94 protein-coding genes, 6 tRNA genes and 3 rRNA genes (2 of these 103 running past the window's edge) are annotated in these 115,343 nt (G+C 34.9%); 66 read left to right on the plus strand and 37 right to left on the minus strand.

Annotated features, from left to right (window positions below; genetic code table 11):
- The 3 genes from C8C85_RS09595 to C8C85_RS09605 all read left to right on the plus strand — a co-directional run.
- A protein-coding gene (locus C8C85_RS09595; RefSeq protein ID WP_116796884.1) for a DUF3427 domain-containing protein crosses the window boundary here: on the plus strand, window positions 1–1,218 show its final stretch. 1,923 nt of this gene lie to the left of the window's left edge; only the last 1,218 of its 3,141 coding nucleotides appear in the window; the start codon falls outside the window, past its left edge; its stop codon occupies window positions 1,216–1,218.
- Window positions 1,219–1,233: 15 nt separating this feature from the next.
- Window positions 1,234–1,476, plus strand: coding sequence for a 6-phospho-beta-glucosidase (locus C8C85_RS09600; protein WP_116796885.1), 243 nt, complete (start codon window positions 1,234–1,236; stop codon window positions 1,474–1,476).
- Window positions 1,477–1,646: 170 nt separating this feature from the next.
- Window positions 1,647–1,961: an HPF/RaiA family ribosome-associated protein gene (locus tag C8C85_RS09605; protein WP_116796886.1), complete on the plus strand. Its 315-nt coding sequence runs from the start codon at window positions 1,647–1,649 to the stop codon at window positions 1,959–1,961.
- A 259-nt stretch (window positions 1,962–2,220) separates the two neighbouring features.
- Here C8C85_RS09605 and C8C85_RS09610 read toward each other — a convergent pair whose 3' ends face one another.
- Window positions 2,221–3,813: a murein L,D-transpeptidase gene (locus C8C85_RS09610; protein ID WP_116796887.1), complete on the minus strand. Its 1,593-nt coding sequence runs from the start codon at window positions 3,811–3,813 to the stop codon at window positions 2,221–2,223.
- A 100-nt stretch (window positions 3,814–3,913) separates the two neighbouring features.
- A complete protein-coding gene (locus C8C85_RS09615) occupies window positions 3,914–4,450 on the minus strand; it encodes a porin family protein (protein WP_116796888.1) in 537 nt (178 codons plus the stop codon).
- A gap of 308 nt (window positions 4,451–4,758) precedes the next feature.
- Here C8C85_RS09615 and C8C85_RS09620 point away from each other — a divergent pair, with 308 nt between their 5' ends.
- Together C8C85_RS09620 and C8C85_RS09625 are read left to right on the plus strand one after the other, a co-directional pair.
- On the plus strand, window positions 4,759–7,218 hold the full coding sequence (locus tag C8C85_RS09620; RefSeq protein ID WP_116796889.1) for an AsmA family protein: 2,460 nt from the start codon (window positions 4,759–4,761) through the stop codon (window positions 7,216–7,218).
- A gap of 13 nt (window positions 7,219–7,231) precedes the next feature.
- The gene (locus C8C85_RS09625; RefSeq protein ID WP_116796890.1) at window positions 7,232–7,744 is read left to right on the plus strand and encodes a nuclear transport factor 2 family protein; all 513 of its coding nucleotides are present in this window, start codon (window positions 7,232–7,234) and stop codon (window positions 7,742–7,744) included.
- Between the two features lie 5 nt (window positions 7,745–7,749).
- On the opposite strand, the gene C8C85_RS09630 is transcribed toward C8C85_RS09625, so the two are convergent.
- On the minus strand, window positions 7,750–9,342 hold the full coding sequence (locus C8C85_RS09630; RefSeq protein ID WP_116796891.1) for a murein L,D-transpeptidase: 1,593 nt from the start codon (window positions 9,340–9,342) through the stop codon (window positions 7,750–7,752).
- A 273-nt stretch (window positions 9,343–9,615) separates the two neighbouring features.
- Between C8C85_RS09630 and trmB the strand changes: the two genes are divergently transcribed.
- From trmB to C8C85_RS09665, 7 genes are all read left to right on the plus strand, one after another.
- A complete protein-coding gene (gene trmB, locus C8C85_RS09635) occupies window positions 9,616–10,290 on the plus strand; it encodes a tRNA (guanosine(46)-N7)-methyltransferase TrmB (RefSeq protein ID WP_116796892.1) in 675 nt (224 codons plus the stop codon).
- A gap of 60 nt (window positions 10,291–10,350) precedes the next feature.
- On the plus strand, window positions 10,351–10,986 hold the full coding sequence (locus C8C85_RS09640) for a LysE family transporter (RefSeq protein WP_116796893.1): 636 nt from the start codon (window positions 10,351–10,353) through the stop codon (window positions 10,984–10,986).
- A gap of 6 nt (window positions 10,987–10,992) precedes the next feature.
- Window positions 10,993–11,325: an MGMT family protein gene (locus C8C85_RS09645; protein ID WP_116796894.1), complete on the plus strand. Its 333-nt coding sequence runs from the start codon at window positions 10,993–10,995 to the stop codon at window positions 11,323–11,325.
- A 276-nt stretch (window positions 11,326–11,601) separates the two neighbouring features.
- Window positions 11,602–12,729, plus strand: coding sequence for an Mrp/NBP35 family ATP-binding protein (locus C8C85_RS09650; RefSeq protein WP_116796895.1), 1,128 nt, complete (start codon window positions 11,602–11,604; stop codon window positions 12,727–12,729).
- Window positions 12,730–12,814: 85 nt separating this feature from the next.
- Window positions 12,815–13,054, plus strand: coding sequence for a NifU family protein (locus C8C85_RS09655; RefSeq protein WP_111408114.1), 240 nt, complete (start codon window positions 12,815–12,817; stop codon window positions 13,052–13,054).
- A gap of 294 nt (window positions 13,055–13,348) precedes the next feature.
- Window positions 13,349–13,822, plus strand: coding sequence for a hypothetical protein (locus C8C85_RS09660; protein WP_116796896.1), 474 nt, complete (start codon window positions 13,349–13,351; stop codon window positions 13,820–13,822).
- 51 nt (window positions 13,823–13,873) lie between these two features.
- Window positions 13,874–14,191: a 2Fe-2S iron-sulfur cluster-binding protein gene (locus C8C85_RS09665; protein WP_111408112.1), complete on the plus strand. Its 318-nt coding sequence runs from the start codon at window positions 13,874–13,876 to the stop codon at window positions 14,189–14,191.
- A 3-nt stretch (window positions 14,192–14,194) separates the two neighbouring features.
- On the opposite strand, the gene C8C85_RS09670 is transcribed toward C8C85_RS09665, so the two are convergent.
- From C8C85_RS09670 to C8C85_RS09680, 3 genes are all read right to left on the minus strand, one after another.
- A complete protein-coding gene (locus C8C85_RS09670) occupies window positions 14,195–14,935 on the minus strand; it encodes an SGNH/GDSL hydrolase family protein (protein WP_116796897.1) in 741 nt (246 codons plus the stop codon).
- Between the two features lie 44 nt (window positions 14,936–14,979).
- Window positions 14,980–15,762 carry a DUF3050 domain-containing protein gene (locus C8C85_RS09675; protein ID WP_116796898.1) on the minus strand — a complete coding sequence of 261 codons (783 nt, stop codon included), beginning with the start codon at window positions 15,760–15,762 and terminating at the stop codon, window positions 14,980–14,982.
- Between the two features lie 92 nt (window positions 15,763–15,854).
- Window positions 15,855–17,033, minus strand: a complete 1,179-nt coding sequence (locus C8C85_RS09680) for an acyl-CoA dehydrogenase family protein (RefSeq protein WP_077374064.1) — start codon at window positions 17,031–17,033, stop codon at window positions 15,855–15,857.
- Window positions 17,034–17,459: 426 nt separating this feature from the next.
- Here C8C85_RS09680 and C8C85_RS09685 point away from each other — a divergent pair, with 426 nt between their 5' ends.
- Window positions 17,460–17,846 (plus strand): hypothetical protein, encoded by a 387-nt coding sequence (locus tag C8C85_RS09685; RefSeq protein WP_116796899.1) that lies wholly within the window; start codon window positions 17,460–17,462, stop codon window positions 17,844–17,846.
- 145 nt (window positions 17,847–17,991) lie between these two features.
- Here C8C85_RS09685 and C8C85_RS09690 read toward each other — a convergent pair whose 3' ends face one another.
- The 4 genes from C8C85_RS09690 to C8C85_RS09705 all read right to left on the minus strand — a co-directional run bounded on the left by C8C85_RS09690 (window position 17,992) and on the right by C8C85_RS09705 (window position 21,648).
- Entirely contained in the window at window positions 17,992–19,404 is a 1,413-nt protein-coding gene (locus C8C85_RS09690) for a carbohydrate porin (RefSeq protein WP_116796900.1), read from the minus strand.
- A 380-nt stretch (window positions 19,405–19,784) separates the two neighbouring features.
- The gene (locus C8C85_RS09695; RefSeq protein ID WP_116796901.1) at window positions 19,785–20,498 is read right to left on the minus strand and encodes a tRNA1(Val) (adenine(37)-N6)-methyltransferase; all 714 of its coding nucleotides are present in this window, start codon (window positions 20,496–20,498) and stop codon (window positions 19,785–19,787) included.
- A gap of 53 nt (window positions 20,499–20,551) precedes the next feature.
- Window positions 20,552–21,076 (minus strand): ribosome maturation factor RimM, encoded by a 525-nt coding sequence (gene rimM, locus C8C85_RS09700; RefSeq protein WP_116796902.1) that lies wholly within the window; start codon window positions 21,074–21,076, stop codon window positions 20,552–20,554.
- Between the two features lie 14 nt (window positions 21,077–21,090).
- Complete coding sequence (locus C8C85_RS09705) at window positions 21,091–21,648, minus strand: 30S ribosomal protein S16 (RefSeq protein WP_116796903.1); 558 nt, start codon at window positions 21,646–21,648, stop codon at window positions 21,091–21,093.
- 197 nt (window positions 21,649–21,845) lie between these two features.
- Here C8C85_RS09705 and C8C85_RS09710 point away from each other — a divergent pair, with 197 nt between their 5' ends.
- Window positions 21,846–22,325, plus strand: a complete 480-nt coding sequence (locus tag C8C85_RS09710) for a DUF6252 family protein (RefSeq protein ID WP_116796904.1) — start codon at window positions 21,846–21,848, stop codon at window positions 22,323–22,325.
- A gap of 271 nt (window positions 22,326–22,596) precedes the next feature.
- The gene (locus tag C8C85_RS09715; RefSeq protein WP_111408102.1) at window positions 22,597–22,959 is read left to right on the plus strand and encodes an RNA recognition motif domain-containing protein; all 363 of its coding nucleotides are present in this window, start codon (window positions 22,597–22,599) and stop codon (window positions 22,957–22,959) included.
- Between the two features lie 114 nt (window positions 22,960–23,073).
- Here the strand turns inward: C8C85_RS09715 and leuB are convergent, their stop codons facing one another.
- The 8 genes from leuB to C8C85_RS09755 all read right to left on the minus strand — a co-directional run bounded on the left by leuB (window position 23,074) and on the right by C8C85_RS09755 (window position 30,977).
- On the minus strand, window positions 23,074–24,135 hold the full coding sequence (gene leuB, locus C8C85_RS09720; protein WP_116796905.1) for a 3-isopropylmalate dehydrogenase: 1,062 nt from the start codon (window positions 24,133–24,135) through the stop codon (window positions 23,074–23,076).
- A gap of 55 nt (window positions 24,136–24,190) precedes the next feature.
- Window positions 24,191–25,714: an alpha-isopropylmalate synthase regulatory domain-containing protein gene (locus tag C8C85_RS09725; protein WP_116796906.1), complete on the minus strand. Its 1,524-nt coding sequence runs from the start codon at window positions 25,712–25,714 to the stop codon at window positions 24,191–24,193.
- A gap of 44 nt (window positions 25,715–25,758) precedes the next feature.
- Window positions 25,759–26,265 (minus strand): GNAT family N-acetyltransferase, encoded by a 507-nt coding sequence (locus C8C85_RS09730; RefSeq protein ID WP_116798447.1) that lies wholly within the window; start codon window positions 26,263–26,265, stop codon window positions 25,759–25,761.
- 8 nt (window positions 26,266–26,273) lie between these two features.
- Window positions 26,274–26,978, minus strand: coding sequence for a class I SAM-dependent methyltransferase (locus C8C85_RS09735; RefSeq protein ID WP_207786927.1), 705 nt, complete (start codon window positions 26,976–26,978; stop codon window positions 26,274–26,276).
- A gap of 15 nt (window positions 26,979–26,993) precedes the next feature.
- Complete coding sequence (locus C8C85_RS09740) at window positions 26,994–27,314, minus strand: antibiotic biosynthesis monooxygenase family protein (protein WP_243412096.1); 321 nt, start codon at window positions 27,312–27,314, stop codon at window positions 26,994–26,996.
- Between the two features lie 55 nt (window positions 27,315–27,369).
- Window positions 27,370–27,966, minus strand: a complete 597-nt coding sequence (leuD, locus tag C8C85_RS09745; protein ID WP_116796909.1) for a 3-isopropylmalate dehydratase small subunit — start codon at window positions 27,964–27,966, stop codon at window positions 27,370–27,372.
- Between the two features lie 164 nt (window positions 27,967–28,130).
- Window positions 28,131–29,525, minus strand: a complete 1,395-nt coding sequence (gene leuC, locus C8C85_RS09750) for a 3-isopropylmalate dehydratase large subunit (RefSeq protein ID WP_116796910.1) — start codon at window positions 29,523–29,525, stop codon at window positions 28,131–28,133.
- A gap of 528 nt (window positions 29,526–30,053) precedes the next feature.
- Window positions 30,054–30,977 (minus strand): LysR family transcriptional regulator, encoded by a 924-nt coding sequence (locus tag C8C85_RS09755; RefSeq protein WP_116796911.1) that lies wholly within the window; start codon window positions 30,975–30,977, stop codon window positions 30,054–30,056.
- A 102-nt stretch (window positions 30,978–31,079) separates the two neighbouring features.
- Here C8C85_RS09755 and C8C85_RS09760 point away from each other — a divergent pair, with 102 nt between their 5' ends.
- The 9 genes from C8C85_RS09760 (at window position 31,080) to C8C85_RS09800 (ending at window position 43,255) form a co-directional block, all read left to right on the plus strand.
- Window positions 31,080–31,385, plus strand: coding sequence for a hypothetical protein (locus tag C8C85_RS09760; RefSeq protein WP_116796912.1), 306 nt, complete (start codon window positions 31,080–31,082; stop codon window positions 31,383–31,385).
- Window positions 31,386–31,407: 22 nt separating this feature from the next.
- Entirely contained in the window at window positions 31,408–32,841 is a 1,434-nt protein-coding gene (locus C8C85_RS09765; protein WP_116796913.1) for a proton-conducting transporter membrane subunit, read from the plus strand.
- Window positions 32,842–32,843: 2 nt separating this feature from the next.
- Window positions 32,844–35,219 carry a DUF2309 domain-containing protein gene (locus tag C8C85_RS09770; RefSeq protein WP_116796914.1) on the plus strand — a complete coding sequence of 792 codons (2,376 nt, stop codon included), beginning with the start codon at window positions 32,844–32,846 and terminating at the stop codon, window positions 35,217–35,219.
- A gap of 230 nt (window positions 35,220–35,449) precedes the next feature.
- Window positions 35,450–39,973 carry a DNA polymerase III subunit alpha gene (gene dnaE / locus C8C85_RS09775; protein ID WP_116796915.1) on the plus strand — a complete coding sequence of 1,508 codons (4,524 nt, stop codon included), beginning with the start codon at window positions 35,450–35,452 and terminating at the stop codon, window positions 39,971–39,973.
- 178 nt (window positions 39,974–40,151) lie between these two features.
- Window positions 40,152–41,090 carry an outer membrane beta-barrel protein gene (locus C8C85_RS09780; protein ID WP_116796916.1) on the plus strand — a complete coding sequence of 313 codons (939 nt, stop codon included), beginning with the start codon at window positions 40,152–40,154 and terminating at the stop codon, window positions 41,088–41,090.
- A gap of 300 nt (window positions 41,091–41,390) precedes the next feature.
- On the plus strand, window positions 41,391–41,708 hold the full coding sequence (gene trxA / locus C8C85_RS09785) for a thioredoxin (RefSeq protein ID WP_077377586.1): 318 nt from the start codon (window positions 41,391–41,393) through the stop codon (window positions 41,706–41,708).
- A 144-nt stretch (window positions 41,709–41,852) separates the two neighbouring features.
- Window positions 41,853–42,779: a DUF58 domain-containing protein gene (locus C8C85_RS09790; RefSeq protein WP_116796917.1), complete on the plus strand. Its 927-nt coding sequence runs from the start codon at window positions 41,853–41,855 to the stop codon at window positions 42,777–42,779.
- Window positions 42,780–42,865: 86 nt separating this feature from the next.
- Window positions 42,866–42,939, plus strand: a tRNA-Asp gene (locus C8C85_RS09795).
- 242 nt (window positions 42,940–43,181) lie between these two features.
- Window positions 43,182–43,255 (plus strand) — tRNA-Asp (locus C8C85_RS09800).
- A 65-nt stretch (window positions 43,256–43,320) separates the two neighbouring features.
- Here the strand turns inward: C8C85_RS09800 and C8C85_RS09805 are convergent.
- Both C8C85_RS09805 and C8C85_RS09810 read right to left on the minus strand, forming a co-directional pair.
- The gene (locus C8C85_RS09805; RefSeq protein ID WP_116796918.1) at window positions 43,321–45,735 is read right to left on the minus strand and encodes an outer membrane beta-barrel family protein; all 2,415 of its coding nucleotides are present in this window, start codon (window positions 45,733–45,735) and stop codon (window positions 43,321–43,323) included.
- 151 nt (window positions 45,736–45,886) lie between these two features.
- The gene (locus C8C85_RS09810) at window positions 45,887–46,387 is read right to left on the minus strand and encodes a DUF456 domain-containing protein (protein WP_116796919.1); all 501 of its coding nucleotides are present in this window, start codon (window positions 46,385–46,387) and stop codon (window positions 45,887–45,889) included.
- Window positions 46,388–46,499: 112 nt separating this feature from the next.
- On the opposite strand from C8C85_RS09810, the gene C8C85_RS09815 reads away from it, so the two are divergent.
- The gene (locus C8C85_RS09815; RefSeq protein WP_116796920.1) at window positions 46,500–46,976 is read left to right on the plus strand and encodes a hypothetical protein; all 477 of its coding nucleotides are present in this window, start codon (window positions 46,500–46,502) and stop codon (window positions 46,974–46,976) included.
- A gap of 324 nt (window positions 46,977–47,300) precedes the next feature.
- On the opposite strand, the gene C8C85_RS09820 is transcribed toward C8C85_RS09815, so the two are convergent.
- Complete coding sequence (locus C8C85_RS09820) at window positions 47,301–48,398, minus strand: glycosyltransferase family 2 protein (RefSeq protein ID WP_116796921.1); 1,098 nt, start codon at window positions 48,396–48,398, stop codon at window positions 47,301–47,303.
- Window positions 48,395–49,339, minus strand: a complete 945-nt coding sequence (locus C8C85_RS09825) for a lysylphosphatidylglycerol synthase domain-containing protein (protein ID WP_116796922.1) — start codon at window positions 49,337–49,339, stop codon at window positions 48,395–48,397. The genes C8C85_RS09820 and C8C85_RS09825 overlap by 4 nt, the downstream gene beginning before the upstream one ends.
- Before the next feature lie 185 nt (window positions 49,340–49,524).
- On the opposite strand from C8C85_RS09825, the gene C8C85_RS09830 reads away from it, so the two are divergent.
- The 9 genes from C8C85_RS09830 (at window position 49,525) to C8C85_RS09870 (ending at window position 55,003) form a co-directional block, all read left to right on the plus strand.
- Entirely contained in the window at window positions 49,525–49,947 is a 423-nt protein-coding gene (locus C8C85_RS09830; protein WP_116796923.1) for a DUF1003 domain-containing protein, read from the plus strand.
- A gap of 34 nt (window positions 49,948–49,981) precedes the next feature.
- Window positions 49,982–50,536, plus strand: a complete 555-nt coding sequence (gene ruvC / locus C8C85_RS09835) for a crossover junction endodeoxyribonuclease RuvC (protein ID WP_116796924.1) — start codon at window positions 49,982–49,984, stop codon at window positions 50,534–50,536.
- A gap of 49 nt (window positions 50,537–50,585) precedes the next feature.
- Window positions 50,586–51,722, plus strand: coding sequence for a radical SAM family heme chaperone HemW (hemW, locus tag C8C85_RS09840; RefSeq protein ID WP_116796925.1), 1,137 nt, complete (start codon window positions 50,586–50,588; stop codon window positions 51,720–51,722).
- Between the two features lie 125 nt (window positions 51,723–51,847).
- Complete coding sequence (locus tag C8C85_RS09845) at window positions 51,848–52,225, plus strand: GxxExxY protein (protein WP_116796926.1); 378 nt, start codon at window positions 51,848–51,850, stop codon at window positions 52,223–52,225.
- A gap of 58 nt (window positions 52,226–52,283) precedes the next feature.
- Window positions 52,284–53,054, plus strand: a complete 771-nt coding sequence (locus C8C85_RS09850) for a cyclase family protein (RefSeq protein WP_116796927.1) — start codon at window positions 52,284–52,286, stop codon at window positions 53,052–53,054.
- 21 nt (window positions 53,055–53,075) lie between these two features.
- A complete protein-coding gene (locus tag C8C85_RS09855; RefSeq protein WP_116796928.1) occupies window positions 53,076–53,474 on the plus strand; it encodes a GNAT family N-acetyltransferase in 399 nt (132 codons plus the stop codon).
- Entirely contained in the window at window positions 53,474–53,824 is a 351-nt protein-coding gene (locus tag C8C85_RS09860) for a DUF4260 domain-containing protein (protein ID WP_116798448.1), read from the plus strand. The genes C8C85_RS09855 and C8C85_RS09860 overlap by 1 nt, the downstream gene beginning before the upstream one ends.
- 6 nt (window positions 53,825–53,830) lie before the next feature.
- A complete protein-coding gene (locus C8C85_RS09865) occupies window positions 53,831–54,199 on the plus strand; it encodes an MmcQ/YjbR family DNA-binding protein (RefSeq protein ID WP_116796929.1) in 369 nt (122 codons plus the stop codon).
- 108 nt (window positions 54,200–54,307) lie between these two features.
- Entirely contained in the window at window positions 54,308–55,003 is a 696-nt protein-coding gene (locus tag C8C85_RS09870) for a PH domain-containing protein (RefSeq protein ID WP_116796930.1), read from the plus strand.
- Window positions 55,004–55,061: 58 nt separating this feature from the next.
- On the opposite strand, the gene C8C85_RS09875 is transcribed toward C8C85_RS09870, so the two are convergent.
- The 3 genes from C8C85_RS09875 to C8C85_RS09885 all read right to left on the minus strand — a co-directional run bounded on the left by C8C85_RS09875 (window position 55,062) and on the right by C8C85_RS09885 (window position 58,426).
- Entirely contained in the window at window positions 55,062–56,162 is a 1,101-nt protein-coding gene (locus C8C85_RS09875; protein ID WP_116796931.1) for a DUF4407 domain-containing protein, read from the minus strand.
- Between the two features lie 194 nt (window positions 56,163–56,356).
- Complete coding sequence (pckA, locus tag C8C85_RS09880; RefSeq protein WP_116796932.1) at window positions 56,357–57,958, minus strand: phosphoenolpyruvate carboxykinase (ATP); 1,602 nt, start codon at window positions 57,956–57,958, stop codon at window positions 56,357–56,359.
- A gap of 72 nt (window positions 57,959–58,030) precedes the next feature.
- Window positions 58,031–58,426: a DUF423 domain-containing protein gene (locus C8C85_RS09885; RefSeq protein WP_116796933.1), complete on the minus strand. Its 396-nt coding sequence runs from the start codon at window positions 58,424–58,426 to the stop codon at window positions 58,031–58,033.
- A 322-nt stretch (window positions 58,427–58,748) separates the two neighbouring features.
- On the opposite strand from C8C85_RS09885, the gene C8C85_RS09890 reads away from it, so the two are divergent.
- Window positions 58,749–60,119 (plus strand): saccharopine dehydrogenase family protein, encoded by a 1,371-nt coding sequence (locus C8C85_RS09890; protein WP_116796934.1) that lies wholly within the window; start codon window positions 58,749–58,751, stop codon window positions 60,117–60,119.
- A gap of 330 nt (window positions 60,120–60,449) precedes the next feature.
- Here the strand turns inward: C8C85_RS09890 and C8C85_RS09895 are convergent, their stop codons facing one another.
- Window positions 60,450–61,838, minus strand: a complete 1,389-nt coding sequence (locus C8C85_RS09895) for a dipeptidase (protein ID WP_116796935.1) — start codon at window positions 61,836–61,838, stop codon at window positions 60,450–60,452.
- Between the two features lie 108 nt (window positions 61,839–61,946).
- Here C8C85_RS09895 and C8C85_RS09900 point away from each other — a divergent pair.
- From C8C85_RS09900 to C8C85_RS09930, 7 genes are all read left to right on the plus strand, one after another.
- A tRNA-Leu gene (locus C8C85_RS09900) sits at window positions 61,947–62,031 on the plus strand.
- Between the two features lie 1,048 nt (window positions 62,032–63,079).
- Window positions 63,080–64,593 (plus strand): 16S ribosomal RNA (locus C8C85_RS09905).
- 148 nt (window positions 64,594–64,741) lie between these two features.
- Window positions 64,742–64,815 (plus strand) — tRNA-Ile (locus C8C85_RS09910).
- A gap of 92 nt (window positions 64,816–64,907) precedes the next feature.
- Window positions 64,908–64,981: transfer RNA gene (locus C8C85_RS09915), tRNA-Ala, on the plus strand.
- 126 nt (window positions 64,982–65,107) lie between these two features.
- Window positions 65,108–67,993, plus strand: a 23S ribosomal RNA gene (locus tag C8C85_RS09920).
- A 176-nt stretch (window positions 67,994–68,169) separates the two neighbouring features.
- Window positions 68,170–68,279, plus strand: a 5S ribosomal RNA gene (gene rrf, locus C8C85_RS09925).
- The 16S, 23S and 5S rRNA genes sit together here with 2 tRNA genes alongside, the layout of an rRNA operon.
- Window positions 68,280–68,537: 258 nt before the next feature.
- Window positions 68,538–68,942, plus strand: a complete 405-nt coding sequence (locus C8C85_RS09930; protein WP_116796936.1) for a secretion protein — start codon at window positions 68,538–68,540, stop codon at window positions 68,940–68,942.
- A gap of 396 nt (window positions 68,943–69,338) precedes the next feature.
- Here the strand turns inward: C8C85_RS09930 and C8C85_RS09935 are convergent, their stop codons facing one another.
- The 4 genes from C8C85_RS09935 to C8C85_RS09950 all read right to left on the minus strand — a co-directional run bounded on the left by C8C85_RS09935 (window position 69,339) and on the right by C8C85_RS09950 (window position 78,096).
- Window positions 69,339–72,230 (minus strand): alpha-amylase family glycosyl hydrolase, encoded by a 2,892-nt coding sequence (locus C8C85_RS09935; RefSeq protein WP_116796937.1) that lies wholly within the window; start codon window positions 72,228–72,230, stop codon window positions 69,339–69,341.
- A gap of 204 nt (window positions 72,231–72,434) precedes the next feature.
- On the minus strand, window positions 72,435–73,505 hold the full coding sequence (locus C8C85_RS09940) for a SusE domain-containing protein (RefSeq protein ID WP_116796938.1): 1,071 nt from the start codon (window positions 73,503–73,505) through the stop codon (window positions 72,435–72,437).
- A gap of 24 nt (window positions 73,506–73,529) precedes the next feature.
- Window positions 73,530–75,116, minus strand: coding sequence for a RagB/SusD family nutrient uptake outer membrane protein (locus C8C85_RS09945; protein WP_116796939.1), 1,587 nt, complete (start codon window positions 75,114–75,116; stop codon window positions 73,530–73,532).
- A gap of 16 nt (window positions 75,117–75,132) precedes the next feature.
- The gene (locus C8C85_RS09950; RefSeq protein ID WP_116796940.1) at window positions 75,133–78,096 is read right to left on the minus strand and encodes a SusC/RagA family TonB-linked outer membrane protein; all 2,964 of its coding nucleotides are present in this window, start codon (window positions 78,094–78,096) and stop codon (window positions 75,133–75,135) included.
- Between the two features lie 242 nt (window positions 78,097–78,338).
- On the opposite strand from C8C85_RS09950, the gene C8C85_RS09955 reads away from it, so the two are divergent.
- From C8C85_RS09955 to C8C85_RS10000, 10 genes are all read left to right on the plus strand, one after another.
- Window positions 78,339–79,361: a LacI family DNA-binding transcriptional regulator gene (locus C8C85_RS09955; RefSeq protein ID WP_116796941.1), complete on the plus strand. Its 1,023-nt coding sequence runs from the start codon at window positions 78,339–78,341 to the stop codon at window positions 79,359–79,361.
- 742 nt (window positions 79,362–80,103) lie between these two features.
- A complete protein-coding gene (locus C8C85_RS09960) occupies window positions 80,104–81,432 on the plus strand; it encodes an MFS transporter (protein ID WP_173502897.1) in 1,329 nt (442 codons plus the stop codon).
- A 23-nt stretch (window positions 81,433–81,455) separates the two neighbouring features.
- The gene (pgmB, locus tag C8C85_RS09965; RefSeq protein WP_116796943.1) at window positions 81,456–82,115 is read left to right on the plus strand and encodes a beta-phosphoglucomutase; all 660 of its coding nucleotides are present in this window, start codon (window positions 81,456–81,458) and stop codon (window positions 82,113–82,115) included.
- 84 nt (window positions 82,116–82,199) lie between these two features.
- Entirely contained in the window at window positions 82,200–84,494 is a 2,295-nt protein-coding gene (locus C8C85_RS09970; RefSeq protein WP_116798449.1) for a glycoside hydrolase family 65 protein, read from the plus strand.
- Between the two features lie 63 nt (window positions 84,495–84,557).
- The gene (locus C8C85_RS09975; protein WP_116796944.1) at window positions 84,558–86,396 is read left to right on the plus strand and encodes a glycoside hydrolase family 13 protein; all 1,839 of its coding nucleotides are present in this window, start codon (window positions 84,558–84,560) and stop codon (window positions 86,394–86,396) included.
- Between the two features lie 10 nt (window positions 86,397–86,406).
- Entirely contained in the window at window positions 86,407–88,794 is a 2,388-nt protein-coding gene (locus C8C85_RS09980; protein WP_116796945.1) for a TIM-barrel domain-containing protein, read from the plus strand.
- Window positions 88,791–90,470 (plus strand): alpha-amylase family glycosyl hydrolase, encoded by a 1,680-nt coding sequence (locus tag C8C85_RS09985; protein ID WP_410501039.1) that lies wholly within the window; start codon window positions 88,791–88,793, stop codon window positions 90,468–90,470. The genes C8C85_RS09980 and C8C85_RS09985 overlap by 4 nt, the downstream gene beginning before the upstream one ends.
- 79 nt (window positions 90,471–90,549) lie before the next feature.
- Complete coding sequence (locus tag C8C85_RS09990; protein ID WP_116796946.1) at window positions 90,550–91,236, plus strand: glycerophosphodiester phosphodiesterase; 687 nt, start codon at window positions 90,550–90,552, stop codon at window positions 91,234–91,236.
- Between the two features lie 129 nt (window positions 91,237–91,365).
- A complete protein-coding gene (locus C8C85_RS09995) occupies window positions 91,366–92,577 on the plus strand; it encodes an NAD(P)/FAD-dependent oxidoreductase (protein WP_116796947.1) in 1,212 nt (403 codons plus the stop codon).
- 85 nt (window positions 92,578–92,662) lie between these two features.
- Complete coding sequence (locus tag C8C85_RS10000) at window positions 92,663–93,442, plus strand: hypothetical protein (protein ID WP_116796948.1); 780 nt, start codon at window positions 92,663–92,665, stop codon at window positions 93,440–93,442.
- A gap of 7 nt (window positions 93,443–93,449) precedes the next feature.
- Here C8C85_RS10000 and C8C85_RS10005 read toward each other — a convergent pair whose 3' ends face one another.
- Window positions 93,450–93,926, minus strand: coding sequence for a TspO/MBR family protein (locus tag C8C85_RS10005; protein WP_116796949.1), 477 nt, complete (start codon window positions 93,924–93,926; stop codon window positions 93,450–93,452).
- A 110-nt stretch (window positions 93,927–94,036) separates the two neighbouring features.
- Here C8C85_RS10005 and C8C85_RS10010 point away from each other — a divergent pair, with 110 nt between their 5' ends.
- The 7 genes from C8C85_RS10010 (at window position 94,037) to C8C85_RS10040 (ending at window position 101,367) form a co-directional block, all read left to right on the plus strand.
- On the plus strand, window positions 94,037–95,119 hold the full coding sequence (locus tag C8C85_RS10010; RefSeq protein ID WP_116796950.1) for a diphosphomevalonate/mevalonate 3,5-bisphosphate decarboxylase family protein: 1,083 nt from the start codon (window positions 94,037–94,039) through the stop codon (window positions 95,117–95,119).
- 39 nt (window positions 95,120–95,158) lie between these two features.
- A complete protein-coding gene (locus tag C8C85_RS10015) occupies window positions 95,159–95,353 on the plus strand; it encodes a hypothetical protein (RefSeq protein WP_116796951.1) in 195 nt (64 codons plus the stop codon).
- A gap of 47 nt (window positions 95,354–95,400) precedes the next feature.
- Window positions 95,401–96,339 (plus strand): mevalonate kinase, encoded by a 939-nt coding sequence (locus tag C8C85_RS10020; protein WP_116796952.1) that lies wholly within the window; start codon window positions 95,401–95,403, stop codon window positions 96,337–96,339.
- 61 nt (window positions 96,340–96,400) lie between these two features.
- Window positions 96,401–97,357, plus strand: coding sequence for a geranylgeranylglycerol-phosphate geranylgeranyltransferase (locus tag C8C85_RS10025; RefSeq protein WP_116796953.1), 957 nt, complete (start codon window positions 96,401–96,403; stop codon window positions 97,355–97,357).
- A gap of 142 nt (window positions 97,358–97,499) precedes the next feature.
- Window positions 97,500–98,405 (plus strand): pseudouridine synthase, encoded by a 906-nt coding sequence (locus tag C8C85_RS10030; RefSeq protein ID WP_111411180.1) that lies wholly within the window; start codon window positions 97,500–97,502, stop codon window positions 98,403–98,405.
- A gap of 75 nt (window positions 98,406–98,480) precedes the next feature.
- On the plus strand, window positions 98,481–98,843 hold the full coding sequence (locus C8C85_RS10035) for a nuclear transport factor 2 family protein (protein WP_116796954.1): 363 nt from the start codon (window positions 98,481–98,483) through the stop codon (window positions 98,841–98,843).
- Between the two features lie 265 nt (window positions 98,844–99,108).
- Window positions 99,109–101,367: a glycoside hydrolase family 3 N-terminal domain-containing protein gene (locus C8C85_RS10040; protein WP_116796955.1), complete on the plus strand. Its 2,259-nt coding sequence runs from the start codon at window positions 99,109–99,111 to the stop codon at window positions 101,365–101,367.
- 84 nt (window positions 101,368–101,451) lie between these two features.
- On the opposite strand, the gene C8C85_RS10045 is transcribed toward C8C85_RS10040, so the two are convergent.
- The 4 genes from C8C85_RS10045 to C8C85_RS10065 form a co-directional block, all read right to left on the minus strand.
- Complete coding sequence (locus C8C85_RS10045) at window positions 101,452–102,060, minus strand: hypothetical protein (RefSeq protein WP_116796956.1); 609 nt, start codon at window positions 102,058–102,060, stop codon at window positions 101,452–101,454.
- A 229-nt stretch (window positions 102,061–102,289) separates the two neighbouring features.
- Entirely contained in the window at window positions 102,290–102,721 is a 432-nt protein-coding gene (locus C8C85_RS10050; RefSeq protein WP_116796957.1) for a response regulator, read from the minus strand.
- Window positions 102,722–102,761: 40 nt separating this feature from the next.
- On the minus strand, window positions 102,762–105,173 hold the full coding sequence (locus C8C85_RS10055; protein WP_116796958.1) for an MASE1 domain-containing protein: 2,412 nt from the start codon (window positions 105,171–105,173) through the stop codon (window positions 102,762–102,764).
- A 549-nt stretch (window positions 105,174–105,722) separates the two neighbouring features.
- Window positions 105,723–105,795: transfer RNA gene (locus tag C8C85_RS10065), tRNA-Phe, on the minus strand.
- 143 nt (window positions 105,796–105,938) lie between these two features.
- Here C8C85_RS10065 and C8C85_RS10070 point away from each other — a divergent pair.
- The 6 genes from C8C85_RS10070 to C8C85_RS10095 all read left to right on the plus strand — a co-directional run bounded on the left by C8C85_RS10070 (window position 105,939) and on the right by C8C85_RS10095 (window position 112,203).
- Window positions 105,939–106,673, plus strand: a complete 735-nt coding sequence (locus tag C8C85_RS10070) for a type III pantothenate kinase (protein ID WP_116796959.1) — start codon at window positions 105,939–105,941, stop codon at window positions 106,671–106,673.
- The gene (locus C8C85_RS10075) at window positions 106,666–107,916 is read left to right on the plus strand and encodes a hypothetical protein (RefSeq protein WP_116796960.1); all 1,251 of its coding nucleotides are present in this window, start codon (window positions 106,666–106,668) and stop codon (window positions 107,914–107,916) included. The genes C8C85_RS10070 and C8C85_RS10075 overlap by 8 nt, the downstream gene beginning before the upstream one ends.
- Before the next feature lie 48 nt (window positions 107,917–107,964).
- Entirely contained in the window at window positions 107,965–108,519 is a 555-nt protein-coding gene (gene lptC / locus C8C85_RS10080) for an LPS export ABC transporter periplasmic protein LptC (RefSeq protein WP_116796961.1), read from the plus strand.
- Between the two features lie 17 nt (window positions 108,520–108,536).
- A complete protein-coding gene (locus tag C8C85_RS10085) occupies window positions 108,537–108,728 on the plus strand; it encodes a hypothetical protein (protein ID WP_116796962.1) in 192 nt (63 codons plus the stop codon).
- A gap of 5 nt (window positions 108,729–108,733) precedes the next feature.
- A complete protein-coding gene (locus C8C85_RS10090; RefSeq protein WP_116796963.1) occupies window positions 108,734–109,993 on the plus strand; it encodes a hemolysin family protein in 1,260 nt (419 codons plus the stop codon).
- Between the two features lie 110 nt (window positions 109,994–110,103).
- Entirely contained in the window at window positions 110,104–112,203 is a 2,100-nt protein-coding gene (locus C8C85_RS10095) for a peptidylprolyl isomerase (RefSeq protein ID WP_116796964.1), read from the plus strand.
- Between the two features lie 121 nt (window positions 112,204–112,324).
- Here the strand turns inward: C8C85_RS10095 and C8C85_RS10100 are convergent, their stop codons facing one another.
- Both C8C85_RS10100 and C8C85_RS10105 read right to left on the minus strand, forming a co-directional pair.
- Window positions 112,325–113,236 (minus strand): GYDIA family GHMP kinase, encoded by a 912-nt coding sequence (locus C8C85_RS10100; RefSeq protein WP_116796965.1) that lies wholly within the window; start codon window positions 113,234–113,236, stop codon window positions 112,325–112,327.
- Window positions 113,237–113,278: 42 nt separating this feature from the next.
- Window positions 113,279–114,595: a hydroxymethylglutaryl-CoA reductase, degradative gene (locus tag C8C85_RS10105; RefSeq protein ID WP_116796966.1), complete on the minus strand. Its 1,317-nt coding sequence runs from the start codon at window positions 114,593–114,595 to the stop codon at window positions 113,279–113,281.
- 425 nt (window positions 114,596–115,020) lie between these two features.
- Here C8C85_RS10105 and C8C85_RS10110 point away from each other — a divergent pair, with 425 nt between their 5' ends.
- Window positions 115,021–115,343, plus strand: partial view of a S9 family peptidase gene (locus C8C85_RS10110; protein WP_116796967.1) — the beginning only. It continues 1,855 nt past the right edge of the window; the window shows 323 of its 2,178 coding nt (coding positions 1–323); its start codon is at window positions 115,021–115,023; its stop codon lies off the right edge, out of view.

Below are 115,343 nucleotides of genomic sequence, written 5' to 3' on the forward strand. Positions count from 1 at the left end.
CTTCAACAACTTGGTCGAGGGTTACGCTTAGCAGAAGGAAAAGATTGTTTGACTGTTCTTGATTTTGTTGGAAATTCAAGACTTGAATATGATTTTGAAAGTAAGTTCAGGGCATTAATTGGGAAAACAACTACTTCAGTTCAAAAAGAAATCGAAGGTGATTTTCCACATTTGCCATTAGGATGCTCAATTATTTTAGAGAAAAAAGCAAAAGAAACAATTCTTGAAAACATTAGAAAAGCGACGTCATTAAATGTCAATCAACTAATAACTAAAATCAGAAACTTTCAACATCAAACTACTTTGCCTTTAACTCTAAATAATTTCATTGAATTAAATCATATCTCAATTGAAACAATTTACAAAAAAAACAGTTGGTCAAGGTTATGTCAAAAAGCTGAAGTAATTGAAGATTTCGGAAATATAAATGAAAAGCAAATATATTCAGCCATTAGTAATAAATGGTTATCAACCAATTCTACCTGTTATTTTAATTTTATTTTAAAAATTGCAAAACAAGGTTTCAATATTAGAATTAATGATTTTGATGAAAATCAAAAAATTATGTTGCTGATGTTGCATTATGATGTTTGGCAAAATGCGGGAGGATTTGATTCCTTGGAGAAAAGTATAATTGAAATAGGTAGAAATAAAATTCTTGTCAATGAAATTATTGAAGTTTTAGAAATATTAATTGATAAAATCGGGTTTAAAGAAATTGACATTCAATTACCTTATGAGCAACCATTAAAGTTGCATGCGCGTTATACGAGAGATCAAATTTTAGTAGCTTTTGGGCTAAGTACATTTGAAAAAAAGTCATCGAATAGAGAAGGGGCAGCTGAAAATAAAACTTTAAAAACGGAAATACTTTTTATCAATTTAATTAAATCAGAAGAAGATTTCTCTCCAACAACGATGTATGATGATTATGCAATAAGTGAAACATTATTTCATTGGCAATCACACAATGCTTATGGACCAGAAACAAATAAGGGATTGTCTTATATTAAACATATTGAGAATAATAAAAAAATAATGCTTTTTGTTAGAGAAAAGGCAAATGATGAAAATGGAAATACTTTAGGTTATGTTTTTATTGGAGAGGCAAATTTTAAAGAAACAGAAGGTTCAAAACCAATGAGTATTAAATGGGAACTTAATGAGCCGATGCCAAATTATCTTTGGAAAGAATCTGCAAAGATGTCAATCGGATAAATTATAAATCACATTATGAATTTAGAAACATCAAACTACTGGCCTTTCATAGAAACTTATTATCCAAATTATTATTCTTGCGACCAAATTTTATTAAGCGATATTTTAACTAGAAAATTGGAAGGCGAAGAACTTGATATAAAAGATGAAGAAATGATTAAAGATTGGGATGTAAAAGAGGAATTACTTAAACTTGATAAAGCCATTATGCAAAAGGCGATGAAAAATTATTTTGAAATTAAGTATTCTACAATATGATACTTTATTTAAATCCAGCCAAATAGTAACTAAATTTCTTTTTCAGACACTTCTGTCTTTAAATCAAAAAACAACTTTTTTCTTTCATAATGTTTTACTAAAACGGGACCGTTTTAGGGAATAATTTTTAACTTTGAGAATAAGCATTAAAAATTAATAATAATAGACATATGAAAGTACAAATCAACACAGACAAGAATATTGAAGGAAGCGAAAGATTAGAATCTTATTTTTCAAGTGAAATAACAAGAGTATTATCCCGTTTTGATGACAAAGTGACTCGTGTAGAAGTACATTTTGGAGACGAAAACAGTGCCAAATCTGGGGTAAACGACAAGCGTTGTCTTATTGAAGCGCGTCCAGCCAATATGCAGCCTATTGCCGTTACAGAACACGCCGATTCTATCGAAAAAGCATTCAACGGAGCTTTGGATAAAATAAAAAAAGTACTCAACACTACATTCGATAAGCAGAAAGCGCATTAAGCAATTAAAAACATAAATAAATAGAATAAATTGAGGCTGTCTTTCGGGACAGCCTTTGTTGTTTTAACTGAGATACCGCAATAGGAATAGATGTCACGAAGATTCACAAAGGAGACGCAAAGATGCGCAAAGAAAAAAATGAATCCTTGAGATTGAACTTAAAAAACTTTGCGAAACTTTGCGGATTCTTCGCGTTTCTCTGCGAAATAAAGTGTAATGCTTAGTCTAGCTTTAATCAATATTTGGTCTGTCAAAAAAACTATTCTTCAAACAACATCGTTGCCAATCGATCATCTCTTTGGTATACATCGTCATAAAAATGAATAACCCCCTCGTTATCTACCCAAGCAGTAAAATAACCAATGTACACCGGAATTTTATTCTTGAGCGTGTACCAGGATTCTTTGCCTTTATGCATGGCGGCATCAATCTTTTCGGGTGTCCAGTTTTTATCGTTTTTTAGTATTTCATTAGCCAACTCTACTGGTTTCGCAACTCGTATGCAGCCGTGGCTGAAAGCTCTTTTTTCTTCATCGAACAAGTTTTTGGAAGGAGTGTCGTGCAGGTAAATGGAATTGTTGTTTGGGAACAGAAACTTCACTAATCCCAATGAGTTTTTTGGTCCGGGTTTTTGTCTAATACCTCCATTATACCGTTCCATATTGTGTTTGGACAGATAGTTTGGGTTTTTGGCTATGCCGGGTTTAATCTCCTTTGCGATAATACTTTTGGGAACGTTCCAATAGGGACTAAAAACGATATAACGCATATCGGCACTAAAAATGACGGTTTTGTTCATGTCTTTTCCCACGACCACATTGGAGGTTAAAACAGGTTTTCCTTCCTTGAAAAAAGTCAATCGATAGGATGGGATATTTACCACTATCAATTCTGGGGCTTTAGCAACATCGGCATCAATCCATCGACAGCGTTCCATATTGACCATAATGGTTTTGATCCGATTTTCTATTGGAACATTCAAAGAGGCTATGGTTTTTTGTGTAATGGTTTGGTTTTCTTTTATGCCATTTCGTTTTTGGTATTTCAGAATTCCAACAGAAAGGGTGTCATCATATAGGGTGCTTTTTGAGTCTGCTGCTATGTCTTCCAGTATGAACAACCGTTGTCTGATTTGGGCAATAGTTTGAGAAGAATCTCCAGGCTTCAAGGAAGTACGACTGGAATCTAGTTCTATGGGATTCCAAGAATTGTTTTTTTGAATCTTTCTGTATTTATGGAGTACTTCTTTGAGGCTGTAATACTCATTCAATACTTCTTTTTCGTTTTTGTCAATTAGGGAAGGGTTGGTAATTATTGAATCCAAATAATTAACGTAGGATTGTTTTTTTCGGGGTAAATACCAACCCAATTCGGCAATTTTTTTATCGTCTATTCCTTTTAAAACTTTGTGGGTATAAAAAAAATAAAGCGATGTAATCAATAATTCATCATTGACATTCGCGCTTTGATTTTCAGTCGCATTCTGAAAAAGCGCGTCCAGATTTTCTTTGTATGGAATGGCGGCTTTTATTCCTTCATCTTCCATATTGTTTAATTTATTATACAGCAAATGACTAACTTCCAGTATGCCTTTGGAGTCAAACCAAATGTATTGATAGTTGCGTTTTCGATACAATTCGGTTGTTTCTTCTTGGTATTTTTGTAGTTTCGGATGTTTTATAAAAAAGGAGCTGACCAGAGTGCTGTCAAATGGAGACAGGCTTTTTACTTTGTTAAAAGCACTGATTTTATGAGGCAATTTTAGAACGGGATCTTCCTTTTTTTTACAGGAAATAGAAGAAAAGGAGAAACTGAAAATAAATAGGATAAGCAACAAAAGAGATTTTCTCATAAAGAAAGTTTTTTTTGAGACACAACTATAAATGTACAAAAAAAATTGCCTTAAAGAAATGAACTTTAAGGCAACTTTTAGGTGGTAGGTTGGTGTTTTTTTAAAATTGGAAAGCGGCACCAATTTGAAAAACTTGGTTTTTTCCTGAAAGCGTTGGATTATCGAACGTGTCATCCAAACCTGTGATGTATCTAGCATTTATAGATAATCCTAAAGGTAGGTTAAGAGACGTACCAAAAGCCCATGAAGGCACAAAACTGTTTACATCAGTATAGTCTACATTGTCTGAAACTGCAAATCCAAATTGAGGTCCGGTTTCAAAGCTTAATAATTTAACAACATAAATTTTTGCTAAAACAGGCACAGTAAGATAATCTATTTTTGTGTCTTTTGCATTTTTAGTTGAAAATCCTTCCTGTGAGTATTGTACTTCAGGCTGTATGAAAAGCAAGCTTTTTATCAATGGAATTTCTTTGTAAACGCCAACATAAAGACCAGTTTTGGCGTCTGTATTCCAGCCATTTCCACTAATATCAGAAAAGTTGGCTCCTGCTCTAATTCCCCAAGCTTGTGCTGAAACTGCATTAGATACTAATACTATGAAAGCACTTAACAGTAAAATTTTTAATGATCGCATATTTTTTGTTTTTAAATTAGTAACTCATTTATAGAGTTTGTTGACATCAAAAGTAGTACAATTTTTCAATTTTTTCATCAATATACTACAAAAACACCTTTAAATAGGTGCGATAATTTGGACAAAGACAGTGTTTGAATAGTTGAGTATCTTGCACTACAATGTTAAAGTTTTTAAGATATAACGTTCGTTTTTGTAATATATTATGTTAACTTTGATACAGGTCGAGTTGTTTTGCGGATTATTCAATTCAAAATATTTAAAAGCAATTTTTTTTATATAGATATATAAAATTTTAAATAACTGGTATGAAAGAATTTATAGAAAAAGGAAAAGAATTTTCAAAGACAACTAGATTTAAAAAGATTTTAAAAAGAACCGGTTTTTTTATTGTTGGTTTTTTAGGGTTAATACTTATTTTCTTTATTGGATTGAGGATTTATTTTACTCAAAATAAAGAGCACATAATGACCGAAATCAATCAGAAAATTAATGATAATATTTCGGGGCATGCCAGTATTGGAGATGTGGGCTACAAATTCTTGATAGGTTTTCCCAATTTTACGGTGGTTTTGAAAAAAGTTGAACTGCAGGACAGTTTGTATGCCGTTCATAAAAGGAGTGTGCTTAAGGCGGAAGAAATCGAAGTGCGATTGAATGTGCTGAGTTTATTGCATAAAAAAGTGGATATAGAAAAAGTAGTTTTGATTGATACTAAAATCGATTTGTTTAAAGATAAAAATGGCGTTTCCAATTCGAATATTTTTAAACCAAAACCCAAAACAAATGAGCCAAAAAGCAAAACTGAAACTGAAATCGGAGAAGTTGATTTTAAGAATGTAGTTTTTATTTCCCAAAATTTACAAAGAAATAAATTGTTCCACTTTGAGGTGAATTCTTTAAAATGTAAAATAAATTATAAAGATGATGGCTGGGAAACAGATTTGTTTCTGGATGTTTTTGCAAAAAGCATGGCTTTCAATACCAAACACGGAAGTTTTATAAAAGACAAAAGAGTAAAAGGAAAACTGGCAGTTCAATTCTCTAAGGCGAAAAATAAAATTGACGTAGTTACTGAAGGGCTTGGGATTGGCGACGATGATTTTGACATCAAAGCGAGTTTTGGTCTGAACAAGGATCATCCAATAATGAATATCAACATAAAAACGACTATTTTATGGCTGAATGCCGCTCATTTGTTGGATCCACATTTGTTTAAAATTCTAAATCATTTTAATATAACTAAACCTTTGGATGCCCAATGTAGTATTATTGGCGACATGAATGCAGAAGGAGATCCCGAAATTATTGTGGATGCCCAAATCAAGGATAATGTCTTGGTTTCTTCAGAAGGGGAAACCAAAGAGTGTAGTTTTGAAGGACGATATATCAATAATTTCAAGAACGGTTTAGGGAATAATGACATCAACTCGGCTGTTATCATTAAAAATTTCACAGGAAACTACAAGGGGATTCCAGTAGTTATTCCTAATGCAGCAATTAATAATTTAGAAAAACCGATTGCAACAGGAGACTTACATTCTAAGTTTGATGTCGAGAAATTGGGAAATATTTTTGGTGATGAATTTATAAAGTTTAATGGAGGAACGGCAAACGTCGATTTTAAATTCAATGTTGATATTGTGGCTTTGCGAATTTCAAAACCTCGTTTTACGGGGAAAGTGAATATAGAAAAGGCTAATATGCTTTTACGATCTAAGAATATTACTTTTCAAACCAATGTTCTTCTTGATTTTACGGACCAGGCATTGTTTATTAGAAATATTAAGTACCAAAGAGATAAAAATATTTTTTTCTTAGATGGGAAAATTGATAATTTTCTTAATCTCTATTATAATGATCCTGCAAAAATGGTGGCTGTTTTGAATATCAACAGCCCTTTTATGGATGTGAAAAAATTCATGAGTGTTTTGGCACATAGTGAAAAAAAGAAGGAAGTAAAAAAAATAACAACCAAAGCAGATATTAAAAAACGGATAACGCTTGTTGAAAAATGTCAAGTGGTTTTAAATTTGAATCTTGACAAGATGGTGTATTCTAATTTGACGGCCAAGAATGCCAAAATTATTATTGTGGCCAAGAATAGACAATTTTTTGTCAAACAAGGAGCAATTGAATCCTGTGGAGGCAAAATCACATTTGCATCCCAGTTAATTCCAAACGGTAATTTATTTGATGTAAAAACAAATGTAAATATTGCAACGGTTGATATTCCTCAATTTTTAACCTCTTTTAAAAATTTCGGAATTACATCCTTTCAGCCCCAAAACATAAAAGGAAGTCTTTCGGCAACGGCTGATATGTCGATGAAAATGACTCTAAATGGCGATTTGGTTGATGATTCTGCAAAAGGAAATTTGCAATATGATATAAAAAATGGATCGCTAACTGATTTTAAGCCAATAATAAAAATTGGCAAGTTTGCTTTTCCAAACAGAGATGTAAAACATATTGTTTTTAATGATTTGTCAGGACGATTGAATATGAGCGGTAGCTTTGTAAATGTTGATTATTTTAAAGTGAGTTCAAATGTGCTGAATTTTGATGTTGAGGGTATTTATTCATTCAAGAAAGGAACTAATTTAGGGCTGACGATTCCGTTAAGAAATCCAGAGGATGATTATAAAATTAAAGACCCAAGAGAAAGAGAAGCCAAACGATACAAAGGAATAGTGTTGCATTTGTTGGTTGTGGACGGGAAAAATGGTGAAATGAAAATTAAAATGGGAAGTCTTCCAAAGAAATAAAAAAAGTAAAAATATGAGAGCACTCTTTTTAAGTTTAGCAGTATTGACATTAGTGAGTTTTGATTCTTTGCACTATAAAGAATCCGATGAAAAAGAACAGGTAAACAGAACCCTTGATGCTTGGCACAAAGCTGCGGCAGAGGCCAATGCCGAAGTCTATTTTGGAATGATGACAGATGATGCGATTTACATCGGAACAGATCCAACCGAAAGTTGGGATTTGAAAGCTTTTAAGGCCTTTGCAAAACCTTATTTTGACAGAGGCAAAGCTTGGGACTTTAAAGCATTGGAGCGTCACATTTATTTTGATAAATCAGGTAAACTGGCTTGGTTTGACGAACTGTTGAATACTCAAATGAAAATTTGTAGAGGTTCTGGTGTTTTGATAAAGACAGGTAAAGAATGGAAAATTAAACACTATGTTTTGTCTATGACCGTTCCAAATGAGAATACAAATGAAGTAGTAAAAATTAAAGAAGGGATTGAGGATGTCGTGATAAAAAATCTTCAGGCAAAGAAACAATAATGACATTAGGGTGTTTCTGAAAATAATAATTCTGCCAGATGGTCATCCCTTAAATAGATATCATTATAAAAACAGATCTCTCCAGAATCGTTAACCCAAGCTGTAAAATAGCCAATATGAATTGGGATTTTGTGTTTGAGTATACAAGTGGTTTCCTTTACCCCTTTCATTGCATCATTGATCCGGTCAATAGGCCAGTCGGGGTCATCTTTTAAAATTAAGATGGCCAATTCTTTGGCTTTTTCTAAATTAATGCAGCCATGACTAAAAGTTCTGTATTCCATATCGAATAGACTTCGGGCTGGCGTGTCATGGAGATAGATGTTATTGGAATTTGGAAAAACAAATTTAACGAGTCCCAAAGAATTATTTTTTCCGGGTTTTTGTCTGGGGTTACCGTTGTTCCATTCCATATTGTTTTTGGCCAGATAATCTTTGTCATGTTCTATTTGTATTTTTAGTTCACTTTCAACAATGCTTTTGGGGATATTCCAATAGGGACTAAACACAATACTGCTCATATTGGCACTAAAAACTACTGTTTCGGTAATGATTTGACCTAAAAACACATTCGATTCCAGTTCCTTTTTACCGTTTTTTTTATAAATTAATTTAAAGGATGGAATATTTATAATTATATATTCATTGGCTCTGGCCAATTTTGGATCAATCCATCTGCAACGTTCCATGTTTATCATAATGATTTTAATCCGTTCTTCGGCAGGAATGTTCATTTGTCTGATGTGTCTATATGTAATGGGATAATTAACCTTAAAATCATTCCTTTTTTTAAAATTCAATATAGCGGCCATCATCTCATCATCGTACACATTAAGTTTGGAATCCCGTTTTAAGTCTCCGTTAATGGTAAGCCAGCGTCTTATTTGGCCAATGATTTTGGAGCTGTCATTTGGTTTCAATTCCTGTGCCTCAGAAATCGAGTCTATTTGATTCCAACCGCCTTCTTTTTCTATTTGTCGGTATTTCTTTAAAACATCTCGAAGTTTATAGTATTGGTTAAATACCAGATTTTCATTTTTACTTAGTAATTCTGGATTAACTAATAAAGAATCCAAAAGATTTGCATAAGAAATATTATTTCTAGGGATAAACCACCCAGTTTCCTGTATTTTTTTTGTGTCCATTCCATGAAATACTTTTTGGGCATAAAAAACGTATACGGTGGATAGCATTATTTCGGTATCGGTTTGGGAAGGTTTATCAGCTGAGTTTTGATCAAAAATCTTGTCAAATTTATCTTTATAGGGTAATTGAGAATTTAATCCTTCCTCATCAAGAAGATTTACTTTAGCATATAGTACATTGGCAAATTCGATAAGTTCTGTGCGATTATACCAAATCGGCTTAAATTTTCTTTTTGCGTATATGGTATTAACATCTGGTTGGTATTTTTTTAGAGAAGGGTATTGGGTGAAAAAACGAGCAATGGTAGCTCTGTCAATATTAATTTTTGTGAACTGTTGTGTTTGGGCAGAAGAAGTGTCTTCAGCCGTTAGAATTTCTTCGCTGTAACGGTAGAAAGAAACGAGGGAAAGAGTCAATGCTATAATTGTTATTAATAAAACTTTTTTTTTCATCAAAAGATTATTTTACATAAAGGTACATAAATATATTTTTAGCTAAAAGTGAATGTAGTCGAAGTTTACTGTTGAATAATTTCAGTTGTTTTTTTCAGCATCTCTTTTTTTGATTCAAAAAAAGGGCTTGAAAGTATGAGATTGAATATGTTTTTTAGGTATAAAGAAGTTCTGCTTAAAAATATTAGGGCATGATTTAAATCTTCATTTTTTCTTCATCAAAGTTTTCGGTCTTAAATAATTCCTTAATTTTGCCGAAATAGCAAATATATCGTGGGAAGTAAAAATAAATTAAAAAGGTTCAAGGAAAACGAGACATTCACTAATGTTTTTCAACCAACAAGAGAAGAAGTAGTAGGGGATTTATTTCCGCTAAGAGGGAAGTGGAATTCGGATTTTTTTAAAAACGAAAATCCATTGGTACTTGAATTGGGTTGTGGCAAAGGAGAATATTCTGTTGGATTGGCCGAGAGATACCCAAATAAAAACTTCGTGGGAATCGATATCAAAGGAGCTCGTTTCTGGCGTGGTGCAAAAACTGCGGTTGAAACAGGATTACAAAATGTGGCTTTTATTCGAACTCAAATCGAATTAATCAACCATATTTTTGCTGAAAATGAAGTTGATGAAATTTGGATTACTTTTCCAGATCCCCAAATAAAATACAAAAGAACAAAACATAGAATGACTAATTCAGAATTTCTGCAATTGTACAAGAAAATTTTGAAGAAGGAAGGAGTTGTCAATCTTAAAACCGATAGTGAGTTCATGCATGGCTACACATTGGGACTGCTTCATGGAGAAGGACATGAGGTTTTGTATGCTAATCATAATGTGTATGTAAATGAGGGAAGTCCTGAAGAAGTTACTGCTTTTCAGACATTTTATGAGAAGCAATATTTGGAAATTAACAAAGCAATTACGTATATTCGTTTTAAAATCAAATAGTTTTCTAAGATGGTTTTCAGTTTGTAAGCTGAGACTTCAAACTGAAACTGCAAACTAAGTATGACTCTACTATTGCCTTTTTTTCTCGGATTTATTGTTGCAGCAATTGGTATTACACCTCCTGGTTTGATTAATATGACAGCTGCAAAAGTAAGCTTAAAAGACGGTAGGAATGAGGCCATTTCTTTCGCTATTGGTGCTACAATAATTGTTTTTTTTCAGACATTTTTAGCTTTGTTATTTGCTAATTTTATTAATAGCCGCCCGGATATTATCAGTAGTCTTCAAGAAATTGGACTATTTATTTTTATTGCACTGACCATTTATTTTTTTTGGAAAGCCAAAAAACCAAAATTGCCTAAATCGGAAACCAAAGTTCGCAGTAAAACGAATCGGTTTTTTTTGGGAATGTTGCTGTCGGCATTGAATTTATTCCCCATTCCATATTATGTTTTCGTGTCCATTACACTTTCTACGTATGGGTATTTTTATTTTTTAGAATCTTTTATTTTTGCTTTTGTGGGAGGAGTAGTCGCAGGTTCCTTTCTGGTTTTTTATCTCTACATCATATACTTCAAGAAAAGGGAAGCAAAATCCTCTTTTTTAATCAATAATGGAAATTATATTATTGGTTCAATTACTGGGTTAGTTTCGATAGTTACACTGTTCAAACTCATTAAAGGATATTTTGGATAAAACAAAATGGAAGCAACAAACGATAATTTTTTTGAAAGAGTTTACGCTGTCGTCAGACAAATTCCATACGGAAAGGTCACTTCCTATGGCGCAATTGCCAAAGTTTTAGGGGCTGCGCGTTCTGCCAGAATGGTAGGTTGGGCAATGAATGCAGCACATAATCTTGAAGATGTTCCTGCACATAGAGTGGTCAACAGAAAAGGATTGTTAACAGGTAAACACCATTTTGACGGAACGAATCTAATGCAACAATTACTGGAAAGTGAGGGTATTGTTGTTGAGGATAATCAAATCATGAATTTTAAGTCCGTTTTTTGGGATCCTGAAATGAAGGTGTAATTCGGTATTACTTCTATTCGCAGTTATTGTTTTTTAAGGATTTCAGGATTGCAAAAAGGACTGTTGAGATTATAGATGTTATTATCAACCACTATCAATAAATCCAATTCAAATCCTTTAGAATAAGAACTTAATCCGTTATCTTTGCAATCTAAAATTAGTTTAAATAAAGACAGCCTTTTTTTAAACCATTTATAATGAAATCGCCCGATTCAAAAAAGATAAATAGATTGGAGAAGGTACTACATGTTCCAAATAAAAAAATAATAATTACGCATGAAATTAGATAGAAAAGATATTCTTAAGGCATTAGAAACAATAACTATTGCTGGTGAAGGTAAAAATATGGTAGAAAGTGGCGCTATTGCAAACGTGGTCACTTTTGGAGATGAAGTTGTTGTGGATTTGTTATTGCATACACCGGCGATGCACATCAAAAAAAGAGCTGAAGATGACATTAGAAAAACGATACATGAATTAGTGTCTCCAGATGCTAAAATCAAAGTAAACATAAAAGTAGAAGTTCCAGAAAAGAATGAAATTAAAGGAAAAGCTATACCAGGGATAAAAAATATTATTGCAGTTGCTTCAGGAAAAGGAGGTGTAGGAAAATCTACTGTTACGGCAAATTTGGCGGTAACATTAGCTAAAATGGGATTTGCAGTAGGGATATTGGATGCTGATATTTACGGTCCATCGATGCCAATCATGTTTGATGTAGAAAATGAAAAACCAATTTCGGTAGAGGTTGACGGGAAATCGAAGATGAAACCTGTTGAAAGTTATGGAGTAAAAATGCTTTCTATCGGATTTTTTACTTCGCCAAGTCAAGCTGTAATCTGGAGAGGTCCAATGGCTTCTAAAGCTTTGAATCAAATGATTTTTGATGCGAATTGGGGAGAATTAGACTTTATGTTAATTGATTTGCCTCCTGGAACAGGAGATATTCATCTATCAATTATGCAATCATTGCCTGTTACTGGTGCTGTTGTGGTTAGTACTCCACAAGCTGTTGCACTGGCAGATGCCAAGAAAGGAGTTTCCATGTTTTTATCAGAAGCGATAAATGTTCCTGTTTTGGGAATTATAGAAAACATGGCCTATTTTACACCAGAAGAATTGCCTAACAATAAATATTATATCTTTGGAAAAGAGGGAGCTAAAGATCTTGCTCAGGATCTAGGAGTTGCTTTTCTTGGAGAAGTGCCAATTGTACAGTCTATTCGCGAAGCGGGAGATTATGGACGTCCAGCGGCATTACAAACAGGTTCTATTATTGAAAATGTTTTTGACGAGATAACACGAAACGTAGTTAGTGAAGTTGTCAATAGAAATGAAAATTTGGAACCTACTGAAGCAATCAAAATCACTACAATGGCCGGATGTTCGGCTGTTAAGAAATAATATTGAAGGATGAATAGCAATCACTAATGTGTGATTAATTCCTGAAAATATCGGTAGACCGAAAAAGAATAATAGATATCAACTTATGAAAACAGAAGAATTAACTAATAATGTTCTAAAAGCACTGGAAGAAATCAGACCTTTTCTGAATTCAGATGGTGGAGACATTACGCTTATTTCAATTGATGAAGGAAAACACGTAAAAGTGCGCCTTGAAGGAGCGTGTACAAGTTGTAGTGTGAATCAGATGACGTTAAGAGCCGGAGTGGAGACTACCATTAAAAAGTATGCCCCTCAAATAGAAACGGTTGTTAATATTATGTAATGCATTGAAAAATAGAATATTGTTTGTTTTTATTAATCTTAAAAATGACTCTTTAATAAAAAAAAGCCAAGTATAAAATGATAAAAGTCATGCTCGCTCTTGTTAAATAGATGGTTCATACTTGTTAAAAATCAACGAAAAGGTTTTTTTTAAAGATTATTATTAATGAATTACCAATAAAATCGCTGTTTATTTTGTTTTGCGCAAAAAACAATGTGAATAATTCAAGATTTTTTTATTTGAAAATTCAAATAAAAATTTACATTTGTAGCACTAACCTATAAAATTTGAATTATGAAAAAGCAGTACTTATTAATTATTCTATTTCTGTGTTTCTATAAAAATTATGCCCAAGAACCAATTCAAGAGGCATATGTGTCCAAAACGTATGTTAATGTTGATGAAGAATGGACTGAATTAAACTTTTCTTCAATGGTTGATATATCGTCAAATAGACAGGGACAATTAAAGATTGCCAATGCTGAATTTTTGACTGAATTAAGCGGGGGCAAGGCTAAAATGTTAGATAAAAGCGCATATATTACAGCAGTTTTAGATTCGCAAATATTGACTAAAACAAAAACGGAAAAAAATGGTTTGTTGAATTTAACGTATGAGGGAAAGTTAATATTTAAAACTTTTGAAGGATCTTATACGCCCGCTGTGAAAGTCACTTTCGTAGTGAATCAAGCTGATGTTATTGGTTTGAAAATTCATAATAACGAAAATAATAAAGATTACGCACTAGATCTTACAGTAAAAGATTAACATCGAAGTTTTAAACAGCTTCGATTTTTTTAATAAAAGTTAAATTATATAATGGACGTTTTAATAAAAATTAAAGATAGAGAAGGAGTTGTTCATGAATTACAGGCCCCAACAGATATGGCGATGAACATAATGGAATTGTGCAAAGCCTATGAGCTTCCGGTTGAGGGAACTTGCGGGGGAATGGCAATGTGCGCTTCTTGCCAATGTTATGTTCTTAATGATGTTCCGTTGCCGGCTATGGGTGATGATGAAGAAGCTATGTTATCTGAAGCTTTTTATGTAAAATCAAACAGTCGTTTGGGTTGTCAAATCCCGATTACCGAGAGTCTTGAAGGCTTGGAATTGGAATTGGCCCCAGAGAATTAATATTTAATTTTGTAAAACGTCGACTGCTTTTGGTAAAATGCGTTCTACGAATAAAGTATATGCTTTTTCAGAAGGATGTAAGTTGTCTGATGCAACTAGGCTAGGATTTGATAAGCCTTGTCTGGTTATGTCTGTAATGTTTACGAATATTATGCTGTTTTCTGCACAATAGTTTTGTGCATAAGAATTATATTGATCTATTTCTGTAGATACTCTTTTATTTCCATTGCCAAATGGCGTGTATGCATAATCTGGAATAGAGACTACTATTAAATTTGTTTTGTCACCTTTTGCTAATAAAATAGCCTTATTTACTAAATCAGGGAATTCTTTTTCATATTCAGAAAAAGAATTCCCTTGATATTGATTATTCACCCCAATGAGTAAAGTAACTAGGTCATAATCATTACTTGGATTTTGACTGTTTATTGCCGATATTAAATTACTTGTTGTCCATCCTGTCTTTGCAATTATGTTTAACGAAATGCTATTTCGAGTGTTTAAATTATAGAGCTTGGCTTTTAATTGTTCTGGAAATCGGCAGGTTTCACAAACACTTTGCCCTATTGTATAACTGTCTCCCAAAGCCAAATATTTAATGGGTTCTGATTTAGTGGCCAATGTTAGTTGAGTTGGTTTAGGGTTTTGTGAGGGCGCAACGGATTTTATATCAGTATTGTCAGATTGGCAATCTATCAAAAGAAGGCTTAAGAATAATACGCATATTTTCAATGTATAAACCATTTTTAGGAAATTACAATTAAACGATTCTTAGGTTACTTAATTTATTAAACCATTTCGGCTTTTAGGAGAATTTGTTCTTCAATAGCATCCCAAAGACCTATTCTTTTTTCTAAAGCCAGAATCGAAATTTCTTCCACTTCCGACCATTTTTTTGAATCCTCACCACATAGTTCGGTAATCATCTTCATTGCCATTGGGCCATGCTCATCAGCATCCAATTCGATATGTCTTTCAAAGTAATAAAGTAATTTACTTAAATCATTATCAGGGAATTTGGACTGAAAATTTTTTAAGATTTCTGTAAACATTTTCGGAATCAAATCTTCTCTACCAAAGGTAAATGCTGCGGCTATTTTGTGCGGTTTGCCTTCTTCAATAACTCTAAACGTAAAGTCAAGAAACTCTTTTATATTTGGATGTAGATCACTTTTTTTGATGGCAACAAATATATTGTGAAGTGAATTAACCTCTTCTAAAAAAAGTTCAATACCAATTGTTTTGGCACCACAATCTCTCATTGCCTCAATGTACATTTCAAAATGGCTTAAACGTCGACCGTCGATGCTTAAATCACTTTCCTCTGCCAGCACAATTTCATTGATTAAATATCTGGTTTCAGGATTTGGTGTCGCAAACCAAGGTGTTGAAGTACAGGTTAATTTATTTTGCAAAGCTTTTAACAAAGACATAAAATCCCAAACTGCATATACATGGTTTTCTAAGAAGTGATGTAAATCTTCAAGAGTATTTATTTTTTTGTATAAAGAATGGTTTAATAATTGTTGTTTTTGCGTTTGAATGCCTGAGTTGATTGTTGCAATATTCATTGAGTTTCTTTTTAGTGTAAAATTAAAAAAGCTTCTCGTTACCAAGAAGCTTTGACTATCAATTTTATAAATACTTTAATAGTTGTTTAGTTCTATTTGAAAGCAGGAATTCCAGTGATGTCCATTCCTGTAATCAATAAATGAATGTCGTGAGTTCCTTCATATGTAATTACTGATTCTAGGTTCATCATATGGCGCATGATGGAATATTCTCCGGTAATTCCCATTCCTCCTAACATTTGTCTAGCTTCACGGGCAATATGAATTGCCATGTCTACATTGTTTCTTTTAGCCATAGAGATTTGGGCAGTGGTTGCTCTTCCTTCATTCCTTAGAACTCCAAGTCTCCAAGTTAGTAATTGCGCTTTGGTGATTTCGGTAATCATTTCGGCTAGTTTCTTTTGCTGCAATTGAGTTCCTGCAATAGGCTTGTCAAACTGAATTCTTTCTTTGGCATAACGCAAAGCAGTGTCATAACAATCCATTGCAGCACCAATAGCACCCCACGCAATTCCATAACGAGCAGAATCCAAACAACCTAACGGTGCTCCTAATCCAGATTTATTAGGTAATAAATTCTCTTTTGGTACTTTTACATTGTCAAAAATCAATTCTCCAGTAGAGGAAGCGCGAAGTGACCATTTGTTATGCGTTTCAGGAGTTGTAAAACCTTCCATTCCACGTTCTACGATTAATCCGTGTATTCTTCCTTCTTCATTTTTTGCCCAAACAATGGCAATATCTGCGAATGGAGCATTCGAAATCCACATTTTCGCACCATTCAAAAGATAATGGTCGCCCATATCTTTGAAATTAGTAATCATACTTCCTGGATCTGAACCATAATTAGGCTCGGTCAAACCAAAACAACCCATGAATTCTCCTGTGGCTAATTTTGGTAAATATTTCATTCTTTGCTCTTCATTTCCATATTTCCAAATAGGATACATTACCAGCGACGATTGTACTGACGAAGTTGAACGAACACCTGAATCACCTCGTTCAATCTCTTGCATAATTAGCCCATAAGAGATTTGATCTAACCCTGCTCCACCATATTCTACGGGGATATAAGGTCCAAAACCACCTATTTCACCGAGTCCTTTTATAATTTGTTTTGGAAATTCAGCTTTTTGGGCATATTCTTCTATAATGGGAGAAACTTCACGTTTTACCCAAGCACGGGCGGAGTCACGAACAAGTTTGTGTTCCTCACTTAATAAATCATCTAGATTGTAATAATCTGGGGCTTGGAATAAATCTGGTCTCATGATATAACGGTTTTATTGTTACAAATCTACATAAAGAAATATAACAAAACTAAAATAAATTGTTATAAAATAATTTTTATAGAAAAAAGAATTTGATAGAACTAAGTATATGGTAATGTATTTAAAAGCGTTTCGTAATGCTACAATAATTGACAGTCAAACAGCTGGAGCTGATGAAGGAAATATTAGTTTAAAATAATTAAAGAATTTCAAACATTATTTCCGTTATAAACTATTTTTATTTTATTAAAAAAGTAATCTAATACATAGTATTGTGATGTATATTATAGATTAACAGATAGTTATGTCATATCAAGAAAGTGAAGAGGAAGTGTTGGATTGAGCTACACAATTTTGTAATATTGCTAAATAAATGAATAGTTTTTAATTCTTTATTTTTTCCTCAAATTAACCCAAATCAAAATTATGAAAAAGAAAATTGTACTTATTTTATTTCTAGTAGTAGGAGCAATAGGGTATTCACAAGCCTTAGATTGTACTAAATTGAAAAACATAAAAGCATACAACCCAGATTATCCTAAAAAAACTTTTGTAATAAAAGGCAATACTCAAGAAAGTTATGATAATGGAGTGTTACAAATGTCATGGAGTGTAAAGTGGGTGACTGATTGTCAATATGAAGTCACTTGTACTAAAAAAAGTGTGGAGAGTCAAATCGAGGTTGGTGATAGGATAGTGGTAGATGTTATGAGTATAGATGGTGATTGTTTTACGATTAAAAGAACTTTTCATTGTAAAAATATACCAGATGGAGATGTTGATCCAGAAAGCACATTCTGCATAGCAAAGTAGTGAATAGCATATCAAGAATCTTTAAGTCAAGAAATTATGTTTTAAACCTACTGCATGATTTTGACAAAATGAATTTTGTTGTAATTAATTTTAAGCCCTAGTAATTTTGTGATTTTTTAATCTCAAGATGCTAGGGTTTTCTTATTTACCATATCCACCACTCAACTTTGGCCCCTATATATTGTCCCCAGCTTTTGATACCACTTTGAGTCAGGTATGGTGAGTAGAGGTTGTTGGATGCAAATTTGTTATAATGCGCTATGCTATAAACAAATCTAAAGTGCGGTCTTGCCCAAACATCTCGCTCTGATGTTGGGACTAATGTTGGAGCAATAGTGAATTTGGTCATTTGTGCAAAATCCTGCGTACCGTCCTTTCGCCAAGCCAGATCAACTTCATGAAGTAAATGCAACCAATTTTTGATGTACCAAGTGCCTCTTGCTCCAAAAGCGATATCCTGTTTTCTGTTGAATAATATTTGTTTGCCCAGATAATCTGTAGTGGTGTTTAGACTGTCGCTAGCGCCTCTGCTTTTAGTATAAATTGCATATCCATTCAGAGAATAATTTTTGTTAAAATTCAATAAAAAAGTTTCTGTAAGGGCAAGTGAATAGGCTTTTCTGAAACTATTTGTTTCCAAGTTTGGTCCTCCATAAGTTATATAAGTTTTACTACTGCCTCCATCACCACCATTGGCAATTCCGGTACCATAACGGGCACTTATCGCATTAAAGGAACCCGGTAATTTGGATGAAATGTTTTTAAAATATTTTGCACCAACAACATAGCCAATATCAGCAGGGTAATTGTATTTTGTGGTTGCGTCTTTAGAAGTCCCTGAAGGGAGTCTTTGAAATTCACCTAGTAATTTTACATAACCTTTCTTAGTTATTAAGGTATGTTCTAATATAGAGACATATCTGTTGCGTAATCCCAAGGAAGGAGTTCCATTCACAATGTTAAGGTAGAAATTGGGAGGCAATGTCGATGTAGTATCTATTGAACCGGTAAAAATTACAGAAAATTGAGTGTTTTTGTGTCTTATTCCAACACCTTGCCCTGAATGATCATCAAAATAATAATGGTCAATAATATGTATATCATCACCTCGAAATAATCGTGCTCCTAGCCATACGCCCCAATTGCTCCCCATTATATTATTGGCTTCGGCAAATAATTCAGGTAAAGCGGTTGTAATTCCTCCAATAGACTTGTTGGATACGTTTCCTATTAATTGACCTTGAGTAGTATAAAATGCAAATCGTGCCTGAACATTAATTCGGGTAGTGTCATTGCTGGCAATAGTTGGAGTAAAGTGCATTGCAGCAGCTAACTCAAAATAATCGTTTTCTTCAAATCTACCTCCGATAGATCCCATCCCATTTAAATTGAGAGATTGTGGAAATTCAGTGTCTGGAGCTCCAAGACTATACGCTATTCCTGCTCGCCCGTAGCTTCCAATTGAAAATTTTTTATTAGAAATAGTTAGTGCTGGACTTTGACCAAAAAATTTTAGTGACAATAAAAAAAAAGTTATGAGAAGTAAATGTTTTTTCATTCGGTTCTATTTTTAAGATGAGTTTTAGCTACTTTTTAAAAATTGATTATTGTGGTTTTGTATTAATGACTACTAAACCTGTCCTGAAATTGTTTTTATGAGTTATATAATGACAATGTGAAAGTTTTAATTTGTTTCAATCCAATCAAATATATGAATTTTTTTGTAAAATTTTAACATTTAATGGTAGAGGGTTGATACGGAAAGACAACCCGTTTTCTCACAAAAAAACAAAAATAGTTTATAGTGAAGTATTGTAGCGTAACTATTTTTTTGAATGAAAATCAGTTTGGCGTGTTCAAAAAAGGATGCTGTCTAGGGAGGTTAAATTGAGCATAATATTTTGAATAGACAATGGAAGATGTGAAAATTAAAAAAGACTACATTTTCAAATAAAAGTCTTTTGTCAATTCGATGTATTCAGGAGTATAGATATGTCTGCCTGTTTCGATAATCAGTTCATCTGTCAAAATAGTGTCACTTTCATTTCGGCTGAAAGCCAATAAACTACGCTTGATATCCGAAGTCAGATTGCCTCTAACTCTAGTGATTTTAATGGGATGTAATTCGTATTCTTTGGCAATAGCTATAAAATTTTCTTCTTCCTTAAAAGGAATAATAACGCTAAATATTCCATTTTCAGAAAGTAGTAATGCTGCTGCTTCAATTAGATCTTCAAAAGGCAAGGCATCAGAAAAACGAGCCAAATCACGTTGTGGGTTTTCAGTTTTGTAATCTTCGGTATAAAAGGGAGGATTGGAAACGATTAAGTCGTATTCGTCTTCAGGTTCTTCTACAAATTCATCCACTCCAGCGTGAAAGCAGAATAAACGATCTCCCCAGGGTGAATTTTCAAAATTGTCCACAGCTTGTTCATAAGCATCTTCGTCAATTTCAAGTGCATCAATTTGCTCGGCATAACTTCTTTGCGCCAGCATCAAAGCTATAATTCCGGTTCCGGTTCCAATGTCTAAAATACTGAAAGGATTGTTTTCAATAGGAGTCCAGGCACCAAGCAAAACACCATCGGTACCAATTTTCATAGCACAGCGATCTTGTTCCAGTGAAAATTGTTTGAATTGGAATTTGGACATAAAGATTCTAGATTTTTTGATTAACCGAATAGGCAAATTACCGATTAAACTTTCTAAAGGTACATTTCGATCAATCCTTCCGGTAAATCCATAATTACTTTTTTGTTTTCCCTGTCAATTTTTACAAGAAAATGGTCAATCATTGGGATTAAAATCTCGGTATCTCCTTTGAGTACTTCAAAAAGAGGTTGAGCAGTGGTGTCGTTGATGGATTGGATTTCTCCAACATATCCAATACGTTTGTCTTCTACTTCAAAGCCAATAACTTCGTGAAAGTAGAATTTATTACCTGAAAGTTTAGGTAACATTTTCAAAGGAAGATACAGGTCGTTTCCTAGTAGTGTATCGGCCTCCTCTTCGGTATTGATATCTTCAAAACGAATTCTGAGGAAATCATTTTTGTGTAATGAGCTATTTTCAATAAAAAAAGGAACCAAGTGTTTGTTGCATTCAACAAACACTGATTCCAAGTTTTCGTATAACTCAGGTTCGTCCGTGTCTAAATAAGCAAGAACTTCCCCTTTGAAACTAAATTTTTTGGCGATTTTACCCAAATAGAAACAATCTTCTTTACGCATTTTCGCCTTCTAAATTATGCTTCAGTTGTTTCGTTATTTTCTTCAGCAGCAGGAGCTTCTTCAGCTTCAGCAACAACTTCTTCTTCAACAGCAGGAGTTGCAGCAGCAATAGCATCAGCTTCAGCTTGTGCAGCAGCAGCTAAACGTTTTGCATTTACTTCTTGTTCTGCTTTAAAAGCTTTAGCTTTAGCATCAGCTTGCGCTTTAGTTAAGCCTTCTTTTTTAGCATCAACTTTTCCAGCTTTAGCTTCTAACCAAGCAGCTAATTTTGCATCAGCTTGTTCTTGAGTCAAAGCACCTTTACGAATACCTCCATCTAGGTGGTGTTTCAATAAAGCACCTTTGTAAGAAAGAATAGCTTTTGCTGTATCAGTTGGTTGTGCACCATTGTGCAACCATTTTACTGCGCTATCAAGATTTAAATCGATAGTTGCAGGGTTTGTGTTTGGATTGTAAGTACCAATTTTTTCTAGGTATTTACCATCTCTTTTTGAGCGTGCATCTGCAGCTACAACCCAGTAAAAAGGTTTTCCTTTTTTTCCGTGTCTTTGTAATCTAATTTTTACTGACATAATCGTATGATTAAATTTTGAGGTACTCGACCTCGATTAATTAAGGGTGCAAAGATACATCTTTTATCGAAACTATCTAAAAAGTTTATTATTTTAATGATTAATAGTTTGTTAGCTGTTTTTTTAGTTTTCTTTTGAATAAGAAAACTCGCAAATGAGCTCCAAAACCTTTATTTTTGTGAATCAAAATCAATTTTATGAGTAGGTTCTTTTCGATTATAGCCCTGTTTTTTATTTTAGTATCCTGCGAGGATCAAGTTAAATTTAATAATCCTGCTGTTCAAGGATTAAAAGACAATGTGGTTTGGAGAGCCACTTTATTTACCGCTGTTCAAGCTGCTGATGGTTCTTTGACTATAGAGGCCTATCAAAAAAACGAAGTTTTAACCTTGAAAGCTTCGGCAACATCGGTTAAAACGTATCTTTTAGGTGTTGACCTTGCTAATAAAGCAACATTGGTTGAAAAAGTGGGGGATGTAAAGACTGTTTTTTCAACTGGCATAAATAGTGGTGATGGACAAATTGTAATCACTGAATTAGATGCGGTAAACCATACTATTACGGGTGAATTTAAATTTAATGCATTAAACGTGTCAGCAGATCCTTCGACGAATCCAAATGTAAATTTTCAAAAAGGGATTTTTTACAAAGTGCCATTAACGGTAACCAGCAAATAGGCAATTTTTTTAAATGCGAAAGATGATTTGGTATTTTAAGGAAATGAAATTATACTTCCAAGAAAAAAAATAACTGAGTGTCTAGAAAAAACTATTTCGGTTGATACTTAATTTAATAAAGGAATAAAAATTAGTTTTTCATTGTTGAAATAGGGATTTGTCAAAAAGAAAAATAAGGGCATATCATAAATAATATCATAAATAAGCTAATTTATAGTTGTTTAGAAAAAAAATAGAGTACATTTGCTTCAATTATTATAAATAAGTACTTATGAATATTTTTGTTGGAAGCCTTCCATTCAGTATTGAGGAAGCAGATTTAAGAGAGTCTTTCGAGGCTTACGGAGCAGTTGATTCAGTTAAAATTATCACAGATAAATTTACAGGAAGAAGTAAAGGATTCGGTTTTGTTGAAATGACAAATGATGATGAAGCTCAAAAGGCAATTGACGAATTGAACGGAGCTACTGTTCAAGGACGTGCGATCGTTGTAAACAAATCTGAACCAAAACCAGAAGGCGAAAGAAGAAGTTTTAACAACAGCCGTGGAGGTGATTCTCGCGGAGGTTATGGTGGTGGAAACAGCCGTGGTGGAGATAACCGTGGTGGTGGAGACAGAGGAGGAAGATATTAATATTTTTTTCAATCATATATTAAAAAGGTGTCAATGTAAATTGACACCTTTTTTGTTCTATTCCATTTTGTATTAATAGAGGCGCACTTCAGTGCACCTCTATTAATAATATATCTACAAATTTGCTACCAACCAGTCACCTACTTCACTGGTAGAATATGCTTTTGATCCTTTTGCAACTAAATCTTCGGTTACAATTCCTTGTTCCAATGATTTGTTGACTACGGCTCTGATTGCATCGGCCTCTTCTTTCAATCCAAATGCATCTTCAAACATCATCGCAGCTGATAAAACAGTAGCCAATGGATTGGCAATGTTTAGTCCAGTTGCTTGTGGATAAGATCCGTGGATTGGCTCGTATAATGAAGTGTGTTCCCCAACTGATGCTGAAGGCATTAATCCCATTGAACCTGAAATAACAGAAGCTTCATCAGTCAAAATGTCTCCAAATAAATTCTCGGTGATTAATACGTCATAAGAGTTTGGCCATTGTACCAAACGCATTGCAACTGCATCAACAAATTCATAACTTACTTCAACTTCTGGATAATCTTTTTCCATGGCTTGAACAGTTTCTCTCCACAAACGAGAAGTTTCTAATACATTGGCTTTATCAACACAACATAATTTTTTAGAACGTGTCATTGCTAATTCAAATCCTTTTTTTGCCAAACGTTGAACTTCAGCTCTAGTGTACACACAATTGTCGAATGCAGTTTCTCCGTCGTCTCTTCTTCCTTTTTCTCCAAAATATATTCCTCCAGTTAATTCTCTTAAGAAAACCAAATCAGTTCCTTCAATACGTTCTCTTTTTAATGGAGAATTGTCAATCAATGATGGAAAAGTAAATGTTGGACGAACATTGGCGAACAAACCTAATTTTTTACGCATTAACAATAAACCTTGTTCTGGACGAACAGGTGCGCTTGGATTGTTATCGTATTTTGGGTGTCCAATAGCTCCAAAAAGAACAGCATCGGCAGCCATACAAATTTCGTGAGTTTCGTCTGGGTAAGGAACACCAACGGCATCAATAGCACAAGCACCTGTAAGAGCAGGTGTCCAAGTGATTTCGTGGTTGAATTTTTTGGCAATGGCATCTGAAACTTTAACTGCTTCGTTAATTACTTCTGGTCCGATTCCGTCTCCGGCTAAAAGGGCAATGTTGAATTTCATTGTTGTTAATTTTTAATTATATTTTTAATAGATTTTTTTCAATTGTAATTTCTTTTTAAATCACCACCACATTTAACATTTTTTGAGTGGCAATGATAGCTGCAACGGTCTGGTCGGAATCAAGTCCTCTTGTTTTAAATTCTTTTCCGTTGTTGGTCCAAGTGATGATGGTTTCGCATAACGCATCCGAGCTACTGCCTGGAGGAATACGAACCGCATAATCGACTAATTTAGGCAAAATCATTTTTTTGGTTTTATAAATTTTTGAAAGAGCATTCATAAAAGCATCAAATTGACCGTCACCTTGGGCATTTTCTTCAAAAACTTCACCATCGATTTTTAAACATAAAGTAGTCGAAGGGCGTAATCCTTTAGCGTGAACCAATACATACGATTCTACTACTATTTTTTCCTCATAAGACTGACTGTCCAATACATCTGAAATGATGTATGGTAAATCTTCTTTGGTAACAGTTTCTTTTTTATCTCCCAATTCGATGATTCGTTGGGTTACCAATTTTAAATCTTCGGGGTTTAGTTTCAATCCCAATTCTTGAAGATTTTTTTCGATATTGGCTTTGCCGGATGTTTTTCCTAAAGCATATTTTCGTTTTCTTCCAAAACGTTCTGGAAGTAAATCGTTAAAATACAGATTGTTTTTGTTGTCTCCATCCGCGTGGATTCCTGCAGTTTGTGTAAAAACATTATCACCTACAATAGGTTTGTTGGCGGGAATTCTATAGCCAGTAAATGTTTCAACAAGTTTGCTTACCGAATATAATGAGGATTCTTTGATATTGATTTTTACCTCGGGCATAAAATCATTAATCACAGCAACAGTACTTTCAAGCGGAGCATTTCCAGCTCGTTCTCCCATTCCGTTTACGGTAACGTGCAATCCATTGATACCTGCTTTTACAGCTTCCATCACATTGGCAACGCTTAAATCATAATCGTTGTGAGCGTGGAAATCAAAATGAATGTTGGGGTATTTTGCAGTAATTTTTGATATAAATTCAAAAGTATCCGACGGAATAAGAACTCCCAAAGTATCTGGTAATAATATTCTTTTCACAGGTTGTGTCACCAAAAAGTCCAAATATTGAAAAACATATTCAGGAGAATTACGCATACCGTTGCTCCAGTCTTCAAGATAGACATTGGTGGAAATTCCGTTTTCGTTTGCCAAAGCAATAGATTTTGCAATTTCTGCAAAATGCTGTTCTGGTGTTTTTTTTAATTGATGGGTCAAATGATTTAAAGAACCTTTGGTCAATAAGTTTTGAACTTTGGCTCCAGCTTTTTTCATCCATTCGATAGAAATTCCGCCATCTACAAAAGCCAATACTTCGATTCTGTCGGTATATCCTTTTTCCTCAGCCCAGGACATAATTCCGCTCACACCTTGAAATTCGCCTTCGCTTACACGAGCTGATGCAATTTCGATACGGTCAATATTTAGTTCTTCTAGCAATAATTGCGCAATGGTTAACTTTTCTGCAGCAGAAAAGGATACTCCCGAGGTTTGTTCACCGTCGCGAAGTGTAGTATCCATTATTTCAATTTTTCTTTTTTCCATATTGCTTTTTGTATTCCTTTTAAAAAGGGTATTATATGTTTTTACTATTCTACTTTAATTTCAAATAGACTCAATGTTATTCCTGTATAATGTTTGGGTAAACCTTCATAATCTGGGGTGATAACTCCAAGGAAATTAAAACCACATTTTTGATAATATTCAATTAAGGATTCGTTATCTCCCCAAGTATCCATTCTCAAAAAATCCAAATTATTTTCTTTTGCAAATTGCAATCCCCAATCGATTATTTTTTCTACAAAATGATGACCTCTAAATTTTGGATGCGTCACAATTCGATGAAAATAAACGGCTTTGTCACTATTTTTCTCTTTCCAAATGCTTTTGTCTTCGAATGTTATCGCAAATACACAAGCAATTTCATTATCAATTATAATTTTCCATTGGCGGTTTTCATCAATTTCTTTTTCCACTAATGCTCTGTCAAAACCCTGCCATTGCTTGTTGAATTTGGTTTTTTGATAGGCTATTGCCATATCATAAAATTCAAAAATGCTGTCTATGTCTTCAATCGTGCTGGGCTTGAAACTCATATTTTCCATTATTTAATACCTCCAAACACGGAGAAATTACTGTTTTTATGCAAAATATCCACATACGAAAAACCTACTTTTCTCAACACTTCCAATTGATACATCACAGATCTTGGTGTGTCTTCTTTGGCAATATAATCGAACACATTTTCTTGATATGCTTTACCTCCCACGCCTTCTAAATAATCAGCATAGCGTTTCCACATCAATTGGTCAATCGCAGGATGGTCGTGTTTTATTAAATCTGAAATCCAGAAACAACCTCCCTTTTTTAGACTTTTATATATTTTGGAGAAAACAGTTTCCCATTCCTCATCAGATCTTAAATGGTGCATCGCCGCTCCCGTTACTACAATATCAAAAAAATCTTCCGGCAATTCCATATTCAAAAAATCAGTTTGAATAGTAGTGATTTTTCCTTCTGAAGCTTTTAAGATTCTTTCTTTCGCTTTATCCAACATTGGTTGACTCAAATCAATCAAAGTGGAGTCAAAATCGGGAATAAGCCCTAATAATTTTAAAGTGTAATTACCCGCACCACAGCCCAAATCCAAAACTTGTTTGGCATCAGGACAACAGGCACTAGTTGCTTGGGTCAATAATTCTAAACTCAAAGTGGCATCAACTGTACTGATTTGGCCTGTTTCTAAATTAGAAAAACGGGCTACTTCATTGTCAAAACGCTGTTGTATTTCAGATAATGTTGATTTCATGTCCATGATTTAAAATTATTTCTTGTTCTCCAAAACCATTTCATAATGCTCCACAATAGGGAACGGATTGTAATAATGATGTAACAATTTTTTCCATTCTAGATAGGCTTCTGATTCTCTAAATTCAACAGTATGGTCTTCTAATTTCTTCCAATTAACCAATAAAAGATATTTATTTTCCTCCTCAATGCATTTTCTCAAACTATGACTTGCATAACCTGGAATCGATTCTATAAAATGGCTGGCAACTGCAAAATCTCTTTCAAAATTTTGCTCTTTTCCTTTTATTACCTGCAAAACAGCCATTTCTAAAACCATATCTATTTTTATATACAAACCCGACAGATTTAAAAAATGTGTCGGGTTTCTTAACTAATTGTATTTATTTTTTTTAGTAAGGCAGTTTATCTGCAAACCCTGTGATTTCTTCTTTAATGTTTTGCAAGTAATCAATATCATCAAATCCGTTAATCATATTGTTCTTTTTGTATCCATTAATGTCAAAAGATTCTTTTTGACCAGTTACTTTAAGCGTAATGGTTTGCTCAGGCAAATTAATTTCCAATTCTGTATTTGGATCTGCTTCGATTGCTTTGAAAATAGTTTCAGCAAATTCTGGGCTTACTTGAACTGGCAAAACACCAATGTTCAAACAGTTTCCTTTGAAGATATCTGCAAAGAAACTAGAAACAACAGCACGGAATCCGTAATCGTAAACTGCCCAAGCTGCGTGCTCTCTTGAAGAACCCGAACCAAAGTTTTTTCCGCCCACTAATATTTTTCCGCTGTATGTTTTATCGTTTAAAACGAAATCTGCTTTTGGAGTATCGTCTCCATTGTATCTCCAGTCTCTGAAAAGGTTATCTCCAAAACCTTCACGTTTAGTAGCTTTCAAGAAACGAGCAGGAATGATTTGATCGGTATCCACGTTTTCTATTGGTAGAGGCACTGCACTACTCGTAAGGATGTTAAATTTATCGTATGCCATTGTGATTTTTGATTTTTGATTAACGATTTTAGATTTGCCGTAAGGGAAATGATATCGAAAAACGTTAATGTTATTTTGTGTAATCTAAATTGTGTATTGTAAAAGAAATTTGTGGATTAACGAAATCTGAAATCAAAAATCGTTAATCTTCAATCTCAAATCTTTTAAAACAAATCTCTTGGATCTGTCAGTTTTCCTGTAACGGCAGCAGCGGCAGCCATAATTGGACTAGCTAAAAGCGTTCTTGAACCGGGACCTTGACGACCTTCGAAGTTTCTGTTTGATGTACTTACCGCATATTTTCCGGCAGGAACTTTATCGTCGTTCATTGCTAAACAAGCTGAACAACCTGGCTGACGCAATACAAAACCAGCTTCTGTAAGTATGTCCAAAAGACCTTCTTCTTTGATTTGTGCTTCAACAACGTGAGAACCTGGAACTAACCAAGCAGTAACATTATCTGCTTTTTTTCTTCCTTTGACAATTTCTGTAAAAGCTCTAAAATCTTCAATACGACCATTAGTACAACTTCCAAGGAAAACAAAATCAATTGGTTTCCCAATCATCACGTCATCTTCGTTGAAGCCCATATAGGCTAAAGATTTTTTATAAGTTTCCTCGCCACCTTCCACTTGGTTGGCGTTTGGAATATGTTTTGTGATACCAATTCCCATTCCAGGATTTGTACCATAAGTAATCATTGGTTCAATATCTGCAGCGTCGATGTTCAATTCTGCATCAAAAACGGCATCACCATCGGTTTTTAAAGTTTTCCAGTACTCAACTGCTTTTGTCCAAGCTTCTCCTTTTGGAGCATATAGACGACCTTCTAAGAAATCGAAAGTTTTTTGGTCAGGAGCAATCATACCACCACGGGCACCCATTTCGATACTCAAGTTACATACGGTCATACGACCTTCCATTGACATTTCTTCAAAAACATTTCCGGCATATTCCGCAAAATATCCAGTTCCGCCTGAAGTAGTCAATTGTGAAATGATATATAATGCAACGTCTTTTGGTCCCACACCTTTACTTAAAGTTCCATTTACATTGATGCGCATTTTCTTAGGCTTAGGCTGCATAATACATTGAGTAGCCAATACCATTTCCACTTCTGAAGTTCCGATACCAAAAGCAATAGCTCCAAAAGCACCGTGAGTAGAAGTATGTGAGTCACCACAAACAATAGTCGCACCTGGTAAAGTAATGCCGTTTTCAGGTCCTACAACGTGAACGATACCATTTTTTTGGTGTCCCAATCCCCAGTGTGAAATACCATATTCAGCTGCATTGTCTTCCAGCGCTTTCAATTGGTTGGCAGATAAAGCATCAGCAACAGGTAAGTGTTGGTTTATAGTAGGAGTGTTGTGGTCAGCCGTTGCAAAAGTACGCTCAGGATACAATACCTTGATACCTCTTTCTTTTAAACCTAAAAAAGCAACAGGACTAGTCACCTCGTGAATAAAATGACGGTCAATAAAAAACACATCTGGTCCATCTTCTATTTTACGCACCACGTGCGAATCCCATACTTTGTCGAATAATGTAGTACTCATTTTGTTTTTTTTTAATTGTAATTGTTATAACAACAGTAACTTGATGCTGTTATAATCGAAGTTCAAAAGTAAAAAAAAGATATGTTGCCGTCAATTGCAATATTTCGTTTTATACGATACCCAAACATTTCTGTATTTTGAAGAGCAAACTATTGCTGCTTTATTTTGGAAAGGGTACTATTTGCAACAGTCGATACATTTTTTTTAATCGAACAACTAACACTTAGTTTATTGTTGTTTTTAATAATTGGCAAATTTATCGCTATTGTATTATAAAATAACGGTTTTTGATGTAAAAAATGTAACATTTTAAAATAAAATAGTAACAAATGTCAGTTATATATTTTGATGTTTCCTTTGTTTTTAAGAAGTGCTTTTTTCCTTTTTTAGGAAAAAAGCACTTTAAAAAAGTACTTTTTTCAACGCAAATACTACGACATCCAAAAGTTGATATTAAGTAAATATTTTAAAAAAATATTGCAGATATGTTTCTATATTAATTAGAATAAAACACGCAATTGATTAAGTTCAATAATCATTTATCCAAGCAAATTTCTCCTTTATGATTTCTTCTTTTTTAGAATTTACAAAATCAAGATAAGCTAAGGCAACAGGTGATAGTTTTTTAGATTCGAGCTGTATCAAGTTCCAGGTTGTAATAATCGGAAGTCCTTTTACGGGTATAATTTGCAAATCATTATTTTTTAAATCATTTTTTATGCCAATCAAAGGCATAATAGAGCATCCCAATCCAGAGAGTACTGCTTGTTTTACCGCTTCATTCGAAGTAAGTTCAATCTTTTTCCGAACAGAAAATTTATTGGCAGTAATAAATTTTTCCATGGCAGTCCGGGTTGCAGAACCTTGTTCTCTATATATTATAGGTGTATTTTCGAATAGGTTTTTTTTGTCATTTGGTTTTTTAAAATTTAATTGACTGCTTCCAATAAAGTAAAGACTGTTTTGCATCAGTTCAATATTTTTGACTTTTAATTTTTTTGGCAAAACCGATACCAATGCAAAATCTACTTCATTCGATTCTAAGCTTTCCAAAACCCTGGATCTATTAGTTACATCAATAATAAGTTCTACTCCAGGATTTAGTCTTATAAATTCGGATAAAAAGAATGGAATAACATATTTACCCGTAGAGACAATTGAAAGTTTTAATCTTCCAGAAAGCTCGCCTTGATAGTTTAAGGTTTTGTAATTTATAGCATTTACTTCCTCTATTATTTTCTCAGCAGCTTGGGCTATTTCTTTTCCAAATTCCGTCACATACAGTTTTCTTCCTACTACTTCTGTTAGCGGAATGGGAAATTGGTCCTGAAAATTTTTTAATTGTATCGATACTGCTGGCTGAGTAAGATGAAGCTCTTCGGAAGCTTTAGTAATGCTCTGTATTTGACAAATTTTTAAAAATATTTGTAGTTGATGCAAAGTATAATTCATAAAAATTTTTTATGGATTTCATAACAAATATAAATAAAAATTTATAAACAAAAGGAGTAACCTTTGTGCCAGATAAAAAGTTTAATCATTAAAAAGAAAACTATGAACACGAATGGATTAACTAAAACGGACAAAATGAAGCAAACAATTCAATTGGTGAAAGGAGATTTTACCGTTTCTGACGCTTCAGATATTATGATGTCGCTGATTGACGAAAAAATAAATTTTCATCAAAAACAAAGACTTCAAAAATGGGAACAGAATCATGAAAATAATTTAGGGGAAATAGAAGAACGGATTAAACAGCTTGAAAAAGAAAAGACCGTAATCCAAACGTTTATGCTAAATGCTAAAAACTACCATAACACTATAGCTATAAATGGAATTCTTGAAATCAGCATTATATAAAAATTAATTATAAAAATTTAAAATGATACCTCAAAACCAACAGCCTCAATTTATCAACACGATACTGTCCTATTTTCTGGGTTTATTGTTTCTGGGCAATCTGGCTTATCTAATTTACACTTATCCAAATGTTTCTCAATGGGAGTATGGCAATATTCTAAGAATCAATGGTTTTACATTGCTCGTCTGGACACTGGTAACTTTTTTTAGTGCCCTTATCAGCAACTATTCAAAAAATTACTTGAAAGGATTCAGATACCACACTAAATTTTCAATGCTATCTTTAGGCTTTACCTTGTCTATTATGGTTTTTGTGATGGCAAACCATATTGCACTTTTATTAATCACTTGGTTTTTAATGGGAGTTTTTATGTCGCAGTTAATTGGAGTAGATTCCAGATGGGGCGAAGCAAGAGAGGCATCAAAATTCGCATTCCGATATTTTGCAGCAGGAAGTTTCTTTTTGAGTGCAGGAGTTTTATTGTTGGCTTTCCAAACGGGAGGTTTTACTTTAAGTGGTATTCTTGTTAAGGTAAACAGTTTGCCGCAGCACATCACTTTATTGTCAGGTTTATGTATTATTACAGCAGCACTCATTCAGTCGGCAATATATCCATTTCATCGTTGGCTGCTTTCAGCAATGACTGCACCTACACCTGCTTCGGCCTTGATGCACGCAGGATTTGTAAATGGTTCTGGAATTTTATTAACCTTATTCTCAGTCCTGTTATTTGCATCAAATACGCTGATTATTCTATTTGTTGTCGGAGGTTTAGCGGCAGTAATTGCACAATTTGCAAAGCTGCTGCAAGTAAATGTGAAACAAAAATTAGCCTGTTCGACGATTGCCCAAATGGGTTTTATGATTATGCAATGCGGATTAGGATTTTTTAATGCAGCTGTTGTTCATTTAATTCTTCACGGATTTTACAAATCCTATTTGTTTTTATCAGCAGGAGAAGAAATAGGGTATGCCAGACCGTCTAGGCCAGTACAAGTCAAAATAAAACCTTTGCAAGCTGTAATTGTACTTTTCTGGGGTATTTTAGGCGCATTTATATTTGCTTATCTAACTGGAAAAGGAATCAAAATGAATAGTGGTATTTTTTTAACACTTATTGTTGCCATAACGGTTGGACAAGCAACGTACAACATTGTCAAAGAACAAAGCTTAAGTGTAATACAAAAAACAATTTTGCCTCCGCTGCTGTTTTTATCTGGAATAACAATATATGCCCTCATTTATAAAGTAATTACAGAATTGATGCACGATATGCCAATGAGCGAAGTTCCTGTCCCGCTGTCTTTAATAGAAATAATATTTGGAGTTATTTTTCTGATAGGGTTTTTTATAATGAAATTAGGAATCTACTATAAATACCCAAAGGCATATGTAAAACTGCTGAACATCACGCAACCGTCTAAAAAAACTGTTTTAATGTTTAAATCTAAATAATTATGGAGAATCCAATTATTCAAAAATGTATAGCAGAAGCATCACAAGTTATTGGAAAAACTTGGCCATTATACTCGTTTGTTACGTCAAATCCTTTAGCAGGTTATGAGCAAATGCCATTTGAAGAAGCTGTAAAGCAAGCCGAAAAATTGTTGGATGCCAATGTTTACCCAGAGGCGGCATTTTTTCGTCAGGCATGGAAAAAAGGGGAAATTAATGAAAAGATACTTCGAAATTTATTAGCAGAAAACCAGCTTTTAGCCTCTCCAGAAGAATATTTGCTACAAATGGAACTGTATAAAAAAACTGTCAAAATAAATTCCAATAATAATTTAGACTGCATTTTGGCAAAGTGGTTAGCGGCGTTTTTGGACGAAGGTTTGGCAGAATGGGAAATGCCCAATAAAAGTGAAGGCTTTTATCGAGCATGGCGAAAATTAGCCGTTTATGATACCGACATGCCAAAAACGGCTTTGGCAGAAATTCCTAAAACAAGTATCGAAGTTTTAAATGAATTATTAAATAAATATGGTGAGAAACAGTTTATTGCAATCTGCACTTTTCATTTAGCGTCATTGCCTGGCTGGACAGGATATATTAATCATAGAACGGACTCAAATTCACAATGGCAAGAAGTTTATCCTATAAATATACAAGATTATTTAGGCGTCAGACTTTGGATAGCCCAAAAAATAAAAGCAGTTATTGAACCTGAAAAAAGTAGTTTTCTTGTAAATTCTTCCACTACAAAATTACATTATATCTGGTTAAAAGCATGGGAGAAAAGTTTTCAAAGTGGCCTTGTGAAACTGTTAGGAAATCAACAGATAAGTACGTCGGAATCGCAAACAAAAAAACAAATTCCAGATGCCCAGCTGGTTTTTTGTATTGATACAAGGTCAGAATTAATTCGAAGAAATATAGAAAATAAAGGAAATTATGAAACATTTGGTTATGCAGGTTTTTTTGGAATCGCAATGGATTATGAGAATCTAAATAATGGAATAATACATAAAGCATGTCCGCCTATTGTAAATTCAGCGTATAAAGTTTCCGAAGTCGCACCAAAAGGAAATGTGGCAAAACTCCAGGCGTACCAAAAAAAGAATCAGATTTTAAACTTTAAGGAATATTTTCTAAAAAGAATGAAAAATATGCTTCCATCTGCCTTTGGCTATGTTGAAGGTTCAGGTTTTTTTTACGGAATATCCTTGATAGCCAGAACAATTGCACCAGCTTACTTATATAGAATAACCCAAAAAGGTGCCCAGGGCCATGAATCTATTTGTATTCCAGAAATTAAAAAAAGATGTAATCACAATGAAGACAGCGAGCCAAACATTTCATTAACAGAAAAAGCAGCCATCGTAAAATCAGCATTTGATATAATGGGATGGCAGGAATTTGCGCCAATCATTGTCTTTATTGGGCATGGAAGCCATTCCGCTAACAACGCTTTTGGATCGAGTTTAGATTGTGGAGCATGTGCTGCGAGTCCAGGAAGAAATAACGCCAGAATGTTAGCCAAACTCGCTAATTTGCCAGAAGTCAGAAAGACTCTTCTCGAAAATCATAACATCCTAATCCCTGGGACTACCACTTTTATTGGAGGAGAACACAATACAACTACAGATGAAATTGTGCTGTTTGACGCTGAAACTCCGGATCTGCATAAAAAATGGGTAGAAAAATTAAAATTTAATTTGGCAAAAGCACAACTTACTGCTACCCAAGAACGTCTTGGCATCAAAACAGAGGACAGTGTGAAGCAAGCGCAAAAAAAAGCTAATGACTGGGGCGAAACCAGACCAGAATGGGGTTTGGCAAAAAACGCCGGATTTATTATAGGATCAAGAAATTTAACCAAAAATCATAATCTGGATGGACGTTGTTTTCTAAACTCTTATAATTGGGAAACAGATGCAGGCGGATCGGCACTTGAAAACATTATGCAAGGTCCTATGGCCGTTACGCAATGGATAAATAATCACTATTATTTTTCGACGGTTGATAATGAAGTTTTTGGAGGAGGTTCGAAAATAACGCATAATATTACGGGTAAGTTTGCAGTGGTGCAAGGAAATGGTGGTGACATAAAAATGGGGCTCCCACTACAATCTTTAAGACAATCAGATAAAGAAATGTACCATCAGCCTTTGCGATTATCGGTAATCATCCAAGCGCCTTTAACAAGAGTAACCGAAATTGTTTCTAGAAATGAAAATATAAAAAGATTACTGGATAACCAATGGATTTATTTGATGGTGATGAATCCTTTGGAGGAAAACACAATTTATCAATATCAAAAAAATCTAAATTGGAACCTTGCCTCTAAAAGAAATAAAGCCAAAAAAGAAGCAGGAGTTTTTAGTGTTTAAAAAATATAATCTGTAAAAAAAAGCTGTTTCATAAAGATTTGAAACAGTTTTTTTTTTATTAAAGTAATCAAATCTGGATGGCTAAGTAACAGGATAAGTTTCGATTGTGTATTGTTTCAGTTTTTTATTTTTTTGTTGATAACTTACCCATTTCTATACCCTAAAAAAAGACTAATTTTGAAATTCACTTTTTGTAATTGTAGAAAATTACAATCACTTCATTTGCAATTATGTACTTAATATTCGATACCGAAACCACAGGATTACCCAAGAAATGGGGAGCACCCATTTCTGACACCGACAACTGGCCAAGATGTATTCAAATCGCGTGGCAGTTGCATGACGATATGGGGAAACTCATCGAGCATCAGGACTATTTGGTAAAGCCTGAGGGTTTTAATATTCCTTATGATGCCGAGCGAATTCACGGTATTTCGACCGAATTGGCCGAAGCCGAGGGTATTTCTTTGGCCGAAGTTTTGGAGAAATTCAACGTTGCTTTAGGCAAAGCCAAATTTATTGTAGGCCAGAATTTAGGGTTCGACATCAATATTATGGGTTGTGAATTCTACCGAATGGGGGTTGCTTCGCCTATGGGAGAAATGCCTATTCTGGATACTTGTACCGAGGTTACTGCTTCGTTATTGAAATTACCCGGAGGACGTGGTGGAAAATTCAAATTGCCTACATTAACAGAATTACATAGTTATCTGTTCAACGTTCCTTTTGCGGAAGCGCACAACGCCACCGCCGACGTTGAAGCCACGACACGTTGTTTTCTGGAATTAATCCGCAGGGATATTTTTACCAAAGAAGAACTCGATGTTGAGGCAGGTTATTTCAAGGATTTCAAAAGTAAAAATCCACACGAAATTGAGCTGATAGGTTTAAAACACATTAACCTAAAAGAAGCTTCCGAAAGAATCCGATTGCAATTTGGAGAAAAACAAGCCGTTTCGGTTTCCAAAGAAGAACTTACGGAGAATAAAAAAGTATTGATAGATGCGTCTTTCGCGCATTTACACAACCATACACAGTTTTCGGTTTTGCAATCGACTATCGCTATTGGTGCTTTGGTTTCGATTACAGCCAAGAACAAATTTCCTGCCGTGGCAATGACCGATACTGGAAATATGATGGGAGCATTCCATTTTGTGAGTGCGATAATGAATCACAACAAATCGGCTTCTGCCAAAAATAAGGAGTTGATCGAAAATGGGGAAGAACCAACGGAAACCGAAATCAAGCCTATTGTAGGTTGTGAATTTAATATCTGTGAAAACCATTTGGACAAATCCAAAAAAGACAATGGTTATCAAGTTGTTTTGTTGGCCAAAAACAAAAAAGGATATCATAATTTGGCCAAAATGGCTTCTATTGCATACACAGCAGGTTTTTATTATGTGCCTAGAATTGATAGAGCAATTGTAGAAAGATACAAGGAAGACATTATGGTTTTGTCTGGAAATTTATACGGAGAGATTCCGAGTAAAATTCTGAATATCGGCGAAAACCAAGCCGAAGAAGCCTTGATTTGGTGGAAAGAGCAATTTGGTACCGATTTGTATCTTGAAATAATGCGTCATAATCAAGAGGATGAAAATCGGGTGAATCAAACATTGGTTGAATTTTCGAAAAAGCACAATGTAAAATTAATAGCTACCAATAACACCTATTATCTAAATAAAGAAGATGCCAATGCGCACGATATTTTGTTGTGTGTAAAAGATGGTGAAAAACAAGCGACACCAATTGGTCGTGGTCGTGGATATCGTTATGGTTTGCCTAATCAGGAATACTATTATAAGTCGGAAGAGGAAATGAAAAAACTCTTTGCCGATTTGCCTGATGCCATTATCAATATTCAGGAAATTGTTGACAAGGTCGAAATTTACTCTCTGTATCGCGATGTATTGCTACCTAAATATGATATTCCACAAGAGTTTGTGGTACCAGAAGATGAGGCGGATGGTGGTGTTCGAGGCGAGAATAAATATTTACGTCACCTTACGATGGTAGGTGCCGAAAAAAGATACGGCGAAATAACTCCCGAGATTCAAGAACGATTGGATTTTGAGTTATTGACCATTTCCAATTCGGGTTATCCGGGTTACTTTTTGATTGTTCAGGATTTCATTGCCAGAGCAAGAGAAATGGATGTTTCGGTTGGTCCCGGCCGTGGATCTGCGGCGGGTTCGGCGGTGGCTTATTGTTTGGGAATTACCAATATTGACCCGATAAAATATGATCTGCTTTTTGAGCGTTTCCTGAATCCAGATCGTGTGTCCATGCCCGATATTGATATCGATTTTGATGATGAAGGTCGCGGTCGTGTAATGGATTATGTAATCAATAAATATGGAGCCAATCAGGTGGCGCAGATTATCACCTACGGTAAAATGGCAACCAAATCAGCCATTCGTGATACGGCTCGTGTATTGGATTTGCCACTTTTTGAAGCCGATAAAATTGCGAAGCTGATTCCAGGGATGATGCCTTCCAAGTGGAATTTGGCCCGTTTTATTTCTGAAAAAGAAGAGGATGTCAAAAAAGCATTACGATCGGACGAGTTTGAGAATGTAAAAGAACTGATTGCCATTGCCAATGAAGATAGTTTAGCGGGAGAAACCATTCGGCAGGCTAAAATATTGGAAGGTTCGATGAGAAATACCGGTATTCACGCCTGTGGAGTAATCATCACGCCATCGGATATTACCAATTTCGTTCCGGTTACTACGGCTAAAGATTCGGATTTATATGTAACCCAATTTGACAACTCGGTTGCTGAAAGTGCCGGATTACTAAAGATGGACTTCTTGGGTCTGAAGACTCTAACTTTGATAAAAGATACCGTAAAATTGGTAAAGTACAGAACCGGAATTCAATTGGATCCGGATACTTTTCCGATTGATGATGTCAAGACTTATGAGCTGTTCCAAAGAGGTGAAACGGTTGGTATATTCCAATACGAGTCACCCGGAATGCAAAAATACATGAAGGATTTGAAACCCACAGTTTTTGGGGATTTGATTGCGATGAATGCTTTGTATCGTCCGGGACCTTTGGAATATATTCCTTCCTTCGTTCGAAGAAAAAATGGAGAAGAACCTATCGTATATGATTTAGATGCCTGTGAAGAGTATCTTGGGGAAACCTACGGAATTACAGTTTACCAAGAGCAGGTGATGCTTTTGTCCCAATCTTTGGCAGGGTTTACCAAGGGTGAGGCTGACGTTTTGCGTAAGGCGATGGGTAAGAAACAAAAGGACGTACTAGACAAAATGAAACCGAAATTCGTTGCCCAGGCAGCGGAGAAAGGTCACGATGCCAAAGTTTTGGAGAAAATTTGGAAAGACTGGGAAGCTTTTGCGAGTTACGCATTTAATAAATCACACTCCACTTGCTATGCTTGGATCGCTTATCAAACGGCTTATCTAAAAGCCCATTATCCTGCGGAATATATGGCGGCGGTTTTGTCCAATAATATGAGTGATATCAAGCAGGTTTCTTTCTTTATGGAAGAATGTAAGCGTATGGGATTGCAAGTTCTTGGACCGGATGTCAATGAATCATTTTATAAGTTTACGGTAAATGATGATTATGCTGTCCGGTTTGGAATGGGGGCCATAAAAGGAGTGGGACAAGGTGCTGTGGCAACTATTGTAGAAAACAGAAAGGACGGAAAATACAAGTCTATTTTTGACTTGACCAAACGTATTGATTTGCGCGCAGCAAATAAAAAAGCATTGGAAAACTTAATTCTGGCGGGAGGATTTGATTCGTTCGAAGGAACGACCAGGGCCCAATATTTCCATGATGAAGGTGATGGAATTACATTCTATGAAAAATCCATTAAGTACGGATCCAAATTTCAGGAGAATGAAAACTCATCACAGGTGAGTTTGTTTGGTGAGACCAGCGATGTACAGATTGCAGAGCCGGTGGTGCCTCCTTGTGAAGACTGGAGTACTATGGAAAAACTGGCCAAAGAGAAAGAGGTGGTTGGAATTTATATTTCTGGGCATCCGCTGGATGATTACAAATTTGAGATGAAATATTTTTGCAATGCCAAGCTAGAAGCTCTTAAAAATATGGAAGCGTATGTGGGCAAGAACTTGACTTTCGGCGGAATCATTACCAATGTACAGCATCGTGTGGCCAAGAATGGAAAAGGATGGGGAACCTTTGTTTTGGAGGGTTATGACGAGAGTTATGAATTCAAGATTTTTGGGGAAGAGTATTTGAAGTTTAGGCATTTCTTTATTCAAAACAATTTTACCTTCATGAAAGTGATGATAAAGGAAGGTTGGGTGAATCAAGATACAGGTAAAAAAACAGATCCTAGAATGCAATTTGTACTGGTGCAATACTTGCAGGATGTGTTGAGCACGTTTGCCAAAAAGTTGATTCTTTTGTTGAATGTAAAAGATATTGAGACTGAATTTATCCATAAACTGAATCGTCTTTTTCAAGATCATAGAGGAGACAATACGGTTGCTTTTGAAATTATGGAGCTTGAAAAAATAAAACGAATCGTTGAGGCTACTCCTGAGTTTGCTGAAAATGAAGAGGAATCTTTTGTGGATGAAAATGAAGAAGGAGCTGAAGTGGCTGAAATAAAGCCAGTCACAGAAGTGGAAGAAATAAAAGTAGTGACCAAATTATCGATGCCGAGCAGAAAGCTAAAAGTTCAAATTTCGAATGAATTATTGTTTGAATTGGAAAAAATGCAGATTAATTTTAAATTAAATTGATTTTTAAACGTTAAATTTTCAATCGTATAGTATGTTTTTTAGTTAAAATTATGCACGCATAGTAAAAAATAGCATCAAGTATTAAAAATAGTGTTAATTGGGTGTTGAGGCGCTTAAAGTGATTTTAAAGAATAGTCAAAATTATTTTAAGTTTGCGCAAATTAATTAACAAAAAATCATGAAAAAGAGTTTATTATTATTCGGATTATTAGTCTCTACAATGACTATGGTAGGGCAAACTACAAGTACTGCAGACAGTAAGCCAGAAACTTGGTATTTTAAATTAGGAGGTTCTTATTTTATTCAAACGGCTGCAACAGAGTTTCCAACTGTTTCTGGTGCATTGCCAAACACTGATGTGTATGCTGCAAACGGAACTACTTTGGTTTCTAGAGAAACAAATCACGGTTCTTTTGGAGAAGGATTCCGTACAAGTTTAAATGTAGGATATCGTTTTTCACCACGTTTGGGTGTTGAGATGGGATTTAATTATTTTGCAGGAAATGATAAAACTATGGTTAAAACTGTTAACAGATTAGTGGCTGCTGGTCCAACTTTTGTAACAGGTACTGCTGAAGGACATATCACTGCTTTTGATTTAGCTCCTGCGGTTGTTTTGTTTTTAGGTGAAACTAAAGGATTTGAGCCTTACACTAAAGTAGGTGTTATTGTTCCTGTAGTTGGAGATTTAACAATCGAAACAAAAAGAACCTATACTAATCCACTTGGAACAACAAATACTTATGCGAAAGACGTAGTGTTGCCAAATCCAACTGTTGGATTTATGGCTGCTTTGGGAACATCTTATAAATTAGGAAAAAACATTTCTCTTTTTGCTGAATTGGAATACCGTAACTTTACTGTTCATGGGAAAACTAAAGAAACAAAAGAATACACTGAAAATGGTGTAGATAAATTAAATACTCCTACTGGTTTCCGTGCTGATGCTTCTTACTCTGCAAGTCATGTTAACTATGTAGATCAAATTAATACTACTTCAAATAGTAAAGTAACAAACGCTGCTGGTTTTGATAGTACTAAATCAACTGATGATATTAGTTCTTATGTTGGAATTAGTGGATTAGGAATGACTTTTGGATTGAAATACAGTCTATAATCAAGCGCAATAGAAATTGAATAAAGACCTTCTGAAAAGAGGGTCTTTTTTTATTACCTAAAAAAGTTCTTGAAATCCTTTAAGCCCTAGCCCAGATGGAAACGGCATCCTGTTGTCCCGGGGTTCGGGACAATAGATATAGTGTACAGCTGGAAATAGCTCCAAATCAATTTTAAAATAGCAATTAGCAATACATTTATAATGAAAACTAATTTGGGAATGGCATTTGGTTGGTTTTTAATTTCTAAATTTGTACCCTAGTTAAAACAAAAAGCATTTAAACATAAAATAAAAAATAGTATGGCATTAGCAATAACAGATGCTACTTTTGAAGAAGTAGTTTTGAAATCGACACAACCTGTAATGGTAGATTTTTGGGCAGCATGGTGTGGGCCTTGTAGAATGGTTGGACCAATCATTGACGAACTTAGCAACGAGTACGAAGGTAAAGTAGTTGTGGGTAAAGTTGATGTAGATGCAAACCAAGAATTTGCTGCAAAATACGGTGTTAGAAACATTCCAACGGTATTAGTTTTCCATAACGGAGAAGTAGTAGGAAAACAAGTAGGAGTGGCTCCAAAACAAACGTATGCAGATAGCTTAGACGCATTGTTGTAATCGGTAACGATTATAGTTTATATAAAAAGGTTTGGCGTTAGTCAAGCCTTTTTTGTTTTTTAGTATTTCTAAAGGATAATTGGCTATTGGCTTATTGTGTTTTTTTAATTTTTAAATCATTCAATCTTTTAATACATTTGGAATATGAAGATCGAATCGCAAGTAGAAAAGATATCCAGTTTTCAGCATTTGGAATTGTTGGCCAATCAAGTGGTGGAAGGCTTTATTTCGGGTATGCACAAAAGTCCGTTTCATGGGTTTTCGGCTGAATTTGCCGAGCATAAAGTGTATAATGTAGGGGAGAGCACCAAACACATCGATTGGAAGTTGTTTGCCAAAACCGATCGATTGTACACCAAGTGTTTTGAGGAAGAGACTAACTTGAGATGTCATATTATTATTGACAATTCTTCGTCGATGCATTATCCTAAATTGAAGGACAATCAGCAGTTTTACGAAAGTAAAATAGGTTTTTCAGTATTGGCTTCAGCAGTTTTGATGAATTTGTTGAAGAAACAGCGTGATGCCGTTGGGCTAAGTGTGTTTTCGGATAGTTATGAGTATTATGCGCCGGAAAAAGGAAGCGATCGTCATCACAGAATGATTTTGAACAAACTCGAGGGTCTTTTGGATAACTCAAAAGAGAAGAAGCAAACGGATACTATTACTTATTTGCATCAGATAGCGGAGAAAATCCATCGCCGTTCGATGATTATTTTGTTTACCGATATGTTTCAGTCGGACAACGAAGAAGCGCTTTTTAATGCGCTGCAACATTTGAAACACGACAAGCACAAAGTGGTTTTATTTCATGTTGTCGACAACGAAACGGAGCTTAAATTTGATTTTGACAATGCGCCTAGGAAGTTTATTGATGTAGAAACAGGAGATGAGGTAGTTATTTTTGCCGATAATGTGAAGTCAGCATACGAAAAACAGGTGGGTGATTACTTCAAAAAGTTGGCTTTGACCTGTGCTCAAAACAAAATAAAGTACATTCCTGTGGGAGTTGGCGAAAGTTTTGAAAAAATTTTAACGACCTACCTAATTGAAAAACAAAAGTTTGGGTAGTAAGGTGGAGATTTTTTTAAAATTCTCTAATAAAAGGCTTGTGTAAATGAAAATCTATTGTATCTTTGCCACCGCAATAAAGCAGAGGTTTGGTAGTTCAGTTGGTTAGAATACATGCCTGTCACGCATGGGGTCGCGGGTTCGAGTCCCGTCCAGACCGCAATATTGGGAAAAGCCTTTCGTAACAGAAAGGCTTTTTTGCCCAAATACGGTATCTAAAGCTAGTTGTGTTGTTTCTCGTCCTATATGACGAGACCGGTTTGTAGTTAGACCAATGAAAAGCTTTCCACTTTGTGGATAGCTTTTTTGATTTTAAGGGAGTTACATTTTTTTTGATTCTTGTGTTATAAAATAGTTGCGTAAACGAAAATCTATTGTATATTTGCACTCGCAATAAAACAAGGTTTGGTAGTTCAGTTGGTTAGAATACATGCCTGTCACGCATGGGGTCGCGGGTTCGAGTCCCGTCCAGACCGCAAATATTGTTTAAAGCCTTTCTTAACGGAAAGGCTTTTTTTATGGATGTAAAATTAGTTTTATTCTATTTGTTGACTCTGTTTCTTTCGTCTTCAGATCCTGTTTGGCGTTCTCGTGATGATTTTAATTTACTGTTTCCAAATGTATTTGAATAAGTAAGAAGATAAGTTCTGTTACTAAAGTCAAATTTGTTATGGGTTTTTATATTTTGATCTGGCAAATCTGTTCCTCCTGTAAATTTATTGGAATCAAAGAGATCATTTATCGAAAATTTTAAGGTGCCCCATTTTTCATTGAATTTTTTCTGAAATCCAATATCAGCTCCAGCTACAGCGTCAAATTTTGCTGTACCAAAAAGACTCGGGCCGTAATAATAGATTGTTGTTTCGTTTGAAATTGTTTTTGTTATTTTGAAGGATTGTGTTGTATTTGCCTGAAAATTTCCTAAAGCTAAGTGAACGGTATCTCCATTATATAATCCCTTAATTTTTTGGTTGATGTAGATTAAATTATTTTGCATTTTCCACCATTCATTAACTTTTATAGGTAGTCCTAGGGTTATGGAAAGTGATTTTGTGTAATCTAAATTGGTTGCGGTAAAAATAAGCCTACCAGTATCTTCATCTATATGTTCTTGAAAAGCTGCGATAGAAGATTGTTCATCGGTATATTGAAAAGAGAGTATCGTTGATTTATAATTAATATCGTATTTGAATGCGTTTGAAATTGCGGGTTGCAATGCCGAATTACCCGAAAAAAAGGTAGTTGGATTTATAAAAATCACAAATGGAGCCAAATCATTAAAAGTTGGCCTGGTTATCCTTTTCGAATACGATAAATTCATATTGAAGTCATCATTGAGTTTTCGACTTAAAAAAATGCTCGGAAAAAAAATTCCATATTGTTTGTCTACAACTTTTCCCTCAGTATCGGTATCCAATTGAGAATCGGTGTATTCATAGCGCAACCCAAATTTTAAACTTGTTTTGTCGTTTATCGTATACTCAAAAGCGGAGTAGGCGGCTGCAATTTTTTCGTCCAAATGACTTTTGTCTGTCAATGTTGGGTCGGGAACCCAATTTTCTCCTTGCAGATTATCTACATTTACACTATTGACGAAATTGGAAAAAGACCCTTTTACACCGGCATCAAATTTTATTTTTTTATTGAATTTATCACTGTAATCAAAACTGCTAACCCAAGTTTTTATTGGTGTTACTTTACCACTTCGTACTTTTTCGACATATAATAAAACCTTATTTTCGTCAAAATAGGAGTTGTCATAGGTATTGGGGTTATTGTCTTTGTATGACAAATAATCCATATTGAAACTAAAATAGTTATCGTCTGTGAAATTATGTTTTAGGTTGTAGTTGGCGCCAAAATGTTTCCATTGATTTAATTCTTCATTTAAAGTTTCGGTAAAAGCAGTTGGCAAACCGTTTGTTGTATCAAAACTGTCATTGTTGGCGTCCATTGTCCATTTTGTATTGTAACCATTGAAGAGAATTCCGGTTACTGTTTTTTCAGACAGTTGGTAATCCAATCCTATTCTGGCATTGTGGTTGTTTCTGGTCGGGAACCTATTGGAAGTTACTGTGGTTCCCAATGTATCATTGTTTTTTACATAAGCCCGACTATTGTAAAATATTTCCGTGTGCTTATCGAATATATAGGAGTAACTTCCAAAAATATTGATTTTGTCTTTTCTGAAATTAAAAGAAATATTATCGGTACTTGAAGGGCGTTTTCCATAACCTGCGGATATCGAATAATTTCCGTTTAGACCGGCATCTGTATTCTTTTTGAGAATAATGTTTATAAATCCCGCATTGCCTTCTGCATCAAAATCGGAAGGAGGGGTTGTGATTATTTCCATCGATTTTATATTGTCTGCACTTAGTCCTTCCAAAAATTGTACAAGTCCAGATTCTGGGACATAGTTTTTTCTTCCGTCAATCATTATAACCACGCCATTTTTACCAACAACCGAAATGCTGTTATTTTGTTTATTGACAGTAATACCGGGTGAGCGTTCTAAGATGTCTAAAGCCGAACCTCCAGCTGAGATAATACTGTTCTCGACATTGATGACCATGCGATCTACTTTCTGGGTGTATAACTGTTTGGTAGTATGCACCACGACTTCTTTTAGTTCGACTTCACTCGATAGCGTAATGGTTTTTGCTGTGTAATTGTTATTTACATCAAATGGTTGCGAATATTGAGAATCAAAGCTAACCATGCTCACCATTAATAAATAATTTCCTTTTGGAATTTGGGTGAATTTATAACTTCCATTCGCATCGGTCATAACTCCTTTTACCAAAGTAGAATCTGATGGTTTTAGTAATAAAACATTTGCTGATGGAAGACCTTTTTCTTTATCTAAAACTAAACCTTCGATCGCATAATAAGATTGACAAAAAAGACCTTGTGAGGATAAAAAGACGAATATTAAAAAGCTAAGTTTTTGCATGTCAATGAATTATAAAACTCATCTAAATTACAAAACAAACAAACTGGATTTTGTCTTTATCGTTTAACTGCTTATTTTTAGTGGTCTATGGTAAACAAGAATGTTTTTATAAGGAAAAGGAATGATTTTTTTACACAACAAAAATCTTGTTTTAGAACAGTGTTGCACTATTCTCCCATACAATCCAAAGAAACAATCCAAGATACATCATACACACCACAAACTTCATAAAAGAGGATGCCAGGAAGCCTAACAGAGAGCCGGTAGCCGCTTTCAAAGCGCGTTGATGGTCTTGTTTATCGTAAATCAGTTCGCCAACAAAAGCACCAACAAACGGGCCAATAATAAAACCCAACGGAATTGGCGCAAAAATCCCAACAATCAGACCGATATTTGTTCCCCAAATACCATATTTACTACCACCGAATTTTTTGGTTCCCTTGGCAGGAATGATATAATCCAAAACCGTTAGCGCAATAGTAATCAATAAGGAAATCCCCAGAATCCAATAATTGGCAGGAACAGCAGTAGTAAAGTACAGTAATACGATTCCAACCCAACTGATACTTGGCCCAGGTAAAACAGGGAGAAAACTCCCAAAAATACCCGCGACAACGCAAACAAAACCCAATAACAAAAGGAGGATATCCATAAAAATATTTTTAGTAATTTTGATGCCGAAAATGCAACACTCATTTCATTCACGAATATGAGAAAAATAATTGTATTTTTATAACATATTAGTCCCATTCAAAAAACAAACATTGAAGCAGTTTTCCCTTTTTTTAGCCTTTATACTTTTTAATTCCTGTCAATATTTTGACAAGCAGGTTCCTTCCGAAAAGGAATTGTTGCAAAAGGAATTGAAGTCCATCAATTGGAAAGAGGTAGACGAATATCCATCGGTTGTGGACTGCGATAAAATCGACGACAAAAAACAACGCCAACAATGTTTTTTTGAGGTTCTAACCCAGTTAATACAGGAAAAATTGTGCAACGACACATTGGCTATGCTTTATCCTGAACTGGATACTATCGAGGTAAAAGTGACCGTTTTTCCTAATGCCACCATGAAGTTCGAACCGCAATTCCCGAAAGATTCGGTAGCTTATGATAAAATAAAAATCGATAGTATCCTCAAAGCTCGTTTAGTGGATTTCCCAAAAATCAATCCTGCAATCAAGCGAGGATTACCTGTAAAAACCCAGTTTATACTTCCCGTAATTCTAAAAGTGGAGTAGTTTTTAAGGAGCTATTTCCAGCTATCCGTTACAATCTTTATGTTTTTAAAGAAAAAACATAAAGGATTTTCACTTCTATCTGGGCTAGGGTATTTCGTATTCATAACAAGATTTCAACGCAATATTGTCATCTCGACGGAGGAGACTCGAGCGATAGCGAACAGGCGAAGCAGATCTTCGCAAGGAGCTCGACAATTTTATTAAAATTACACATTATCTTTTGCTTTATTAATTTGATTGAGGAATAGTATTGTTGAGTTTCCTCGTTCCTCGGAATGACAATATGGAGTGGAAATTTTATGGTGAAATCTAAAATCTGCAATTCTAAAACCTTCTCCCTTTCCATTCGTATTTTCCAAACAAACAATACAAAGCAACAGCTGTACTGAAAAAAGGATACCACAAACTACTTAAAAGCAAATAACGCATTTTATGTTTCGTCAAAAATTTATTGGTTTGCTGTATCAGCACAGAGTCAATTCCAAATTTGATCAAGAAATACAGCCCAAGGAAAAAATAGGGGAGCATACCCAAAAAAGTCAGCACAAAACAATATACCCAACCAAAATTCATCAGAAAGACAATCAGTCCCAACCTTTTCCCAAAGAGACTTTGATAGGAAGTCGTTTTGGAAGCCCAGCGTACGCGTTGGTAAAACAACGATTTCCAATCATTCACTGGTTTTGTGGTTACAATGGTATTCTTCGATTTTAAATACGCAACTTTTTCAGCATATTGGGACAATGCTTTCTGCAACAAAAAAACATCATCTCCACTGGCGATTGCAGAGTTGCCTTCGAAACCTTTTAGCTTTTGAAAAAACGATTTGGTGTAGGCAAAATTGGCGCCATTACACATAAAACCTTTTTTAATTCCAAAACTGCCTATGGTTGCGCCTTGTAAACTGGCCAAATCCAATTGTTGAAAATGATGCAAAAAAGAATTTTGGCAATCGTAGGTAACCGCTCCTGCAATCATCGAAACATGATGCAACTGAATGAAATTGTCCAGCGCCAATAGCCAATTTTTAGGAACCGTACAATCGGCGTCGGTGGTGATAACCCAATTGGTTTTTACGATTTCCATAGCCGTTGTAATGGCATCTTTCTTTGGAGAATTTGAAATCCGAATATTATCAATTAACAGAATCTTAAATCTTAAATCGTTAATCGTTAATCTTAAATCGGAATCATCATCAACCAAAATCACTTCAAATAAATCCGTTGGGTAATTCAATTTTGAAAAGCTTTCCAATAAAATCGGCAGATTTTCAGCTTCATTCCGAAAAGGGACAATAATGCTAAAGCTGGTTTTTGGCGGTAAGCCAATGTATTCAAAATGATTTATTTTGGTAAAACCATAAATGAGCCAACTTATAGTCAGCATATAAACGATTGCTATGCCTAATAAAAATAAAATCATACCGACATTTTGGGTTTGAAATTCAACACATAATAACTCCCAATAAGCACAGGTAAAACCACATTCAGGAACCACATTAGCGTTGTGACAAAAACAACCACCCATTCATTTACACCCAATATTCCGAAGAAATATACTGCTACACTTCCTTTTACGGCAAAATCCAAAAACTGAAAAGTGGGTAAAGAAGAAGCCAGAAAGTAAACGCTCGAAATGGCCGAAATTAAGATTAAATAGGGTAAATCGACATCAAATGCCAGAAACAAGAAATAGTATTGATGCGAGAAAACCAAATACCGTAAAATCGCCAAATATGTATTTTTTTGATGAATCGATTTTGGTATTTCGTTAGTTTTATGAATCAGTTTTTCTATCGAATAACCTTTGATGGTAATTTTTTTGACTGAAAATAAAACAGCAAATAGGATTACCAAAATCCCAAATAGTACTGCTACCGTTTTTGTGGTAATTACGTTGTACTGCGCATTGAAATACAACAATCCAAAAATGCCAAAGACTACAGTGAGTATCATTTGGATTCCATTACAAATCAAGTTTAAGAATACGACTTTCTTGGCCTCTTTTTTGTCGAAATACAGTGCTTTTCCGGCATATTCTCCCACACCGTTTGGAGTAAATAATCCCGCTGTAAGCCCAGCTAGGACTTGTTTGGTTGCTTCTGCCAAAGATATAGGATGGAGAGAGGAAACTAGATATTTCCATTTCAATATTTCGAATAAACGATTCAGAACACTCAAAAGCAGAATAAAACTGATTCCCAATATCGACTGATTTTTATGAAAAAGCACCAAAAATTTTTGCCAGTCAAGTTTATCGTTGTTCGCCAATTGATTGTAAATAAAATAAAAGGCACCGCCTACAATCAAAAGTTTGACTAGAAGTACAAGGAATTGCTTAGTTTTGTGTGGTATTGAAATCATACCGCAAAGTAAAGGAAAATCGTCGTGAAAATGCTATTTCGCAGAGATTAGCAAAGAAATGACTAAGGAACGCAAAGATTTTTTATTTTGTTAGATAAGTCTAAATTCGTGAATGGCTATGGCAACATCGAGTATCTTTGTGGGATAACTTGAATGATTTAAATAAAACTAACCCCATTATAGATATGAAGAATAATAAAACGTGGCATGATAAACACATAGAAACATTAACCTTTGGTAGTCGTTTGGCCGATTCAGTGGCTAAGGGAATGGGTTCTTGGAAATTCATTATTATTCAAAGTGTTTTTGTAATAGTTTGGATGGGGTTGAACCTTGTTGGTTATATGTATCATTGGGATGTTTATCCTTTTATATTACTGAATCTTGTTTTTTCAACACAAGCCGCTTATGCCGCACCTATAATTATGATGTCTCAGAACAGACAAAGCGAAAGAGACAGGATTCAGGCGCAATCTGATTATCAGACCAATGTTGATGCAAAGCTGGAAATTGAAGCTTTGACGATTAAGTTGGATAAAATTGAAACTGAAAAATTGGATAAGATAATTGAGTTGCTAGAAGAGATGAAAATCAATTCGGCCAAATAAAAAACGCATCGTTACCACAACTTAAATACAAAACTTGATTAAAGAACGCATCATATTAGGAATAGACCCTGGAACCACAATTATGGGTTTTGGATTGATAAAAATTGTCAATAAGAAAATGGAATTCTTGCAGCTCAACGAACTGCAATTGTCCAAATACGACAATCATTACCAGAAATTGAAAATCATTTTCGAACGTACCATAGAATTAATAGAAACCCACCATCCAGACGAAATTGCTATTGAAGCTCCTTTCTTCGGTAAGAATGTACAATCGATGCTGAAGCTTGGTCGTGCACAGGGTGTGGCAATGGCAGCTGGACTTTCCAGAGACATTCCCATTACCGAATATGAGCCAAAAAAAATAAAAATGGCTATTACCGGAAACGGAAATGCAAGCAAAGAACAAGTGGCCAAAATGCTTCAACAATTATTAGGATTAAAAGAGTTGCCCAAAAATCTTGATTCAACGGATGGATTGGCAGCTGCGGTTTGTCATTTTTTTAATTCTGGTAAAGTAATAGGTGAAAAAAGTTATACGGGTTGGGACGCTTTTGTGAAGCAAAATGAAGAGAGAGTTAAAAAGTAGTTCACATTTTCAGTCTCAATGACTGAAATCGGCAACTGAAAACTAAATTATGTCAGGAATCTATATACACATACCATTCTGCAAGCAGGCTTGTCATTACTGCGATTTTCATTTTTCGACTTCAATGAAGAAGAAAGAAGAGATGGTTTTGGCTATCGCCAAAGAATTGCAAATGCGCAAAAGCGAGTTTCATAATGAACTTGTTGAAACCATTTATTTTGGTGGAGGAACGCCGAGCAGATTGCAGATTGCAGATTTGAGATTGCAGATTGATTTGATTTATAAAAATTATCAAGTTGCTAAAAATCCTGAAATCACTCTTGAAGCCAATCCTGATGATTTATCGGTAGAGTATTTAATCGAACTTTCAAAAATTGGTATCAATCGACTAAGCATTGGAATTCAATCTTTCTTTGAAGATGATTTGGTGATGATGAATCGTGCTCATAATTCGGCGGAAGCCAAAAAATGTCTCGAAGAAGCAACACAATACTTTGATAATATTTCTCTCGATTTGATTTATGGAATTCCTGGGATGAGCAACGAGAAATGGAAGCAAAATATTGAAACGGCTTTGTCTTTTGGAATAAGACATATTTCGAGTTATGCATTGACTGTTGAACCAAAGACAGCTTTGAACAAACTCATTCAAACCGGAAAAATAGCCAAACCCAATGACGAATCAGCGCAGGAACATTTTGCAATTTTGGTGGAAACACTAGAAGCAAACAATTTTATCCATTATGAATTGTCCAATTTTGGAAAGACTAATTATTTTTCAAAGAACAATTCAGCTTATTGGTTAGGGAAAAAATATATAGGAATAGGTCCTTCTGCCCATAGTTATGACGGTGTTTCCCGAAGCTGGAATGTCTCGAATAATTCACTTTATTTAAGATCCATTCAAGAAGACAAACTTCCCAATGAAATTGAAATTTTATCCATTACCGATCGTTATAATGAATATATTATGACAGGTTTGAGAACGATTTGGGGAGTTTCTCTGAGTCGAATTGAAACTGAATTTGGGAGAGAATATCTAGATTATTTACATAAACAAGCTCAGAAATTTATAAATGATGATTTGCTTTTTATTGATGATGGTATTTTAAAACCTAGGCCAAAAGGAAAATTTTTGACCGATGGAATTGCAAGTGATTTGTTTTTTATAAATTCGGAGGTGTAACCGCAAGGGGCGCAAAGATTTACGCAAGGAACGCTATTTGAATATTTTTCTTATATTTATTTCTCCGAAATAGTTAGGAGTTTGGCTTTTCGTAATCCTTTGCCTCCTTGCGGTAAAAAACAAATATGACTGAAAACGAATTATCTAAAATTGTTTTTGATTGTGCTTTAAAAGTGCATCAAACTTTGGGTCCAGGACTTTTGGAAAGTGCTTATGAAGAATGTCTGTTTTATGAATTAAAAAAGACAGGCTTAGAAATCCAAAAACAGAAACCTTTACCTTTAGTTTATGAAGAAGTTAAATTAGATGTGGGATATCGTCTGGATATCATTATAGAAAATAAATTAATTTTAGAAATAAAATCGGTTGATGCGTTAAATGACATTCACTTTGCTCAACTGCTAACCTATTTAAAATTAACAAATTGTAAATTAGGCTTGCTAGTAAATTTCAATGTTGTATTAATCAAAAACGGAATTAAGAGAGTAGTAAATAATCTTTAGATATAACAATTTCTTTGCGAACTTTGCGTAAACCTTTGCGCTCTTTGCGGTTAAAATTATGATAGCAAACATCAACAATGAATTTATAATCGACCTGTCAAAACCCATTGATATTTCGATTCCATTAACCAATACAGATGAGAATCCGATTGCTTGGTATATCGAAAAACCGGTGATAGAACCCGTTGTTTTTGGCGATTGGATTGGCAAAGTTTCGGAGGGGAAGTCATCGACCAACTTTAATAATATTTTCTTCAATCCTCACGGACACGGGACACATACAGAATGTCTGGGACATATTACAAGAGAGTTTTACAGTATCAATCAGTCGTTGAAGCAGTTTTTCTTTTTGGCGGAATTGGTTTCAGTTGTACCGGAAATTCAAGGTGATGATTTGGTAATAACCAGAAATCAGATTAAAAAAGCGTTGGACAATAAAACTCCCGAAGCCATAATCATCCGCACATTGCCTAATTTTAAAATAAAAAAATCACTAAAATATTCGAATACCAATCCGCCTTATTTGGCTGAAGATGCAGCACTTTTCATTCGCGAAAACGGTATTAAGCATTTATTGATTGATTTACCAAGTGTGGACAAAGAACAGGATGAGGGGAAATTATTGGCTCACAAAGCGTTTTGGAATGTAAAAGATGTCCATAATCTAAATGCCGATGCACGATTAGACTCCACCATTACCGAAATGATTTTTGTGGATGATGCTGTTGAAGACGGGAGTTATCTGTTGAACCTGCAGATTGCTTCGTTTGAAAATGACGCAAGCCCGAGCAAGCCTATTTTATATAAGCCAATAAGCGTTGGAGAATAAATCGAAATAAAATATAAAACCATGATCTCCGTTTCTACAGATAAACAAAAGTTGAATATTCCTTTTATCCAAAATTTTCTAAAAGATATTTACTGGGCGGCAGGAAGAACCATTGATGAAGTACAAAAAACAATTGACAGCTCGGTTTGTTTTGGAATTTATTTGGATGATGCCCAAGTTGGTTTTGGCAGAGTCATTACCGATTATGTGGTTTTTGCTTATATGATGGATGTTTTTATATCCGAAGAACATAGAGGAAAAGGATATTCTTCCATTTTGATTTCGGCGATGATGGAGGAACCTTCGTTGAAAGAAGTGAAAATATGGAGATTGGCGACTAGGGATGCTCATTTTTTGTATAAGAAATTTGGTTTCAAGGAGTTGGCACACCCCGAACGAATGATGGAAAAAACAGTATGATGCAAAAAGTTATTAAACTCGAAGAATTAGGATTGTTTATACTCGGTATTTATTTCTTTAATCAATTGGAATATGCTTGGTGGTGGTTTTTGGTTCTAATTTTAGTGCCGGATTTTTCTATGATTGGGTATGTATTTGGAGATAGAGTTGGAGCACTTTGTTATAATGTGGTACATCATAGAGGCATAGCGATTGCTTTGTATTTTGTTGGAATTTATTGTTCGAACGAAATAGTTCAACTTTCGGGAGTTATTTTATTTACCCATTCGTCTATGGACAGAATGTTTGGGTATGGGCTAAAATATGAAACAGGATTTAAATTTACCCATTTGGGCGAAATCGGAAAATAAAAGAATATGAATCTAGAAACTTATTACGAATATTGCCTTTCCAAAAAAGGAGTAACCGAACATTTTCCATTCGACGAAGATACTTTGGTTTTTAAAGTCGGAGGAAAAATGTTTGCTTTGTCTTCTTTATTGCAATGGGAAAAAGCCGCTCCCTCAGTGAATCTAAAGTGTGATCCAGAACGTGCACAGGAGTTAAGAGCCGAATACGATGCGATTCAGCCTGGATTTCACATGAGCAAAATACATTGGAATACTATTGCCGTAAATCAAGATGTTCCCGATGCTTTGCTGAAAGAATTGATAGATCATTCGTATGACTTGGTTTTTAAAAGTTTAGCCAAGAAAATTCAAACGGAAATTATCGACCCGGGGTAAAATATTTACCAAACAGGCGAAGCAATTAGAAAAATAGACATTACTTTTGTACAACAATTAAAAAAACGTAGCAACTCAGTTACTTAGTAACTCAGCAACTTTATAAAAATGAAAGAACAAATTAAAAAGTTTTTAAACGAAGAACAAGATCCTAAAGCGATTGAGAAAGTCACTTCAAAATTGCAGGATATTTTAATGAAAAATGAGGAGGTAGGATATATTGCTGTGCAAAAAAAACCAGCATTGACAGTTCTTCCGGACAGTATTGTTATGACCAATAAAAGAATCATCATTTGCCAGCCTAAAAATTTAGGATTGTCTATGAATTTTATTGATTATACTTGGGATGATATTGAAGGAACTTTTGTAAAAGAGAACATTCTAGGGTCTGAATTTTCTTTTTCTACCAAAACAGATATGCAGGTTTCGATTGATTATATTCCAAAGATTCAAGCTCGTAAAATATTTACATATGCCAAAGAACAGTTGGATATCTTAAAAAATGGTGCAGCACAATCTGTTATAACTGAAGAAATTGCTCCGACATTAATTCAAGAATCAGAATTGATTGAAGAAATGGAAACTGAAGAAGTGACTGATTTTGCTGAAATAATGCCTGTAGTTTCTAATTATGCAGAACCTGTTGTAGATAATACAAGTGCTTCAACTGAGAAAAAGACAAGCGAATTGACACAAGACGAGCTTTTTGCAAAGCTTCAAAATTATAAAAAGCTTCTTGATAATGGTTTGATTTTACAAGGTGAATATGACGCTTTCAAAAAAGAGATTTTGAGTTATATGTAGTAAGTCGTAAGTATCAAAAACAAAACCCGACAACTTAATTGATGTCGGGTTTTGTTTTTTATAAAGTTTTCATTTGCTTTTCTAAAAAATTATTGGATTGCTGTTCCAGTAACTCGGTTGCGTTTTTTCTTTGCAAATCGTATAATTTTTTGTCCTCGGCAATATCGGCATAAACCTTATCGTGCATTGATGCGCTGGTTTTTATCAATAATTCGCGTTGGTATTTGTCTTGCTCGATAGTGGCTTTGAGTGCTGTTTCCAAGTCTTCCAATTTGAAATCATATTCTCCTCTAGGCGACAATAATTTTGCTATAATAGGAGAAGTTTCAATCGCTAAAAATAATAGCATTATGAAAAAGGAGGGAATCCAAGGCAATTTATTCAAAGCATTGATTCGCGCCATCAAACCATCAAATCCATCAATGATGGGTTGAGTTTCGGTCACTTTCTTGTCCAAATCGGTTTGTAATGTTTTGGTTCCTTTTTCCAAAACAGCAATTTTGGCTAAATTATTTTTACGAATGGTGTCCAATTCTTTTTTGGACAAATCGTGCTTGGCGATTTTTTCTTTAAAAACGGGACCTTTGCCTATTCTTTTTGTTCCAGCCGTTCCTTCGGCCTCTTTGATATAGGTGTCATAAAGCGTGTTTACCTCTTTTTCTTTATTGGTGATTTCAGCTTTAAGATTCTTGATATCGTTTTTGTTTTTGTCCAAATCCGATTTGAAATAGTTGGCGACTTCCTTTTTATTATTCAAAGCCATTGCATTTTTTTCTTTCAATAAAACGGTATTAATTTCTTTTTCGAAAATTTTAATTTCCAATGGTTTTGAAATCACAATTGCAATGATGAAAGCCAAAATAATTCTGGGTGTGGCCTGTAGAAATTCATTGGCAAAGCTATCTCTTTTTCGAATAGTGGAAACAATAAAACGGTCCAGATTAAAAATAAGTAAACTCCATACGAAGCCAAAAAGTAAAGCGGGAATGACATTGTCAAAGACAGTAAAAAGAGCGTAAGCGCTGGCGATGAAAGCCATAACAGCCGTAAAAAAAACGGTGGCGCCAATACCGACAAATTTGGTTTGTTCGCCGTCAGAGCAGCCATCAAGCAGCTTTTTGTCAGCTCCTGAGCAAAGGATAAAGAATTGTTTTAACATGATTGATTTGATTTTTGATTGATTGATTTTTTGTCTCGATAATTATTTGAATGACGGTACAAATTTAATACCAAATAAATTAATTATATCTTAAATTGTTGATTTGTTTTTTGTTAGGCTTTTTTCGCATAGTTCATATATAAAAAAAGGGCTGCTCGGTAAAGAACAGCCCTTTTAGTAAATTAAAAATTAACTTATGCAATTGGTGCTCCTGCCAAAATTTCGGCATTAGCGAATTCTTTGAATTTAGCAAAATTTTCTTCAAATTTATGAGCCAATTCAGAGGCTTTTGTATCGTATAATTGTTTGTCTTCCCAAGTGTTTCTTGGGTTTAGAATTTCGTTAGGAACATCTGGACAAGATTGGGGTATTGCAATTCCAAATACATCATGATTGATAAACTCAACAGTATCTAATTGTCCTTTTAAGGCGGCCGTAATCATGGCACGAGTGTATTTTAATTTCATTCGGCTTCCAGTTCCATAAGGCCCTCCTGTCCATCCGGTGTTGATTAACCAAACTTTCACATTGGCATCTTTCATTTTTTTGCTCAACATTTCTGCATATTTTGTTGGGTGCAATGGCATGAAAGGCGCTCCAAAACAAGCTGAAAAGTTAGGTTGTGGTTCTGTAACACCTGCTTCTGTTCCGGCCACTTTTGCAGTATAGCCAGATATAAAGTGATAAGCGGCTTGCCCAGCCGTTAGTTTGGATATAGGAGGCAAAATCCCATAAGCATCGGCAGTTAAGAAAAATATGTTTTTTGGGTTTTTACCAATAGAACCAGGTTGAATATTATCGATATGATCAATTGGGTAGCTTACTCTTGTGTTTTGAGTGATAGAAACATCTTCAAAATCAACTTCATTGGTTCCTGCTTTGAAAACCACATTTTCAAGAATAGCTCCTTTTTTTATTGCTCTAAAGATGTCTGGTTCATTCTCCTCAGTAAGATTGATTACTTTGGCATAACATCCACCCTCAAAATTGAAAACGGTATTTTCGTTTGTCCATCCGTGTTCATCATCACCGATTAGTTTTCTGTCAGGATCTGCAGATAAGGTTGTTTTTCCTGTTCCAGACAAACCAAAGAATATGGCCGTGTCTCCGTCTTCTCCAACATTAGCGCTACAGTGCATAGGCAATGTGTTTTTGAAAACAGGTAGAATAAAGTTCAATGCAGAGAATATTCCTTTTTTCATCTCTCCGGTATATCCAGTACCACCAATCAACGCAATCTTTTTTGTAAAATCTAAGATTGCAAAATTCCCTTGGCGTGTTCCATCGATGGCTGGATCTGCGATGAATCCAGGAGCGCAAATAACTGTCCATTCCGGAGTGAAATTTTCTAGTTCTTGATTAGTAAGTCTTAGAAACATGTTGTGGCAAAATAAATTGGCCCAAGCGGTTTCGGTTACAACACGAACATTTAATCTATAATTGGTATCGGCACAAACGTAAGAGTCCCTAACAAAAATTTCTTTGTTCGATAAATAAGCTGTTACTTTTTTGTACAGAGCATCAAAAGCAATTGGTTCAAATGGGATGTTTACTTTTCCCCACCATACTTTGTCCTCAGTAATACTATCTTTTACAATGAAACGATCCTGTGGAGAACGTCCTGTAAACTCTCCGGTATTTATTGCTAATGCTCCAGTAGAATTTTCAACTCCCTGTCCAGATTGTATGGTAATATCGTGTAACTCGTTAGGGGTTAGTTGATACTGAATTTTGGCATTTTCAATTCCCAGTTCTTTTAACGAAATCGATTTCGTAAACAAAGCGTAGTTGTCCATAAAAAATAAATTTTTTTGAGTGTTGTTTATTTCACCGCAAAAGTATAATTTTTTTTAGAACCACATTATATTTTATTTTTCTTTTTTTATTGGTTTTATTAAGTCAAAAAACAGAAGGAACCATGAAGAAATAAGAAATATCCCCCCAATTGGAGTAACGAAGCCAAATATTTTGAAATCAATAGGCATCAAAGAATTGGTAGCCAAAAGGTAAATGGAGCCAGAAAAAAGTACAACTCCAAAAACGGTCAAATTATAGATTGTTTTTTTTGATTTTTGACGAATTATTGTTGTTGTTCCAATAAACAATAAAAACAAAGCATGGTACATTTGATACCGTACACCCGTTTCAAAAGTAGTAAGTTGTTCAATAGTGAGTACTTTTTTTAGGGCATGTGCACCAAAAGCACCTAAAATTATGGCAATCATTCCAAAAATGGCTGAAGTTGTAATTATTTTTTTATCCATTATTTTTTGTTTTATAAAAGGCAAAAGTATTTCTAATATTTTTAAACTGAAAGTATTTTATAAGCGATGATAAAAGTAGTTTTTTAGTAATTCAAAACATAGATAATTGAATTTTTTTCAGCATTTTTAAAATGAAAAATGGATTTAAATTATAAATGTTTTTTTAAAATCATTTGTTATGAATACAACAATATTGTATGTTTGTGTTATATTTTTAGAATCAATCAGAATCTAATCGGTTTTAAATAAGGATAAATATATCCTGTTTAACAAGAAGAAGATATTGAAATGTATAATGTTACGTTTTTTAAATAAATAACTCATGAGAACAATTCTTATTATTGGGGCAGGAAGATCTGCTTCTTCATTGATACAATACCTTTTGAATAAATCGGTATCCGAAGAATTGCATCTTATTATAGGTGATTTGTCTTTGGATTTAGCTAAGAAAAAGACAAATAATCATCCGAATGCGACTCCTATTGCTTTAGATATATTTGATGAAAATCAAAGAAAAAATGCAATTCAGAAAGCAGACATTGTAATATCTATGTTGCCGGCTCACCTTCATATAGAAGTGGCAAGGGATTGTGTCGTTTATAAAAAACATCTTGTGACGGCTTCCTATATAAGCGATGCGATGCAAGAATTGGATGAGGCTGCCAAAGCAAGCAATCTAATTTTCATGAATGAAATTGGACTTGATCCCGGAATAGACCACATGAGTGCCATGAAAGTGATTGATGAGATTAGGGAACAAGGAGGGAAAATGCTTTTGTTTGAATCCTTTTGTGGAGGTCTTGTAGCTCCAGAATCAGACAATAATTTATGGAATTATAAATTTACTTGGGCACCAAGGAATGTTGTTCTTGCTGGACAAGGAGGAGCTGCCAAGTTTATTCAGGAAGGTGCTTATAAATATATCCCTTATGTAAATTTGTTTCGCAGAACCGAATTTTTAGAAGTAGAGGGTTACGGTAAATTTGAAGCCTATTCGAACAGGGACTCCTTAAAATACAGAAGTGTTTATGGTCTTGATGATGTGCTTACCTTATATAGAGGTACGATTCGAAGAGTAGGTTTTTCTAAAGCTTGGAATATGTTTGTGCAATTGGGTATGACGGACGACAGTTATATTATGGAAAATTCTGAGAACATGAGTTATCGTCAATTTGTGAATTCGTTTCTTCCTTATCACCCAACCGATTCAGTAGAAATTAAAATGCGTTTGATTCTAAAAATTGACCAAGATGATATCATGTGGGATAAATTGTTGGAATTGGATTTGTTCAATCGCAATAAAAAAGTAGGTTTAAAAAATGCTACACCAGCACAAATTCTTGAAAAAATACTAACTGATAGTTGGACTTTAGAGCCCCATGATAAAGATATGATTGTGATGTATCACAAATTTGGATATGTCCTCAATGGTGAAGAAAAACAAATAGACTCCAAAATGGTTTGTATTGGTGAAGATCAAACCTATACCGCAATGGCCAAAACAGTTGGATTACCAGTTGCAATGGCGACTTTGTTAATCTTGAATGGTAAAATTACAACTCCAGGAGTACAGCTTCCAATCCGTAAAGAAGTGTATTTGCCTATTTTGAAAGAGCTTGAAGAATACGGAGTTGTTTTTAATGAACAGGAGATGCCTTATATAGGTTACAATCCGGATAAAGTTTTTAGTTAATTTTTTTTTTTTAGATTTTTTTTTTTTTTTAGATTTTTTTTTAGACCAATCCGCTTCGTAAGAAGCGGATTTTTTAATGCCTTAAGAACTATTTTGAAGGTAAGAGAGTTTGGTTTTATTGGAGTTAAATTATTTATTATAAAAATCAATGTCTTATGAAAACCAAAAGCCATAGCCCTGATAGTAGTGAAAATCCTTATGAGCCGGTGTTCGGCTTATAAGATTGTAACGATAGCAGGAAATAGCTCCTAATTAAAACCATAATCACTTCGGAGAAGGCATAAAAAAATCCGTTCACTGGGAACGGATTTAGATATTGCTAGGGGAATCTTATTTGCTTAATTCCACGAAATATTTGTAAAACAATGGAATGGTTTCAATCCCTTTCAGATAATTGAAAATCCCGAAATGTTCGTTAGGTGAGTGAATAGCATCGCTGTCAAGACCAAAACCCATAAGGATTGTTTTGCTTTTTAGTTCTTTTTCGAACAAGGCAACAATAGGAATGCTTCCTCCAGAACGAACTGGAATTGCAGGAACGCCAAAGGTTTCGGTGTAAGCCATATTGGCCGCTTTGTAACCGATGCTATCTATAGGGGTCACATAACCCTGACCGCCGTGGTGAGGAGTAACTTTTACCGTAACTCCAGACGGAGCAATGCTGATGAAGTGTTTGGTGAACAAGTCGGTGATGACTTCCCAATCTTGGTTGGGTACTAAACGCATCGAAATTTTGGCAAATGCCTTACTCGCAATTACGGTTTTTGCGCCTTCTCCAGTATAGCCTCCCCAAATTCCGTTTACATCTAGTGTTGGTCGAATGGAGTTGCGTTCATTAGTTACATAGCCGCTTTCGCCATATATATCATTCAAGTTTAGCGCTTTTTTGTAATTGTCGAGATTAAAAGGAGCTTTGGCCATTTCCGCTCTTTCCTCTAATGATAATTCTTGAACATTGTCATAGAAACCTGGAATGGTAATATGATTGTTTTCGTCATGCAAGGAAGCAATCATTTTTGCCAAAACATTTATAGGATTGGCAACAGCACCTCCGTACAAACCAGAATGTAAATCACGGTTTGGTCCCGTAACTTCCACTTCTACATAACTCAAACCACGAAGACCAGTGGTGATAGAAGGTTGCTGATTGGAAATCATTCCGGTGTCCGAAATCAAAATCACATCATTTTTTAGTTTCTCGGTATTGTTTTCCACAAAGGTTTTTAGGTTGACGCTACCAACTTCTTCCTCACCTTCAATCATGAATTTTACGTTGCAAGGCAAAGTGTTGCTTTGAATCATATATTCAAAAGCTTTTACGTGCATGTACATTTGTCCTTTGTCATCACAAGAACCTCTGGCAAAAATAGCACCTTCGGGATGAATTTCAGTTTTCTTAATAACGGGTTCAAATGGAGGAGAAGTCCATAATTCTAATGGATCGGCAGGTTGTACATCGTAATGTCCGTAAATCAAAACAGTAGGTAATTTTGGGTCGATAGTTTTCTCTCCATATACAATTGGATAGCCTGCAGTTTCGCAAATCTCTACAAAATCGCATCCAGCTTTTACTAAACTTGCTTTAACAGCTTCGGCAGTGTCGAGAACGTCTTGGGAAAAAGCGGTGTCTGCACTCACGGATGGGATTTTCAATAATTCAATTAACTCATTGATAAAGCGATCTTTGTGTTTTGTAACATATAATTTTATATCTTCCATTGAGTCAAATTTTTTTTAAGGATCAAAAATACAAAAAATAGATCGAATATTTTTTAAAAAAATCCTTTGAAAACTCGAAGATATGATTATCTTTGCACCCACAATTACGCGGATATGGTGAAATTGGTAGACATGCCAGACTTAGGATCTGGTGCCGCAAGGCGTGTAGGTTCGAGTCCTATTATCCGCACCAAAAGCTTCTCATCTTGAGAAGCTTTTTTGTTTTAATCCCTTTCCTTTGTGAAATCATATATCATAATGGTAGCTCTGGTAAATCTTCTTGAATAGGTAATCGCATTTTTATCGCTTAATTTAGTCTTGACTGCTTCTGTTTTTTGCTACCTATATATAAGGGTGTGATTTTGTATCGATATCATTAATTCATTTAAATATTCAGGAGTTATTTCCCGCTATCCGCTACAATCTTATAAGCCGAACACCGGCTTATAAGGATTTTCACTACTATCGGGGCTAGGGCCTGGGTTTTTCATCAGAAAGGAAGCAATAAATCCATACCTTATATATAGGAGAGAAAGATCCGGAAACAAATCCTCAAAAATCTCCTCATCGCTCAGACGAATTGCTATCGTCAGTGTTCAATTTGGCATTAAAAAATAAACCAAAGCCCAGAAATACTGGTAAAATCTCAAAAAAAGGATAAAGGGAAGGGGCTGAAATGTCAAAACCTCAAAAAAGGTGTTCCATAACGAGCAACATACCAGCGGATTAAAAAATACTTTGAAAAAAGGTTGAAAAAGCCATTGTTTAAACGAATAAAGGAGCTACTTTTGCACCCGCAACAACGAGTACGTTCTTAGAAATCCTGACAAGCCTGAAGAAATCGAAACGAAAATTTATTTTCAAAAAAAGATTTAAAAAAGCTTGTGAGATTCGAAAACGTAAGCTATTTTTGCACCCCGCAAAACGCGTAACGTTCCTTGAAATACTGCTAAGAAAATGAGAAGAAAACGAAAAATAAATTTTTCAAAAAAACTTCAAAATTTACTTGCCAGTTAAAAAAGAATGATTACTTTTGCACCCGCTTCGAGAGACACGCAATGTGACTTAAACGAGACAAAAAGAATAAGAAGAACACGTTCCTAGACATATTGAATTGACAGCCGTTTTTATCGAAAGATAAGAACAAAAAGAATAAGAGTAATAGAATCGGAAGATTTGAATAAAGAACCACTAGAACTTCAGTCAAAAATTAATAGCTTAAGCAATTAAGCAAACAATATACGATGAAGAGTTTGATCCTGGCTCAGGATGAACGCTAGCGGCAGGCTTAACACATGCAAGTCGAGGGGTATTGGTTTTCGGACCAAGAGACCGGCGCACGGGTGCGTAACGCGTATGCAATCTACCTTTTACAGAGGGATAGCCCAGAGAAATTTGGATTAATACCTCATAGTATAGTACAATCGCATGATTGAACTATTAAAGTCACAACGGTAAAAGATGAGCATGCGTCCCATTAGCTAGTTGGTAAGGTAACGGCTTACCAAGGCTACGATGGGTAGGGGTCCTGAGAGGGAGATCCCCCACACTGGTACTGAGACACGGACCAGACTCCTACGGGAGGCAGCAGTGAGGAATATTGGACAATGGGCGCAAGCCTGATCCAGCCATGCCGCGTGCAGGATGACGGTCCTATGGATTGTAAACTGCTTTTGCACAGGAAGAAACAACGCTACGTGTAGCGTCTTGACGGTACTGTGAGAATAAGGATCGGCTAACTCCGTGCCAGCAGCCGCGGTAATACGGAGGATCCAAGCGTTATCCGGAATCATTGGGTTTAAAGGGTCCGTAGGCGGTTTGGTAAGTCAGTGGTGAAAGCCCATCGCTCAACGGTGGAACGGCCATTGATACTGCCAGACTTGAATTATTAGGAAGTAACTAGAATATGTAGTGTAGCGGTGAAATGCTTAGAGATTACATGGAATACCAATTGCGAAGGCAGGTTACTACTAATGGATTGACGCTGATGGACGAAAGCGTGGGTAGCGAACAGGATTAGATACCCTGGTAGTCCACGCCGTAAACGATGGATACTAGCTGTTGGGAGCGATCTCAGTGGCTAAGCGAAAGTGATAAGTATCCCACCTGGGGAGTACGTTCGCAAGAATGAAACTCAAAGGAATTGACGGGGGCCCGCACAAGCGGTGGAGCATGTGGTTTAATTCGATGATACGCGAGGAACCTTACCAAGGCTTAAATGTAGATTGACCGGTTTGGAAACAGACTTTTCGCAAGACAATTTACAAGGTGCTGCATGGTTGTCGTCAGCTCGTGCCGTGAGGTGTCAGGTTAAGTCCTATAACGAGCGCAACCCCTGTTGTTAGTTGCCAGCGAGTCATGTCGGGAACTCTAACGAGACTGCCAGTGCAAACTGTGAGGAAGGTGGGGATGACGTCAAATCATCACGGCCCTTACGCCTTGGGCTACACACGTGCTACAATGGCCGGTACAGAGAGCAGCCACTGGGTGACCAGGAGCGAATCTACAAAACCGGTCACAGTTCGGATCGGAGTCTGCAACTCGACTCCGTGAAGCTGGAATCGCTAGTAATCGGATATCAGCCATGATCCGGTGAATACGTTCCCGGGCCTTGTACACACCGCCCGTCAAGCCATGGAAGCTGGGGGTGCCTGAAGTCGGTGACCGCAAGGAGCTGCCTAGGGTAAAACTGGTAACTAGGGCTAAGTCGTAACAAGGTAGCCGTACCGGAAGGTGCGGCTGGAACACCTCCTTTCTAGAGCCTTAGTGTTAGTAGTAATACACGCTGAGGAAAGAAGACGAAAAGAACTATTGGTTACAAAAACAAAGATTATATTACTCTTGCTGTTAATTTAAAAAAACATGCGTAAAATTAAAAAAAGCGCAAAAATAAGAATGAAGAGTGTCTCGTAGCTCAGCTGGTTAGAGTACTACACTGATAATGTAGGGGTCGACAGTTCGAGTCTGTCCGAGACAACTATTTTCACCTTTAAAAAAGGAAATTCTAGAGTTGAGAAGTTAAGAGTTAGACTAATAACTAATTACTAACAACTAATAACTCAAAAAATTGGGGGATTAGCTCAGCTGGCTAGAGCGCCTGCCTTGCACGCAGGAGGTCAACGGTTCGACTCCGTTATTCTCCACAGATCCGAAAGGATAAAAGTTCATTGACATATTGAGATAAGAAATAATAAAAAGTAGAAAGCAGTTTTTTCTAATTTATTAGAGAAAACGAAAAAAAACGGTCGTAATTGATTTTACGATTGGTACAATAAGCAAAATAAGGGCGTATGGGGGATGCCTTGGCTCTCAGAGGCGATGAAAGGCGTGATAAGCTGCGAAAAGTTACGGGGATTGGCACACACGATATGATCCGTAAATACCTGAATGGGGCAACCCACTATGTTGAAGACATAGTACACCGATAGGTGGGCAAACCCGCTGAACTGAAACATCTAAGTAGGCGGAGGAGAAGAAAACAAAAGTGATTCCGTAAGTAGTGGCGAGCGAACGCGGATTAGCCCAAACCAGTGTTGTTACGGCAATGCTGGGGTTGTAGGACCACGACATTTTATGCACAAAGAATTAGAATCTACTGGAAAGTAGAGCCAAAGAGAGTGATAGCCTCGTATAAGTAATAAGTGTAATAGATAGTGGTATCCTGAGTAGGGCGGGGCACGTGAAACCCTGTCTGAATTTGGCGGGACCATCCGCTAAGGCTAAATACTCCTGAGAGACCGATAGTGAACCAGTACCGTGAGGGAAAGGTGAAAAGAACCGTGAATAACGGAGTGAAATAGATCCTGAAACCATACGCTTACAAGCGGTCGGAGCCCTTTTGTGGGGTGACGGCGTGCCTTTTGCATAATGAGCCTACGAGTTAACGTTGCTGGCAAGGATAAGTGGTTAAGCCACGGATCCGTAGCGAAAGCGAGTCTGAATAGGGCGCTTTAGTCAGTAGTGTTAGACGCGAAACCGTGTGATCTACCCATGGGCAGGATGAAGCGCTGGTAACACAGTGTGGAGGTCCGAACCGGTTGACGTTGAAAAGTCTTCGGATGACCTGTGGGTAGGGGTGAAAGGCCAATCAAACTCGGAAATAGCTCGTACTCCCCGAAATGCATTTAGGTGCAGCGCACGGCGCAAAGTTATATAGAGGTAGAGCTACTGATTGGATGCGGGGGCTTCACCGCCTACCAATTCCTGACAAACTCCGAATGCTATATAATGTTTCCGTGCAGTGAGGGCTTGGGTGCTAAGGTCCAAGTCCGAGAGGGAAAGAACCCAGACCATCAGCTAAGGTCCCCAAATATATGTTAAGTTGAAAGAACGAGGTTTGTCTGCCCAGACAGCTAGGATGTTGGCTTGGAAGCAGCCATTCATTTAAAGAGTGCGTAACAGCTCACTAGTCGAGCGGACGAGCATGGATAATAATCGGGCATAAACATATTACCGAAGCTATGGATTTGTAATTTATTACAAGTGGTAGGGGAGCATTCTAACAGGGTTGAAGGTGTATCGTAAGGTATGCTGGACTGGTTAGAAAAGAAAATGTAGGCATAAGTAACGATAATGCGGGCGAGAAACCCGCACACCGAAAGACTAAGGTTTCCACAGCTATGCTAATCAGCTGTGGGTTAGTCGGGACCTAAGGCGAACCCGAAAGGGACAGTCGATGGACAACGGGTTAATATTCCCGTACTACTGATTACTGTGATGGGGTGACGGAGTGATGAAAGCGCCGCGAACTGACGGAATAGTTCGTTGAAGTACCTACCTATAAGCTGCGCAGGCAAATCCACGCGGCTTGGGGAAATACGATAGTACTCGGAGTCTTCGGACAAAGAGATAGTGCGCCTAAGGGCTTCCAAGAAAAACCTCTAAACTTCAGGTAATTAGTACCCGTACCGCAAACCGACACAGGTAGTCGAGGAGAGAATCCTAAGGTGCTCGAGAGATTCATGGCTAAGGAATTAGGCAAAATAGACCCGTAACTTCGGGAGAAGGGTCGCCTCTGAGTAATCAGAGGCCGCAGTGAAGAGGTCCAGGCGACTGTTTATCAAAAACACAGGGCTCTGCAAAATCGTAAGATGAAGTATAGGGCCTGACACCTGCCCGGTGCTGGAAGGTTAAGAGGAGATGTTATCTTCGGAGAAGCATTGAATTGAAGCCCCAGTAAACGGCGGCCGTAACTATAACGGTCCTAAGGTAGCGAAATTCCTTGTCGGGTAAGTTCCGACCTGCACGAATGGTGTAACGATCTGGACACTGTCTCAGCCATGAGCTCGGTGAAATTGTAGTAACGGTGAAGATGCCGTTTACCCGCAGTGGGACGAAAAGACCCTGTGCACCTTTACTATAGCTTAGTATTGACCTTGGATAAATGATGTGTAGGATAGGTTGGAGACTGTGAAGTGGCGTCGCCAGGCGTTGTGGAGTCATTGTTGAAATACAACCCTTTGTTTATCTGAGGCCTAACCCCGAAATTCGGGGGACATTGCTTGGTGGGTAGTTTGACTGGGGTGGTCGCCTCCAAAAGAGTAACGGAGGCTTCTAAAGGTTCCCTCAGTACGCTTGGTAACCGTGCGTAGAGTGCAATGGCATAAGGGAGCTTGACTGAGAGACATACAGGTCGATCAGGTACGAAAGTAGAGCATAGTGATCCGGTGGTTCCGCATGGAAGGGCCATCGCTCAAAGGATAAAAGGTACGCCGGGGATAACAGGCTGATCTCCCCCAAGAGCTCATATCGACGGGGGGGTTTGGCACCTCGATGTCGGCTCGTCACATCCTGGGGCTGGAGAAGGTCCCAAGGGTTGGGCTGTTCGCCCATTAAAGTGGCACGCGAGCTGGGTTCAGAACGTCGTGAGACAGTTCGGTCTCTATCTACTGTGGGCGCAAGAAATTTGAGTGGATCTGATTCTAGTACGAGAGGACCGAATTGGACTAACCTCTAGTGTATCTGTTGTCCCGCCAGGGGCACCGCAGAGTAGCTACGTTGGGAAGGGATAAGCGCTGAAAGCATATAAGCGCGAAACCCACCACAAGATGAGATTTCTTTTAAGGGTCGTGGGAGATGACCACGTTGATAGGCTATAGATGTAAAGGCAGTAATGTCATAGTCGAGTAGTACTAATAACCCGTAAGCTTATGTACACCTTTTCCCCCGATGCAAGTCGGGGGGAGAAACTTTCTAATACTTTTTATGTTCTTTATCTCAGTATGTTAAGATATTATTTTAATTATTAATGGTTAATGATCACCCGAGGCGAAAGCCGAACGGAGCGAAGCTAATTATTAATTAAAAAAGTTGTCCAAAGCAACTAACGACTTAAGGTGGTTATTGCGGCGGGGCTCACCTCTTCCCATCCCGAACAGAGTAGTTAAGCCCGCCTGCGCAGATGGTACTGCAGTTATGTGGGAGAGTATGTCGCTGCCTTTTTTTACTAAACCCTGTTTCGAAAGAAACGGGGTTTTTTGTTTTATAAAAGTTTTAGGTTTTTAGCGGATTTTATAAAAATAGCAATTTTAAAAACTATTCAAAATCACCCTAGGTAGATTCAAAATTGTCTTAATATGTAATATATCGTTTTCGTAAGGTTAAAATAGCATTTGTATCGGAAAATGCAGTTGTGTTTTAAACAGAATTATGATACTACTTTAGCAATAGAAATTATTACTAATTTAAAACAACAGTATTATGAAAGCGATTTTAAAACTTAGTCTGGTAGTATTGGTGGCAATGACCACGATGAGTACTTATGCAATCGATGGTGATTTTTTACTTAATGTAAAAAAAGGAACGGGTAAAGAAATTAGTTTTTCGGTAAATGAGATTCAGAAGGCCAATGTAACGATCTACGATAAATTCCACAATGTAATCTATTCTGAGACTGCCACGGGAAAAGGGGGGATTTTGAAAACCTACAGCCTTGAGGAGTTTCCTGACGGGGTTTATTTCCTGGAAGTGGAAACCAATCTGAAGAAAGTGACGCACGAGATTGTGATCACCAATGAGGTTTCTACACTATCGAGAAAATCAGTGGCCGAGGTGTACAAAGGGGATCTGAAAATGAAGAACCAAAATGTAGCCACGGTGAATTAATTGGGTTATTTTTAAAAAAAAGTGCTTACTTCGAAATTATAAAAACGGCTCCTCTTTGGGGCTTTTTTTTGTTTATAGGACAATACTAAATTTAATCATTAAATACTAAATACGGTTATGGAAACGCGATCGCATGAGGGATGGAAATGGCATCTCCCGATTTAGAAAAACAAGGCTTTTTGCCGTAGTTTTTGTTAATCTGGAATACAATGGACAGCCCGACCTTGTTGTCCAAAAATGTCATTATGAAATCAAAATGTTCTGTAACGAGGTCATGCCCAAATCACGATTATATTTTAATTAGTATTTTTTTTAAATTAAATTCAGAGCAAAAAAAAGCCACCAAATTTGATTTGATGGCTGATTTAAACTAAGTAATTTGAAATAATATTTAATTTATTGTTTGATGAACTTCATCACTTTTACTTGATTTTCTTCGTTGTAGACCTTAACAAAATACATTCCGCTATCTAGATCACTTACGCTATATTGATGGTCTTTGGATTGGCTTTTGTTGAAAGTTTTTACTAATTGACCTGTTATAGAATAAATCTGAACTTTCGCAGTAGTAGTATTTAATGTAAAATAACTAGAAGCTGGATTTGGATAAATATAGATGTCTTTTAAAATTTCAAAATCTGTAGTCGCCAAAGTGGTTGCTTTATTTCCGTAGATTCTAAATTCACCAGGTTGCAAAGAGATAGTAGCATTAGCATCGGTTACGGTATATGGAGTATTATCCATTAAATTGTACCATGATCCAGTATATTGGAAACCTGTAGCTACATTTTGAACGGTTACGTCAAAATTGGCAATAATAAGAACATCTTTAAGTGCTGTACTTGACAAAGCACTATTGGTAATTTTTATATTCGGCGTTAATGTTGTTCCTGACGCCATAGTTGCTGTTCCAGAAAATACGGCTTCGGTTGTCTTTAATCCAATCATCCTTGACCAATCATAATAAATTTTATTTCTTACGTTGTCTCCCAACCAATTATTAACCCATTGAGGTTGTGGTTTTTTGTCTAATTTACAATCTGAAGAGGTGGCATCAGAAGAAGTATTTACAGTTCCGTCATTGCAAGTATAAATTGAAGAATCCCATCCTAATTCACCAAAGTGCCATATCATTTTTGGGCCAGGTATTAATAAAGAAACAGCACCTATCGCAGACATTCTGGATAAAGCTACGTTAAGATTTTTGACATTATGAGAAGAATTCGCAGTATTTCCATATTGTAAATTTTTATACATTAAACGTTCTTCGTCATGACTTTCGGCATACCCCATAACTCTATTTCCAAGAAAACCACTATGGTTTGGTCCATACATTCTTGAGATATCGTTGCTGGAATTATATCCCATTGATAATTGGTTGTAATTATTGTTCATATTTCCCCACATCATTACTCCTTTACTTGGGGTTTCTGCGATTCTATAATTCGCCCATTCCTTTTCTTCAGTATCACTTCCTAAGTGTTCAAAAATAGTGTAGTGAGTTGGGTCTAATGACCAAGAATAATCGGCATATGCTTTTAGAATATCAACTCTGTCTTGTTGGTAACCATTAGTACAACTCTCGTCGCTAGCAGTACAGTTTTGAGTAAATCCTTTGGTTAAATCCCAACGGAAACCGTCAATTTTATATTCTTCGATCCATTGTTTAACAACTCTTTTTACATAGTTTTTTGTATAAGTTGAAGAATGGTTGAAATCTTCCCCTACACTATAAGTGTGTTTTGCAACAGTATTGAAATATGGGTTTTCGGCAGTTGGTGAACCATATCCATCGCCATCGGGATCGTTCATCCACATACGGATCATTGGGTTTCTTCCGAAAGCATGATTTAAGGCTACATCCAGAATTACTGCAATTCCGTTTTGATGACATAAGTCAATCAATTCTTTTAGTTTTGTAGAAGGGCCGTAAAATTTATCTAATGCCATGTGGAAAGATGTGTTATATCCCCAACTTTCGTTTCCTTCGAATTCCATTACTGGCAGCAGTTCAATAGCATTGATTTTTAAATTTTTAAAATAATCAATACGATTGATTAAATCTTGATAATTTCTGTTAGCATCAAAATCTCTTACTAACACTTCATATACAACCAATTTATCTTTTTCAGGTTTTACAAAATTTGTCGTAGCTGTACTCCAAGCATAAGGAGTTTGTCCTGTTTGTAATACTGTTACTTCTTTGTCTTGACCTGCAGGATAAACTGGCATATTAGGGTAAGTTGAGACAGGAATTCCTAGATCTTCATTAGGCGATAGCACTAAAGTTGAATAAGGATCGGCTGTTTTTACAAGTGCAGGTGAATTGGCAATTGGAGTAGTCTCTCCAACCCAATATTGATAAGTGTAATTTGTTCCTGATACTAATCCAGTCAATTCCAACCAAAATTTGGTAGAACCTGATGTTGCATCTTTTTTCATTGCATACAAATTGTCAGGCTGCCAGTTATTAAAACTTCCTGCCACATATACAAAATCTTTTAGAGGTGCATCAAGAACTAAGGTAGCCTTGGTAGCATCTGCTGAGTTGTAATTGATACCATCGACCAAACCTGCAGGAATAGTTTCAGAAACTGTATTTGGATTTATAACTACTGTAAATTTTTTGGTTATCGTAGTTGCACCTTGAGTTACTTCCAATTCATAGTTTTGATTGCTCGTAATATTGGTGTGTGTAAACGAATAACTTGATGTGCTAGGATTTGTATTAATACTTGTTCCATTTGATTTTAAATTATAACTCGCAACGCCATTAGTATTGGTCGCAGCAATGGAAAGACTTCCGCCAGAAGCTAAAATAGTGGTGCTGTTTTGGGCTGGTGATGTTAGGGTAACTTGAAAAGCACCAACTTCTGCAAACATATCTTGAGATTTTTTGTCTCCTGTTCCATTTTTTGCTTTAATCAAAAAACCAATTTTACCAATATTGGTAGTGTTATAATAAGTGGTTGGAACAAATGTCTTAGTATAAGTGTCGCTTCCTGCATTATAGGTAAATTTACTCGATTCATCTGAAGCTTCCCATGTACCATTAAGAGGAGTTCCATTATTTGTGGTGTCATCAAGCCCGAAAGCCCATGCCCATAAATAGAGTGCATTCCCTGTTACACCCCAAGTTGACTCATTAATACTGCTTCCATTTATGGTAATTGTAATAGAAGTTGTTTCCTCAAAGGAAGCTGGACTTATGGAATAAGTAGCTGTTTGTTGTTGTGCAAAACTACCCAACGACACAAAAAACAACAATAAAAGTATAATTTTTTTCATAGGTTTAATATAAGTCAGTTTATATTATTTAAAGGTAAGGTTATTAGATTATTAAAAGAAATAGTTTAAGTTTAAAGAGTTACGACAACGTTGTAGTGTTTAAAACTTTATTTTTTAAGGAGGATTTTCCGAAAAGTTTAATTTTATTGTAAAAAAAAGGGGCTATCTGCAACAGATAGCCCTTTTTTCAAATTTTCACTAAAATTAGTTTTTAGTAATAGTGTATTTGTAAACTCTTGGAACACTTAAGTCTAAAGTGATTGTGTAATTTCCAGCTTCTACAGCAATATTGTCACCATCGTATTGTAAATTAACACCGTTTGGAGCAGTTTTTAGTTTACCAAGGTTAAAAGTCCAAGCATTGTTAGCTCTAAATTTAAACTCAGCTGCAGTTAAGTTAGCAGTCACTGACCATAATTTTTTAGTTTTATCATAAGTCATTGCTGTACTGTTATCCCATCCTCCAGGAGTAGCGCTTCCAACGATTCCCCATGCAGTAGCAGTAGCAGAATACGTTAATTTAGCAGGATCTGTGTCTGCTTTAAACAAATAGTAACCAGCTGTTGGCATATCAATGTCACCACCTTTTGGGTCTATAGTTCCAGCAGTAGCACCCATCCCGTAATCAACAGGTCCCCATGCAGGTTGTGCAGTCATTTTATATTTTCCTGGAGCTGCAAAATATACATATCCTTCAAAATCAGTTTTTCCGTAACCAGAAGACTCAAGTTGTGGTCCAGTAGATGGAGTCCAGTCAGATCCATATCCAGAAGCAGCTTGATAACTTCCAGGAACCCATAATTTTGGGCTTTCAGTAGTGTAAGGTGTTACAACAATAGCAGTAATAGTAGAAACGATAGAAGTAGAAGTACCAGTTGTAGCTACTACTCTTATATCAAAATCAGCTGCTTTAAAAGGAGTTGCTTTCAAGCTTAATGCAGCACCGTTCATAACTTCAACGGTAACAGCAACTTGATTTGCAGATACTACAGATCCTAATGTTTGTGCTTTAGAAAAATCTCCTCCTTTTACATCCATTTGAACTGCGTAAGTAACTTCAACATTTCCACCAAAATTGGCTGAATTCCAAGTAAAACGCTCTGCAGTAGCAGCAGCATTGGCAGGGGACAATACATAAATAGCACCTGCAGTAGGCGCAGTTAATACAGGAGCATCACCAGGAGTGATTACTGGTCTGTTTTCAACATCGTCTTGAGTACAAGAGAACGCTACTATAGCGAACAAAGCAATTATTATTTTAGTTATATTTTTCATTTTCGTTAATTTTAAATTAGTTTGTTAGTATCCAGGGTTTTGTTTTAAATTTTGGTTTGCCACAATAGCATCAGCAGGAATTGGGAAAACATCTCTGTAACTTTGTGTTGGAGATCCTGTTTTTACACCACCTTTCCAAGGCCAGATGTATGAACCACCAGTAAATTTTCCAAAACGAACTAAATCTGTTCTTCTTTGTCCTTCAAAGTGGAATTCTCGAGCTCTTTCGTCCAAAATAAAATCAAGTGTTAAATCTGTTTGATTGATTGCAGTAGTTTTTGCTCTTGTTCTTAAAGCATTAACATAGGTAGTAGCAGTAGCTAGATTTCCGGACCCCCTCACTGCACACTCAGCATACATTAAATACGCATCCGCTAAACGAAAAATAGGGAAGTCAATATCTACAAAATTTCCTGTAGCATCTGATCCTTGACTACCGTCTACTTTTACATTTCTGAATTTTTGAACCGCATAACCATCCGTAAAAGAGCTTATGTTGTTAATGTCTTTAGATTGTCCATCTGTCCAGAAAATACCTCTTGTGTCAGTATTTCCAGCCGGAAATTTATCGACAAAAGCAGAAGTAGTTCTGACTCCGCCCCAACCACCGTTGATTCCGAATTTCTTAGGATCCATTGATCCACCCACTGGTGCATGTGCTAAGAAAGTAGTTCCTCCATAAGTTTGTGTTCTAAGACCGTCAAAAGCAATCGCGAAAATAAATTCGTTTTGTGCGCCATTAGCGTCATTATCTGCATAAAACAATTGATTGTAATTGTTATGAATAGTATAAGGTGAAGCAATAACTTTGTTAATCAAAGGCAGCGCATCAGCATATTTATCAGTTCCAATATATACTTTAGCATTCATATATAGCTTTGCCTGTAACATCCAAGCGGCAGCTTGGTCCACACGATAAGCTTCATTTGTTTTAGGAGCTTTTAACTCAGGAGTAAGTGCGGTTAACTCAGAATCAATAAATGCATACAATTCAGCTCTAGTTGAATAGGCTGGGTAATAGAAGTCTGATGGTGAATCTTCGGTAACCAATGATCCTCCTCCAAAACAATCCACTAAATGCCAGTATGATAAAGCTCTTAGAAAACGTACTTCGGCTCTAAAATCTTTAACTTCCGCTTTTGTAGCAGCGTCTACTCCTCTTGCGTCTAATTTTGCATCAGATGTTTGTTTCAAAAATTCATTACAGTTTACAATTTGAAAAGAGATTCTGTAGAATGTAGATTTGATAAATGCATCTCTATCAGTCCATGTTTGAGAGTGGAAATCTTTGATTGATCCATCATTCCAACCTATAACAGCTTCGTCTGTTGTTAATTCTTGCATTAACCAAAGACCTCTAATGTATTGACTTGCACCTTCATCACCAGACACGTCTGGTTTTCCAGCAGGACCTTGTTGACCAGTAGTGGCGAATCCGGCATATAGTTTTGCTAAACTTTGTTTATAAGAAGCGGGATTACTATAGAATTCTTCTCCAGGAATAGCATCTTGGCTTTCAGGAGATTGGTCTAATTCTCCTGTACATGATGATAAAAGACCTATCATCATTAACAAAGAAATACCCAATAATTTTATTTGTATCTTTTTCATTTTTCTTGTTATTATATTAGAAATTAACGTTTAAACCTAACGTAAAAGTGATTGGTCTTGGGTATAAATTATTATCTATACCTACTGTCTGTCCTGCAGCAAGAGGATTTGAAACCTCAGGATCCAATCCTTTATAGTCAGTAAGAACAAATACGTTTTGAGCTGCTACCGTTAATTGAACTAATGGCGCTTTTTCTTTTTGATTAAAAGTATATCCAAGGCTTAGGTTGTCTAATCTTACAAATGAAGCATCTTGAACATAGTAGTCAGAATGTAATTGTTTGTCGTTTGATACTGTAAAACCAGTGTATAATAAATCTTTGGTACCATTATTTAAATAATTACCATTTGTTGTGATAACATTAGCCTCAGTACCGTTGTTTGAATCTACGTTGTTGTAGTTGAAATTACCCCAACTTCCTCTAAAGTTCATAGCCAATAACCAATTTTTGTATGACAAACTTGTATTTGCGCCATAAAAAATATCTGCATTAGGTTTGTGAAAACGATATAAATCTTTGTCGTTAACAATTCCGTCTTTATTTCGGTCAATAAATACACCATCTAATGGTTTGCCATCAGCTCCGTATGCTTGTTCAAATACTAAAAATGAATTTGGAGCATATCCTACTTGTAAGTTTTGAATAGTGTTACCTGTTCCACCTTGAATTCCACCAACATTAAGTCCTGGAGTGTCTGGTTGAGTAGTTGTTAACTTGGTAACCTCACTGTGTTGGAACGTAATGTTACCTCCAATGTTCCATTCCCAATTGTCATCTTTTACTGGAATGAAGTTCGCAGCAATTTCTAAACCGTTAGCTTTAACAGATCCAATGTTGTAATTGTCTTGATCTGAGAATCCAAAGAAAGCAGGATTGAATGTTTTCAATAATAAATCATTTGTTTCTTTTTGGTATACATCTACACTACCAGTGATTCTGTTTTTCAAGAAACCAAAATCAAGACCAGCGTTTATAGATTCTGTTTGTTCCCATTTCAAGTTACTATTGTACGGCTGTGGTCTGTATGTATTATAGTAGTTTCCACCAAATGGGTATTGAGCAGTACTGTTAGATACTAAATACAATGGAATAGATGGGTAAAGTACTCCAATGTCTTGTTGTCCAGTAACCCCCCAGCTTAATCTTAATTTAAGGGATGATACACTTTCCACATCTTTCAAAAAGCCTTCGTCGTTAATTTTCCAAGCAAAAGCTACTGCTGGGAAACCAGCCCAACGATTGTCAGTAGTAAAACGGGAAGTACCGTCATATCTATATGAAGCAGTTAATAAATATTTATCTGCAAAAGTAAAATTACCTCTGGCAAAGAACGATTGTAAATTTAAATTTGTTGCTGTTACTGGAGTATTTACATTTTGATTACTTTCATAAGTATAATTGTTTTGAGTTCCATTATTGTAAAAGTTTTGGTAGTTGTAACCTGCAGTTACATCATAAGCTAAACTTGCAGCCTCAACTGAGCCTTTATAATTTAAGTACAAATCCATCAATTTGTTGAAATTAGTACTCGTATTTCTGTAGGTGTTATTGAATCCTGAACCATTCAAGCCATTTTTATAATCAGCATTTGTATTACCATAAGAAGCTCCACTGTTTTGATCGTAACCAAAGTTTGCAGTAGCTTTTAAATCTGGTAAGAAATGCATTTTATAGTCAAATTGAATATTTCCAATACTTCTGAAAGAGTTCCCTAAATTGTTTTGTTGATTAATCAACGATAAAGGGTTTGTACTAGAGTTAGGTGTAATTTTATCTGGCGCATCATACCATTGGAAATATGTTCCATCAGCATTTTTAACAACTTGAGTAGGATCATAAACTACAGCAGCTCCAACAGCTCCACGATTACTGTAGTTGTTAACCATAGAAGAAGTATTGTTGTTCAATTCCACTCTTAAGTGTTTGTCAAAAAAGTTGCCAACCAAAGCAGCTTGAAATGTTGTTCTTTGTAAATTGTCACGAAGTAAAATACCTTGTAAGTTAGCATAACCAACAGAAGCTCTATAAGTAAGATTATCAACACCACCACTAAAAGCAATATTGTTATCTGTTCCGTAAGCCGTTCTGTAAATTTCTTTTTGCCAATCTGTAGAAGCAGTACCTAATAAACCTACTTTAGAAGCGTCACCATTAGCATTAACAAAAGTTCTGTATTCATCAGCAGATAAAACATCTACTTGATTAGTTACTTGAGAAACTTGGAAATTCCCATTATAAGTTACTTTAAGATCCCCAGTTTTTCCTTTTTTGGTAGTAATAATTACAACACCATTAGAAGCACGAGATCCATAAATTGCAGTAGCAGAAGCATCTTTCAAAACGGTAATAGACTCAATATTGTTTTGATTGATGGTAGATAATGGGTTTCTACCTCCATTTATTCCTCCAGATTGTACTGCTACTCCGTCAATAACATATAACGGGTCATTATTTGCAGTCAAAGATGAACCTTGACGAATTCTGATTACCGCAGACTCACCTGGAGATCCTCCGGCAGCGATAACTTGCATACCAGCTACTCTACCAGTAATCATGGCATCGGCAGAAGTTACAGGTCCTTTGTTGAAGTCTTTAGTAGTTAAAGCAGTAACGTTTCCTGTAGCATCTTTTTTCTTAACAGAACCGTATCCTACTTGTACAACAACCTCTTTTAATTGATTAGAATCTTCTTGAAGTTTAATTGTTAATGAGGTTTGAGATCCAACAACAACAGTCCTAGTAGAGTACCCCATATAAGAGATGCTTAGCACATCTGTGGGTTTTACATTGGTCAATTGAAATTTACCGTCAAAACCTGTTGAAGCGCCTGTGGCACTTCCTTCTATTCTTACATTCACTCCTGGAATGGGTAGACCTGATACATTATCAACCACCGTTCCTTCAACTTTGTTCTGGGCCATTGCACAAAACGGAAGTAGGAGTAATAAAAATAACAACTTTCTATAAATTGTTTTCATACTTTTTGTTTAAATTAATTGTTTTTTTGGTTAAGTTTTGTTTAAGTTTTTTTACTTCGAATTTCAAAATTAAGAATTAATTAACACGCTCGACATGACAGAAATCAGACTGCGTTACGAAAACGTGATAGTGTTGAAAACTTTGCTTTTTATATTTATTTTTATGCGAATATTTACAATAAATAAAAAATTATGTTACCTTTATTAAGAAATGATTAGTACAATATAGTAATGCCACATTTATGAAGAAAAAAATAACTCTAAAGCAAATTGCTAAAGAATTGGATGTTTCAATTTCTACTGTTTCAAAATCTCTTAGGAACAGTCCGGAAATAGGTGAAGAAACAAGATTAAAAGTTCAAGCATTTGCAAAATTCTATCATTATAAACCCAATAATATTGCCCTTAGCCTTAAAAACCGAAAAACCAAAACGATCGGTATTATTATCCCCGAAATTGTTCACCATTTTTTTTCCACCGTTATCAATGGTATTGAGCAAATAGCCAATGAAAACGGATACAGTGTAGTGATCTGTTTGTCCGATGATTCTTTTGATAAAGAAGTATTAAATATGGAACTTTTGGCTAATGGAAGTATAGATGGTTTTATTATGTCATTGTCTAAAGAGACTCAATTTAAAGGAGATTTTCATCATATTACCGAAGTAATAAATCAAGGTATGCCTGTTGTAATGTTTGATAGAGTTACCAATGAAGTATTGTGCGATAAAGTAATTATTGATGACAAACAAGCTGCATATGAAGCTGTACAAAGCTTGATTGATAAAGGACGAAAAAAAATTGCATTGGTCACTACAGTTGATTATGTAAGTGTCGGTAAATTGAGAACTGACGGATATGTTAAAGCGTTATTGGATAATAATTTACCATTTGACGAGAACTTGATCATTAAAATCGAAGATATTGATACTTGCGAAATCATTATAGGTAAATTACTGGAAGATGAGGCTATTGATGCTGTTTTTGCAGTAAATGAAATTTTTGCCGTAACCTGTATCAAAACGGCTAATAAAATTGGATTGAATGTCCCGAAAGATCTTGCCGTAATTGCTTTTACGGATGGTATGATTTCTAAATATTCAACTCCAACGATTACGACAGTGAGTCAAAGTGGAGTGAAAATGGGAAATCGTGCTGCCAAAATTATTATCGACCGATTGGAGTCTGAAGATGAAGATGAATCTGAGAATTATATAACGGAGGTGATTGAAACCTATTTGGTAGAAAGAGAATCTACAGGTTGATTTTTTAGAAAACCTAAAATAATGTTTTCAATTGCTTAACCTTTTAATAACTTTTAAATAAATCAGTATCTAATCATTTGCTTTTGTGATCGAATACTAAAATATAAATCGAATGGATTCAACTCTGTTCGATTTTTTTGTTTTGTCAATTCTAAAATAATTTGCAAAAAAAATACGTATTTTATTAATTACTACAACCTTGTAGTTAAAAAAAATGATTATTTTTAGGTTTTATTGAATATAAACAAAAAAGATTTTTATATATTTACTCCCCGTTTATAGCTTTTCTTTTACTTCGAAAATAAGATGAGTTTTTTTATAGCGATAATTTAGTCGTGTTTTATTTTTTCCAATACGATGAAATCTTAAAAAAGGAATTCATAAATAGTATTGTGATTTAATGAATTTTTACAAGTGTATGGTTAATGAATTTTAAGAAAGTTTATCTAGTAAGGATAAGTCTCTTTAACTATTCCATGTTATTATCAAAGCAATTTTTATAGAAACAATTAAATCCAGAGAAGACTATGTTCAGTCATTTTTGAATTTAATAAATGTTAATTATTTAAAAAATAATGAACAGATTTGTTTCAATTTGTAAGTTAGTTTTGATAACAATAATTTGAGCCAAACTTCATTTTGTATTATTTGTAAATTTTCATTATCAATTTTTGTTGATATAATCAAAAAAAACTATAGAGTAAACAGTGTGTTTATCAAGTAAATATGTAAATTTTTAATAATGGAAAAACCGAAATTAAGTTTTTGGCAGATATGGAATTTAAGTTTTGGATTCTTAGGGGTTCAGATAGGCTATTCTTTGCAAAATGGAAACACAAGTAGAATATTAGAAGCTTTAGGAGCGGATGTTCATAGTATAGGTTATTTTTGGTTGGCTGCACCTTTGGCAGGTTTGGTTGTCCAGCCCATTATTGGTCTTTCGAGCGATAAAACGTGGACCAAATTAGGAAGACGTATTCCTTTTATATTTTTTGGAGCGATTGTTTCTGCAATGGCCATGTTCTTTATGCCAAATGCAGAGTACTTCACATATTTGTTGCCACCGTTGGTTTTTGGAGCTGTAATGTTGTTGTTAATGGACACATCATTTAATGTTACCATGCAGCCATTTAGAGCTCTTGTGGGAGATATGGTAAATGATGAACAACGCAATCTTGGATATTCACTTCAAAGTGCTTTAATCAATTTTGGTGCAGTTTTCGGGTCATTATTGCCTTGGATTTTAGTTAAAATCGGTATGTCTAATGTGCCGGCTGCAGGTGAAAAAGTAGCCGAATCAGTAATCTGGTCTTTTTATATTGGCGGTACCATATTGTTGGGAACAGTGCTTTGGACAGTTTTAAGAACCAAAGAATACGCTCCAAAAGAGCATGCTGAATACAATAAAATTGACCTAAATGCTCCTGAAAAAAAGGAAAAAACAAGCATTTTTACATTGATAGGAAATGCGCCAAAAATCTTTTGGCAATTGGGAATTGTTCAGTTTTTCTCTTGGTTTGCCTTGTTTTTAATGTGGGTTTATACCACAAGAGCAATTGCTAATCAAGTTTGGGGACATGGAGTTGCTTTAGACGCAAAATCAATTGGTTTCAACGAAGCTGGAGACTGGACAGGAGTAATGTTTGCTTTCTATAGTGGTGTAGCAGCTGTGTTTTCCTTGCTTATTCCTTCGATTGCAAAATCAATTGGAAGAAAAAAGACATACAGTTTTTCACTTGTATTAGGAGGATTAGGATTGATTTCTATGTTTTTAGTTGAAGACAAAAATATGTTGTTGCTTTCAATTTCGGGGGTAGGATTAGCTTGGGCAGCTATTTTGGCAATGCCTTATGCTATGTTATCAGGTTCATTGCCGGCAGATAAAATGGGAGTATATATGGGGCTTTTTAACGCTACGATAACAATACCTCAAATCGCAGCGGGTATATTAGGTAGTACTTTGATTGCACTTTTTGGAGGTAATCCAATGGCAATTATTGTAATTGCTGGAGTTTCCATGTTAATAGCAGGTTCAGCTGTATTTTTCGTCAAAGAAAAAGTACAACTATAAAATAAATAATAAGCAGAATTATAATGAAAAAGAGAAAAGGATTTATTTTTGATTTAGATGGTGTAATTGTTGACACAGCGAAGTATCATTTTTTGGCATGGAAAAAAATTGCAAATGAATTAGGAATTGACTTCACATTAGAACATAATGAATTATTAAAAGGGGTGAGTCGAGTTCGTTCCTTGGATATAATCCTTGAATTAGGAAAAATTGAAGCTTCACAAGAAGATAAAGACAAATGGTTAATCCAAAAAAATGAAGATTATCTTTCGTATTTAGTAGATATGAATGAGACTGAGATTTTGCCTGGTGTGATGAAAGTATTAAAATTTTTAAAAGCAAACAATCAGCCTATTGCTTTAGGTTCGGCTAGTAAGAATGCTAAGCCTATTCTTGAAAAAACAGGAACTCTTGCTTTTTTTGACGCAATCGTTGATGGGAATGATGTTGTAAATGCTAAGCCAGATCCTGAAGTTTTTCTTCATGCTGCTCGATTATTAAATGTGGACAATGAAGATGCAATTGTTTTTGAAGATTCTGTTGCTGGAGTTCAAGCTGCCAACATTGCCAAAATGGTGAGCATTGGTATTGGTGAAGAAGACACGCTTCATGAAGCAGAATATATTTTTAAAGATTTCACTCAAATAAGTACCACATTTTTGGAATTATTAATAAACAACTAAAACAAAAAATAAGGTTGCAGCCGAATGAAGCAAAGAGGTGTTTTATTCTTAAACTTCAAGCCTTACCCCTTAAAAAAACATAAAATGAATCAAGATTATATAAAACCAGATAATTGGTCTATCATTGAAGAAGGATTTGATAGAGAGAGTGTAAAATCATCTGAAAGTCTTTTTAGTATCGGAAATGGTGCGATGGGACAGAGAGCGAATTTTGAGGAGAATTATTCAGGAGAAACTTTTCAAGGAAGTTATATTGCAGGAATTTATTATCCAGACAAAACTAAAGTGGGTTGGTGGAAAAACGGATATCCAAAATATTTTGCTAAAGTTTTGAATGCTCCAAACTGGATTGGAATTAATATTGAAATCAATGGAGAAGATTTTGATTTGAACACCTGTAGTGAGGTTAAAAATTTTCGTCGTGAATTGAATATGAAAGAAGGTTGGTACCATCGTTCTTTTCAAGCGACTTTGAAAAATGGAACTGAAGTAGCGGTTGAAATCCGTCGTTTTCTTTCTTTGGATTTGGATGAAGTTGGGGTAATCAACTATGAAATCACACCTTTGAATAAAGATGCAAAAATCATTTACAAACCATATATCGATGCTGGTGTAACCAATGAAGATGCTAACTGGGAAGAAAAATTCTGGGAGCCGTTAGACGTTAAAAAATCAGGGAATGAAGCTTTTGTTACAGCTCAAACTTTTAAAACGCATTTTAAAGTAACAACCTTTATGCAAAATACTATTTGGGCTAGGGGGGAAAAACAAAATATGTCTCCAACATCAGTAGATACAATAGCAGATAAAATTTTATTTTATTATGATGTTATTGTTGCAAAAGGAGAAAAATCAGCAATTCAAAAAATTGGAGGATATACGGTTTCGTTAAATCACACCGATACAATTTCGGCAGCTGAAAATGTTATTCATGCTGCTTTAGCAAAAGGATATGACCAATTATTGCAAGATCAAATTGATGCTTGGGCCAAAATTTGGGAGATGTCAGATATCACTATTGATGGAGACGTAAAAGCACAACAAGGAATTCGTTTCAATATTTTCCAATTGAACCAAACCTACTTAGGAAAAGATTCTCGTTTGAATATTGGACCAAAAGGATTCACTGGAGAAAAATACGGTGGATCTACTTATTGGGACACTGAGGCATATTGCATTCCATTTTATATGGCTACAAAAGACCAACAAGTGGCCCGTAATTTATTGACGTATCGTTACAATCAGTTGGACAAAGCCATTGAAAACGCTGAAGTAAACTTAGGTTTCAAAAACGGAGCAGCTTTGTATCCAATGGTTACCATGAATGGAGAGGAATGTCATAACGAATGGGAAATCACCCACGAAGAAATCCACAGAAACGGAGCTATCGCTTTTGCGATTTATAATTACCACCGTTTTACTGGCGATTACTCTTATATTCCTGAAAAAGGACTGGAAGTATTAATTGGTATTGCTCGTTTTTGGCACCAAAGAGCTTCTTTCTCCAAAAACAAAAATCAATATATGATTTTGGGTGTAACGGGGCCAAATGAATACGAAAACAACATCAACAATAATTTCTATACCAATTATATAGCCAAATGGTGTATTGATTATGCTTATGAGCAAATTCAAAAAGTTTCATTGGAATATCCTTCTGACCATAAACGTATTATGGAAAAAGTGAAGTTGTCTGAAACGGAGTTGAAAGAATGGAATAAAGTGGCGGGTAATATGTATTTCCCAAGATCGGAAGAAATGGGGATTTACTTGCAACAAGATGGTTTCTTGGATAAAGATTTAGTTCGAGTAAAAGATTTAGATCGTTCACAAAGACCAATCAACCAAAAATGGTCTTGGGATCGTGTGTTGCGTTCTCCTTATATCAAACAAGCTGACGTTTTACAGTGTTTCTACTTCTTCGAAGATCATTTTTCTAAAGACGAATTGGAACGTAATTTTGATTTCTATGAATCATTTACGGTACATGAAAGTTCGCTTTCACCATGCGTACACTCGATTCAAGCGGCTTTGTTGGATAAAATGGATATGGCGTATGCCTTTTATTTAAGAACTTCTCGTTTAGACCTTGATGATTATAACAAAGAGGTTGAAGAAGGTTGTCACATTACATCGATGGCTGGAACTTGGATGAGTATTGTTGAAGGATTTGGTGGAATGAGAGTAAAAAATGATGCATTGCATTTCTCTCCAAAAATTCCAAAAGAATGGGAAGGCTATTCCTTTAAAATCAATTTTAGAAATCAGATTTTAAAAATTGCGGTAGATCATAAGGAAACCAAATTATCCTTAGAAGGAACTGAAGCCCTTACTGTTTATGTAAACGGCGCGCCTGTTTTGGTTCAACCAAAAAACTAAAATCAAGCAATAACAAACCCTTTCTTAGTTGTACTTCGAAAGGGTTTTAAAATTATAGACGAAATGAAGAAAGCAATCATCTTCCTATTTTTCATCTCTACATCAATTTTTGCACAAATTGATAGAGTTGAACCTCCTTTTTGGTACGCAGGAATGCACAATCCAGAATTGCAGATTATGTTTTACGGCAAAAATATTGCTGAAAATGAAGTGGCAGCATCCAATAATATTGTTATCAAAGATGTGAAAAAAACCGAAAATCCGAATTATCTTTTTGTTTCGATCGATACTAAAAATGTAACAGCACAAGATTTAGTTTTTTCATTTTCGAAAAACAAAAAAGTAACTTTCACCAAAAAATACAGTTTAAAACAAAGAAGAGAAAATTCAGCTTCAAGAAAAAGTTACGATGCTTCTGATTTGATTTATCTTGTGATGTCCGACCGTTTTGCCAATGGAAATCCTAAAAATGACAGCGATAAATCGGTTGTTGAAAAAGGAAACAGAGCACTTCCCGGAGGAAGACACGGTGGTGATATTGCGGGTATGATTCAGCATTTAGATTACATAAAAGAATTGGGAGCTACGGCGCTTTGGCCAACGCCGCTTTGTGAGGATAATGATAAGGCTTATTCTTATCACACCTACGGACAATCGGATGTTTATAAAATTGATCCTCGTTTTGGAACCAATGATGAATACGTAAAACTTTCTGCTGAATTGCACAAACGTGAGATGAAATTGATCATGGATTATGTAACCAACCATTGGGGAGCAGAGCATTGGATGATGAAGGATTTGCCAACTTATGAATGGATTCATCAATTTCCGGGTTATGCCCAAACCAATTATAGGATGACTACACAGTTTGATCCCAATGCATCCCAGATTGATGCCAAAATGTGTATGGACGGTTGGTTTGTGAAATCAATGCCTGATTTGAATCAGTCTAATCCATTGGTAAATACCTATTTGAAACAAAACGCCATTTGGTGGATTGAATATGCTGATTTAGACGGTTTCCGTGTAGATACTTATTCTTATTGCGACAAGAAAGGAATCGCTGAATGGACAAAAGCAATAACAGATGAATACCCAAATTTCAATATCGTTGGGGAAGTCTGGATGCATGATCAGGCGCAAATGGCTTATTGGCAAAAAGACAGTAAAATTGCTGCGATAGAAAATTACAATTCGTATTTGCCATCTGTTATGGATTTTACCTTGAATGATGTGTTCGCCAAAGTATTCAATGAAGATAATGGCAAGTGGAATGAAGGAATGGTAAATGTTTATGAGAATTTTACCAATGACTTTTTATATCCGAATATCAATAGTATTATGACTTTTGTTGAAAATCATGACACGAACCGTTTCAATGAAATTTACCAAAAGGATTTTTCGAAATATAAAATGGCTATGACTTTGTTGGCAACAGTTCGCGGAATTCCTCAGATTTATTATGGCTCCGAAATTGGAATGGCAGGAAGTAAAGACAAAGATGGAGATGCCGCCATTCGCCAGGATTTTCCGGGAGGCTGGGCTGGAGACAGTAATAATGCTTTCGCAAAAGAAGGAAGAACAACTGAACAACAACAGTTTTTTGATTTTTCATCTCAATTATTCAACTGGAGAAAATCGAATGATGTGGTTCATTTTGGAAAAATGAAACATTACATTCCTGAGAACAACGTGTATGTGTATTTCAGATATACCGATTCGAAATCAGTAATGGTGGTCATCAATAACAATAAAGAATCTAAAACTTTTCCAACGAATCGTTTTCAAGAAAGTATTTTAAATTATAAAACAGGAATCGATGTGCTTTCTGGAAAAACTATTGATCTGAAAAATGACATTGCGATTGAAGGAAAATCTGTTTTGATTTTAGAATTGAAATAAAAGTTAAAAAATGAAAAATATTTTTTTATTCCTATTAGTTTCAAGTATCTCGTTTGCCCAAAACACAAACAGAAAATTTGAAAGTTATAAAGTAGTCCAAAACACCTTAGAAATTAAAACATCGGATGGGCAGTATTTCATTAAGCCTTATTCGGATAAAATTGTCGAAACCACTTTTTTGCCAACAGGCGAAAAAGTGAATTCCAATTCTCATGCTGTTGTTTTAACGCCTTCGAAATCAGTTTTCAAATTAAAACAAACTCAAAATGAGATTGTGTTTTCATCAAACGGAATTACAGTTTCTGTTATTAAAAGTCCATTTCAAATTAGCTATTTGTACAAAAACAAGCCGTTGATTTCTGAGAAAAACGGATATGTAAAAAGAGAAAATGCTAGCAAAGAACAGCCAAAAGAAACTTTGGAGTTTAATGTAGATGGAACCGAAGCGCTTTACGGTGCAGGAGCTCGCGTGTTGGGAATGAACCGTCGCGGGAATCGTTTGGAATTGTACAACCAAGCCGATTATGGATATGGAACGCATTCCAAAAAGATGAATTTCTCGATTCCGCTTGTAATGTCTTCCAAAATTTATGCGGTGCATTTTGATAATGGCGCCATTGGTTGGTTGGATTTGGACAGCAAAAAAGACAATACTTTGGTTTATGAAACAATCTCGGGGCGCAAAACATATCAAGTAATTGTTGGTGATTCTTGGGCCGATTTGACTTCAAATTACACTTCATTGACAGGAAGACAACCTCTTCTTCCTCGCTGGGCTTTGGGGAATTTTTCGAGCCGATTTGGATATCATTCTCAAGAGGAAGTGACCAAAACCATAGACAAATATATCAAAGACGAAATCCCGGTAGATGCGATAATTCTAGATTTATATTGGTTTGGAAAAACTGTTCAGGGAACAATGGGTAATTTAGATTGGGACAAAGATAATTTTTCCGATCCGAAGAAAATGATAAGCGATTTGAACAGCAAAGGAGTTAAGACCATTCTGATTACGGAACCTTTTATTTTGACAACTTCAAGTAAATGGCAAGAAGCGGTTGATAAGAAAGTATTGGCAACAGATCAAGCCGGAAATCCATTCAAATATGATTTTTATTTTGGAAATACAGGACTTGTTGATGTTTTTAAACCAGAAGGAAAAACTTGGTTTTGGAACATTTATAAAAATTTGATCAACCAAGGAGTTGGTGGTTGGTGGGGGGATTTGGGCGAGCCTGAAGTATTTCCGTCAGCGTCATTTACCGCACAAGGAAAAGCAGATGAAGTACATAATATTTATGGGCATACTTGGGCAAAATTGATTCGCGATGGGTACAAAACTGATTTTCCAGCTGTACGCCCATTTATTCTAATGCGAGCCGGATATTCTGGATCCCAAACTTACGGTATGATTCCGTGGTCTGGTGATGTGGGCCGTTCTTGGGAAGGACTGCAGGCTCAACCTGAAATTGCTCTGCAAATGGGTATGCAGGGAATGGGCTATATGCACTCGGATTTGGGTGGATTTGCAGGAGATTATTTTGATAATGAATTGTATGTTCGCTGGTTGCAATATGGTGTTTTCCAGCCTATTTATCGTCCGCATGCACAGGAAGATGTACCTTCGGAGCCTGTATATAAAGACATTGTGACTAAGGCTAAAGCCAAAAAACAAATTGAGTTGCGTTACCAAATGTTGCCCTACAATTATACGTTGGCTTTTGAAAATAACAACAAAGGTTTACCCTTGATGCGTCCTTTGTTTTTTGAGGAACCGACAAATGAAAAGTTATTGAATTCTTGTGATTCTTATTTGTGGGGGAATGATTTTCTGGTGACTCCGATTACCAAAGCAGGAGTTACCAATACGACCGTTTATTTCCCGAAAAATAGTAATTGGTATGATTTTTATACTGGTGTCAAACACGAAGCAGGTGCTACAGAAAACATCCCTGTTTCAGCAGATAATATTCCTGTTTTTGTTCGTGGTGGTGCTTTTGTTCCTATGATTAAAACGATTCAAAACACGACAAAATATTCGTTGGCTAATTTTGATCTGCATTTCTATTTTGATGAAAAAGTTGCGTCAAGCACCGGAAAATTGTACAATGACGATGGAGTAACGCCAAATGCTTTCGAAAAGGGAGCTTATGAAATATTGAATTTTTCAAGCAACACAACTCCAAAATTAATTATGCTGAAAGTAAATACAGCTGTTGGGAAAGCATTTACGAGCACGGATAAAAATGTGACCTTATTGGTTCATAATATCAGCGCTAAACCGACTAAAGTTACCATCAACGACGTAAATATTGATTTTAAAACGGATGCAAACACAGTTGAAATTCCGGTAGTATTGAAAAAAGGATTAGATAACGAAATTAAAATACAATTATGATGAATAGAAAAGTAATAGTATCGTTGTTTGTTTTATTGGCAACAACCCTTGTTTTTGCACAAGCAAAAAAGAATTCGAAGGTTAATTTTAAAGCAAAAACAGAAAAAACACCATTTGTATGGGAAGGCGCTAATTTGTATTTTTTGATGACAGATCGTTTTAATAATGGTGATAAATCAAATGATATAAATTTTAACAGAAACAAGATTACTGGAAAACTTCGTGGTTTTGAAGGGGGAGATCTGAAAGGAATTATTCAAAAAATAGACGAAGGATATTTTACAAAACTAGGAATCAATGTGATTTGGTTTACACCCGTAGTTGAGCAAATTCATGATGGAGTTGATGAAGGAACGGGTTTGAGCTACGGATTTCACGGCTATTGGACAAGAGACTGGACGGCATTGGACCCTAACTTCGGAACCAAAAAAGATTTGGCCGAGTTGGTCAAAAAAGCCCATGCCAAAGGAATTCGCATCATGCTTGACGGTGTAATCAATCATACTGGGCCAGTTACTCCAGTAGATACTGTTTGGCCTGAAGGTTGGGTTCGTACAGGCCCTAAATGTCAATACAATAATTTTGAGAATACAACTGCATGTACATTAGTTGCTAATTTACCCGATGTAAAAACAGAAAGCAAAGAAGAAGTGGCATTGCCTCCTTTTTTGGTTGAAAAATGGAAAGCTGAAGGAAGATATGATAAAGAGGTAGCTTCATTGGACGCTTTTTTTAAGAGAACCGGTTATCCAAGAACTCCTAAGTATTATATCATAAAATGGTTGACAGATTATATCACCGAGTTTGGAATCGATGCTTACAGAGCCGATACCGTTAAACATACGGACGAAAGCGTTTGGGCCGATTTCAAAACACAATGCGATTATTCATTCGCGCAATGGAAGAAAAACAATCCAACAAAAGTCTTGGACAATAATCCTTTTTACACAATTGCAGAGGTTTATAATTACAACATCAGTAACGGAAAGTTATTCGACTTCGGGGATAAAAAAGTAAATTATTACGAGAATGGTTTTACGGCGATGATCAATTTTGAATTCAAAAGTGATGCCCAAAAAGACTATGCTTCTTTATTTTCAAAATACTCAGTTTTACTTAATGGTCAATTGAAAGGGAATAGCGTTTTGAATTATTTGTCTTCTCATGACGATGGTGGTCCATTCGATGCCAAACGTACCAAAAGTATTGAAAGCGCAACAAAACTATTGTTAACTCCTGGTATTTCTCAAGTATATTATGGCGATGAATCGGCACGTTCCCTTGTTGTCGAAGGTACTCAAGGCGATGCCACATTGCGTTCTTTTATGAATTGGGACGCTGTAAATACAAATCTCGAAACTAAAAAAGTGCTATTGCATTGGCAAAAATTGGGTCAGTTTAGAAACAATCATCCATCGGTTGGAGCTGGTGTGAATGCTGAAATTTCAGCAAAACCGCTCGTGTGTTCTAGAACTTTTACCAAAGGAAAATATTCAGACACAGTAGTAATCGGTTTGGATCTGGCTACCGGAAAGAAAGAAATTCCTGCGGGTTCCGCCTTCAAAGAGGGGGCCAAAATAAGAGATGCCTATTCCGGCAAAATGGGAACAGTTACAAATGGAAAAGTAGTAATCGATAGCGAGTTTGATATTGTATTATTAGAATTAAAAAAATAGTTAGTTAGTTATTTAGTAGTTTTGAATTGAAACGCCTTTAGAAATGAAGGCGTTTTTTATTTTCTTACTTTTGTATACTATGGATAAAATACTTAAAATAGGACATCGTGGAGCCAATGGATACGAACCTGAAAATACCCTGATTTCTTTTGAAAAAGCAATACAAATGGGAGCAGACGGAATTGAATTGGATGTACATCTCAGTTTAGACGGCCATTTGATTGTAATCCATGACGAAACCATTGATAGAACGACCAACGGTAAAGGTGTTGTAAATCAATTGAACTTGCAGGAATTAAAGTCTTTTAGAATCAATGAGAAGTATACCATTCCAACATTGGAAGAGGTTTTGGATTTGGTCAATCAAAGATGTTTTGTAAATATTGAATTGAAAAATCAGGATACAGCTGAGAAAGTGGTTCAAATAATAGAACATTATATTTCAGACAAAAATTGGAATCGCAATCATTTTATAGTATCGAGTTTTGATTGGAATGCACTGCAACAAGTTCGGTTCTTAAATGAAAACATCCGAATTGGAGTTTTGACAGAAACCGATTTGGATTTGGCCCTTTCTTTCGCTCGATTCATGAAAGCAGAAGCATTACACCCCGATTTTCAATTGTTAAGTAATAAATATACCTCCAAAATTCAGGAGAAAGGTATAAAGGTTTTCCCTTGGACAGTAAATGAAATTGATGATATTCAAAAAATGAAATCATACAAAGTAGATGGCATAATCACCGATTTTTTGGATAGAATTTAAAGGGTTTTGAACTTACATTCTTTCAGAAACGAATGCTTACCTTTGCATTCAAAATTATTTGGTGCTTTTTATTTTTAAAAATAAAATCACAAATAATGAAATCTATTCAATCTATTCCCTTTCATAATCATGAATCAAAATTTTGACATACTCGTTGTAGGCGGTGGAGCTGCAGGTTTTTTTACCGCTATCAATATCGTGGAGAAAAACCCGAAAATTAAGGTTGCCATCCTTGAAAGAGGAGCCGAGGTGTTAGGAAAAGTTCGTGTTTCTGGAGGCGGACGTTGCAATGTGACCCATGCCTGTTTTGAACCCAATGAACTGGTGAAATTTTACCCTCGAGGCGAAAAAGAACTGCGAGGTCCTTTTCATCAATTTTGTTCTGGAGATACCATTGAATGGTTCGAGAAACATGGAGTGGAGTTGAAAATTGAAGAAGATGGGCGTATGTTTCCCGTTTCAAATTCTTCTCAAACTATTATTGACTGTTTCCTGAAAGCTACTCAAAAGCTTGGAATTTCGGTTCTTACGGGTCAGAGTGTTCAGTCCATTTTCAAAAAAGATAATTTTTGGAAAGTAGAAACTCAGAATGAAAATTACATTGCCGAAAAATTGGTACTTGCCACGGGAAGCAATCCTAAAATCTGGGAAATGCTTCAACAGCAAGGTCACGCGATTGTGAGTCCAGTTCCTTCTTTATTTACTTTTAATATAAAAGATCCCCGAATAAAAGAATTACCGGGTGTGGCGGCTCAAGTTACAGTAAAAGTAAAAGACACCAAATTGGTTTCAACTGGGCCATTATTAATCACGCATTGGGGAATGAGCGGTCCTGCAATCTTGAAATTATCGGCTTGGGGAGCGCGAATTTTATTCGATAAAAACTATCAGTTTACGATTTCTGTCAATTGGCTAAACGATATGGATGGCGAACAGGTAGAGAAAATATTAAAATCGTTGAAACAAGAACACGCTAAAAAAGCAGTTTCAAAAAAATCTCCTTTTGATTTTCCAAACCGTCTTTGGGAAAGTTTGGTTTTAGCATCGAATATTGAAGCGGAAACAAAATGGGCCGATTTATCTAAAACGCAATTACAAAATTTAGTAAATCAATTGACGAATAGTACTTTTCAAGTCAATGGAAAAAGCACTTTTAAAGAAGAATTTGTAACCGCTGGCGGAATCGATTTAAAAGAAATCAACTTCAAAACAATGGAAAGCAAACTGCATGAGAATCTATATTTTGCTGGAGAAATCGTGAATATTGACGCCATTACAGGAGGTTTTAATTTTCAGAATGCCTGGACAAGCGGGTTTATTGTGGCGAATTCTATATTGTAAAAAATTAATTAACAAAAATTTACATCGACTCTAAGTTTTTCTTATGGACTATTAGGATATATTTACTTTCAATAAATTCTTACTTATGAAGGTAAAATTACTTTTTGTCTTATCCTTACTTGCTTGTCAATTCAGTTATTCACAAACCGAAAAACTTCTTAAAGGAGTCGTTACATCAGACAATTTATTGCTGCAAAATGTGGAGGTAATCAACAAAACATCTAAAAAAAGCACCACTACAAATGACAAAGGAGAGTTTTTAATTCAAACTAAAGTCAATGACAGCCTGCTTTTTTATGCTAAAGATTTTAATTGGAAAAGGTTGAAAGTATCTAAAGAACAGATTGAGTTAAACAATCTACAAGTTGTAATGTTTAAAAAACCTGAAGAGTTAGAGGAGGTTGTAATTACAAAAATGAATGCTATAGATTTTTTAGGATCTAAAGAATACAGACAAGAAGTAGCAGATAAAGCAGCGGCGAAGAAAGCCTATGACAAAGCAAATGACCGTATAGGATATGATGGAACTATTGATAATCCATTCGATTTTGTTGCAATTGGCGGGAAAGTCTTAAATTTATTTCTAAAAGAAAAATTGCCTCCAGTTACCAAGATGACCTCGGATTTATTGGATAGAAAAAAAGTCGTTCGAACAGAAAATGAATTTGCAACATTAGCAAAAAACACTTGTGATCAAATTTTTTTTACGGAAAGTTTAAAATTAAAAACTGACGAAATTGATCTCTTTCTTCAGTTTTGTGATGCCGATCCCAAATCAAAAAAACTAATTGAAAACAATAATATTCTCAGCATGATGGATTTTTTATCGGCCAAGAATATTGAATTCCAAAAATTGAAAAATTGACATCCGTCTACCTATTCAGCCACCAAATACTCCCGTTTAAAACTGCTGCAAAACTTACCCAAAGTAAATAGGGAATAAATAAATAACCAGAAATTTTGTTGATTTTGGAAAATTGAATATAGGTTTCATAAATCATCAACCACAGAATGATTACTTCAAGCCCAGCCAACATTGGATTTTTTAGTCCAAAAAACAAATAAGACCACAAAGCGTTTAACGCTAATTGGATGGCGAAAAATTGTAATGCTTTTTTAACTATCTCTTTTTCAAAATCGATTCTGTCCCAAACCAATCCTGCTGCAATTCCCATCATTATATAAAGCATACTCCAAACAGGAGCAAAAATCCAATTGGGCGGATTAAAACTTGGTTTAATCAAAGTAGGATACCAAGTTGTTATGGCAGAACGGGTAACCATTCCGGAAAAATAACCCACTACAAGACAAGTAACAACAATCGATAATATTCGGGTAATCTTATTCATTTCTTATTATTTTAGCGAAGCCAAAATTACTTAAAACTTTCATAGGATTATCCAAATAAAGAAATAAACGATTTCAGTAAAAAAAGTATCTTTGCCGAAAATTATTATTTATGTTTGAAGCTGACGATTTTATCCCATTAAAATATAACCATTCAATAGACCAGGGAAGTTTTTCCTGGAGCGCACCAAGTAATATAGCTTTGGTAAAATATTGGGGAAAAAAGGACAATCAGATTCCGGCTAATCCATCTGTCAGTTTTACTTTAAATAATTGCAAAACGATTACGACTTTGGCTTTCGCCAAAAAACAGAACAACGGCAATTTTTCTTTCGATTTATTATTTGAAGGAAAGCCAAAAGAGGACTTCAAACCAAAAATCCAAAAATTCTTGGAACGAGTTGAAATGTATTTACCTTTTCTGAAAGATTATCATTTTACGATTGACACCCAAAATACTTTTCCACACAGTTCCGGTATTGCTTCTTCGGCATCGGGAATGGCAGCTTTGGCTATGAATTTCATGAGTTTAGAAAAAGCATTGCATCCAGAAATGACAGATGATTATTTCTTCAGTAAAGCTTCATTTCTCGCGCGATTGGGCTCAGGAAGCGCTTGCAGAAGTGTAAAAGGACAAGTGGTAGTTTGGGGAAATCAAAAAAATATAAAAGGAAGCACCGATTTGTATGGAGTTGAATATCCGTATGCGATTCATGATGCATTCAAAAATTTTCAAGACACTATTCTGCTCGTTGACAAAGGCGAAAAACAAGTTTCGAGTACAGTTGGCCATGATTTGATGCACGACCACCCATTTGCCGAAAGGCGATTTGCTCAAGCACATGAAAATTTAGATAAACTGATTCCAGTTTTTGAAAATGGAAATATTGAAGAATTTATCAAAATCGTAGAAAGCGAGGCCTTAACTTTGCATGCGATGATGATGACTTCGTTGCCCTATTTTATTTTGATGAAACCCAATACCTTGCAGATTATTAATGCGATTTGGAAATTTAGAAGTGAAACCAAAACACCAGTTTGTTTTACTTTGGATGCTGGAGCAAATGTACATGTTTTGTATCCAAATGAGGTCAAAGAAAAAGTGTTGCAATTTATTAAAGCAGAATTAGTTGGCTATTGCCAAAATGGTCAGTACCTTTGCGACGAAATTGGGAATGGTGCTTTGTTAAATTGATCCCTTTTTTTAGTATCTTTAATTCTTAATGCGACGATCATGGATTTGAATGTGGAGAAATTAGAATTAATTAAGAAGATAGTAAAAACCAAAGACGTTGATCTTCTAAAGAAAATCAGGGCAGTTTTTGAAGACAAAAGGAAAGAGGTTTGGGAGGAATTAACACCCGAACAACAAGAAGAAATAAACATAGCAATACAAAATGAAAATCGTGGAGATGTTGTCGATTTTTGAAATAAACAATCTAATTACCAACCCCAAATTGATAATTTAAAATATATATGAAAGGACCTTTATTTTACTCAAAAATATTACTCTTTGGAGAATACGGAATTATTCGTGACTCCAAAGGATTGTCAATCCCTTATAATTTTTACAATGGAGCTTTAAAGAAAGATGCTAATCCTTCGGACGAAGCAATACAATCAAATGGTCATTTGAAACGATTTGTAGCTTATTTGGAACAATTGCAAAAGGACCAACCCGATTTGGTGACTTTTGATTTAGAGACTTTAAATAATGATGTTCAAACAGGAATGTATTTTGATTCCAGTATTCCACAAGGATATGGAGTGGGGAGTAGCGGCGCATTGGTAGCGGCTATTTATGATAAATATGCGCAACATAAAATCACGGTTTTGGAGAATTTAACACGTGAAAAATTATTGACTCTAAAAACTATTTTTTCGCAAATGGAAAGTTTTTTCCACGGAAAAAGTTCGGGACTTGACCCATTGAACAGTTATTTGAGTATTCCAATTTTGATAAATTCAAAAGACAATATTGAAGCTACCGGAATTCCTACCCAAAGTTTTGACGGAAAAGGCGCAGTGTTTTTGTTAGATTCGGGCATTGTTGGTGAAACAGCTCCGATGGTTAATATTTTTATGGAAAACCTAAAAGACAAAGGGTTTCGTACGATGTTAAAAAATCAATTTGTAAAATATACGGATGCTTGTGTTGAGAATTTTTTGGGTGGAGACATGAAGTCTTTATTTGAAAACACTAAGCAATTATCAAAAGTGGTCCTGAATAATTTTAAACCAATGATTCCTGAACAGTTTCACGGTATCTGGCAAGAAGGAATAGATTCAAATGATTATTATCTGAAACTGTGTGGTTCAGGCGGAGGTGGTTATATCTTAGGATTTACACAAGATTTAGAAAAGGCAAAAGAGTCATTGAAGGATTTTAAATTGGAAGTCGTTTATCAGTTTTAATTTTTTTATTTGTAAACAAACCAATTTAATAAGCGCTACTTATAAACTCTAAACAAACTCCATGTTAAGCAGGCAGCATAAACTATTTGTATTAAAGATTGTGAGTTTGTTCTCTGTAGTTAGAGGTTATAATATTCCCATTATAGCTTTGGCCCAATATTTATCGGCTATTTTTATATTGGCTCCCGAGAGGAGAGCTTTGTCAATACTGCTGGATTTTCAACTTTTTATAATTGTATTGGGATCCAGTTTAACAATTGCTTCCGGATACATTATCAATAGTTTTTACGACAGTAAAAAAGACTTGATTAACAAGCCAAATAAATCACAACTGGATCGTTTAGTGAGTCAAAAAACCAAACTTCAAGTCTATTTTAGCCTTAATTTTTTCGTGGCTTTAATTGCTTTTTTTGTTTCATTTAGAGCCGTTTTGTTTTTTTCTACTTATATTTTCTTGATTTGGTTTTATTCCCATAAAATTAAAAAGTACCCTTTAATCGGGAATTTAATGGCAGCTTTATTGGCAGTTTTACCTTTTTTTGGTATTCTGCTTTATTTTTATCTAAAAATGCCATTGTATGAAATCGAAAGTAATAGTGGTAAACTTGCCGTTATACTTTCGCATGGCGCTTTTCTATTCTTATTAATCCTAATTCGGGAAATGATAAAGGATTTGGAAAATTTAAAAGGCGATTTAGCTAATGATTATAAAACCATTCCAATTATTTATGGAGAAGAAGTTTCCAAAAAAATAATCACGGGATTAGCATTATTGACTGTTATACCAGTCTATTTTTTAATCAATGTGTACGATGTTGGTTATATGGATATTTACTTTTATTCCGGTTTTGTAATCATGATTTTTTTCTTGCTGTATTTGTGGAAATGGGAAACCAAAGAGCAATATGTTTTATTGCACAATGTTTTGAAATTCCTAATTGTAGCAGGCGTATTTTGTATCGTTTTGATTAATCCCAGCGTTTTATGGAACGGTAAAAAAATATTGATGACTATTTAATGATTCTTTGATTGGGTTAATCGTTTTTATAAAACTTTAGAATATGCAACAGTCATTTAATTAAGTAGTTAACTTTTTCTAATTACCAAAAATCGTTTCCCAATGATATAAATAGTATCTTTGCAGCAAATTATAGAATATTATGAACAATAAGGAAGGCAATAATAAAAGAAGTGGTGCTAGACCAACAAGCTCTAGACCAAGTTCCAATAAGCCAAAACCTGCGATGCAAAAAAGGGCACAAGGGCCAAAAAAAGTAAAAACAATTGTAAAAGTTGCCGATACTACTGATAAAGTAGAGAAAAAACCTAATCAAGCGCCTAAAAGACCTAAAGTAAAAGATGAAATTCGTTTGAATAAATACATATCAAACTCAGGGACTTGCTCCAGACGTGATGCTGATATTTACATTCAATCAGGAAATGTAAAAGTAAATGGTATTCCTGTTACCGAAATGGGTTATATGGTAAAACCAGGAGATGTGGTTAATTTTGACGGTGTGGTTTTGACACCGGAGAAAAAAGTGTACATCTTATTAAATAAGCCTAAAAATTTCACCACTGCCCTTGATGAAGGTCAAGAATATCGTAATGTTTTAGAACTGGTTAAAGGTTCTACCAATGCGAAAATTGGACCAATAGGCAGAATGGATAAAAATACAACGGGACTTTTGTTGTTTACCAATGATACGGACATGATTCGTAAATTTACATTACCGAATCAAAAATCTTCCAAAATCTATCAGGTTTCTTTAGATAAAAATTTAAAATTTGAAGATTTAGAAAAAATAAACAAAGGACTTGTTCTTGATGGACACCGCGTTTATGTTGAGGATGTAAGCTATATTGAAGGAGAAGCCAAAAGTGAAATTGGACTTCAATTAAGATCGGCAAATGTAAAAGTAGTGCGTTCCATTTTTGAACATTTCAATTATGATGTTCTTAGAATTGACCGTGTGGCTTTTGCAGGATTAACCAAGAAAAATTTGCCTCGAGGAAATTGGAGATTGCTAACAGAACAAGAAATTATAAATTTGAAGAACGTATAATTTTTTAGAAAATAACTTCAAAATCCCTTTCATGACAAAATGTAAAGGGATTTTTTAATTTTAAAAAGAAACAGAATGACAGCAGAAAAATTGCAATCCATAGCTTTCAAATGGTTTGAAGCTTTTAATAATCATAATTTGGAACAATTATTATCACTTTATGATGATGAAGCAGAGCATTTTAGTCCAAAATTAAAAATCCGTAAACCAGAAACGCATGGGTTAGTAGTTGGAAAAGAGCATTTAAGAGCTTGGTGGCAAGACGCTTTTGATCGTTTGCCAAGTTTGCACTATAAAGTGACTTCTTTAACGGCCAATGCTGATCGTGTTTTTATGGAATACATTCGCACAGTTGAGGGTGAAGAAGACATGCTTGTTGCTGAGGTTCTTGTGGTAAAAGAAGACAAAATTGTTGCTTCGAGAGTTTATCATGGATAGTAATTGAAACAATTTTTATTATTTAAAAATCCCATTTCGCTAAAAAAGTGAAATGGGATTTTTTTTGGAAAAAAAAGTAAAAGTAAAAAGGAAGTTTAGGTGCTAGCGCCTAATTATAAAATTACGAAAACGTTAAACCTATGAAAAACAACCAAATTAGTTCCTTAAAAAACAGTTCTTTAATAAATATAATTACTTTTAAAATTCGTTAATAATTTTAAGCAATTATTAAAAAGTCTAAGTTTAAAAGATAAATTATAAAAAAATGAGATTAAAAATTGCACTACTGCTAATTTTCAGTTTTCTGGCTTTTGGGGTTAGAAGTCAAAACACCAATCCTGAAATTGACAAGAAAGTGGCCGAATTGCTTTCTAAAATGAGTACCGAAGAAAAAATTGGTCAGATGACACAAATTACCGTTACTTCTTTTGAAGCCAAAGGAAAACCAGGAGAATTTGATATAGCAAAATTAAATGAGGCTATTCAAAAATATCATGTTGGATCTATTTTAAATGTACCAAATCCTGGTGCGCCAACTATTAAAAGATGGAACGAAGTAGTTACGGCAATTAGCAATGAAGCCAATAAATCAAGATTAAAAATACCAGTTTTGTATGGAATAGATGCTATTCACGGTTCAAGTTATACAGCAGGAGCAACCTTGTTTCCGCAGCAAATTGGAATGGCAGCAACATTCAACACGGATATTGTGAAAAATGGTGCTGAAATATCGGCCTACGAAACTAGAGCCTCTTCAATTCCTTGGGTTTTCTCACCTGATTTGGATTTGCCTAGAAATCCAGCTTGGTCAAGATTGTGGGAATCTTTTGGAGAAGATGTCTATTTATCGAGTCGAATGGGCGAAGCGATGGTAAAAGGTTTTGAAGGAAGTGATGTTGGATCAAAATATAATGTAGCTTCCTGTATGAAACATTATATAGGATATGGCAGTACAACCACCGGAAAAGACAGAACTCCAAGTATTATTCCAGAGCGAGTGCTGAGACAATTTGATTTGACTATTTACCAAGCAGCTATTAAAGCGGGTGCCAAAAGTGTAATGGTGAGTTCTGGTGAGATTAACGGAACTCCAATTCACGCCAGCAAATACCTAATTACTGATGTTTTGAAAAAAGAATTGGGTTTTCAAGGTGTTGTAGTTACCGATTGGAAAGACATTATTTATCTCTACACCAGACATAAAGTAGCTGAAAACAATCGTGAAGCGGTGAAATTATCTGTAATTGCAGGAATTGATATGAGTATGGTTCCAGAAGATTATACTTTTTATGTTGATCTGTTGGATTTAGTGAACAAAGGAGAAGTGCCAATGTCAAGAATTGACGATGCTGTAACCAGAATTTTGAAAATGAAATTTGAATTGAATTTATTTCAAACGACAGTTGCCAATTTAAAAGATTATCCGAAGTTTGGTTCTCAAGAATTCATTGATGCAGCTTATAATGCTGCTGCGGAGTCAATCACATTGTTAAAAAACAACAATGCTGTATTGCCTTTGAATAGAAACGAAAAAGTATTGCTAACAGGGCCTACAGCCAATAGTATGAAATATTTGAATGGTGGTTGGTCTTACAACTGGCAGGGAGAGAATTCAGATACTTATGCGGCAGATAAAATGACTATTCTGGAGGCATTACAAAATGAAATTGGAAAAGAAAATGTGTTGTATACTCCTGGTGCCGATTTAGCAAACTTTAATGATGCTGAAATTGCAAGAACGGTTGAAATGGCAAAAGGTGTGTCTAAAATTATTCTATGTCTTGGCGAGAAAAACTATACCGAAACACCTGGGGACATTAGTAATTTATACATTACTGCTTCTCAATCTAAACTGGCTTTAGCTTTGTCTAAATTAAACATACCAATTGTTTTGGTTTTGAATGAAGGAAGACCAAGATTGATAAGCGATTTTGAAGACAACATGAGTGCTGTAGTACAGTGCTATTTGCCAGGAAATGAAGGTGCGAGAGCATTAGCAGATATATTGTATGGCGATGTGAATCCTAGTGGAAGATTGCCGTATAATTATCCTAGATATCCTAATTCATTAGAAAAATACAATCGCAAATACACTGAAAGTTTAGGGGATGACGAGCAAAATAATGATGCCAAGTATGAGAAAAGTTATTCGCCTCAATTCGAATTTGGAACAGGTTTATCATATACCACTTTTGAATATTCGAACCTTAAAATTGATAAAACAGAAATAAGTAATTCGGATGACTTAAAGGTTACAGTTGATGTAAAAAACACTGGAAAAGTAAGTGGGAAAGTTTCTGTTTTGCTCTATTTATCAGATAAAGTGGCAAGTATAACACCTGAAGTTAAGGCGTTGAAACGATTTGAGAAAATTAATTTGGCTTCGGGCGAAAGCAAAACTGTAAGTTTTACTTTAAATCAAAAAGACCTTCAATTTGTAAATAATGATTTGAAATGGATTTCTGAAAATGGAACTTTCAAAATTCAAATAGAAGGACTTACAAAAGAGTTTATATTAAAATAGGTTTAATTAGTTAGAAGAAAAATGGTAACAGTCTTAGGATTGTTGCCATTTTTTATTTTAAAAAAACCTTGTGAACTTGTGTAGTTAGAATTTGAAAATTTTATTTAAGAAATGAGGTCTTGAATTGGTTTTTATCGATGTCTTTGAATCGGCGTGAGCATCTTCATATTCAAAATTTGAATATCCAAGAAGTACCCTGATACCTTCGGGAACATTATGCAGTATTACTTTTTTTTGTGAATTTAAGTCGTTTTGGATAATTACCGATTTTTGTTTTTCATTTACAAAATGTGATAATATTAGCATTACTGCAAAATTTAGAATAGCTCGCGCTGTTTCACTTTTGATGCCAACTTCATTTGATATCATTTCAGAGATACGTCCTTTTTTGGTGGAGAAAATCAAATTTAATGGAGTAGAACCTTCTTGTTCAAAAGAGTAATTTATTGAAGAAATTTTTCCGTTTTCAAATTCAGTGGTTTTATAAAATTCAGTAAAAGTTATAGAATCAATGATTTTGTCATATAAAATGGTGTTGTCCATTATATTCTCGAGACCAATAAGAACGGTGCAAATACTGGTGTCAATAGATTTTCTCAATAATATTTCATTTTCTTCAAATTTTTTGCAAAATATTGAAATTAATGGAGAAGTGATAATGCTTCGTAGTTGAAGAAGTAAAATGGGGGTCATATTCTATCTTTTATCAAGCAATTTTATTTGTATTGATTTTAAATAACCGACTAAATGATTTATTTTTCCGATTATCTGATAAATATATAAAAAATATAACAAAAGACAAGAAAAACATTTTTTTTGTGAAAAAAATGTTTTATTGCATCGATAGCTAATGCCATTGGTCATTATTTTTTACACCAACGGTTTATAATAAATTGATTCTTTGGATAATGTAATGATAAAATTAATCTAGATGTTCAGGGAAAAAAGTATTCATAATAGAAGTGAGTCCCTCCAAAGTAAGAACCTTATTCTGGAAGCCTGAAATTGCAGGAAGCTTTGAAGCTTTTTCTTTGTCATCGGGGTTAAAGGAACTGGTGAGCATAACAATTATAGTCTTTCCTTTTTGATTTTCATTCAATTTTGAAAAGGCTTCGGCAAATTCCCATCCATCCATTACAGGCATATTGATGTCCAGTAAAATCAGCATGGGTTGTGGAAAGATACCATCTGATTTTTCATGTTTTCCGGTGTTAGTTAGGTAGTCTAGTGCTTGTCTACCATTTAAAGTGGTTTCGATATGGTCTGTTATTCCTGCTTTTTTGATTAGCATTTTACTGATAAAATTGGTTGCTACATCGTCATCCACTAGCAAAACAGAATTTAATTTTTTCATACTTAGCAATTGTTTATTTTTTAAGGATAGGATGCTGTTTTTATTTCGGTAAGGTAAAGTAAACAATTGTGCCTTGACCAATTGTTGATTCTACCCAAATAGAACCTCTATGTAAGGCTACAATTTTTTTGCAAATTGAAAGACCTATACCTATTCCAGGATATTCATCCCTGTTATTCAAACGTTTAAAAATGATAAAGGCTTTTTCTTTGTTTTGTTCCTCAATTCCAATTCCATTATCTTGTACAGCAAACTGCCAGTTGTCTTCAACTTGTTTCGCTGTAATATTGATGGTTAACGGAGTTTCTTTTTTTCTGAATTTTATTGCATTTTCTATTAAGTTTTGAAATAGCTGAATCAATTCTACAGAAGACCCTTGTATTTGAGGCAAATCATCAACTATGATTTGTGTTTCTGTTTTTTGAATGGTATCCGATAAGGTTGAAATAGAATTATTTACGATTTCATTGCAATCTACTTTTGTTAATTCAATTTGGCTTCCAATTCTGGAATAGTCCAATAATCCTTTGACAAGTTTTTGCATTCGATTAGAGGACTCCAAAATAAAATTCAGGTATTGATTAATGTTTTCATTGGTTTCTTTTGGGAAATCGGCCTTAATGAGTTCTGAAAAATATTTTAGTGTAAGCAAAGGCTCTTGTAAGTCATGTGAAGTGATATAGGCAAATTGTTCCAGTTCTTTGTTTTGAATTTGTAATTTTTGGTTTTGATTTGCAATTTCTTTTTCATCTTTCTTTCTTTGCGTTATGTCTTGTGCAATAGCATCTATGTGATGTGGAATTCCATTTTTGTCAAAAATCATTTTGGCATTAAGGGAAACGCAAATTAGTTCTCCTGATTTTGTTTTGACCAATTTTTCAAAATTTTTCAAAATAAATTTTTCTTGAATAATTTTAATAACAGCATCAGGTTTCTCTTCATCAGTTTGTAGAATATTTGTTGGTTTTCCTATTAGTTCTTCTGGAGTATAACCCGTTATGTCTTTGATAGATGGACTTATGCTCCAAAAAATGCCATTTGGATCTATTTGAAAAATCACATCCTGAATATTTTCAAATATGTTTCGGTACTTTTCTTCACTTTTTTTCAAAGCTTCTTCCGCTTTTATCTTTTTCGAAATGTTGGTTGAAATTACCGTGGCACCTATGATTTCATCGTTCTGGTTTACAATAGGGCTAGTTCTAAATTCCCAATAGCTGTCGTTGAATTCAAAATGTCGTACAGTAGTGATGTTTTCCCCCAAAAAAACTTTGCTTAGTACCGCCAAGGAGTCGTCAAGTTCGTCTTTGTTGATCATGCAATCTTGTAATTTCATTCCCAAAGCAATGTCTATGCCATACATTATTTTCATATTGATACTGTGCTGACTATTAAAACTTAAGTATTCAAAATTACGACCAAGGGAGTAAATACTGACACCTTTGGGACTTTCAAGGGTTGATTCAAGCAAAGTTTGATTTTCACGAAGTCTTTTTTCGCTTGTTTTAATTGAATCTTCGGTCTTTTTTCGTTCGGAGATAATTCCTGCTAAAAAAAGACTACAAATGATTGTTACACTCAAAAACAGATCCAAAAACAAAATGGAATCGTTAATGCGCTCTTCATTAAATGGGCCAATTCCTTGAGCTGTTGTTATAATTGCAAATAATGCTATTATAATAATGAATAGCGTTGTAATCTGAATTCCGAAACGATAGGCAGACCAGAATAATAAGGGTAAGATGAGATATTTTAGATCGTGATATTGAAAGAATACGCCAAAACATAATAAAATGGTTGCTAGTCCATATAGTGTTATTTCTAAGAAATTAAAATTATTGGTATTGAAAGAGTCTTTAGAAAACCAAGACAGCATCAACGGAGTAATTAAAATGATACCGATTGCATCGCCAAGCCACCATGTTTTATAAGTGTACCAAAATTGCTCTACGGGAATTGAACCATTAAGAAAAAAACTGGCTACTCCAATCAAGGAAGTAATCGTCGAATAAGCGATTGGCCCCAAAATAAGTAGTGTCAATACATTTTTTCCATTGCTCAATGGATGCTCTTTTTCGCAAAAACGAGTAACTATAATTGTCGCCGAAATTGATGCTATTACGGAGCCAATTGAAATAAAGAAGGCTATTGGAAGGTGGTTTAGGAATAGCGTTTTATCTAGGTTAGCTAGGTCATTACTGAGGAGTGTGTTTGAATAAAGGGAGCCAATCCAAATTCCAATCAATGCATTACGTCCCAAAATCAATGTCGAGCCAAATGCAAATCCAGCAGCTAGAAAAATGGGGCTAACTGTACTTTCGTCAATTGTTAATAAAAAACTTATTTTGGCAAGTAAAATATATAAAGTAGCAACCACAAGAACTGCAATTGGAGTTGACCTTAATAATGAAGGTATTGAGTATGAAAAATTTAATGAATTTTTTGATTTCATTATATTGAGGTTTCTATTTACAGCACTACTCAAAATTAATAAGATTTATCGGAACACATTGGTAATGAGGGTATTTTTTTTCTAAAAAATAATTGATAGTTCTAAAATGTAAGTTTGTAGTTATGAATTTATGAAATTTTGATATAAATTTTCATAAATCGATAGTGTTTTTTGTTAATGACACAGTAGTGATTTTTTCCTGCGCGGAACTTAATAAAGAATTGTTGTTGTTTAACTTTGAGGTTAAAGTTGTTTGTTTTCAAATAAATAAGAAATGTAGAGGAATCAGGTTTTAAAAACTTTAATATTCTACTAAACACAATAACTTGTAATTACCAGTCAGTCTTAAACTATTTTGATTGTAGAAGTACAAATGGCATCCGCAGAATCTTTCAATGCAAAAATAAAAGCTTTTAGAAGTCAATTTAGAGGAGTGAGAAATATAGATTTTTTCTTGTTCAGATTATCTAATCTTTTTGCATAATCCCCAACTTTTGCTTTTTGGGAAAATGTAAAAAACAAAAAACCCACTCGTCTGAGTGGGTTTTGTGGTACCTCCAGGGATCGAACCAGGGACACATGGATTTTCAGTCCATTGCTCTACCATCTGAGCTAAGGTACCGTGCTTATTATTTCACGTTGTTGCTATTTTCATAGGAGTTCCGTGAACTTGTTTGCGGGTGCAAATATAGAATCTTTTTTAAATTAAACAATACATTTTTTAAAAAAAATCTATTCGTACCTTAGCATTTTAAAAAAGACACTATGGTTTTAACTGTTGATATAGGAAATACAAGAATAAAAGCGGCTGTTTTTGAGGGATATAACACAATGGAAATTTTCGTTTTTTCTAAAGATGAAATTCAGGAAAAAATTGAGATTATTTTAAAGAAATATAAAAAAGTCATGTATTTGGTTGTGGCTTCTGTCGGTAATGTAGATAAAAATTTGTTTTTGTGTTTTCAAAAAGATCTGGATGTATGGTTTGTTTCCAATGAAGATGCATTTCCTTTTACCAATAATTATGCTACTCCAAAAACCTTGGGGATAGACAGGATGGTATTGGCGGCAGGTGCAACTTTACAATTTCAAGGCAAAAATCGATTAATTATAGATGCGGGAACTTGTGTGACCTATGATTTTGTAGATGAAATGGATGTGTACCATGGTGGAGCTATTTCTCCAGGTTTACGTTTGCGATACGAATCGTTGCACAACTTCACCGAAAAACTACCTTTGCTAACTGTAGAGAGCCCTAAATATTTCGTTGGTGATTCAACCGCTGAAGCAATCCATTCTGGAGTTGTAAATGGATTGGTCTATGAGATTAATGGTTTTGTCGATGAATATCAATCAAAATACTCAAATTTTATAATAATTTTAACGGGTGGGGACACAGAATTTTTGGCTAAACGATTAAAAAATACCATATTTGCCAATTCAAATTTTCTGTTAGAGAGTTTGAACCAAATTTTTCAATATAAAATAGAAAATGATTAAAAAAATTATTGTTATTGCATGTTTCTTTTTTTCGCTAATGTCTAGTGCTCAAAGTGGATCTGCCTCTCCTTATTCTTTTTTCGGAATTGGTGAATCCAGATTTAAAGGAAATCTTGAAAATCGTTCCATGGGAGGTTTAAATATTGAGCAAGACAGTCTTCATATTAATATTTTGAATCCTGCTAGTTTTGCCAGTATTAGGTTTACTACTTTTACGATAGGTGGAAATTATACCTCTACTAGTCTGAAAACGGATTCTAAAAAAGAAAATGCACAGAGAACAACAGTGGATTATTTGGCTGTTGCTTTGCCATTAGGTAAAGTTGGTGTCGGATTTGGATTGTTGCCATATACTTCGGTAGGATATAATATTCAATCGACAAGTTCAGACCCAGATGGGGCAAATAATGTCATGAAGGGAACAGGTGGTTTAAACAAAGCTTTTTTTTCATTGGGGTATACAGTTATTCCCAGTTTAGTGGTTGGAGCCGATATACAGTATAATTTTGGAAGAATTAATAATTCAAATTTAGAATATATTACAGGGGTGGCAATAGGGACCCAGGAGGTGAATAAAGCCGATTTGAATGGGTTTACTGCTAATTTTGGTGCAATGTATAAACACAAAATATATAAAAAAACAAATTTGTACAGTAGTTTTACATACACGCCCCAAAGTAAATTGTCTTCTACTAATACCAGAACAATTTCTACTGTAAACTATAATTCTAATTTTGATGTTGGTGTTGTTGATCAAGTAGATGCAAGGGAAATTAGAACAGATTTGATGATCCCAGAAAAAATATCTTTTGGTCTTGGTGCCGGTCAAACAAAAAAATGGATGATAGGAACACAAATGGTTTTTCAAAATGTTGGAAAATTAGCATCTGATTATAATACTTCAAGCAATACAACTTATGGGAAATATTCAAGTTATAGTTTAGGTGGTTATTATGTTCCGAACTATAATGTCTTTTCTAAATACTATCAAAAAGTGGTTTATAGAGCTGGTTTGAGATATACAAAAACGGGCACTATTGTTAAATCAGAAGAAATAGACGACAAGGGGATAACGTTAGGTTTCGGATTGCCAATTATAGGTAGTCTGTCCAATGTTAATCTTGGTTTGGAATATGGGCAAAGAGGTACAACTGCTAAAGGATTAGTTCAAGAAAATTATTTTACTTTTGCAGTGAGTTTCTCTCTTAATGACAAATGGTTTGGGCACAGAAAAATTGACTAATTTAATTATTAAGTTAAATTAATCGGTTTCCCTAATTGACATTCTATTATGACTTTCTATAAAAAATATATCCCGCTTCTTTTGCTGCTAATTATTGTTGTTAGTACGGTTTTGGGGTGTGAGAGTAATTTTAAGGAAGTTCAAAAAAATGATTATTCTGAGTTTGTTCCCAGTGGAGATGCTGACAATGTGAATTTAAAATACACCGATTCGGGAAGAATAAAATCCATATTGGTGAGTCCAAAAATGTATGATTATGCAAATGTGGATTTTGCATTTACAGAATTTCCAAAAGGAGTTGATGTAACGATTTATGATAATAAAGGAAAAAGAACCTTTATCAAATCGAATTATGCAATTTCGTATAAACAAACCAATATAATAGATTTACAAGGGAAAGTAAAAATCACTTCGGAAGCCGGGCAAATGCTCGAAACGGAACAGTTGTATTTTGACCAAAAAAATCAATGGTTTTATACGGAGAAAAAGTTTAAATTGACAGATGCCAAAGGAGGTTCGACAGGACAGGGAATTGATTTTAGCAAAGACTTTAAAGTCGTGAACTCACAACGAATAGAAGGAGAGATTGAATCTTCAGAATAATAAAAAATAATGACAACATGAATTTCTTAAAATATACCTCATACCTTTACTTAGTTTTTGGAATCTATTTTCTTTACGATGGATATACAAAATGGAATACGAATGAGTCTCCTCTGTTATATTTCATATTTGGAGGTCTTGCCATTTTCATGTTTTTCTTTAGAAGAAACTTTGCCAAGAAATTTGAAGACAGAAACAAACAATCATAAATGCTATGGAAATAGGTATCATAATATTGTGTTTAATACTATGTGCTTTTTTTTCAGGGATGGAGATAGCGTTTATTTCTTCGAATAAAATTTATTTAGAATTAGAAAAAAAACAAGATAGTTTCGTTTCTAAAACTCTTACCAAGCTTACCGAGAAACCTTCAAAATTCATTGCAGCAATGCTTATTGGGAACAACATTGCACTTGTTGTTTACGGATTTTTTATGGGCGAATTGTTAATGGGTTGGCTGTTGCTTTTTAATTTGCATTTTTCTGATTTCACGAGTCTTTTGATTCAGACTGTAATCTCAACATTTATTGTTTTAATAACAGCTGAGTTTTTACCTAAAGTATTTTTTCAGATTTATGCCAATTCACTTATTAAGTTTTTTGCCATTCCGGCCTATGTCTTTTATAGATTATTCTATTTCATTTCGACTTTTTTGATATGGATTTCCGATTTTGTTTTGAAAAGATTTTTTAAAACGGATGGAGACCAGGTGCAGCTTTATTTTAGTAAAGTTGAATTGGGAAACTATATCAATGAGCAAATGAGTACGGTGGAAGATCATGAAGAGGTAGATTCTGAAATACAAATATTTCGTAATGCGTTGGATTTTTCGGGAGTAAAAGCGCGAGATGTAATGACGCCAAGAACCGAAATTGCGGCACTAGAAGTAGGTGAATCGCTGGAGAATCTCAAAGAATTGTTTATAGAAACTGGGTATTCAAAAATGGTAATTTACCAAAATTCATTAGACGATATCATTGGTTATGTCCATTCTTTTGATTTGTTCAAAAAGCCTTCAAGCATAAAGGAGATTGTTATTCCAGTTGAGTTTATCCCGGAAGCTATCTATGTAAAAGACGCTATGAGTTTGTTGACCAAAAAACGAAAAAGCGTAGCGGTTGTATTGGATGAGTATGGGGGGACATCAGGAATTCTGACCATCGAGGATATCGTCGAAGAACTATTTGGTGAAATAGAGGATGAACATGATTTAGATGAAGAATTGATAGAAAAAGAACTTGAGGAGGGTGCTTTTTTATTCTCTGCTCGTTTTGATGTGGAGTATTTGAATCTGACCTATAAACTGGCCATTCCAGAAAGTGATTCCTATGGCACGCTAGGAGGATTTATTGTGAATTTTACCAAGGAGATTCCTCAAAAAGGAGATGAGATTACTATAGAAAACTATCATTTTGTGGTCGAAGAAGCCACAAATAAGAAGATTGAATTGGTTAAAATGACTATCAAAGACTGAGATTCTTTTTTTAATTTAAAAAAAAACAAAAAAAAAACAGTAGTTCTATAATTATTAATTAGATAATTGTATTTTCGCAAACAAAATTTTAAAATAAACAATAATATACAATGGCAGTTTTATCAAAAATTAGACAACATTCCGCTATAATGATTGGAGTTATTGCTCTAGCATTATTCTCATTTATAATCCAAGATCTTTTTACGAAAGGAAATTTTGGTAAGAGCTCAAAGGATGTTGGAAGCATCAATGGAAAGGATATCGCATTTGAAGACTTTAGAGTAAAAGTAAGCAATGTAGAAAAAAGTGGACAGGGGATTACTTCAACAGAAGCGTCTAGACAAGTGTGGGATCAAGAAGTGACTATCGCTTTGCTTTCTGCAGAATTTGATAAATTAGGATTAAGAGTAGGTGAGAAGCATATTTTGGATATCCTTAAGGCAGATCAAAATATTGGTAAAAATCCAATGTTTTTAAATGCTGCTGGTATGTTTGATGTTGTGAAATTCAAAGAATATTTCAAGTCAAATCCAGAGCAAGCACAATATTTGAAAGAGAGAGAAAAAAGCGCTGAATTGAATGCTAAATTTCAAATCTATAATACCTTGGTTAAAGCGGGTATTTATACTACTGAAAGTGAAGGAAAATTCAATTACGAAATGGGAGCGAACAAAGTAAACTTTGCTTATGTTGCCGGTTTGTTTTCTACTATAAAAGATAGTGAAGTAAAAGTTACTGATGCTGATATTTTGGATTACATGAAAGCGAGTCCAAAAAAATTCAAATCTGAAGAAACTCGTAAAGTAGAATATGTTCTAATTGAAGATAAAGCATCTCCAGCTGATGTGAATGAAGTTAAAACTAAAGTTAATTCATTATTGACAGGAAGTGTAGTTTACAATCAAGCAACTGGTAAAAATGATACTTTAGCTGGTTTTAAAAACACTAAGAATGTGATTGAATTTGTAAATTCAAATTCTGATGTACCTTATGATTCTTCTTATGTTGCCAAAAAAGATTTGCCTGCAGTTGATGCTGATAAATTGTACAACTTAGCTCCAGGTGAAGTTTACGGACCTTATGTTTTTGGAAAGTACTACTGTATTTCTAAGTCTTTAGGAAGAAAAGCAGGTGTAAATGCAAAAGCAAGTCATATCCTTATTAGTTATGAAGGAACTCAAGTGCCTAATAAAAGAGAGAAAAGAACTAAAGAGGAAGCTAAAGCTAAAGCTGAAGAAATTTTAGCTCAAGTAACTGCAAATCCAGATAGTTTCTTGATGTTGGCTTTCACTAGTTCAGATGATTCTTCTGCGCAACAAGGTGGAGATTTAGGATATTTTGGACAAGGTCAAATGGTAAAACCTTTCAATGATTTCGTTTTCAATAATGGTATCGGAAAAGTAGGTTTGGTAGAAACTCCATTTGGTTACCATATCATTAAAATCACTGACAAACAAGACGGAATTCGTTTGGCAACTGTAGCTCAAAAAATTGAAGCTTCAGAAGCTACTTCTGATAAAGTATTTACTCAGGCGACTAAATTTGAAATGGATGTTGCTGATAAAGATTTTAATAAAGTAGCAAAAGATATGGCTCTTACTGTAGCTCCAGCAGTTTCAGTAAAAGCGATGGACGAAAATTTTGGTCCTTTAGGAAACCAAAGAACTATCGTTAGATGGGCTTTTGAAAAAGACACGAAAGAAGGTGCTGTAAAAAGATTTGAAGTGGCTAATTTAGGTCATGTAATTGCAAAAGTTAAAACTATTGATAATTCTGGATTAGTGCCAGTTGATCAAGCTAGACCTTATGTAGAGCAAATTCTTAAAAATAAGAAAAAAGCAGAATTGTTAAAAGCTAAAATGAATGGAAGTTCATTGGAAGCTATCGCAAAAGCTACAGGTACAACTGTACAACAAGCTACTGATGTTACTTTGGAAAATCCAGTTTTAACAGGTGGTGTTGGTCAAGAGCCAAAAGTGGTAGGAACTGCATTTGCATTGGCTGCTAATAAAGTATCAGCTCCAATTGAAGGGGTTACTGGAGTTTATGTAGTGAAAAACGTAAGCACTGTTAAAGCACCAGCTTTAAAAAGCTATGTTGACAATGTAAATAAATTAAAAGCCCAAAGCGCTTCTGAGATTAACAGAGTATTGCCAGCTTTAAAAGAAGGTGCTGATATTAAAGACAACAGAAAAGATTTTAATTACTAAACAGTAATTTTCAAACATAAAAAACCCGATACTTATAAACTGCAAGTATCGGGTTTTTTGTTTTATGGATTTTTCAATCAGAATCGGTGGTCGATTTCTAATGCTGAATTTGAGTAAAATATTATAATATCATTTCGATATAAGGAATTATGGTTTCAAATCCTTTAGATATAAAATAAGGACTAGGATTTTCTTTTGAAATGACCAATACAAAATCACCTCCCCAGGCTCCAAGACTTTTTATGGTTCCTTCAAAATCGGGAAACAAGGATTCTTTTGCGGTTCTTATTTCAAGAATGGAACTCAGTTCTTTTTCGTGCTTTTCTAACGCTTGCGCAAAAGTGTTTTCGTCTTTTGCATTCAAAACAGTTTCCGTTAGTCGATTGATAATCTCTTTGGAGATTTCTAGATTATTTCTTTTCTCTTTATAAGAAGCAATGGCATTTTTGCTGCTTTGTTTTTGGTTGAGATAAACAAAGTATAGGTTTTCTGTAAATGTTGGATGGAAATTTACGTTTTCAACAATTGGTTTGCCTTGTTCAAGATGATATAGGATAGGGCAATCGTTTTGAGCACAGGCAACATCATAACCACTGCCTCCAAAACTGTTTTTAAGCAACGTAAAGGCATTAATATTAAACCACTGAGCGATATTATTTATTAACGTCGAAGAGGTTCCTAATCCCCATTTTTTCGGAAAACTCAGTCGGGTAGAAACAGTATAACCCTCTGATTTAAAAATTACATCCGTATTCAATCGATAGGCTTCTCGTAAAATGGTAATAAGAGTGTTTTTTACAGATTCTTTTTCAAAAGGAGTTGTGGAAATAATTGCCGAAAACGGAATTGTATCTTCAAACCACACACTTCCGTCGGCATCATGACTTTTCCATTTTATTTCTTTGTTACCGGTTTTCTCCACAATCAGGTTTTGTCCAAATTTTGTAGGCAAGGCCAATGCTTTTGCGCCATCAAGGACCAAATATTCTCCTGTTATCAAAAGTTTTCCGTTACTGTAAAATGTTTTTTCCATTATTTTATTAACTCAAATAACTTTGTCAAAGTTTAAGGATAATTATTTTCTTAAATTTTCAATATAATCAACTACAGCACTATGGGAAACAACATGATGTTTGAAGTATTTTTTTATTAAAATACGTTCTTCTTCATTAGCTTCAAACTGATTTAGGATATTGTTCAAATGCATTTTCATGTGTCCATCCTGAATTCCTGTTGTAGTCAAAGAACGCAATGCAGCAAAGTTTTGTGCCAATCCAGCTACTGCAACAATTTGCATTAATTCTTTGGCAGAAGGTTTTTCAAGCATTTCTAAAGACAACTTTACTAAAGGATGCAGCGATGTCAATCCGCCAACAGTTCCTAAAGCCAAAGGAACTTCTAGCCAAAAACTAAAGATTCCGTTTTCTATTTTGGCATGGGACAAACTGGAATAATGTCCTTTTCTGGAAGCATAGGCATGGATTCCTGCTTCCACGGCTCTGAAATCGTTTCCTGTTGCGAGAACAACAGCATCGATTCCGTTCATAATTCCTTTATTGTGCGTTACGGCACGATACGGTTCCACTTCGGCAATTTGCACTGCTTGAATAAATTTGGCAGCAAATTCATGAGGATATTCAATATGTTTTTCGGCTAAATCTTCAATAGGACATGAAACTTCGGCGCGAACAATGCAATCTGGAACATAATTGGAAAGAATACTCATAACTATTTGTATATTCTTTTCTTCTTCAGTAAACATTTCAAAAGCTAGTGCCTCATCTTTTAATGTTTTGGCAAATTGTTCCAAACAAGAATTGATAAAATTGGCTCCCATGCTGTCTTTGGTTTCAAAAGTAGCATGCAGCTGATGATAATTTGGCAATAAACTGGTTTTGTTTTTTAGAATAATATCTAAAATGCCACCACCACGTTTTTGCATATTTTTGGTAATGCTTTCAGTAGTTGCGAACAATTTGGATTTTAATTGTGCAAAGAATAACGTCAGTTTGGATTCGTCTCCTTTGTAGATAAAATGTACCTGACCAATTTTTTCAGTACTAATAACGGTTGCTTTGAATCCACCACGGGTTGACCAAAATTTAGCTGCTTTGGAAGCTGCCGCAACAACAGAGCTTTCTTCAATGGCCATTGGAATCGTGCTGTATTTTCCATTGATAAGGAAATTTGGTGCAACACCCAAGGGAATATAAAAATTTGAAATCGTATTTTCTATGAATTCATCATGAAGTTTTTGAATTTTTTCATCAGAATTCCAGTAATTTTTAAGTAGTGCTATAGCTTCACTTGGAGTTGAAAAATAGTGATTGGCAATCCAGTTTATTTTTTCTTCTTTGGATAATTTAGAAAATCCAGCAACAGCGTTGTTCATAGGTATCAATTATAGCTTTATGTTCGCAAAGATACACATTCCATTTTATTGCTTTTTTCAAAATGAATCTGTATTACGAATTCGATTAATTTATTTAGGGAATTGACTTTTTGATAATTTAAAATTGGATGAGTGTTATATAAGAAGAAGTTTTGTTTTTATTGTAAAATTTTAAATACTACAAAATCAATGGAAAGAATGACTGCACTTTGTTTAGTTTTTAGAAAAATATTTACTGAAATTGTTAAAAATAATTTTTTATAACATTTAACAAGACAAAAGTGTTTTATTTATAAAATTTTCACTAAAATTGTCGCTTTTATAACTTAATCCATATTATGTAATGAGTATTACATTAAATTAGTACAAATACTAATTATGAATGCAAAATTGCATATTGAAAAAGAAAACAAATTTACCTAAATATGAATTCGAATAAGATTACTGCCCTACTTTTCTTTTTGTGTGTTACTGTATTTGGACAACAAAAAATAACCGTTGATGAAATTTATACGGGCGCTTTTCGTGCCAAAGGAATGGATGAATTGCAATCAATGAAAAATACCAATCAATACACTGTATTGAATTCTGACAGAGCAACTAGAAGTATGCAAATCGACCTTTATGATTTTGCAACCCTAAAAAAAGTGTCTAACCTTATCGATACTAAAAATTATAAAGAATTAGCGGATGGGATTGATAGTTATACTTTTGATGATTCAGAAAAAGAGATATTAATTGCTTGTCA

It is taken from the genome of Flavobacterium sp. 103 (genome assembly GCF_003096795.1).
Taxonomy (GTDB): Bacteria; Bacteroidota; Bacteroidia; order Flavobacteriales; family Flavobacteriaceae; genus Flavobacterium.

What these genes read in the sequence shown, in the direction of transcription:
- C8C85_RS09600 (WP_116796885.1), top strand. Translation starts at nt 1,234, where the DNA reads ATGAATTTAGAAACATCAAACTACTGGCCTTTCATAGAAACTTATTAT.
- C8C85_RS09605 (WP_116796886.1), top strand. Translation starts at nt 1,647, where the DNA reads ATGAAAGTACAAATCAACACAGACAAGAATATTGAAGGAAGCGAAAGA.
- C8C85_RS09610 (WP_116796887.1), bottom strand. Translation starts at nt 3,813, where the DNA reads ATGAGAAAATCTCTTTTGTTGCTTATCCTATTTATTTTCAGTTTCTCC.
- C8C85_RS09615 (WP_116796888.1), bottom strand. Translation starts at nt 4,450, where the DNA reads ATGCGATCATTAAAAATTTTACTGTTAAGTGCTTTCATAGTATTAGTA.
- C8C85_RS09620 (WP_116796889.1), top strand. Translation starts at nt 4,759, where the DNA reads ATGAAAGAATTTATAGAAAAAGGAAAAGAATTTTCAAAGACAACTAGA.
- C8C85_RS09625 (WP_116796890.1), top strand. Translation starts at nt 7,232, where the DNA reads ATGAGAGCACTCTTTTTAAGTTTAGCAGTATTGACATTAGTGAGTTTT.
- C8C85_RS09630 (WP_116796891.1), bottom strand. Translation starts at nt 9,342, where the DNA reads ATGAAAAAAAAAGTTTTATTAATAACAATTATAGCATTGACTCTTTCC.
- C8C85_RS09640 (WP_116796893.1), top strand. Translation starts at nt 10,351, where the DNA reads ATGACTCTACTATTGCCTTTTTTTCTCGGATTTATTGTTGCAGCAATT.
- C8C85_RS09645 (WP_116796894.1), top strand. Translation starts at nt 10,993, where the DNA reads ATGGAAGCAACAAACGATAATTTTTTTGAAAGAGTTTACGCTGTCGTC.
- C8C85_RS09650 (WP_116796895.1), top strand. Translation starts at nt 11,602, where the DNA reads ATGAAATTAGATAGAAAAGATATTCTTAAGGCATTAGAAACAATAACT.
- C8C85_RS09655 (WP_111408114.1), top strand. Translation starts at nt 12,815, where the DNA reads ATGAAAACAGAAGAATTAACTAATAATGTTCTAAAAGCACTGGAAGAA.
- C8C85_RS09660 (WP_116796896.1), top strand. Translation starts at nt 13,349, where the DNA reads ATGAAAAAGCAGTACTTATTAATTATTCTATTTCTGTGTTTCTATAAA.
- C8C85_RS09665 (WP_111408112.1), top strand. Translation starts at nt 13,874, where the DNA reads ATGGACGTTTTAATAAAAATTAAAGATAGAGAAGGAGTTGTTCATGAA.
- C8C85_RS09670 (WP_116796897.1), bottom strand. Translation starts at nt 14,935, where the DNA reads ATGGTTTATACATTGAAAATATGCGTATTATTCTTAAGCCTTCTTTTG.
- C8C85_RS09675 (WP_116796898.1), bottom strand. Translation starts at nt 15,762, where the DNA reads ATGAATATTGCAACAATCAACTCAGGCATTCAAACGCAAAAACAACAA.
- C8C85_RS09680 (WP_077374064.1), bottom strand. Translation starts at nt 17,033, where the DNA reads ATGAGACCAGATTTATTCCAAGCCCCAGATTATTACAATCTAGATGAT.
- C8C85_RS09685 (WP_116796899.1), top strand. Translation starts at nt 17,460, where the DNA reads ATGAAAAAGAAAATTGTACTTATTTTATTTCTAGTAGTAGGAGCAATA.
- C8C85_RS09690 (WP_116796900.1), bottom strand. Translation starts at nt 19,404, where the DNA reads ATGAAAAAACATTTACTTCTCATAACTTTTTTTTTATTGTCACTAAAA.
- C8C85_RS09695 (WP_116796901.1), bottom strand. Translation starts at nt 20,498, where the DNA reads ATGTCCAAATTCCAATTCAAACAATTTTCACTGGAACAAGATCGCTGT.
- rimM (WP_116796902.1), bottom strand. Translation starts at nt 21,076, where the DNA reads ATGCGTAAAGAAGATTGTTTCTATTTGGGTAAAATCGCCAAAAAATTT.
- C8C85_RS09705 (WP_116796903.1), bottom strand. Translation starts at nt 21,648, where the DNA reads ATGTCAGTAAAAATTAGATTACAAAGACACGGAAAAAAAGGAAAACCT.
- C8C85_RS09710 (WP_116796904.1), top strand. Translation starts at nt 21,846, where the DNA reads ATGAGTAGGTTCTTTTCGATTATAGCCCTGTTTTTTATTTTAGTATCC.
- C8C85_RS09715 (WP_111408102.1), top strand. Translation starts at nt 22,597, where the DNA reads ATGAATATTTTTGTTGGAAGCCTTCCATTCAGTATTGAGGAAGCAGAT.
- leuB (WP_116796905.1), bottom strand. Translation starts at nt 24,135, where the DNA reads ATGAAATTCAACATTGCCCTTTTAGCCGGAGACGGAATCGGACCAGAA.
- C8C85_RS09725 (WP_116796906.1), bottom strand. Translation starts at nt 25,714, where the DNA reads ATGGAAAAAAGAAAAATTGAAATAATGGATACTACACTTCGCGACGGT.
- C8C85_RS09730 (WP_116798447.1), bottom strand. Translation starts at nt 26,265, where the DNA reads ATGAGTTTCAAGCCCAGCACGATTGAAGACATAGACAGCATTTTTGAA.
- C8C85_RS09735 (WP_207786927.1), bottom strand. Translation starts at nt 26,978, where the DNA reads ATGAAATCAACATTATCTGAAATACAACAGCGTTTTGACAATGAAGTA.
- leuD (WP_116796909.1), bottom strand. Translation starts at nt 27,966, where the DNA reads ATGGCATACGATAAATTTAACATCCTTACGAGTAGTGCAGTGCCTCTA.
- leuC (WP_116796910.1), bottom strand. Translation starts at nt 29,525, where the DNA reads ATGAGTACTACATTATTCGACAAAGTATGGGATTCGCACGTGGTGCGT.
- C8C85_RS09755 (WP_116796911.1), bottom strand. Translation starts at nt 30,977, where the DNA reads ATGAATTATACTTTGCATCAACTACAAATATTTTTAAAAATTTGTCAA.
- C8C85_RS09760 (WP_116796912.1), top strand. Translation starts at nt 31,080, where the DNA reads ATGAACACGAATGGATTAACTAAAACGGACAAAATGAAGCAAACAATT.
- C8C85_RS09765 (WP_116796913.1), top strand. Translation starts at nt 31,408, where the DNA reads ATGATACCTCAAAACCAACAGCCTCAATTTATCAACACGATACTGTCC.
- C8C85_RS09770 (WP_116796914.1), top strand. Translation starts at nt 32,844, where the DNA reads ATGGAGAATCCAATTATTCAAAAATGTATAGCAGAAGCATCACAAGTT.
- dnaE (WP_116796915.1), top strand. Translation starts at nt 35,450, where the DNA reads ATGTACTTAATATTCGATACCGAAACCACAGGATTACCCAAGAAATGG.
- C8C85_RS09780 (WP_116796916.1), top strand. Translation starts at nt 40,152, where the DNA reads ATGAAAAAGAGTTTATTATTATTCGGATTATTAGTCTCTACAATGACT.
- trxA (WP_077377586.1), top strand. Translation starts at nt 41,391, where the DNA reads ATGGCATTAGCAATAACAGATGCTACTTTTGAAGAAGTAGTTTTGAAA.
- C8C85_RS09790 (WP_116796917.1), top strand. Translation starts at nt 41,853, where the DNA reads ATGAAGATCGAATCGCAAGTAGAAAAGATATCCAGTTTTCAGCATTTG.
- C8C85_RS09805 (WP_116796918.1), bottom strand. Translation starts at nt 45,735, where the DNA reads ATGCAAAAACTTAGCTTTTTAATATTCGTCTTTTTATCCTCACAAGGT.
- C8C85_RS09810 (WP_116796919.1), bottom strand. Translation starts at nt 46,387, where the DNA reads ATGGATATCCTCCTTTTGTTATTGGGTTTTGTTTGCGTTGTCGCGGGT.
- C8C85_RS09820 (WP_116796921.1), bottom strand. Translation starts at nt 48,398, where the DNA reads ATGATTTTATTTTTATTAGGCATAGCAATCGTTTATATGCTGACTATA.
- C8C85_RS09825 (WP_116796922.1), bottom strand. Translation starts at nt 49,339, where the DNA reads ATGATTTCAATACCACACAAAACTAAGCAATTCCTTGTACTTCTAGTC.
- C8C85_RS09830 (WP_116796923.1), top strand. Translation starts at nt 49,525, where the DNA reads ATGAAGAATAATAAAACGTGGCATGATAAACACATAGAAACATTAACC.
- hemW (WP_116796925.1), top strand. Translation starts at nt 50,586, where the DNA reads ATGTCAGGAATCTATATACACATACCATTCTGCAAGCAGGCTTGTCAT.
- C8C85_RS09845 (WP_116796926.1), top strand. Translation starts at nt 51,848, where the DNA reads ATGACTGAAAACGAATTATCTAAAATTGTTTTTGATTGTGCTTTAAAA.
- C8C85_RS09850 (WP_116796927.1), top strand. Translation starts at nt 52,284, where the DNA reads ATGATAGCAAACATCAACAATGAATTTATAATCGACCTGTCAAAACCC.
- C8C85_RS09855 (WP_116796928.1), top strand. Translation starts at nt 53,076, where the DNA reads ATGATCTCCGTTTCTACAGATAAACAAAAGTTGAATATTCCTTTTATC.
- C8C85_RS09860 (WP_116798448.1), top strand. Translation starts at nt 53,474, where the DNA reads ATGCAAAAAGTTATTAAACTCGAAGAATTAGGATTGTTTATACTCGGT.
- C8C85_RS09865 (WP_116796929.1), top strand. Translation starts at nt 53,831, where the DNA reads ATGAATCTAGAAACTTATTACGAATATTGCCTTTCCAAAAAAGGAGTA.
- C8C85_RS09870 (WP_116796930.1), top strand. Translation starts at nt 54,308, where the DNA reads ATGAAAGAACAAATTAAAAAGTTTTTAAACGAAGAACAAGATCCTAAA.
- C8C85_RS09875 (WP_116796931.1), bottom strand. Translation starts at nt 56,162, where the DNA reads ATGTTAAAACAATTCTTTATCCTTTGCTCAGGAGCTGACAAAAAGCTG.
- pckA (WP_116796932.1), bottom strand. Translation starts at nt 57,958, where the DNA reads ATGGACAACTACGCTTTGTTTACGAAATCGATTTCGTTAAAAGAACTG.
- C8C85_RS09885 (WP_116796933.1), bottom strand. Translation starts at nt 58,426, where the DNA reads ATGGATAAAAAAATAATTACAACTTCAGCCATTTTTGGAATGATTGCC.
- C8C85_RS09890 (WP_116796934.1), top strand. Translation starts at nt 58,749, where the DNA reads ATGAGAACAATTCTTATTATTGGGGCAGGAAGATCTGCTTCTTCATTG.
- C8C85_RS09895 (WP_116796935.1), bottom strand. Translation starts at nt 61,838, where the DNA reads ATGGAAGATATAAAATTATATGTTACAAAACACAAAGATCGCTTTATC.
- C8C85_RS09930 (WP_116796936.1), top strand. Translation starts at nt 68,538, where the DNA reads ATGAAAGCGATTTTAAAACTTAGTCTGGTAGTATTGGTGGCAATGACC.
- C8C85_RS09935 (WP_116796937.1), bottom strand. Translation starts at nt 72,230, where the DNA reads ATGAAAAAAATTATACTTTTATTGTTGTTTTTTGTGTCGTTGGGTAGT.
- C8C85_RS09940 (WP_116796938.1), bottom strand. Translation starts at nt 73,505, where the DNA reads ATGAAAAATATAACTAAAATAATAATTGCTTTGTTCGCTATAGTAGCG.
- C8C85_RS09945 (WP_116796939.1), bottom strand. Translation starts at nt 75,116, where the DNA reads ATGAAAAAGATACAAATAAAATTATTGGGTATTTCTTTGTTAATGATG.
- C8C85_RS09950 (WP_116796940.1), bottom strand. Translation starts at nt 78,096, where the DNA reads ATGAAAACAATTTATAGAAAGTTGTTATTTTTATTACTCCTACTTCCG.
- C8C85_RS09955 (WP_116796941.1), top strand. Translation starts at nt 78,339, where the DNA reads ATGAAGAAAAAAATAACTCTAAAGCAAATTGCTAAAGAATTGGATGTT.
- C8C85_RS09960 (WP_173502897.1), top strand. Translation starts at nt 80,104, where the DNA reads ATGGAAAAACCGAAATTAAGTTTTTGGCAGATATGGAATTTAAGTTTT.
- pgmB (WP_116796943.1), top strand. Translation starts at nt 81,456, where the DNA reads ATGAAAAAGAGAAAAGGATTTATTTTTGATTTAGATGGTGTAATTGTT.
- C8C85_RS09970 (WP_116798449.1), top strand. Translation starts at nt 82,200, where the DNA reads ATGAATCAAGATTATATAAAACCAGATAATTGGTCTATCATTGAAGAA.
- C8C85_RS09975 (WP_116796944.1), top strand. Translation starts at nt 84,558, where the DNA reads ATGAAGAAAGCAATCATCTTCCTATTTTTCATCTCTACATCAATTTTT.
- C8C85_RS09980 (WP_116796945.1), top strand. Translation starts at nt 86,407, where the DNA reads ATGAAAAATATTTTTTTATTCCTATTAGTTTCAAGTATCTCGTTTGCC.
- C8C85_RS09985 (WP_410501039.1), top strand. Translation starts at nt 88,791, where the DNA reads ATGATGAATAGAAAAGTAATAGTATCGTTGTTTGTTTTATTGGCAACA.
- C8C85_RS09990 (WP_116796946.1), top strand. Translation starts at nt 90,550, where the DNA reads ATGGATAAAATACTTAAAATAGGACATCGTGGAGCCAATGGATACGAA.
- C8C85_RS09995 (WP_116796947.1), top strand. Translation starts at nt 91,366, where the DNA reads ATGAATCAAAATTTTGACATACTCGTTGTAGGCGGTGGAGCTGCAGGT.
- C8C85_RS10000 (WP_116796948.1), top strand. Translation starts at nt 92,663, where the DNA reads ATGAAGGTAAAATTACTTTTTGTCTTATCCTTACTTGCTTGTCAATTC.
- C8C85_RS10005 (WP_116796949.1), bottom strand. Translation starts at nt 93,926, where the DNA reads ATGAATAAGATTACCCGAATATTATCGATTGTTGTTACTTGTCTTGTA.
- C8C85_RS10010 (WP_116796950.1), top strand. Translation starts at nt 94,037, where the DNA reads ATGTTTGAAGCTGACGATTTTATCCCATTAAAATATAACCATTCAATA.
- C8C85_RS10015 (WP_116796951.1), top strand. Translation starts at nt 95,159, where the DNA reads ATGGATTTGAATGTGGAGAAATTAGAATTAATTAAGAAGATAGTAAAA.
- C8C85_RS10020 (WP_116796952.1), top strand. Translation starts at nt 95,401, where the DNA reads ATGAAAGGACCTTTATTTTACTCAAAAATATTACTCTTTGGAGAATAC.
- C8C85_RS10025 (WP_116796953.1), top strand. Translation starts at nt 96,401, where the DNA reads ATGTTAAGCAGGCAGCATAAACTATTTGTATTAAAGATTGTGAGTTTG.
- C8C85_RS10030 (WP_111411180.1), top strand. Translation starts at nt 97,500, where the DNA reads ATGAACAATAAGGAAGGCAATAATAAAAGAAGTGGTGCTAGACCAACA.
- C8C85_RS10035 (WP_116796954.1), top strand. Translation starts at nt 98,481, where the DNA reads ATGACAGCAGAAAAATTGCAATCCATAGCTTTCAAATGGTTTGAAGCT.
- C8C85_RS10040 (WP_116796955.1), top strand. Translation starts at nt 99,109, where the DNA reads ATGAGATTAAAAATTGCACTACTGCTAATTTTCAGTTTTCTGGCTTTT.
- C8C85_RS10045 (WP_116796956.1), bottom strand. Translation starts at nt 102,060, where the DNA reads ATGACCCCCATTTTACTTCTTCAACTACGAAGCATTATCACTTCTCCA.
- C8C85_RS10050 (WP_116796957.1), bottom strand. Translation starts at nt 102,721, where the DNA reads ATGAAAAAATTAAATTCTGTTTTGCTAGTGGATGACGATGTAGCAACC.
- C8C85_RS10055 (WP_116796958.1), bottom strand. Translation starts at nt 105,173, where the DNA reads ATGAAATCAAAAAATTCATTAAATTTTTCATACTCAATACCTTCATTA.
- C8C85_RS10070 (WP_116796959.1), top strand. Translation starts at nt 105,939, where the DNA reads ATGGTTTTAACTGTTGATATAGGAAATACAAGAATAAAAGCGGCTGTT.
- C8C85_RS10075 (WP_116796960.1), top strand. Translation starts at nt 106,666, where the DNA reads ATGATTAAAAAAATTATTGTTATTGCATGTTTCTTTTTTTCGCTAATG.
- lptC (WP_116796961.1), top strand. Translation starts at nt 107,965, where the DNA reads ATGACTTTCTATAAAAAATATATCCCGCTTCTTTTGCTGCTAATTATT.
- C8C85_RS10085 (WP_116796962.1), top strand. Translation starts at nt 108,537, where the DNA reads ATGAATTTCTTAAAATATACCTCATACCTTTACTTAGTTTTTGGAATC.
- C8C85_RS10090 (WP_116796963.1), top strand. Translation starts at nt 108,734, where the DNA reads ATGGAAATAGGTATCATAATATTGTGTTTAATACTATGTGCTTTTTTT.
- C8C85_RS10095 (WP_116796964.1), top strand. Translation starts at nt 110,104, where the DNA reads ATGGCAGTTTTATCAAAAATTAGACAACATTCCGCTATAATGATTGGA.
- C8C85_RS10100 (WP_116796965.1), bottom strand. Translation starts at nt 113,236, where the DNA reads ATGGAAAAAACATTTTACAGTAACGGAAAACTTTTGATAACAGGAGAA.
- C8C85_RS10105 (WP_116796966.1), bottom strand. Translation starts at nt 114,595, where the DNA reads ATGAACAACGCTGTTGCTGGATTTTCTAAATTATCCAAAGAAGAAAAA.